Genomic DNA, 114,161 nt, shown 5'->3' on the forward strand with positions numbered 1-114,161 from the left:
CGCCCCCGAACCCCCAAAAGATTGCGCAGTTCCCCGCGCCCCTAAGGTCTTTAGGGGCGCGGGGAACTGCGCGATCAGCCCCCACCGGCCCGCACTCAACAACGCACCCCCACGGGGTCTGGGGCGGAGCCCCAGAAGGACGGGAATGGGTAGGGGCGGCGGGGGCGAGAAAGGTTCTACGGGACCACCACGATCTTTCGGCCGACGCCCGAGGCGAACTGGTCCAGGGCCTGGGGGTACTGGTCGAGCGGCAGGCGGTCGCTGATGAAGATGTCCGGGTCCAGGACACCCGTCGCGAAGAGCTCCGCCGCCCGCTCGAAGCTGTGCAGGACGGCCATGGAGCCGGTGATGGTGATCTCCTGGTTGTAGATGCGGTACGGGTCGATCGTCACCCGTGTCGAGTAGTCCGCCACACCGAACTGAAGGAACGTGCCGGCCTTCGCGACCCGCTCAAGCCCGTCCTGGATCGCCGCGGCGTTGCCCGTGGCGTCGACGACGAGGTCCCACCCCTGAGGCCGGTCCAGCTCGCCGGCCCCGGTGGCCGTCGCCGAGACGCCGAGCCGCGCGGCCGTCTCGAGCCGCTGCGGGTTGATGTCGACCACGTCGACGCTCGCCGCGCCCGTCCGCTTCGCCAGTTCCAGCATCATCAGGCCCATGGTTCCGGAGCCGTAGATCAGGACATGGGCGCCGAGGCGGGAGTTCAGTACGTCGTAGCCGCGGACCGCGCAGGAGAGGGGCTCGACCAGGGCCGCGTCCTGGGTGCGGATGTGGTCGGGGAGCTTGACGCAGTTCGCCACGGGGGCCACCGCGTACTGGGCCGCGCCGCCTGCCGTGGTGACTCCGATGGCCGCCCAGCGCTCGCAGAGGTTGTTGTGGCCCGTACGGCAGAAACGGCACTCGTAGCAGTAGAGGGACGGGTCCACCGCCACCCGGTCGCCGAGTGAGAGTTCGGTGACCTGGGTGCCCACCCCGACCACCTCGCCCGCGAACTCGTGGCCCGGCACGATCGGGAGCTTGGGGGCGAACTCGCCCTGGAGGATGTGCAGGTCGGTGCCGCACAGGCCGCAGGCGGCGACCTCGACGACGACGTCGCGGGGGCCCGGCGTCGGGTCCGGGACCTCGGCCACGACGGCACGGCCCACGGACTCGATGACTGCGGCCTTCATTTCACGGCTCCCAACGACAGGCCCTGGACCAGTTTGTCCTGGGCGGCGAACCCCGCGGCGAGCACCGGCAGGGAGATGACGAGCGACGCGGCGCACACCTTCGCCAGGAACAGGCCCTGGCTGGTGATGAAGCCGGTGAGGAAGACAGGGGCGGTCTCCGCCACCACGCCCGTGAGGACTCGGGCGAACAGCAGCTCGTTCCAGCTGAAGATGAAGCAGATCAGGGCTGTGGCCGCGATGCCCGGCAGGGCGATGGGGGCTACGACCCGGGCGAGGATGGTGGGCAGTTTCGCGCCGTCTATCTGCGCCGCCTCGATGATCGCCACCGGGACCTCGGAGAGGAACGACTGCATCATCCACACCGCGATCGGCAGGTTCATCGAGGTGTAGAGGATGACCAGGAGCCAGATGTTGTCCAGCATTCCGGTGTTCTTGGCGAAGAGGTAGATGGGCAGGAGGCCCGCCACCACCGGGAGCATCTTCGTCGAGAGGAAGAAGAACAGGACGTCGGTCCACTTCTTCACCGGGCGGATGGAGAGTGCGTAGGCCGCGGGGAGGGCCAGGAGGAGCACGAGGAGCGTTGATACCAGCGATGCCACCGTCGAGTTGATCAGTGACGGCCAGGGGCTCGCGCCGCCGCCCGTGCCGAAGAACTCGCGGTAGCCGTCGAGGGTGAGCGCGGCCCCGAAGGACGGCGGATTGGTGGCCGCGTCCTCCTCGGAGTGGAAGGACGTCAGGGCCATCCAGGCGATGGGCAGGAAGAAGACGATCCCGGCCAGCCAGGCGACCAGGCCGAGGCCCCTTCCCCTGGGGCGGCGGGGGCCGGGCCGGCCGGACTCGGTACTGCGGGGGCGTACACGGATCGCGGTGGCGCTCATGAGCGGCCCACCTCCTCGCGGAACAGGGACGAGACCACGCGCAGCGCGAAGGTCGCGATGATGATCGAGCCGATGACGACCAGGACGCCGGCCGCGGAGGCGAGGCCGTTCTCGTGGGCCTGGTAGAAGCTCTGGTAGACGGTGTAGGGCAGGTTCGCGGTGCCCAGGCCGCCGGATGTGATGGTGAAGACCGCGTCGAAGTTCTGGACGATGTAGATCGAGCCCAGCAGGGCGCCCAGTTCGAGGTAGCGGCGCAGGTGGGGCAGGGTCAGATAGCGGAAGACCTGCCAGGGGCCCGCGCCGTCCACCTTCGCCGCCTCGATCTGCGCGTGGTCGCGGCTCTGCAGGCCGGCCAGCAGGATCAGCATCATGAAGGGCGTCCACTGCCAGATGAGGGACATCTCGACGGCGAGCAGCGGGGTGTTGGAGATCCAGTCCGGCTGTGGTCCGCCCACATAGTGCAACAACCCATTGAGCAGGCCGTATTCAGGGTTGTAGAGCACATGCTTCCAGAGCAGGGCCGCCGCCACGGGGACGACCAGGAAGGGCGCGATCAGGAGCGTACGGACCACACCGCGGCCCCGGAACTTGCGGTCCAGGAGGAGGGCGAGGCCCAGGCCCAGGATCAGGCTGGCCAGGACGACGGTGACCGTCAGCAGGATGGTCGTCCAGACCGACTTGCGCAGGGCCGCGTCGGTGAGGACCTCGGTGTAGTTGCCGAAGCCCGTGAAGCTGCGGGCGTCCGGGTAGAGGGAGTTCCAGTCGAAGAAGGAGATCACCAGCGTGGCCACGAAGGGGAGCTGGGTCACGGCGATCATGAAGATCAGGGCGGGGAGGAGCGGGGCCCGGGTCGCCCAGGCGCGCATGCGGCCCGAGGGACGCTTCTCGGTGCGTACGGATGGTGCGGCCACTGGGGCCGTTGTTGTGGCGGTCATCGTCCCTCGTACTCCTCGGCGATCTCCTCGGCCAGCTTCTGGGACTTGTTCAGGGCCGACTCGACGGACTGGCGTCCGGCGATGGCCGCGCTGATCTCCTGCGAGACCTTGGTGCCGAGATCGGTGAACTCGGGGATGCCGACGAACTGGATGCCTGGCGCGGGCCGCGGCTGCACCCCGGGGTCGGTGGGCCGGGCGCCCTCGATGGCCTCCTTGGTCATCTCCTGGAAGGCGCCGGCCTCCTTGCGGTAGTCGGCGTTGGTGTACGTGGAGGCGCGCTTGCCGGCCGGGACGTTGGACCAGCCGATCTCGTCGCCGACCAGCTGCTCGTACTCCTTGCTGGACGCCCAGGAGACGAACTTCCAGGCCTTGTCGGGGTTCCGGGACGCGTCCTGGATGCCCCAGGCCCAGGTGTAGAGCCAGCCGGAGGACTCGGTCTTCTCGACGGGCGCCGGCACGTAGCCGATCTTGCCCTTGACCGGGGACTTGGCGGACTCCAGGGAACCGGCCGCGGACGTGGCGTCGTACCACATGGCGACCTTGCCCTGGGTCATGTTGTTGAGGCACTCGGCGAAGCCGGCCTGGGGTGCGCCCGCCTCGCCGTGGTCGCGGACGAGGTCCACGTAGAACTTCACCGCCCGTTCCCACTCGGGGGAGTCGAGCCGCGCCTTCCAGCTCTTGTCGAACCAGGTGCCACCGAAGGTGTTCACGACCGTGGTGAGCGGGGCCATGACCTCGCCCCAGCCGGGAAGGCCGCGCAGACAGATGCCCTTCATGCCCGACTCGGCGCCGTCGGCCTTGGCCGCCAGGTCGGCCACCTGGGTCCAGGTGGGGCGGTCGGGCATGGTGAGGCCCTTCGCCTCGAACACGTCCTTGCGGTACATCAGGAAGGACGACTCGCCGTAGAAGGGCTGTCCGTAGAGCTTGCCGTCGTCCGCGGTGAGGGACTGGCGCATGGGCTTGAGGACGTCCTGCTCGTCGTAGCCCGGGTCCTTCGCTACGTACGAGTCCATCTCGTGCAGCCAGTCGTTCTTGGCGTAGATCGGTATCTCGTAGTTGGACAGGGTGGCGACGTCGTACTGGCCGGCCTGGTTGGCGAAGTCCTGGCTGATCTTGTCGCGGACGTCGTTCTCCGGCAGCACGGTGAAGTTCACCTTGATGCCGGTCTCCTTGGTGAAGTGGGCGGCGGTGAGCTTCTGCAGCTCCACCATCTGCGGGTTGTTGACCATGAGGACGTTGATGGAGTTGCCACCGGAGCCCGCTCCGCCCGCTCCGGCCCAGCAACCGGAGAGCAGAGGGGCGAGCAGCGTCCCTGCGGCGGCCGCGACGAGCGTCGCGCGCGGCCTCCGTCGGCTCTGGGTTCGCATGGATCGCTCCTGGATTTATCAGTACATATGGGATGACGCGGGGAGTGTGGTGCCTCTGTAGTGGGTCAGTTGGTTTTTCGAACTCTTTGGGACTGGGATGGGGCTGGAATGGGGACTGGGGTGCGGTCTCTGTTTCAGACCCGGATGACCTGGGGGCCCTGCATCGAGTAGCGGTGGGCCTCGGACGTGGGGAGGAAGGTGCTGGTGACGATCGCCTCCAGCGCACTGATCTCCGCGAACCGGCAGAAGCTCACGGCGCCGAACTTGGTGTGCACCCCCGCGAACACCGTGCGCCGGGCGGCCCGGATGGCCTGTGACTTGACCTCGCTGACGGCCGGGTCGGGGGTGGTGAGGCCGTGTTCGCGAGAGATGCCGTTGGCTCCGATGAACGCCAGGTCGATGACGAACCCGGCGAGCATCTTCGTCGTCCAGTGATCGACGGTCGCGAGGGTGCCGGACCTGACCCGGCCGCCGAGCAGCAGCACCGTCGTGTTGTCGGCCTCCGCGAGCGCTCCCGCGGTGGCCAGGGACGCGGTGACCACGGTCAGCGGCCGGTCCCGGGGCAGTGACTCGGCGATGAGCTGCGGGGTGAACCCCTCGTCGACGAAGACCGTCTCGGCGTCCCCGAGCAGCTCGGCCGCGGCGGCCGCGATCCGGCGCTTCTCGGGCACATGGCTGGTGGCGCGGAAGGCGAGCGTCGTCTCGAAGCCGGCGCTCTCCACCGGATAGGCGCCGCCGTGCGTGCGGCGGACCAGTCCGTGGTCCTCCAGGGCGCGCAGATCCCGTCGTACGGTCTCCTTGGCGACGCCCAGCTCGGCGGCGAGCTCGTTCACGTCGACGGCGCCGGTGCGGCGGGCGCTCTTCACGATCTCCCGCTGACGTTCTTCCGCGCTCATGCCCGACACCCGCTCTCCGTGCTCACTGCCCGTTCGGGCCCGGTGGGGCCCATGGGGGAAGTTCTACAGCGGGTACGCGCCACTGACCAGGTCTGTTGCGGGCCCGATGGCGCCCGTATGTGACCGTAACGAACGATGGCTGCCCGTGCCGGACCTGCGGTGCGGCGGAATTCGGGCAGTGGGCATGCCCGAAGGACGGGGCGGGCGGGCCCGTTCGGTGCCCGCTCGCCCCGTGAGGTGGTCCTTGCGTGGTGGCCGGATGTGTCGGCGGTGGCCTGTGCGGCCGAATGGGATCCCCGGCCCGGGCGCGGGTGTCAGTACGGCCAGACCGGCGGGTTGGTCACGAAGTGGCCGCCCAGGCGGGTGTGGTCCGGGTTCCGCGGGTCAAGCTCGCCCTGCTCGGCGATCAGCTTCTCGGCGTACTGCTCGGAGTCGTCCTGGGGCTCGTAGCCGAGGCCCCGGGCGGTGGCCAGGTCCCACCACAGGCGGGTGTTCGCGGAGGAGCCGTAGACGACGGTGTGCTCGACGTCGTCGGCGGTCAGGGCCGCGTGGAAGAGGCGGGCGCCGTCGCCGGGGCTCATCCAGACCGACAGCATGCGCACACTGGTCGGCTCCATGAAGCAGGAGCCGATCCGCACGGAGACGGTCTCCAGGCCGTGCTTGTCCCAGTAGAGCTGCGCCAGGTCCTCGCCGAACGACTTCGACAGTCCGTAGAAGGTGTCCGGGCGGCGCGGGGTGTCGATGGGGATGAGCGTGTCCGCGGCGTGCGGCGCCTCGCCCCCGGGGTGCGGGGTGTAGCCGACCGCGTGGTTGGAGGAGGCGAAGACGATGCGCCGGACGCCCTCCTCGCGTGCCGCCTCGTACAGGTTGTACGTGCCCTCGATGTTCGCCTTCAGGATCTTCTCGAAGGTGGACTCCAGGGATATGCCCGCGAGGTGGATGATCGCGTCCACGCCCCGCACGGCCTCGCGCAGGGCCTCCTTGTCGCCGAGGTCCGCGGTGACCGCGCCCGGCTCGCCGTCGATCGGGAGCAGATCGAGGAGCCGCAGTTCGTAGCCGTAGGCGGGCAGCAGTCCTCGCATCAGGGTGCCGAGACCGCCGGCGGCGCCGGTGAGCAGAACGGTGCGGGGAGCGGGCATCCTCGGGTCTCCTTGAATCAGCATCCGTCATCGTGTACGGAATTCACATCCGTGGACACGCTAAGGATCGTCGACGGACCGCGTCAAGTGTCGCGCGGAGTGGTGGGATCCGCTCCCCTTCCGTGCTCTTTCTGCTCCCTTGTTGCTCCCGCAATGCATGTTGGCCCGCTTGACCGCCCCCAAGAGGGCGCCTTAGCGTGGAAGCGTTCAGGGATATGGACATGGATCAGAAACGTGCACGAGTCGGCGTGTGCGTGCATGCTCATGCTCTAGGGAGAGCCCGTGACGTCAGCCCCCCTTGCCGCTCGACTCAGTATCCCGAGCGGGCCGCTGTTCTTCCCCGTCACCGCGTACGACCGCGACGGAGCCGTCGATCTCGGCGTCTACCGCGAGCACGTCCGGCGGGGCGTCGAGGCCGGGGCCGCCGCCGTCTTCGCCTGCTGCGGGACCGGGGAGTTCCACGCGCTCACGCCCGAGGAGTTCCAGGAGTGCGTGCGGGCGGCCGTCGAGGAGACGGCGGGCCGTGTCCCCGTCGTCGCGGGCGCCGGGTACGGGACCGCGCTCGCCGTGCGGTACGCGCGGCTCGCCGAGGAGGCGGGCGCGGACGGGCTGCTCGCCATGCCGCCCTATCTCGTCGTCGCCGGGCAGGAGGGGCTGCTGCGGCACTACACGGAACTGGCCGCCGCCACCTCGCTCGACGTCATCGTCTACCAGCGGGACAACGCCGTGTTCACGCCCGACACCGCCGTCTCGCTGGCCCGTGCCGAGGGGATCATCGGCATCAAGGACGGGCTCGGCGACCTCGACCTGATGCAGCGCATCGTGAGCGCGGTGCGGTCCGAGTTCCCGGGCGACTTCCTCTACTTCAACGGGCTGCCGACCGCCGAACTCACCGGCCTCGCCTACCGCGGTATCGGCATCACGCTGTACTCCTCCGCCGTCTTCTGCTTCGCGCCCGAGATCGCCCTCGCCTTCCACCGGGCCCTGGGCTCCGGCGACGACCCCACCGTGAACCGGCTCCTCGACGGCTTCTACCGGCCTCTCGTCGAACTGCGCGCACAGGGCCGCGGGTACGCTGTCTCGCTGGTCAAGGCGGGCGTACGGCTGCGGGGGCTCGACGTGGGCGAGGTGCGGCCTCCGCTGCACGAGCCGTCCGAGGACCACGTCAAGCAGCTCGCCCAGCTGATCGAGCGGGGCTACGCGCTTCTGGAGGAGGACAAGTGAAGGCGTCGACCTTCGTCTATCCGTGGGACGTCAACGGCGACCCCGACGCGGCGGCCCGCATCGCCGGGCTCGGCGCCCAGCAGGCGACGCTCGCCTCCGCGTACCACTCCACGCGCGCCCTGACCCCCCGCCACCCCCGGCACCGCATCGTCACCGCGCTGCACGCCTCCGCGCTCTACCCGACGGACGCCGCTCGGTGGCAGGGCCGCAGGCTCCGGCCGTACGCCGCCGGGGACTGGGCGCCCGGGGACGCGTACGGGGAAGCCGCGTCGGCCCTCGCGGAGGCGGGGCTCGATGTGCACACCTGGGTGGTGCTCGCGCACAACTCCCGTATGGGCGTGGAGTTTCCGGACACCTCGGTGGTCAACGCCTATGGGGACCGCTATGCGTGGGCGCCCTGCGTCGCGCAGCCCGACACGCGCGCGTACCTCGTCGATCTGGCCGTCGAGGCGGCGATCCGTCCCGGCGCCTCGGGCACGGAACTGGAGTCCCTCGGCTGGTACGGGCTCCCGCATCTGCACGCCCACGACAAGACGGCGGGCGTGGCACTCGGGGACGCCGGCACGTACCTGATGTCGCTGTGCTTCTGCCCCTCCTGCGGGGACGGCTATACGCAACTGGGGCTCGACCCCGACGAGTTGGCGGCCTCGGTCCGGCGCGCTCTGGAGCCCGTGTGGCGGGGCGAGGCTCCCGTCGAGGGCTGGGAGGACGTGGAGAAGCTGCTCGGCGCCGAGCTTGCGACGGCCACGCGCGCGTGGCGTGACTCGGTCGCCCGGTCCCTCCAGACGGAGGCCGTCCTCGCCGTACGCGCGGCCGCGCCCGAGGGATTCCAGATCCTGCTGCACGCGGACCCGGTCTCCTACCGCGTCGGTGCGAACGTCGGTGTGGACCCCGGGCACATCCTGTCGGTCGCCGACGGAGTGGTCGTACCGTGCGCCGCCGGGCCCGAGCCGCTGATCCCCTTCGCCGAGCGGGGAGTTGAGGGGGCGGTACTGGCGGCCAACCTCACCGTGGTCGGCGGGATGGGCGGCCGTCCCGCGTCACTCGTCGAGGACGTGACACGGGCGGTCGGCCTGGGAGCCACCGAAGTGCGGCTGTATCACGCGGGGTTGGCGTCCGACGCGGATCTGTCGCTCCTGACGGAAGCGCTCGCGCGGCTGGGAGCGCGGTAGTAAATCTGCGGGTTCGGTGGGGGCTGGGCGCGCAGTTCCCCGCGCCCCTTACGGGGCGGGGGATCGCGTCCGCAACAAAGGCGCGACCGTGACGAGTCGTACGAGCCCGAGTGCCGCCAACAGCACCCGGTGGTCGACCAGTTCGATCAGGCCCGCGCCCAGCGCCAGCCCCACCGCCGTCGGGGCGAACAGCAGGGTGTTGGCGGTTGCCGACGTACGGCCCAGCAGAGCGTCCGGCGTCTCGCGCTGGACCGCGGTGAGTGCCGCGATCAGTACGCAGGGGAGTCCGACGCCGACCGCCGCGGCGGAGGGGAGGACCACCGCGTCGTAGGGGAGCGCGCGAGCCGTCACGGCCACGGCGGTGAGCGCGATGCCGTACCCGGCGAACCGGCGTTCGCCCAGGCGGCGCAGGAGCGGGCCCGCGGCCAGGCCGACGGCCACCGAGCCGACGCCCTGGGCGACGTACAGGACACCCACGTACGCGGGGGAGTGGCCGAGGCCCTCCGCCACCGCGTAGATCGTCGCGCCGTTGAGGCCCGAGAAGAGCATGGTCGTGCCGCCCGCGAGGACGAGCGGGCGCAGGGTCGGGTGGCCCCACAAGTAGCGGGCGCCTTCGGCCGTTTGGGCGCGCAGGCCCGAAGAGGTGGGGGCCGTCGGAGGCTTCGGCTCGTGGACGCGCAGGAGTGTGTAGAGGCCCGCGGCCAGGGCGAAGGTGACCGCGTCCAGGAGTGCGACGCGGGCGCCCCCGTACGCCGCGTACAGGCCCGCTCCGGCGAGCGGGGCGAGGAGTTTCATGCCCTCGTTGGCCGTCATGCGCAGCCCGTTGAAGTCGCCGAGGAGCCGTTTGTCGACGGCCGTGGCCACCAGGGCCGACTCCGCCGCGTCGTGGACGACGCCGGCCGCTCCGTAGACCAGGAGCACGGCGAAGAGGATCCACAGGGTGCCGGGGGAGTCGACGGTGAAGAGGGGAAGCAGGAGTGCGGCCAGGCCCAGGTTCGTCCACACCAGCAAAGGTCGGCGGCGGGTGCGGTCGGCGAGGGTGCCGAGGGCCGGGCCGATCAGCGTGGGCGCCCAGAGGGCGAAGACGCACAGAGCGGCCAGGCCGTCCGAGCCCGTCAGATCCTTCACCCAGATCCCGGACACCAGCCACATCGCCGACGAGCCGAACCCGGAGACCACGACTCCGCCGAGGTACAGACCCGCGTTGCGGTCTCGCAGGACACGGGTCACCGCCCATGTCTGTGTCCATGCCCTTGTCCATGTCGTCATGCCTGGTCATCGTGGGGCTAAGGCCCTGGGCCGGGCATCGGGCAGGTGCCTTAGCGGGGACGCCGCGGGAGCGGCAGCGGGGGCGACGGGATGAGGAGAAGCCTCGCCGGAAGCCCGCCGGAAGCCCGCCGGAGCCCGCCGGAGCCCGCCGGAGCCCGCCGGAGCCCGCCGGAGCCCGCCGGAGCCCGCCGGAGTCCGCCGGGAGTCCGCCGGGCTCTCCCTGGCTCAGACGGTGAGGACGATCTTGCCCCGGGGATGGCCCTTCTCCAGATGGCGGAGGGCGTCGGCAGCCTCGGCGAGGGGGTAGGTGCGGTCGATGGCCGGGCTGATCCTGTCCTGCTCGGCGAGTTCCTTGAGGGTCAGCAGGTCCTCGCGGCGCGCGACCGAGATGAGGTTGCGGAGGTTCTGGCCGATGAACGGCGAGAGCGTGACGGCCCGCAGGCCACGGCTCATACCGCCGAAGAAGCTGGTCCCGCCCTCCCCGCCGACGATGACGAGGGTGCCGCGCGGAGTGAGGGCGCGGCGGAGGACGGGCAGGGGGCGAAGGCCCGCGTTGTCGACGATGACGTCGTAGCGGTGCGGGCCGTCGGTGATGTCCTCGCGGGTGTAGTCGATGACGTGCGAGGCGCCCTGGGAGCGTACGAAGTCCGCGCCCGTGGGGCCGCAGACGCCGGTGACCTCGGCGCCGTACATCGCGGCGAGCTGGACGGCGTAGCAGCCGACGCCGCCGGAGGCGCCGATGACGAGCACCTTCTGGCCCGGCTGCGGACGGCCCTTGCCGCTCAGGGCCTGGAGGGCGGTCATGCCGGAGACGGGGAGGGCGACGGCCTGTTCGAAGGTGAGGTTGGCCGGTTTGAGGGCGATCTTCGCGGCCTTGGCGCGCGCGTACTGGGCGAAGGAGCCCTCGCAGTTGCCGAAGACCTCGTCGCCCGGCTTGAACTCGGTCACCTTCGCGCCGACGGCCTCGACCCGTCCGGCGCCGTCCCAGCCGCGTACCGGGTTCTTGGGCTTACGGAGCCCCAGGGCCACGCGCGCCACATAGGGCCGGCCGGTCATGAGGTGCCACACCTCGGGGCCGACGCCGGCCGCGCGCACCTCGACGAGCACCTCGTCGTCGCCGGGCACGGGGCGGTCGATGTCGCGCAGTTCCAGGAGGTCCGCTGATCCGTAGGCATCCTGAACGATCGCCTTCATGGCGTGGCTCCCCTTCGCGGTCCCCGGCACCGGATATCCCGGTGACATCCGGTATCCCGGTGTGCACCGAGCATCTCGACGGCTCGAACGCCTGACCAGACTCCTGAGCACGATCTTGGGAGCGGAAGCGATGAGTTTTCGTACGGCCGACGGTCTACCCCCTGAAGACCCACTGACGAGAGGAGCCCGGCATGGGCGACGACGGTACGACTCCGAGCACCCTTGACCTGGGGCCGCAGGCCCTGGTCGTGGCTCGCCTCGCGGAGAAGGTGGGCGAGGAGCAGCTCGACGCCGTGACACCGTGTCCGGAGTACGCGGTGCGTCATCTGCTCGGGCATCTGGTCGGGCTGTCCGCCGCCTTCCGGGACGCCGGGCGGAAGGACCTCGGGGCCACGACGGACACCGACCCCACTTCCCAGCTGCCGGACGTGACGCCCGGCTGGCGTGCCGAACTGCCCAAGGTTCTGGGCGAGTTGGCCGAGGCCTGGCGCGATCCGGCCGCGTGGACGGGCGAGACCCGGGCGGGCGGTGTGGAGCTGCCCGGCGAGATCGCGGGCATCGTCGCCGCCGACGAACTCGTCGTGCACGGCTGGGACCTGGCCCGGGCGACCGGCCAGCCGTACGCCCCCGACGCGGCGGCTCTGAACGCGGCGTACGAGATGCTCGCGCCCTCGGTGGACGATCCGTCGCGGGGGACCATCTTCGGGCCGGTCGTGCCCGTGCCGGAGGGGGCGCCTCTGCTGGACCGGGTGATCGGGCTGAGCGGCCGGGACCCGGGGTGGGCGCCCACCGGCTGAGCCCACTGCTGAGCCCACCGCGGAGCCCATCGGCCGACGGGGCGGGCCTTCTTTTGCCAGAAGGCTCGAACTTCTTTTGTCAGAAGCGTTGACGAAACACAGGGGTGCTCCTACTTTCATCGCGTCGTACTTCGTACGTCATATATGAGACGCGATACGTGAGATCAGATACGCGAGCCCCTGATGCTTGGGGCTCCGTTGACCCCGAGAGGCGCGCATGACCTCTGTGCCCACGCCGATCCCCTCCCGCACGCAGTTCGTGCTCGAAGGGATCAAACACCGCATCCTCACCGGGCAGTTGACCCCGGGACAGGCTCTGGTCGAGACCGAGATCGCCGCGCAGTTCGGGGTGTCCAAGACCCCGGTGCGCGAGGCCCTCAAGACCCTGGCCGGTACCGGGCTCGTCGTGATGAACCAGTACAAGGGCGTCACGGTGCGCATGGTGGACGCGGACATGGCGCGCGAGGTGTACGACGTGCGGCTGCTCCTGGAGCCGGAGGCGCTGCGGCGTTCCGTCCGGCGCGGCTCCTCCCTCGACACGGCGCGCGAGGCGCTCGAACGCGCCGACGCCGCCACCGACACCGCCCAACGCTCCCTCGCCAACCGCGAGTTCCACCGCTCCCTCTACGTCCGCTGCGGCAATCCGCTGCTCGGCCGGATGCTCGACGAGGTCCGCGACCAGGCAGCCCTGGTCTCCGCGGTCGCCTGGGCCGCCAACCCGTCCTGGGAGCGCGAGGCCACCGAGCACCGGGAGATCCTGCGGCTCGCCCTCGACGGCGACTCGGACGGCGCGGCGCGCGCCCTGCACTCGCACATCGCCTCGTTCGTGCAACGGGCCTTCCCCGAGGCCCAGGAAAAGGGTGAGCAGGAATGACCGCGACCACGACCGCGTTCGAGGCCGGCCGGGCCGCTCTGGCCGACGTGGTGGCGATCCCCGTGACCCCGTTCGCCGAGGACGGCTCCATCGACCAGGAGGTCCACCGCGTCCTGCTGCGCCGGGTGCTCGACGGCGGCGTACGCATCCTCACGCCCAACGGCAACACCGGCGAGTTCTACGCACTGAGCCCCGAAGAACGGCGCACAGTAACGGAGTTGACCATCGACGAGGCGGGGGACCGGGCGACGATCCTGGTCGGCGTCGGGCACGACGTGCCGACCGCCGTCGCCTCCGCCCGCCACGCCCGTGAACTCGGGGCACAGATGGTGATGGTCCATCAGCCCGTCCACCCGTACGTCTCGGAGGGCGGCTGGGTCGACTACCACCGGGCGATCGCGGAGGCGGTCCCCGAGCTGGGCGTCGTCCCGTACATTCGCAACCCGGTGCTCGCCGGCGCCCGGCTCGCCGAACTGGCCGACACCTGCCCGAACGTCATCGGTGTGAAGTACGCCGTGCCGGACGCGGCCCGCTTCGCCGCGTTCGCGCGGGACGCCGGGCTCGAACGCTTCGTGTGGGTGGCCGGACTCGCCGAACCGTACGCGCCCTCGTACTTCTCGGCGGGCGCGACGGGCTTCACCTCGGGGCTCGTGAACGTCGCCCCGGCCGTTTCGCTGAACATGATCGAAGCGCTTCGATCCGGCGACTACGCGGGTGCCATGAAGGTCTGGGAGCAGATCCGCCGCTTCGAGGAGCTGCGCGCGGCCAACAACTCCGCCAACAACGTGACGGTCGTCAAGGAGGCCCTGGCTTCGCTCGGCCTGTGCCGCCGCGAGGTCCGCCCGCCGAGCAAGCAGCTCCCCGAGTCCGAACGGGCCGAGGTCGCCGCCATCGCCGCGGGGTGGTCCATATGACCGACGCCGAACCGACGACATCGGGCGCCGACGGCACCTCGGACGAGGGCCAAGTCCCGGACGCCCCAAGACAGTTGCGCAGCCACCAGTGGTACGGCACCGAAGGCCTGCGCTCCTTCAGCCACCGCGCCCGCACCCGCCAGCTCGGCTACCTCCCCGAGGAGCACCTCGGTAAGCCGGTCATCGCGATCCTCAACACCTGGTCCGACATCAACCCCTGCCACGTCCACCTCCGCGACCGTGCCCAGGCGGTCAAGCGAGGCGTGTGGCAGGCCGGTGGATTCCCGCTCGAATTCCCGGTGTCGACGCTGAGCGAGACCTTCCAGAAGCCGACCCCGATGCTCTACCGCAACATGCTCGCGATGGAGACCGAGGAACTGCTGCGTTCGTACCCGGTGGACGGGGCCGTCCTCATGGGCGGCTGCGACAAGTCGACGCCCGCGCTGCTCATGGGCGCCGCGTCCGTCGACCTGCCGGCGATCTTCGTGCCCGCCGGACCCATGCTGCCGGGCCACTGGCGCAACGAGGTCCTCGGCTCCGGCACCGACATGTGGAAGTACTGGGACGACAAGCGCGCCGGGCTCATCGGCGACTGCGAGATGACCGAGCTGGAGAGCGGACTCGCGCGCTCGCCCGGTCACTGCATGACCATGGGTACGGCGTCCACGCTCACCGCGGCCGCCGAGGTGCTCGGGGTCACCGTGCCCGGCGCCTCCAGCATCCCCGCCGTCGACTCGGGGCACGACCGGATGGCCGCCGCCTCGGGCCTCAGGATCGTCGAACTCGTCCGCAGGGACCGGAAGTTGTCCGACATCCTCACGGCCGATGCCTTCGAGGACGCGGTGACGACGGTCCTCGGGCTCGGCGGCTCCACCAACGCCGTGATCCACCTGATCGCCATGGCCGGACGCGCCGGAGTCCGGCTCACCCTCGACGACTTCGACCGGATCGCCCGTACGGTGCCGGTCCTGGCGAACGTACGGCCCGGCGGCCGGACGTACCTCATGGAGGACTTCCACTTCGCCGGCGGACTGCCTGGGTTCCTGTCGCGGATCACCGACCTGCTGCACCTCGACCGGCCGACCGTCTCGTACGACACCATGGGCGAACAGCTCGCGTCCGCTCAGGTGCACAACGACGACGTCATCCGCACCCGCCAGAACCCGGTCGCCGCCGAGGGAGGCGTCGCCGTCCTGCGCGGCAACCTCTGCCCCGACGGCGCCGTCATCAAGCACATCGCCGCCGAGCCGCACCTGCTCAAGCACACCGGTCCCGCGGTCGTCTTCGACGACTACCGGACCATGCAACGCACCATCAACGACCCGGAGTTGGGCATCACGGCCGACACCGTGCTGGTGCTGCGCAACGCCGGACCCAAGGGCGGCCCGGGCATGCCCGAGTACGGGATGCTGCCGATCCCCGACCACCTGCTGAAGCAGGGCGTCCGGGACATGGTGCGGATCTCCGACGCCCGGATGAGCGGCACGAGTTACGGCGCCTGTGTGCTGCACGTGGCGCCCGAGTCGTACATCGGCGGACCGCTCGCCCTGGTCCGCACCGGCGACACCATCACGCTCGACGTCGAGTCGCGCGCGCTCCAACTCAACGTGGACGACGAGGAGTTGGCGCGGCGCCGGGCGGAGTGGACCGCGCCGCCCGAGCGCTACGAGCGTGGCTACGGCGCGCTCTACAACGAACAGATCACCCAGGCGGACACCGGCTGCGACTTCGCGTTCCTGGCACGGCCGGGCAAGGTGCAGGACCCGTACGCGGGCTGAGGGACCGGCCCATCGGGCGCTCTCTTCTGTCCGAGATCTCGAACGATGTATGCGAAGCGCTTCACCCAGCACTGCCCGGATAGCAAGCGCTTCCACGAAGCGAAGAAACGACGGAACGAACGGAACGAACCGAACGAACGGAACGGAACGAACGGAACGAGCGCACAGCACCACCCCGCACACCCCGAGAACGGAGAACAGTCATGGCCCAAGCCGCAGCCGTGGCGAAAAAGCCCGCGCCACCCCGGCGGCGCCGTGGCTCGGCGACGCCCCGCAGGCTCCCGTACCTGCTGATCGCCCCGGCGGGACTGCTGATGCTGGGCTTCATCGCCTACCCGGTGCTCAGCGTCTTCTACTACAGCCTGCAGAACTACAACCCCACCAAGCCGTGGCGGAACGGCTTCGCGGGCTTCGACAACTTCGTGCACGCCTTCACCGAGGACCCGCAGTTCTGGGACACGCTGGTCTTCAGCGCCAAGTGGGTCGTCGTCGAGGTCGGGCTGCAGCTGCTGTTCGGTCTGGCGCTCGCGCTGATCGTCAACCAGACCTTCGTGGGCCGCTCGCTGGGCCGCGCCCTGGTCTTCTCGCCCTGGGCCGTGTCCGGGGTGCTCACCTCCGCGATCTGGGTGCTCCTCTACAACTCCCAGACGGGCATCACCCGTTACCTCGCCGACATGGGCATCGGGGACTACGGCACGAGCTGGCTCTCCGACACCTCGACCGTCTTCCCCGCCGCGGTGGTCGCCGACCTCTGGCGAGGCGTTCCGTTCTTCGCGATCCTCATCCTCGCCGACCTCCAGTCCGTCTCGAAGGACCTGTACGAGGCCGCCGAGGTCGACGGAGCCAGCCGCTTCCGGCAGTTCGTGCACATCACGCTGCCGCACCTCAAGGACGCCATCATCCTCTCCACGCTGCTGCGCGCGGTCTGGGAGTTCAACAACGTCGACCTGCTCTACACCCTCACCGGCGGCGGACCCGCGGGCGAGACGACGACACTCCCGCTCTACATCGCCAACACCAGCGTCGACGCACACAACTTCGGCTACGCCTCGGCCCTGACCACGGTCGCGTTCGTGATCCTTCTCTTCTTCTCGATGGTCTATCTGCGGCTGAGCAAGTTCGGAGGCGGGGACAAGTGATCACCAAGGACATCGACACCGTCGCTCCGGCCGCGCCCGCACCTGTGGCCGACGAGCCCCCGCAGCACCCGAGGAAGCGCAGGCGCGCCTGGTACGAGGCCCCGCGCTGGCAGATCTACGTCCCGCTCGGCATCTACCTGCTCTTCACGCTCATCCCCTTCTACTGGATCCTGCTCTTCGCCCTGCGCAAGCCCGGCTCGACCTCGCTCGTGCCCTGGCCCATGACCTTCGAGCACTTCGAGAAGGTGTGGAACGAGCGCAGCTTCGGCACGTACTTCGAGAACAGCGTCTACGTCGGCGTCGCCACGCTCTTCATGACCACGCTCGTCGCCCTGGCCGGCGGCTACGCCCTCGCCCGCTTCGACTTCAGGATCAAGCGCGCCTTCATGCTGGCGCTGCTCTGCTCCCAGTTCGTGCCGGGGGCGCTGCTCCTGGTGCCGCTGTTCCAGATCTTCGCCGAGCTCCAGATGATCAACTCGCTGGGCAGCGTCATCATCGCGGAGACCGTCTTCCAGCTTCCGCTGTCGATGATCCTGATCAGCGGCTTCATCCGGAACGTGCCGTACTCGCTGGAAGAGGCCGCCTGGGTCGACGGCTGCAACCGCTTCACGGGCTTCAGGGTCGTCGTCCTGCCGCTGCTGCGGCCCGGGCTGATCGCGGTGGGCTCCTTCGCCTTCGTGCACTCCTGGAACCACTTCCTCTTCGCCCTGATGTTCCTCAGCAACCAGGACAAGCAGACGATCCCCGTCGGCCTCAACAGCCTGATGAGCGCCGACAGCGTCGACCTGGGCGCGCTCGCCGCCGGCGGCATCATCGCGGCCGTGCCCGTCGTGATCGTCTTCGCCTTCATCCAGAAGTGGCTGATCACGGGCTTCAGCGCCGGGGCGGTGAAGGGATGAGAGAGACGACGCGCGTCACTGGGGTACGCACCTTCCTGCCGCGCACGACAAGAGGGCGCCGCGTCCTCCAAGTCGCCCTCGCCTGCGGACTGTTGGCCGCGCTGGGGGCACCGGCGAACGCCGAGTCGCGGGACATCGGCCGCGACACCCTGCCCGCGAACGACGGCTGGGCCGCCGCCGACGGAGGCACCATGGGGGGTTCCTCCGCGGACGACGCCCACGTCTTCACCGTACGGAACCGGGCCGAACTGGTCCGCGCCCTCGACGGCGGCAGCGCGACCCCGAAGATCATCAAGGTCGCGGGGACGATCGACGCCAACACCGACGACTCCGGGAAGCGGCTGGACTGCGACGACTATGCGACCGACGGCTACGGCCTGAAGAAGTACCTGGCCGCGTACGACCCGCGCACCTGGGGCGCCGCCAAGCCGTCCGGCCCGCAGGAGGAGGCCCGCCAGGCCTCGGCGGCGGCCCAGGCCTCACGGGTCGAGCTGACCGTCGGCTCCAACACCACCATCGTCGGGCTCGGCGACAGCGCCGTACTCAAGGGCGCCAGCCTCCAGGTCCGCGACGCCGACAACGTCATCGTCCGCAACCTCGAACTCCGGGACGCCTACGACTGCTTCCCCGTCTGGCAGCCCAACACCGGTGGCCTCGGCGACTGGAAGACCGCGTACGACACGCTGTGGCTGCGCGGCGCCACCCATGTGTGGATCGACCACGTCACGGCCTCCGACAAGGGCCACCCCGACGAGGACGAGCCGGTCTACTTCGGCCGCAACTACCTGCGCCACGACGGCCTGTTGGACATCACCAACGCCTCCGACCTGGTGACCGTCTCCTGGAGCCGGTTCGCCGACCACGACAAGGCGATGCTGATCGGCAGCGGCGACACGGCCACCGGCGACCGGGGCAGGTTGCGCGTCACCCTGCACCACAACGAGTTCGAGTCCGTCGTCCAGCGTGCCCCGCGCGTCCGCTTCGGGCAGGTGCACGTCTACAACAACCGGTACGTCGTCCCGGCCGACGCCCACGACTACCGCTACTCGCTCGGCATCTCCGTCGAGTCGGCGGTCTACGCCGAGAACAACGCGTTCACCACTCCCGGCCACATCGAGGTCGCCGACCTGGTGAAGAGCTGGAACGGCACGGCCCTGCACCAGTCCGGCACGCTCTTCAACGGCTTCCCCGTGGACCTGCTCGCCATCCACAACGCCTACAACTCCGGCAGCGAACGCGACCTGACCGCCGACGTCGGCTGGACACCCGCCCTGCACGGCACGGTCGACGGCGCCGCGAAGGCCGACCGCGACGTGGCGCGTGGCGCGGGAGCGGGGAGGGTCCGATGAACGCCGCCACCGGCCCCATGAACGCCGCCAACGGCCCGACGAGCACCGCCACCGGCCAGATGAGCACTACCACCGGTCCCGGAACCGCTTCGATAGGACCCATGATCTCTTCCTCAGGGTCCCGGCCCTCGCACGAGTTCCCCCTCCCCGTCGTCCTCGCGGGCGCCCGCGGTCACGGTCACTGGCACCTCGCGAACATCCGCCGCCTCCAGGACAAGGGCCTGGTCCGCCTCGCCGGGATCTGCGAGCTGACCCCGCTCACCGAGGCGGAGCTGGGCGGCTTCACCGCACCGGGCGAACTCCCCGAGCAGTCCGCCGACTTCGGCGCCCTGCTGGACTCCACGGGCGCCGCGATCGCCGTGATCTGCACGCCGATCCCCACCCACACAGACCTCGCGCTGACGGCCGCCGCCAGGGGCGTGCACATCCTGCTGGAGAAGCCGCCGGCCCCCTCGTACGCCGAGTTCCGCCGGATGGCCGACGGGGTCGCCGCGGCCGGAGTGGTCTGCCAGATCGGCTTCCAGTCGCTGGGCTCGGGGGCCGTGCCCGCGATCCGGGAGCTGATCGCACAGGGCACGATCGGCCGGGTGGACGGCATCGGCGGGGCCGGGGCCTGGGCGCGCGCCGAGGAGTACTACCGACGCGCACCCTGGGCCGGGCGGCGCCGGATGAACGGGGCCGACGTCGTCGACGGGGTGCTGACCAACCCCCTCGCGCACGCCGTCGCCACCGCCCTGGCCCTCGACGGCGCCACCCGCGCCGAGGACGTCACCGGCATCGAGACCGAGCTGCTGCGCGCCAACGACATCGAGTCCGACGACACCTCCTGCGTCCGCGTCACCACCGCGGCCGGCCACCGGATCACCGTCGCCGCGACCCTGTGCGCCGAGCACCCCGACGAGCCGTACGTCCTCGTGCACGGCACCAGCGGCCGGATCACCTTCTGGTACAAGCAGGACCGCGTCCTCGTCCAGCGGTCGGGACACGGCCCGCGGGAGATCACGTACGGCAGGACCGACCTGCTGGAGAACCTCGTCGAGCACCTCGAAGGCCGGGCCGAGCTGCTGGTCGCGCCGGACTCGACGGGCGCCTTCATGAAGGTCGTTGAAGCGATTCGACAGGCGCCGGACCCCATCGCGCTGCCCGCCGACGCCTGGTACCTGAAGGCCGACGAGAACCGCCGGATCGTGCACGGAGTCGACGGACTCGTCGCGGCCGCCGCCGACACCCTCGCCCTCTACTCCGAGCTGGGCGCCTCGTGGGCGCCCCCGAAAGAGGTGAGTACCTGATGCACAACGAGTCGCTGGTCCTGCGTGTCGCGGGCCGCCCGGTCGGCCGTTACGTCACCCGGCCCGAGCTGCCGCCGAAGCTGTCGCCGCGTCCGTACTTCCACCCCGTCACCACCCTGGCCGGCACGGCTGTCACGGAACTCAGCCCAGCCGACCACATCCACCACCTCGGCGTCGGTGTCGCCGTTCCCGACGTCGAGGGGTTCAACTTCTGGGGCGGTCGCACCTACGTACGTGACCGGGGGCCGACCGAGCTGGACAACCACGGGGCCCAGCGGCACGCCGCGTTCCAGCTGCGTGACCCGGACGGCTTCGTGGAGGAGCTGCGCTGGGTCGCGGCGGGCGGTGAGCTGCTGCGCGAGCGGCGCACGGCCGCGGCGACCGAACTCACCGACACCGCCTGGGCGTTGGACTTCACGTTCTCGCTCACCAACACGACCGCCGAGCCCCTGTCGATCGGCAGCCCGGCGACCAACGGCAGACCCGGAGCGGCCTACGGCGGTTTCTTCTGGCGGGCCCGCAAGGAGGCCGCCGCGCCCGCGGTGTTCACGGCCGGCACCGAGGGCGAGGACACCGTGCACGGCGCACGCGCCGACTGGCTGGCGCTCGTGGGCACCAACTGGACGCTGGTGTTCGCCGGGGCCACCGAGCGGACCCGCCGCGACCCGTGGTTCGTGCGCACCGCCGAGTACCCGGGCGTCGGCTCGTCCCTCGCCCACGAGGAGCGGCTGCCGGTCCCGGCCGGGGAGACCGTCGTACGCCGGGTCGTCACCGTCGTCGCCGACGGCCGCCTCGACCGGGGCGAGGCCGCGGCCCTGGTCCGCAAGGCGGTGAGCCCATGAGCGGCCAGAGCACACCCGCCTTCACCGCCGACCTCGGCGACGGCACGTACCGCAACCCGGTCCTGAACGCCGACTGGTCCGACCCCGACCTCATCCGCGTCGGCGACGACTACTACCTGACGGCCTCCAGCTTCGGCCGCGTACCGGGCCTGCCTTTATTGCACTCCCGCGACCTGGTCAACTGGACGCTCGTCGGCCATGCCCTCCAACTCCTCGAACCGGCAAGGGAGTTCAGGAGGCCGCGGCACGACCGCGGTGTCTGGGCACCGTCGTTGCGCCACCACGACGACCGCTTCTGGATCTTCTGGGGCGACCCCGACCACGGCATCTTCCAGGTCAACGCCCCCGAGATACGCGGTCCTTGGACTCGCCCCCACCTCGTCAAGGCGGGCAAGGGGCTCATCGACGCCTGCCCGCTGTGGGACGAGGAGACCGGCGAGGCGTACCTCGTGCACGCCTGGGCCAAGTCCCGCTCCGGCGTCAAGAACCGGCTCACCGGCCATCGGATGCGGCCCGACGCGACCGGGCTGCTCGACGACGGCAAGGTGATCGTCGACGGCGACCGCATACCCGGCTGGTTCACCCTCGAAGGGCCGAAACTGTACCGGCACGACGGCTGGTTCTGGATCTTCGCCCCGGCCGGCGGCGTCGAGACCGGCTGGCAGGGCGCGCTGCGCTCCCGCGACTTCTTCGGACCGTACGAGGAGAGGGTCGTCCTGGAGCAGGGCGACACCGACGTCAACGGCCCCCACCAGGGCGGCTGGGTGCGCACCCCGTCCGGCGAGCACTGGTTCGCGCACTTCCAGGAGAAGGGCCCGTACGGGAGGGTCGTCCACCTCCAGCCGATGCGCTGGGGCACGGACGGCTGGCCGGTCCTCGGTGACGAGGGCGTGCCCGTCGCCGTACACCGGAAGCCCGGCCTGCCGCCGCAGCCGCCGGCGGCGCCCGCCACCGACGACGACTTCCCCGGCGGGCGGTTCGGACGGCAGTGGCAGTGGACCGCCAACCCGCAGGACGGCTGGGCGACCCAGCACTCGGGCGACGGACTGCGGCTGGCCTGCGTACGGACGGTCGACGCGCAGGATCTGCGCAAGTTACCGAACGTGCTCACCCAGCGGCTGCCCGGGACGCCGTGCACCGTTGAGGTCGAGCTGAGGCTCGACGCCGAGGAGCCGGGCGCGCGGGCCGGGCTCGCCGTCCTGGGCGACGCGTTCAGCTGGATCGGGCTCGAACGGGGGGCCGACGGGACGGTCCACCTCGTGCACCGGTTCGCCGAGTCGGTCGCCGAGCGCGAGCGGGACGCCGCGCATCCGCGGCTCGCGTCCGAGGGACGGGTACGGCTGCGGATCGAGGCCGGCGCCGGGGCGCGCTGCCGGTTCTCCCACGACCTCGGCGGTGGCTGGGAGCCGTCCGGCCAGGTCTTCGCCGCCACCCCCTGGCGCTGGGTCGGCGCCCTGCTCGGCCTCGTCGCACTCGCGCCGACCGGCGGGGGACACGCCGGGGCGGCCACGTTCACGCGGTTCCGCATCACCGCACCACCCGCCTGATCGCTGTCACCGCGCCACCTGCCTGATCGCCTCAAGTCATCACCGTAGTAAGCCTGTTGGGAGCCGCAATGACGCACTTCCGTAGCAGCAAGCGCTTGCCCGAGCCGGGTTCCGGGCCGGGTTCCGGGCCGGGGCTCGGTGCGGGGCCCGGCCCTGGCCTCGGCCGGACCCTGCTCACGGTCACCGCCCTGGTGGCCGCACTGGGGCTCGGGGTCGTCGCCCCGGCCGAGGCGGTGTCCGAGACTGCCGGCCGGACCGCCGGGGCCCACGGTTTCGCGTCCCTGGAGGGCGGTACGACGGGAGGCGCCGGCGGCAAGGTCGTCACCGTGACCACCCAGGCCGACCTGGAGCGCTACGCGGCCGCCGAGGAGTCGTACGTCATCCGGGTCGCCGGGACGATCAAGGCCGAGCCGTTCGGCGCGAACGTCGTCGTGGCCTCGGACAAGACCATCATCGGCGTCGGCACGGCCGGGGAACTCGTCCAGGGCGAGCTGCACCTCACGCCCGGCACCCACAACGTGATCATCCGCAACCTGACGATCCGCGACTCGTACGTCGAGGGCAACTGGGACTGCAAGGACACCGACTTCGACGGCATCCAGATGGACACCGTCCACCACGTCTGGATCGACCACAACCGCTTCTCGCGGATCTGCGACGGGCAGCTCGACATCCGCAAGGACAGCGAGTACGTCACCGTCTCCTACAACCGCTTCGAGAACAACAACAAGACCCTCGGCATCGGCTGGACGCCGAACGTGAAGACGCAGATCACCATCGACCACAACTGGTTCCGCGGCACGAAGCAGCGCAACCCGTCGGCCGACAACTGCGCCTACGCACACCTCTACAACAACTACATGACCGCCCAGGCGGACCCCGGCGACCCCGTATGGACGTACGGCAACTGGTCGCGCGGCAAGACCAGGATGGTCATCGAGAACAGCTACTACCAGGACGTCCAGCACCCCTACCAGGCCGACGCCACGGCCGAGTTGGTGCAGCGCGGCTCGATCCTGAAGAACACGAGCGGGCGGCAGGAGACGTGGGGCACGGCCTTCGACCCGCGGGACTTCTACGACTACCGGCTCGACCCGGCGGCGGCCGTCCCCGCGCTCGTGTCCAAGTTCTCCGGTCCGCAGAAGGGCCTCGGTGCCCACACCGTCGCGGACCCTCCCGCCGGGACCGGCAACCGGGCGCCCCACGCCCGCCATTGACCCCCACAGCTTCACAACGTCACAGCGGCACAACCCTCGTTGGATCCAGAAGAAGAGAGCCGATCATGAAGACCAGTATGCGCAGGAGCAGTAGAGGAGCGCGCCGCTCCGCCGCCGCCGTCGCCGTGAGTGCCGTACTCGCGCTGACCGCCACGGCCTGCGGCGACGACGGCAGCGGCGCGGCGGGCGACAAGGGCGCCGACGGCAGCGGCAAGGGCAAGGTCGTCTTCTGGGACAACAACGGCGGTGTCCGCACCGACATCTGGAAGGAGATCATCGCCGACTTCGAGAAGGCGAACCCGGACATCGAGGTCGAGTACGTCGGGATCGCCGCCACCGAGTACCAGTCCAAGGTCGACACCGCCCTTCAGGGCGGCGGGCTGCCGGACGTCGGCGGTGTCGGCGCCGCGATGCTCGCCGGGTTCGCCGCGCAGAACGCGCTGGAGCCGCTGGACGACCGCCTCGGCAAGTCCTCCCTCAACGGCAAGCTCAACGAGGACATGGTCAAGTCGCTGAAGGCCGCCGGCGGCCGGGACGACACGCTGTACTCGATCCCGACCTCCGCCAACAACGGCGTCCTCTACTACCGCACCGACCTGTTCAAGCAGGCGGTCCTGGACGAGCCGACCACCTGGGACGATTTCTACGAGGCCGCCGACAAGCTCACCGACAAGGGCAAGAACGAGTTCGGCTACACCATCCGCGGTGGCGCCGGCTCCATCGCCCAGGCCCTCGACGCCATGTACGGGCAGTCCGGCATCACGTCCTTCTGGGACACCGGCAACGAGAAGACCACGGTCAACGACCCCAAGAACGTGGCGGCCCTGGAGAAGTACGTGGGCCTCTTCAAGAAGGTCACCCCGGCCGCCGACCTCAACAACGACTTCACCAAGATGGTCGCCCAGTGGGACTCCGGCACGATCGGAATGCTCAACCACAACCTGGGCTCCTACCAGGACCATGTGAAGGCGCTCGGCGTCGACAAGTTCCGGGGTATTCCGCAGCCGGTCGGACCCGGTGGCAAGCGGGTCCAGGTCTCCAATCCCGTGGACGGCCTTGGCCTGTTCAAGAGTTCCAAGAACAAGGACGCCGCCTGGAAGTTCATCGACTTCGCGACCTCGAAGGCGGAGAACTCCAAGTTCAACCAGGCCGCCGGTCAGGTGCCGTCGAACAACGACGCCGCGAAGGACGAGTGGGTTTCCGAGGCCGAGCCCACGAAGCTTGCCGCCGAGGCGTTGAGTGATGGGTCCACGACCATTGTTCAGTTGCCGTACTACCTGCCCGACTGGAACACCATTTCCAAGACGGACAACGAGCCGGCGTTCCAGAAGGTCATGAACGGGTCCATGAGTGCCAAGGACTTCCTGGACACTCTGGCCGATCAGCTCAATGAGGCTCAGACGGAGTGGAACGAGCAGAAGGGATAGCCCCTTCGCTGTTCCTTCGCAGGGGTCGATCGTGGGGAGCTGCGGGGCCGTTGTGCTGGTCGCGCAGTTCCCCGTGCCCCTAAATGACTGCGCAGTTCCCCGCGCCCCTGAAGGGGCGCGATTCGGGCGCCGCCTTCTGCATCAACCGCTGCTTTTCCTTGTCCGAAAGGCACATCGTCGTGTCACTCACCCGCAGACAGATCAACACCGCCGCGCTTGCCGCCGTTCCCCTCGCCGTCGCGGCGACGGGGCCCGCTGCCGCCGCCTCCCCGCAGGGGCGGCCCCGAGAGCGCACGCTCTATATCGCCGGTGATTCCACCGCCGCCCAGAAATACGCCGACGCCGCACCCGAGACCGGCTGGGGCATGGCCCTTCCATTCTTTCTGCGGGAGCGGCTGGCCGTCGCCAACCATGCGGTGAACGGGCGTAGTTCGAAGAGTTTCATCGACGAAGGGCGTCTCGACGTCGTTCTCGCCGCGATCCGGCCCGGTGATCTCCTTCTCGTCCAGTTCGGGCACAACGACTCCAAGGTCGCCGATCCCACGCGGTACACCGAGCCGTGGACGACGTATCAGGACTATCTCCGTCAGTACGTCGACGGGGCGCGGGCGCGGGGGGCGCGGCCCGTGCTGGCCACTTCCGTGGAGCGGCGGAAGTTCGATGCCGACGGGAATGCCGTGGGGACCCACGGCGACTATCCCGCGGCCGTGCGGGCCCTCTCCGAGGAGGAGGGGGTGGCGTTGCTCGATATTCAGGCGCTGTCGATTGCGTTGTGGCAGGAGCTTGGTGTCGAGGAGACGAAGAAGTACTTCAACTGGACTGCCACCGAGCAGGACAACACGCATTTCAATCCGCCGGGGGCCATTGCTGTTGCTCGGATGGTGGGTGCGGAGTTGCTGCGTCGGCGGGTTTTGGTGCGGCGGGATGTTCGGCGGCTCGACGAGGTCATTCCTGAGTCTTGGATCAGTTGGCCCGAGTCGTAGTACTGCGGCTGAAGGTTCGTTTATAGCCGTCCGTCGGTTGTGGCTGGTCGCGCAGTTCCCCGCGCCCCTAAAAACGTAGGCCCTCCCCCTGCTTGGAAGGAACCCCGCACTCATGCGTAGTCGTATATGGCATGCCCATGTCATTGCATCCCTTGCTGGATGCACCGCTCTCGTCCTCGGTGTCACAGGGACCGTCGCTCATGCCCAGGCCGCCCCGGTCGCCCAAGCCGCTCAGGGGCGTGACCTCGGGCGGGAGACCCTCGCCGTCGGTGACGGCTGGGGGTCCGAGGGGGCCGGTACCACCGGTGGTTCGACCGCCACCGCCGAGCACGTCTACACCGTCACCAACTGGGCCGAGTTCAAGGCCGCGTTGAAGGCCGGCGGAAACGCCCCGAAGATCATCAAGGTCAAGGGCATGATCGACGCCGTCTCGGAGGGTTGCGAGGCTTTCGTCGCCGGGGGCTATGACCTGCAGCAGTACCTCAAGGACTACGACCCGGCGGTCTGGGGCAACGACGAGGTCGCCAGCGGTCCGCAGGAGGACGCACGGGTCGCGTCCGCCGCCAACCAGGACTCGGAGATCAAGGCCAACATCCCCAGTAACACCACCATCGTCGGTGTCGGCAGGAACTCAGGCATCCTCGGCGGCAGCCTCCAGATCAAGGGCGTCTCGAACGTCATCATGCGCAACCTCACCGTCGAGGCCCCGCTCGACTGCTTCCCGAAGTGGGACCCGACCGACGACAACAACACCGGCAACTGGAACTCCGAGTACGACGCCGTGGTCGTCTACGGCACCGATCACGTCTGGATCGACCACAACACGTTCACCGACGGGCGTTACCCCGACAGCGAGCGGCCGGTCTACTTCGGCAAGGTCTTCCAGCAGCACGACGGCCTGACCGACATCGTGCGCGGCGCCAACCACGTGACGGTGTCCTGGAACCGCTTCCAGGACCACGACAAGAACATGCTGATCGGCAACAGCGACAGCACCGCCACCACGGACGCCGGCAAGCTCAAGGTCACCATGCACCACAACCGCTTCGACGGGATCCTTCAGCGCTCTCCGCGTGTGCGGTTCGGACAGGTCGACGTCTACAACAACCACTACGTCGTGACAGAGAACCAGAAGTCCGACTACTACATCTTCGGCGTCGGCATCTCCTCGCAGCTCTACGCCAGTGACAACGCGATCTCGCTGCCGGCCGGAGCCGCTGTCGGCAAGGTCCTGAAGAAGTGGAACGAGGCGCCCCTCACCGCCGAGAACAACTACGTCAACGGCAAGCGGACGGACCTCATCGCCGTCCACAACGCGGAGATTCCCGAGGAGACGCTCCAGTCCGGCGCCGGCTGGAAGCCCACCCTCCGTACGAAGGTCGACTCGCCGCGGGCCGTGCCGGGCATCGTCGGCGGCCGTGCCGGTGCCGGAAAGGTCTGCTGATCATGACCCTTCCGGCACCGGTCAGTAGACGGTCGTTCGTGGCGGCGAGCGTTGGGGCCGCCCTAGCGCTGGGGCTCTCTTCCCAGGCCCAGGCCCAGGCACAGCCCCATGCGCGTGGGCGGTCCCCCTTCGGGCGGTACGGCTCACCGTCGGCCCGGTTGGACGAGCGCACCCTGTACGTCCACCCGGGCGGCCTCGGCGACCACACCACCGTCCAGGCGGCTGTGAACGCCGCGAGTGGCAGTGGGTACACGCTCGTCATCGCCCCGGGTACGTACCGGGAGACGACCGCCGTGAGTGTCGCCCGTACGGACATGACCTGGATCGGGGCCTCGGGCGAGGCGCGGGACGTCGTGGTCGTGTACGACAACGCGGCCGGTACGCCGAAGCCCGGCGGCGGGACGTACGGCACGACGGGGTCGGCGACCACCCTCGTGCAGGCCGACGGGTTCACCGCGCGGGACCTCACCTTCGCCAACGACTGGCTGCGCGCCGAGCACCCCGGGATCAGCGGCACCCAGGCCGTCGCCATCAAGGTGCAGGGCGACCGGTCCGCGTTCGTGGGGTGTCGGTTCCTCGGGCATCAGGACACCCTGTACGCCGACTCGATGGCCCTCGGCACCTTCGCCCGGCAGTACTACCGGGACTGTTACGTCGAGGGTGACGTGGACTTCGTGTTCGGGCGGGCCACGGCCGTCTACGAGAACTGTCACTTCCGGACGCTGATCAGGGATGACCTGACCGGGGCCCCGTACGGGTTCGTCTTCGCGCCCTCCACCGCGGGCGCCAACCCGCGCGGCTACCTGGTGACCGGGGGGCGGATCTCCAGCGAGGCGCCGGACGCCTACTACAAGCTGGCCCGCCCGTGGGTGCCCAGTTCGGACACCACCGCCCGGCCCATGCTGACCGTGCGCGGGACCCGTATGAGCGCCGGGATCGACGCGGTGGCGCCCTACACCAACATGTCGTCGGGCTTCCCCTGGCAGGACCAGCGGTTCGCCGAGTACCGGAACACGGGGCCGGGCGCCGTGGTCTCCGTACCGGAGAACCGGCCCCAGCTCACCTCCTCCGAGGCCCGGTCGCACACCCGGGAGGCCTACCTCGGTGACTGGACCCCGTGGAAGGGGTGCTGACATGCGCCGGCGCACACTGCTCACCGGGATCGCCGGTGGCCTGGTGGCCGTCGGCACGACCCCCGCCTTCGCGGAGGCCCGGCGCCGCGTCCTGCACGTCCGCCCCGGCGGCTCCGTCCAGGACGCGGTGGACGCCGTGGAGGGGGAGGGCTGGACGATCGTCGTGCACCCCGGCACGTATCGCGAGGTCGTCAACATCCCCGCTGGCAAAGGGCAGTTGACGCTTCGCGGCGCGTCCCGTGATCCGCGGGCCGCCGTGGTCGTCTTCGACAACGCCAACGGCACCCCCAGGCCCGGCGGAGGCACCTACGGCACCGCGGGCTCCGCCACCCTCACCTCGGCGGCGCCCGGCCTGACCGTCCGCGACCTCACCCTGGCCAACGACTGGCTGCGCGCCGACCACCCCGACATCACGGGCACCCAGGCCGTGGCGGCGTACGTCACCGGCGACCGGTCGCGCTTCGAGCGGGTGCGGTTCATCGGTCACCAGGACACGCTGTTCGCGGACACCACCGCGCTCGACGCCTTCGACCGGCAGTACTACCGGGACTGCTATGTCGAGGGTGACGTGGACTTCGTCTTCGGGCGGGCACGGGCGGTCTTCGAGCGGTGCCACTTCCACACCCTCGACCGGGACGTCACCTTCAGACCCGAGGGCATGGTGTTCGCCCCGGCCACGGCCCGCGCGAATCCGTACGGCTTCCTCGCCGTGCGGTGCCGGATCACCTCGGGTGCCGAGGACGCCGCGTACAGGATCGCCCGGCCGTGGGTGCCCTCGTACGAGACGACCGCCTGGCCCTCGCTCGTCGTGCGGGACACCTGGCTGGGGCCCGGCATCGACGCCGTGGAGCCCTACATCAACATGCGCGAGGCGTATCCGTGGCAGACCATGCGTTTCCGTGAGTACGCCAACTCCGGTCCCGGCGCGGTGATTTCGGTGCCGGAGAACCGGCCGCAGCTCACGGACGCGGAGGCCGAGTCGCACACCCGGGAGACGTATCTCGGGGACTGGAGGCCCTATGAGTGCCAGTCCTGAGTAGCCCCCTCCGTGACCCCGGCAGGACGGGGTTCCCGCATGGCTGACTCCGTCCTGTGACCTGCAATCTCCCCACACCACTCGACGAAAGGTCCCCACACCCATGTCCCGTCGAACCGCTCTGTCTTTAGGCGCAGTTCTCGCTCTTGGTGCCGGACTCGCCGTGATCCCCACCCACGCCCACGCCGCCACCGTGGTCGTCAGCAACTCCACCGACCTGTCCAACGCCATCAAGAACGCCACCGCGGGCACCACCATCCAGGTGCGCGCCGGCACCTACTACCCGACGGCGACCCTCCAATCGACCGCCAACGGCACGTCGTCCAGCCGCATTTACCTCCAGCCGTACGGCTCCGAGACCGTGAAGATCGACGGCTCGAACCTTCCCGACGGGGACTGGATCTTCAAGCTCACCGCCGACTACTGGACCGTCTCGGGGATCACCTTCCAGAACTCCCCGGACAGCGCGGTCGTCTGCCAGTCCTGCGCCTCGACCGTCTGGGACAACATCAAGACGATCAACGGCGGTGACTCCGGCTTCACGCTCACCGGGGACAGCACCACCAACAACACCGTCCGGAACATCGACAGTTACGGGCACTACGACGCCGCCACCCACGGCGAGAACGCGGACGGCATCGCCATCAAGTTCGGCTCGGGCAGCGGCAACCTCGTTACCGGGGCGCGCCTCTACAACAACTCGGACGACGGCCTGGACTTCTGGTCGTTCTCGTCGCCGGTCACCGTCGAGCACACCTGGGCCATGGGCAACGGAAAGAACCGGTGGTCGGACTCGGCGTTCGCGGGCGACGGCAACGGCTACAAGCTGGGCGGCGACGGCGAGGTCGTCGCCCATGTCGTCAACAACTCCGCGGCCTGGGACAACGCGGGCAACGGCTTCACCGAGAACAGCAACAAGGGCGCCATCGTCATCAACCGCACCACCGCCTACGCCAACGCCAAGTGGGGCTACTACTTCGCCACCGGCGCCGCCAGGCTCGGCAAGAACCTGGCGGTCGGCAACAGCGGCGGCTCGGTGAGCAAGGGCTCCTCGGTCGTCTCGTCCGGCAACAACTGGGACTCGGGCATCTCGACGCCCGCCTTCCGGTCCACCAGCGCGACGACCACGTACAACGCCCGCCAGTCGAACGGCGCGCTGCCCGTGACCACGTTCCTGACCACGGGCAGCACCACCATCGGCGCGACGATGGACTGAGACGGAATGGACCGAGACCGAGTCGGGGCTAGTGCCGTACCGGCCTGATCGACTCCAGGGTCGGCACCACCGGCAGAATCGTGCCGTCGGACGCGAACTTCATGCGGTCGACGGTCGTCTCCCGGTGCATGCCGTCCCCGCCCGCCAGGCCCGGCCCGTTCAGGCCGAACCGGTGGTAGACCATGTACCAGTCGTCCGTGCCGGGCGCGTTGACCACCGAGTGGTGGCCCGTTGCGAGGATGCCGTACTCCGGTCGCTTGGACAGGATCGTGCTCTGCTTGGTCCACGGGCCGAGCGGGGACGGGCCGGTCGCGTAGGCGACGTGGTAGTTCTCGCTGCGGGTGTCGTCCTCGGACCACATGAAGTAGTACGTGCCCTTGCGCTTGACCACGAAGGATCCCTCCCGGAAGTTGTCCGGGGTGATGTCCTGGATCTTCGACGCGTCGAACGACACCATGTCGTCGTTCAGCGGGACGACGTAGCCGTGGCCGTTGCCCCAGTAGAGGTACGACGTCCCGTCGTCGTCCGTGAAGACCGCCGGGTCGATCATCTGGCCCCGCAGTGAACCGCCCTTCGCCACAAGGGGTTTGCCGAGGGCGTCCTTGAAGGGGCCTGCGGGGGAGTCGGCCACCGCCACGCCGATCTGCTGCTCGGCGCAGAAGTAGAAGTAGTACTTGCCGTCGCGCTCGGCGATCGCCGGCGCCCAGGCGTTCTTGTCCGCCCACGACACATCAGGACCCAGGTCGAGGATCTCGCCATGGTCCTTCCAGTGGACCAGGTCCTTCGAGGAGAAGGCCTTGAACTTCGTGCCGCTCCAGCCGGGGAAGCCGTCGGTGGTCGGGTAGATCCAGTAACGGCCGTCCAGGTACTGGATGTCGGGGTCCGCGTACAGCCCCGGCAGGACCGGGCTGCGGGTGGGCACGGCCTCGACGGTCCAGGTGCGGGTCGTGCCGTCGGCCGCCGTCACCTGGTACTTCTGCGGCTTGCGGAAGTCGCGGCGCGTACCGGAGGCCGGGCTCACCGTGGCACCCTCTCCGAGCCAGAGCTTCGGTGCGAGCCGCGCGAGGTTCTCGCCCGGCTTCATCGGCAGCACGACCTTCGAGGCCGCCTCGGTGACGATCGCGTACCCCTTCTGGTCCTTCACCGTCGCGTCCACGACCGAGGTGCCGCTGACTGGATACGCGGCGAGCAGCCGGTCGTACTCCGCCTGCGTGACGGGCATGACCGTGCCGTGCCGCGGGCTCGCGGGCAGCTGGTAGTTCGTCGACATCGTCCACCGGCCCGAGTCGAGATCGGTCGTCTCGAAGGGCACGTAACCGCGGCCGCCGTACTCGTCGATGAACAGGTACCACTTCTCCTCGGTGTTGGACTTGAAGACCGTCGGCCCCTCACCGCGGTCGATCGAGCCACTGCCGATGCAGTCCGACACGAAGTCGTACGAGGTGTCCGTGAGGGAGGTCGACTTCTCCGCGGTGATGAACTTCGAGCAGGGGCTGGAGGACGTGGGGTCCCGCTCGTCCTTCGTGTAGCGGTAGTAAGTGCCCTTGTTCTTCACGACAGTTGAGTCGATCACCGAGTAGCCGGGGTCGTCCCAGACCTTCGGCTCGCTGAAGGTACGGAAGTCCTTCGTCGTCGCGTACATCATCTTGTTGTACGTGGAGCCGGTGTGGTCCGGGTCGTCGTCGGCGTACAGCTTGGACGCCCAGAAAACGACGAACTCGCCGAGCTTGTCGTCCCAATAGGCCTCCGGCGCCCAGGTGTTGCCCGCGCTGTCCGGGGAGACCTTCACCAGGCGCTGGTCGGTCCAGTGGACCAGGTCGGTGGACTCCCAGACCATGATCGACTTGCTGCCGTGGCGCTGGACGTCGTCCCAACTGCCGCTGGAGTTCTGGTACATGCGCAGATCGGTCGCGATCATGAAGAACTTGTCGCCCTTGGGGGAGCGGATCACGAACGGGTCGCGCAGGCCCTTCTCGCCGGTCGTGGACGTGAGCACCGGCTTGCCGCCGTTCAACTCCCGCCAGTGCAGCGGGTCGTTGCCCCGGCTGAGGGCGTAGCGGATCTGCTCGCCGTCCGCCGTGCCCTCGCCGGTGAAGTAGGCGAAGAGATAGCCGGCGTACTTCTGTTTGGTCACGTGAGGTGCTCCGGATGGGGCTTCGGGTGGGGCCTGGGGCTGGGCCGCCGGGCTCGGTGGGGCGGCGAGCAGGCTCAGGAGGAGGGTGAGGAGGGGGATCAGGAGCGTTCGCACGGTGCGGGGGCGCATGACACATCCTGTGGGGGTCTGGTGGATTCTGTTGGGATGGGCTGCCCTCGGAGTGTCACCAGTGGCGGAGGGGCCGTCAATCGGTGGGAGCGGCCCCGGGGCGAGCGAAAGTTTCGATTCGTTTCGCGCGATCCCGGCAACCTTTTGAGGGCAGGCGGCGACCAGGGATCAGAGGCGGGGCCGAGTAAAGAAAGCGGCCCCGGCCCCGCCTCTGTCCCCGCTCCCCAGGAAAGGAACGTCCCCGTGCGTCTCGGCACCGGACGGCACCGCAGGACCGGCACCCTCTCTGTCGCGACGGCGGTGGTCGTCGCCTCCGGGGCGGGAGGCGTCTATCTCGGCCTCTCGCCCGACGGGGCGAGCGCCGCCGGTACGACGGTGACCGTGTCGACCGCGGCGCAGCTGGAGTCCGCCGTCAGGAACGCCACGGCCGGCACCACCATCCAGGTGCGTGGCGGCACGTACTACCCGACACGGACCCTCAAGTCGGCGGCGAACGGCACGAGTTCGGACCGGATCACACTCCGGGCGCAGGACGGCGAGAAGGTACGGATCGACGGGGCGAAGCTGGCCGCCGGATCCTCGCTCGCCGGGATCGACGGCGACCACTGGACCGTCCAGGACATCACCTGGCAGAACTCGCCGTCCCTCGGCTTCGTCGCCACCTCGTCCGTCGGAGGCGTCTTCAGGAACCTGGTCACCGCGGACAACGGCGACTCCGGGTTCACGCTGCGCGGGGACGGTACGACGGACAACCTCGTGCAGAACCTGCGCAGTTACGGCAACTACGACGCGGCGGGGCACGGCCGGAACGCCGACGGCATCGGCGTGAAGTTCGGCTCCGGCACGGGCAACAGGATCATCGGCGCCCGGCTGTACAACAACTCCGACGACGGCCTGGACCTCTGGCAGTTCTCCAGCCCGGTCACCGTCGAGCACTCGTCGGCGTACGGGAACGGGAGGAACCGGTGGAAGGACCCCGCCTTCGAAGGCGGCGGCCACGGGTTCGAACTCGGCGGAGGTGGTGCTTCGGTCGCTCATGTCCTTGACGGCAACGAGGCCTACGGCAACAGCTCCGCCGGGTTCTACGTACCCGGGGCGCGAGACGGGCTCTGAGGTCAGGACAGCAGGTCCAGACAGTCGAAGGACGTGCCCGGACTCAGGAACCCAGAGCCCGTCGAACCGCTGACCACGTTCACCTTCAGGACGTTGTACTGACTGGTGTCCGACTTCCAGGCGGTCGCCGGGACGTTGTACGTGAACGTGTGGTTGTTGCCCCGGTAGGAGCCCGTGGTGAGGGACCGTGTCGAGGGCTGTGACGGCGCCGCCGGAATCGCCGACACCCAGTCGTTGACCGTCACGCGCGGACGCCCGTTGATGTACGCCGTCGTCACCCCGACCCGCAGAGTGTGCGCGGCGGCTGCCTGCGCGGCCGTCAGTTTGAAGTAGACGAGGATTCCGTCGTTGACGTCCTTCCAGATGTAGCAGGGGAAGGACGCGGCCTCGCCGCCGCTGCCGATGGTGACGTTGCCGGTCCACTTCGAGGCACGGCCGTCGGACGGATGCGCGTACGTCATCAGGTCGGCGTTCTTGAACTCGCCGGGCGTACCGTCCCAGTCGCCGAGCCGCCAGATGGTGCCCGCGCTGCTCGGATCACCGCTGATCGTGATGCTGTTGAGGGCCGTCGTACCGCCCGCCGTGACCGTCACCTCCCGCGTGTGGACGGCGAGTTCGCCCTTGTGGACCGTCAGCGTGTACGTGCCCGGGAGCATCCCCGGGCACGAGAATGCGCCCGTGCCGGAGGCCGCCTTCGCCCAGTACTGGGCGGCCGAGTTGGCGAAGCCCACGGTGTACGCGTGGTCCGCGTCCATGCCCTTGAGACCGACGCCCGCCACCTTGCCGCGCCCGGACTTTCCGACCCACCCGGTGATGCCCAGGCCGTCCACCCAGGACGTGTCGAGGTTGGCGTGGAACAGCGAGGAGGAGGGCGCGCCCCCGTCCGTGAAGCTCAGCACGTACGGGCCCTGCAGCCCGTACCGCTCGGGCTCGGTCTGCGACTGGTTGTAGTGCAGGATCTCGTAGAGAGCCGCGCTGGTGGAATTGGTGTGCCGCAGCAGCGAGCGGTAGAACGGGCCGCCGGAGGCCTTCTCGTGGTTGGAACGCACCAGCCACAGCGCGGCCGAACCGGTCGTGAAGCCGATGTGCTCGTAGTCCATGACGCGCTTGCCCGAGTAGTGCTTGGAGTGCGTCGTGCCGTCCGAGCGGGAGAAGACGTCCGAGGCCTCGATGGTCGTGTCGGTCGAAGTCCAGGCGTCGGCACCGGAGTTGGGGAAGATGCCGGGCTTGATCCGGACGATGAACCGGGTCGCCGTGAAGGACGAGTCCTCCTTGTCGGTCCACAGATAGACGTTGTTCTGGCCGCTGCGGGCCGCTATCCACTGGGTGATCGACCCGTGCGCGACCTTCACCAGGATCGTCGAGCCGGACTGCTTGATCGTGACCGTGGACGCGCCGAGCCCGGTCTCCACGTGTGAGTGCTTGCCCTCGAAGCCCTCGTACTCCTTGCCCTTGTAGACCAGCGAGTTGAGGTCGCCGGTCGACTTGGACACCTTGAGGACGAGTGAGGCGCCTGTGTCGATCACGTAGTTGGAGCCGTCGTCCGTGTACCCGAACGTCGCTGCCGAGGCCGAGGACAGCAGCCCGGTGCCGGTCACGACGGCCGCGCCGGTGCCGGCCACGCCCACGGCGGACGAGGCGAGCAGCCGACGACGGGTGAGGTGCTTCTTGTGCGTGCTCAAGTGCGGTGCTCCTGGTCGTACGTCACTGGTAGGTGAGGTCGGAGGTGGTGTAGTTGCAGTGCGTGCCGTCGGGTCCCGAGCCGTTCGTCGGGGGCTCGGCACCGGTGTTGTTGCCGATGTACTTCTGGCACGGGACGATCTTCTTGCCGCTGTCGCCGATGATCGTGATGCCTCGGAGGGCCGCGGTGTCGCCGTAGTTGGTGTTGATGCCGACCAGCCGCGAACCGGGCGCGGTCACCTCGATGGTGTTGAAGATCGAGGTGCGCTTGTACTGCGTCGAGCAGTTGCCGCAGGAGCGGTACAGGGTCTTGAAGTCCTGGGCGGCGAACTTGGAGACGACGAGCTTGCCGCCGCCGTTGTGCTGGAAGACCTTGTCCGCGGCCTTCTTCGCACCACCGCCGTACACCGTGTAGGTGGCCGAGTTGCTGCCCCGGAAGGTGGCCGCGTCCTCGCCGACGTCCTCCCACCAGACGTTCTGCAGATTGCAGCTGCCCTGGCAGTGGATGCCGTCGGCGCCCGGCTTGCCGATGATGACGTTCTTCAGCGTCGCGCCGTCGGCGAGCCGGAAGATCGGGTCCTGGCCCTCCTCCTGGCCGTCACCGGCCAGATCGCCGCTGCCGTAGTAGCGCTTCATACCGCCGTCCCGGGTCCCCGACACGGCGATCGTCGCGGAGACGGCCTCGCTGCCGTTGGCGGTCGGCCAGGTGGTGGCGGCGCTCGCCGACGACGACATCATCGTGCTGGTGACGATGGCGGCTCCGGTCAGGGCGAACGCGGAGAGCCCACCGACGACGGCGCGCCTCCGGTTGGTCCTGCGGCGGTGCCGCGCACGGCGTTCCGGTTCCACGCGTGAAGTCATGTCCCGATTCCTTCAGGTGGGGGGAGAGTGACCTTGCTTCTCCTGGTCGCCACCCGGAAGGCGGGGGTTGCCGCCCGTCGGAACCTTTTTACGAGTCGCCGTCGCCGGAGCTGTCGCTGCTGCCGTCGGACGCGTCGCGCGCGAAGTCGCCCGCCACGCCCAGCTGTTGGTCCCCGGCCCGTGCGCCGACCGCGTACGTGTCGTCGCCGGCGTCGCGGCCGCCGCGGTCGTGGTCGTACTGGCCCGCGAAGACCCACTCGCCCGGCCACACCGTGCGGCCCGACTTGAGCACCCATGTGTAGACGAGGAAGCCGTCCTTCTCGGCGACCGTCACCGTGAAGTCGTCCTCGGGCGCCGAGCGCCAGGCACCCGCCGACGTGACCCCGCCGGTCTGCTTGACCTTCAACACGACGGTGAGCGCGGTGAGTTGCTTGCTCGTCCTCAGGGTCACATTGCTCTGCGCCCAGAACTCGTTGCTGTGCGGGTCGACCGAGCCGTCCGACCACAGCGGGCCGTCCTCGGTGTCGGCCTTCGCGGGCGGAGCGACCGGGGCGGTCCGAGTCGGCCCGGCCGTCGGGGAGTTGGGCGCACTGGGCCTGTCCGGCGGGGGCGACGACTTGGCCGGGTCGGGCGGTACCGGCGCGCGGCTCGTCGTCTCCGGCGACGGATCGGGCGTGGGCGAGACCGCGACCGTCTGGTCGGCCGTCTTGTCGTCCTTCACCGCGGACGCGACCGCGTAGCCGCCCACCGCGAGCACACCGGCGGCGGCGGCCGTGGCGCCGACGACACGGAACCAGCCGAGCGGGGACGACCGCGGGGAGGGGTGCCGGGCACTCTCCGTGCCGGCCATGCCGCGTTCGACACGGGCCAGGATGTGCGCGCGGTCGGGCTCATGCGCCTCGGCCGCGTCCCGCAGCGTGGCGCGCAGCTCCTCGTGCACGTCCTTCATCGTTCCCTCCCCTCGGCTCCGGTGGCACGCAGTACCGCCGCGTGCATCCGCGGCGGAGCCTCCTGGGACCCCAGCAACCGCTGCAGCTCCGCCATCCCCTTCGACGTCTGGCTCTTCACCGTACCGACCGAGATTCCGAGGGCGAGCGCGGTGTCCTTCTCCGAGAGGTCGAAAGCATGCCGCAGAACCACGCACGCCCGCTTGCGGAACGGCAGTCTGCGCAGGGCCTCCTGGACATCGACCATGCCCGGTATGTCGGGATTCTCGGTCTTGTCCTCGCGCTGCGACCAGAACAGCGTGATCCGTCTGCGCTCACGCACCGCGCTGCGGATCCGGCTCCTGGCCAGATTGGCGACCACACCACGCGCGTACGCCACCGGGTGGTCCGCCGAGCGCACCCGGTCCCAGCGGTGCCACAGCGCGAGCAGCGCGTCCGCCGCCAGATCGTCTGCGGCGTCCGGCTCGCCCGTCAACAGGTGGGCCAGGCGGGCCAGTTCTGCGTAGTGGCGCTCGAAGAAATCGTGGAACTCCACGGAGGCGGCGTCGTCGACGACAGTGCCCACGGGCGACCTCTCCCTGTCGGTTCCTGCGCGGTACACCTGACGGCTCTCACGGGGTACGTGCGTATACGGCCCCTGCGTTGCGGGTGTGAAGGAACGGTGTCCTGTGGGGCGAGATCCGAGAGAGTATCAGGCGCTCGTACAGCGCTTCGAACATCGTATGGCGGGCCGAACTCGATTCCGTAACACGGGGAAAACCTGAAAACGGTTCAACGAGGGAACAATCCAGCCAGCATCCGCACTCTGAACACGCAGGTAACGAGGAGCATCAGCCATGTCCGAATCAGAGAAGGTGGCAGACCGGCCGAGCGCCGGACCACCCCCGGCGAACAGCGTCGACCGGTTCTTCAAGATCTCCGCCAGGGGCTCCACCTTCGCCCGTGAGGTACGCGGCGGTTTCGCCACGTTCTTCACGATGGCCTACATCCTTGTCCTGAATCCCATCATCCTGGGGAGCGCCAAGGACAAGTTCGGTGACCAGCTCGACAACGTCCAGCTGGTCACCGCCACCGCACTGGTGGCCGCCGTGATGACGATCATCATGGGCGTCGGCGGCAACCTGCCGCTCGCGCTCGCCGCCGGGCTCGGCCTCAACGCCGTCGTCGCCTTCCAGATCGCCCCGCTGATGAGCTGGGACGACGCGATGGGCCTGATCGTCCTCGAGGGCCTGCTGATCTGTGTCCTGGTGGTGACGGGTCTGCGCGAGGCCGTCATGCACGCGATACCGCAGCCGCTCAAGCAGGCGATCAGCGTCGGCATCGGCCTGTTCATCGCCTTCATCGGCTTCGTCGACGCCGGGTTCGTCACCCGCATACCCGACGTCGCGAACACCACGGTCCCGGTGCAGCTCGGCGGCACCGGCGCGCTGGCCGGCTGGCCGATCCTCGTCTTCTGCCTCGGGGTGCTGCTGACGATCGGGCTGCTCGCCCGCAAGGTCAAGGGCGCGATCCTGATCAGCATCGTGACCATGACGATCGTCGCGATCATCATCAACGAGATCGCGGACATCAAGAGCTGGGGCCTGACCACACCGAAGATCCCCGACGACGTCGTGGCCTCGCCCGACTTCGGGCTGCTCGGCGACTTCAGCCTGTTCGGCGCCTTCGGTGAGGCGAGCGTGATCACCGTCGTGCTGCTGGTCTTCACGCTGATCCTGTCGGACTTCTTCGACACCATGGGCACGGTCGTCGGCGTCAGCGCCGAGGCCGGACTCCTGGACGAGGAGGGCAAGGTCCCCAACCTCGGCCGCGTCCTGCTCATCGACGGCGCCGCGGCGGTCGCGGGCGGCGCGGCCTCCGCCTCCTCCTCGACCTCGTACATCGAGTCGGCGGCGGGCGTCGGCGAGGGTGCGCGCACGGGCTTCGCGAACCTGGTCACCGGCGGGCTCTTCGCCCTCGCGCTGTTCATGACCCCGCTGCTGACGATCGTCCCGCTCCAGGCGGCCGCCCCCGCCCTCGTCGCGGTCGGCTTCCTGATGATGACGCAGGTCAAGAACATCGACTGGGACCGCTACGAGATCGCCATCCCGGCGTTCCTGACGATCGCCGTGATGCCCTTCACCTACTCGATCACCAACGGCATCGGGGCGGGCTTCCTGGCCTACGTCCTGATCAAGACGGTCCTCGGCAAGGCGAAGGAGGTCCACTGGCTGCTGTGGGGGACATCGGTGCTGTTCCTCATCTACTTCGCGATCGACCCGATCGAACAGGTTCTGGGCGTGAAGTAACGGTCACCCCAACGACTGCGCAGTTCCCCGCGCCCCTGATAAGGGGCGCGGGGAACTGCGCAATCTTTTAGGGGCGCGGGGAACTGCGCGACCAGCCCCCACCGGCCCGCAGCCGACCAAGCAACCGGAACCGTCAGTTCTGAAGCGCGGCCTGCATCATCGCCTTCGCAACGGGCGCGGCCAAACCATTGCCGCTGACCTCCGACCGCGCCGCATTCGACTGCTCGACCAGGACGGCCACGGCAACCTCCTTGCCCGAGGAGTCGTCCTTCGCGTACGACGTGAACCACGCGTACGGCGTCTTGCTGTTGTTCTCACCGTGCTGCGCCGTACCGGTCTTGCCACCCACCGTCGCCCCGGAGATCTGCGCGTTCGTCCCCGTGCCCTCCTCGACGACCGTCTGCATCGCCGACTGCAGCTGCTCGGCCGTGGACGAGCTGACGATCTCGGTCGAATCCGTCGAGTCGTCGTAGTTCTCCAGCACGTTGCCGTCCGCGTCACTGATCTGCGACACCATGTGCGGCGAGACCAGCTTGCCGCCGTTGGCGATGGCGGCCGACACCATGGCCATCTGCAACGGCGTCGCGGTCACGTCGAACTGCCCGATGCCCGTCAGCGCCGTGGACGACTTCTCCATGTCCGACGGATACACGCTCTCGTACGCCCGCACGGGCACGTCCTGCGACGTGTCGTTGAAGCCGAACTTCTCGGCCATCGCCTTCAGCTTGTCCTGGCCCAGATCGACGGCCATCTTCGCGAAGACGTTGTTGCACGAGTACTGGAGGGCGACACGGATCGTCGCGTTCTCACAGGGCGCGGACTTGCTCTCGTTCTCCAGGACCCTGGTCGTGCCCGGCAGCGTGTACGGGTTCTCGCTGTCGGTCTTCGTGTCCACCGAGGCGTACAGGCCGTCCTCCAGCGCGGCGGCCGCGACGACCAGCTTGAACGTCGAACCAGGCGGCAGCGGCTGGCGCAGCGCCCGGTTCGTCATCGGCTTCTCCGGGTCCTTCGTCAGCTTCTTCCAGGCGGCGGAGTCGCCGGCGCTGATCACCGAGGGGTCGTACGACGGGGTGGACACGACGCCGAGGATCTTGCCCGTCTTCGGGTCGATCGCGACGGCCGCGCCCTTCTTGTCGCCGAGCGCCTCGTACGCCGCCTTCTGCACGGCCGGGTCGATCGTGGTGACCACGTCACCCGGGTCGGCGCGCTTGCCGGTGACCGTGTCGAGGGGGTTCTTCAGGCGGTTGTCCGTGCCGTCGAGCAGGTCCTGGTAGATGCCCTCCAGCTGCGTCGCCCCGAACACCTGCGAGCTGTAGCCCGTGACCGCCGCGTAGAGGCTGCCGTCGGTGTACGTGCGCTTGTACTTGAGATCGCCGCCCGTCGTCTGCGCGGAACCGGTGATCGCGTCCCCGGCCACGATGATGTTCCCGAGCGGGTACGCGTACTGCTCGATCGCATTCCGTCGGTTGTCCTTGCTGTCCGCGAGCGCCTGGCCTTCGTAGAACTGCACCCAGGTCGCCCGGACCAGCAGGGCGAGGACGAGCAGCAGGGTGAAGACGGAGGCGCGCCTGATCGTTTTGTTCATCCCATATGGACGACGACCAGGACGGACCCGATCGTTCCCACCCACCCGGATTTTTCATACGTCCTTCATGAAGCCCGCCTCGTACGCCGCGATCACCGCCTGTGTACGGTCCCGGGTCACCGTCTTCGCCAGGACGGCCGCCACATGGGTCTTCACCGTCGCGGGCCCGACGCCCATGCGGCTCGCGATCTCGGCGTTGGTGAGCCCGGCGGCCATCAGCCGCAGGACCTCGCTCTCCCGGCCGGTGAGCCTCGCCACCCACGCCGGCGGTGCCGCCTTCGCGCGCCCGTACTCGGTGGCGAGCGTCCGCACCGCCGCCGGGAACAGCAGGCTGTCGCTGTGCGCGACCAGCCGCACGGCCTGCACCAGCGCGTCGGCGTCGGCCCGCTTGAGCAGAAACCCGGACGCTCCGGCCCGCAGGGCCTCGTACACGTACGCGTCGTTCTCGAAGGTCGTCACCACGACGATGCGTGGCGGATCGGGCAGCGTCGCCAGGATCTGCTCGGTGGCGCGGATGCCGTCGATCCCGGGCATGCGGACGTCCATGAGGACGACGTCCGGCGCCAGCTCGCGGACGACGGACACCGCCTCGGCGCCCGTGGCCGCCTCACCGACGACCTCCAGACCGGGCTCGGCCGTCAGGATCGCGCGCAGCGCGGTGCGCACCATGCGCTCGTCGTCGGCGAGGACGATCCGGACGGTCATGCGGGTCCTTCCAGCGGAGGTCGTATGTGCAGCCCCAGGGGGAGTCGTACGTGCAGCCGCCACACCCCGTCCACCGGGCCGCACTCCGTGGTGCCGCCCAGGAGCCGAGCCCGGTCGGCGATCCCGCGCAGACCGTGGCCGCCGCCGGGACGGGGAACCGCGGCCGTCGGCGCGGGATTCTCGGCGGTGATGGCCAGCTCCCTGCCGTCGAGGACCACCCTGATCCTGAGCGTCACGGACGTCCCGGGTCCGGCGTGCTTGAGGGCGTTGCTCAGCGCCTCCTGCACGATGCGGTACGCCTCGCGGGAGACGAGCGGGGGCAGCGCCTCGGGGTCCGCCTCCACGGCGACGGTCACGCGGAGACCGCCCGCGCGGGTACGGCGGAGCAGACCGTCGAGGTCGGCGGCGAGGGTGGGCGAGGGGGCGGTCGCGGGGGGCGTGCCGGGGACGCCCGGCGCGCCGCCGGGGGAGCCGGCATCACGCAACACGCCCAGTACGGCGTCGAGTTCGCCCACCGTGCGCCGCGTGGTGTCCTCGATCGCGGCCAGCGCCTCGCGCACGAACTCCGGGTCGCTGTCCAGGACCCGGCGGGCCGCGCTCGCCTGGAGCGTGACGGCGCTCAGCGCGTGGCCGACGGAGTCGTGCAGCTCGCGGGCCAGCCTGTTGCGTACGGCGAGGTCGGCGGCGTGGGCCTCCGCGGCGGCGAGCCGGTCCTCGGGCGTGGGCCCGAGCAGCTCCGGCGCCCAGCGGGCCAGCAGCGCGCCCGCGCCCGCGGCGCAGCCGGCGAGAGCCGCCAGCATCGCCGCGCCCGCGACCGGGGAGAGCGCCAACACCCAGGTGTGGTCGAAGAGTTCGGGCAGATCGAGCCGTGAGTCGCGCAGCCCCGCATACAGCGGCAGCACGATCAGCACCACCGCGAAGGGCGGTGTCGCGAGGGACATCCCGGCGACGACTCCGCCGAACCCCAGGTGCAGCGTGAACCACACCGCCGTACGCCCCTTCGCCTGCCGGGTGTGCGCGGGCCCGTCGGCGAGACGGTCGCCGTCGACCCCGCACAGGGCCCGGACCACGGCCACCGACATGGGCCGGGTCAGCGGGAACACCCCGGTGACCGCGGCGAGCGGCAGCCCGGCACCGAAGGCGAGCAGCTGGTGGGGCAGCGAGCTGAACAGGTTCTGGGAGCTGGTGAACGGGCCGACGATCAGTTCGCCGACGAAGACGTACGGCATGGCGAGCGCGCCGCCGAGGATCAGATGGATCCACCGACGACGCGTCCGCCTCCCGAACAGGGTCCGGGCGAGCGCGCTCACGCCGACCGCTTCGCGACGGCGCACCACATCCGACGAAACGTCCGCGTCATGCCACCCACGCTCCCGGGCCACCCCGCCGGACCACATCCTGCGCGACGACGATCCGCCTCCGCCGCACGGGGGAGGCGACGTCAGGCCCCGAAAGGGGCGCGGGGAACTGCGCGACCAGCCACGCACAACCCGCACCCGGCAACAACCCACAGCCCCAACGGCGCCCCGCCGGCCCCCCAGAGGAGCTTCACCCCTCCAGCGTCAGCACAACCTCGTCGATCTCCTCGCCCCGCGCATTGGCGAACCCCCTGTCCTGCCCGGAGACGCGGAACCCGCACTTCTCCAGCACCCGCAACGACCCCACGTTGTCGGCCGCCGCCCGAGCGAACAACGGCCGCTCGGGCACGGCATCGAGCAGCGCCCGCAAGGCACCGGTGGCGATCCCCCGCCCCCAGTACGCCCTGTCGATCCAGTACGTCACTTCGCGCTCGCCGGGCGGGCCGTACACCGCCGCGTTGCCGACCACGTCACCGTCGACGAGGACCGTACGGTTGACGACGTCGGACGCGGCGCGGATCCGCTTCCAGTGGGCGTCGAAGGCGTCCCGGTCGGTCGGGTCCTTCGCGGTGAACGCGGCCATCCGCACCGACTCGGGATCCATCATCTGCCGGAAGAACACGGGCAGATCGCTGTCGTGGATCTCGCGGAGCACGACCTCCGCGCCGGATACGCCAGGTACGCCAGATACGCCAGGTACATCAGACATGTCAGAGCCTCCGGGTGGCGAGAGTCAGCCGGTCCCGCGCGTCGAACAGCGCGTCCTTCACCATCTGCTCGTGCGCGGGCGTCAGCCGCGCCACCGGCACCGAGCAGCTGATCGCGTCCCGGGCGGGCGTCCGGTAGGGGATCGCGACGCCGAAGCAGCGCAGCCCCAGCGTGTTCTCCTCGCGGTCCACCGCGAACCCCTGCTCCCGCACCTGGTGCAGCTCCTCGATGAGCTTCTCCCGGTCGGTGATCGTGTGCTCGGTCAGCGCGGGGAGCGTCTCCGGGAGCAGCTTCCGTACCTGCTCGTCGGTGTGCGTGGCGAGCAGCGCCTTGCCGAGCGACGTGGAGTGCGCGGGCAGTCGGCGGCCCACGCGCGTGAAGGGGCGGAGGTAGTGCTGGGACTGGCGGGTCGCGAGGTAGACGACGTTCGTGCCGTCGAGGCGCGCCAGGTGGATGGTCTCCGTCGTGTCGTCGGAGAGCCGGTCCAGGGTCGGCCGGGCCGCAGCCACGACCTCGTCGCCGTCGATGTACGACGTACCGACGAGCAGGGCCCGTACGCCGATGCCGTACCGCGTGCCCGTCGCGTCCGTCTCGACCCAGCCGAGCTCGACGAGGGTGCGCAGCAGCATGTAGAGACTGGACTTGGGGTACCCGACGGCCTCCTGCACGGCGGCCAGGGAGTGCATGCCCGGGCGTCCGGCGAAGTACTCGAGCAATTCAACCGTCCGCACCGCGGACTTGACTTGTGCCCCGCCGCCCGTCTCGACTGCCGACATCGCCTTGACCCCCTAGTTCGCCGGGAAATAGTCTCCACAGCATATTCACCACCAGAGACAGCGTTCAGCATATCGAACGCCGCTGGTGAGTGGCACATGTACTGCGGCATTACATCTGGAGGGACCCGCGGTGGCAGCAGCACCAGTCTGGAGTGTCGACCCCCGAACCGGGAAGCAGCGCGAGCAGGTTGCGGTGGAAGCCACAGCCCAGGAGGTGGACGCGGCCGTCCGCGCGGCCCACGCCGCCCGGGGAGCACTCGCCGACCGCACCGTCCGCGCGGCCTTCCTGCGCTCCGCGGCCGACCAGCTCGAAGGCGCCAAGGAGTACCTGGTCGAGGCAGCGGACGCGGAGACCGCGCTCGGTCCGGTCCGGCTCACCGGCGAACTCGCCCGCACCTGCTACCAGCTGCGGGCCTTCGCGGACATCGTCGACGAGGGCGAGTTCCTCGGGGTCGTGATCAACCACCCCGACGACACCGCGACCCCGCCGATCCCGGACCTGCGCCGCTACAAGGTGCCGCTGGGCGTCGTCGCCGTCTACTCGGCCTCGAACTTCCCCTTCGCCTTCTCCGTCCCCGGCGGTGACACCGCGAGCGCGCTCGCCGCGGGCTGCCCGGTCGTCGTCAAGGCGCACCCGGACCACCCGGGCCTGTCCGAGCTGGTCGCCTCCGTCCTGCGCCGGGCCGCCGCCCAGCACGACATCCCGGACGGTGTCCTCGGCCTGGTGCACGGCTTCGACGCGGGCGTCGAGCTGGTCAGGCACCCGCTGGTCACGGCCGCCGGATTCACCGGTTCGGTACGTGGTGGACGTGCCCTCTTCGACGCGGCGGCCGCCCGGCCCGTGCCGATCCCCTTCCACGGCGAGCTGGGCTCCCTGAACCCCGTCGTCATCACCGAGGCCGCGGCCGCCGAGCGCGCCGAGGCGATCGGTACGGGGCTCGCGGGCTCCATGACGCTGGGTGTCGGCCAGTTCTGTGTGAAGCCCGGTCTGGTGCTGGCGCCCGCCGGCGCGTCCGGTGACCGCCTGGTCAAGTCGCTCACGGACGCGGTGAGCGACACGGACGCGGGCGTGCTGCTGGACCACCGCATGCGCGACAACTTCGTCGCGGGGGTCGCCGAGCGGGCCGAACTCCCCGACGTGGACGCCCCGGTGACGCCGGGCGCGGGCAGCGAGCACACGGTGAGCCCCGGCTTCCTGACGGTTCCGGCCGAGCGGCTGGCCGCCGAGGGCGAGTACGACCTGCTGCTCGAGGAGTGCTTCGGGCCGGTCACCGTCGTCGCGCGCTACGAGGACGAGGCCGAGGCGAACGCGGTGCTCGCGCGGCTGCCCGGCAACCTCACCGCGACCGTGCACCTCTCCACGGAGGAGACGGCCGGCGAGGGGCGTGGCGCGGAGATCCTCGCCGAGCTGACGCCGCTCGCCGGGCGGGTCCTGGTGAACGCGTGGCCGACCGGTGTCGCGGTCGCGCCCGCCCAGCACCACGGGGGGCCGTACCCGGCGACCACCTCCACGTCCACGTCGGTCGGCGGTACCGCCATCGAGCGGTGGCTGCGGCCGGTCGCGTACCAGAACACGCCGGAGGCGCTGCTGCCGGTGGAGCTTCGGGACGACAATCCGCTGGGGTTGCCGCGGCGGTACGACGGGCGTCTTGAGCGGTAGCGCTCCGCTGGGTGCGCTGTTCGGTGGGGTTGTGCGTGAGCTGCGGGCCGGTCGTGGCTGGTCGCGCAGTTCCCCGCGCCCCTGAGGGGCGCCCTTCGGGGGCGCCCCGAAGGACCCCCGCGCCCCTTTCGGGGCGTGGGGGTGGACCTGACAGACTCGGGGGATGGACGTGAAAATTCCTGAACTTCCCTTTTCTCTTCGGACGTACGGGCCCGATGGGCACTGGTCGTACGAGGACGGGGTGCTCACCGGGTGGGCGGGGGCGCGGCAGGACCGGTTCGTGCCGCCGACCGACGAGGGACTGGACCCCGCGTCCGACGCGCCCCGGCTGCTCGGGTCGCCGGAGGGGGACTTCCAGCTCATCGCCCGGGTCACGGTCGGTTTCGCCGGGGCCTTCGACGCGGGCGTGCTGTACGCGCATGTGGGCGAGCGGGCCTGGGCCAAGCTCTGCCTGGAGAACTCACCGGACGTGCCCACCGTCTGCACGGTCGTCACCCGGGGCCACTCCGACGACGCCAACTCCTTCACGGTGGACGGCAGTTCGGTCTGGCTGAGGATCAGCCGCACCGGCCGCGCCTTCGCCTTCCACGCCTCGCGGGACGGCAAGCGCTGGACCTTCGTCCGCCTCTTCACCCTGGCCGACGAGAAGGAGACCGGCGCCGCCCTGATCGGCTTCATGACCCAGTCCCCGATGGGCGAGGGCTGCGTGGTCACCTACGACCACATCGAATACCACCCGGACTGGCCGGCAGACCTCAGAGACGGCACCTGAGAGACGGCCCCTGAGCCCCTCGGCCGGCGGGGTCGTACGGGCGGGCGCCCGGTGCCATGCTGCCGGGCATGACCACCGACACGTACCAGACCCTGCCGGACGGCCGCCCCCTCCCGCTCATGACCGGGGCGGAGCGGCCCATGCTGGAGAGCTGGCTCGCGTTTCACCGGGCCACCCTGGAGTCGAAGTGCGCGGGGCTGGACGACGGCCAGGTGCGGCTGGCGTCCGCCGCGCCGTCGGAGCTGACTCTGCTCGGGCTGGTGCAGCACCTCGCCGAGGTGGAGCGGAACTGGTTCCAGGCGGTGTTCGCGGGACTCGACGTGCCGACGCTGTACGAGGACGGCGTCGGCGGATACGCCCTCGACCCGGAGCGCGGGCTCGACGAAGCGCTGGCGGACTGGCGCCGCGAGGTCGAACGCGGGCAGGAGTTGTCCGCCGGGCGGTCGCTCGACGACCTCGGCCGGATTGCCGAGGGGCCGATGGCCGGGCTGGAGGTCAGTCTGCGCTGGATCCTTGTGCACCTGATCGAGGAGTACGCCCGCCACAACGGTCACGCGGACATCGTCCGGGAGCGGATCGATGGGGTCACAGGCGCCTGACCAGCGGGGCGGTGGGGGATCGGGGAATTCCGGTTCAGTTTATCCCGGGGGTATTTCTCGGTGCTTTTCTGGGGCCTTATTCAGTGCAGCTCCCCGTATTCTTCTGCCCGCTTTCTCTGAACCTAAACGCTAAGATTTCGCGAACGCCAACCTCTTAATTCGGGCAGATCTCGTGGTGATTACGCGGCTGTGACGCAACACACAGGGTGACCGGTTTCTCCTGTATTTTCGGGATAAAGTGGCTGCTTCGGGCCGGTGGTACGCGGTGTCCGCGCCCGCGTGATAACACAGCAGGCGCGTCGACGTAACCCCCTTCGGCGATGCAATTTGAACTTTCGCTGGGTAAATTCAATCCGCATGACCGCCGCACAAGCAGACCTGCAAGCGGAATTCCTGGAAATGCCGGAAGGGCTGCGGATCGACCGTCCGCACGTGGTGGACGGAGCCGCGCTCTGGCGCATTGCCAAGGACTCCGGGAACCTCGACCTGAACTCCTCCTACAGCTACCTGCTGTGGTGCCGTGACTTCGCCGGCACCTCCGCGGTGGCGCGTACGGCCGACGGCGAGCCGGTCGCCTTCGTCACCGGTTACATCCGGCCGGAGCGCCCCCACACGCTTCTCGTGTGGCAGGTGGCCGTCGACGCGGAACAGCGCGGACGCGGCCTCGCCGCCGCGCTCCTCGACGGACTGACCCTGCGGATCTCCCGCACACACGAGCTGACCACCGTCGAGACCACCATCACCCCGGGCAACACCGCCTCCGAGCGGTTGTTCACGTCGTACGCCGGACGCCACGGAGCGACCGTCGAGCGCGAGGTCCTGTTCGACACAGCGCACTTCCCCGACGGACCGCACGACCCAGAGGTGCTGTACCGCATCGGCCCCCTGTCGCACTGACGAACCCCCCACGCCCTGAGGAGCAACACCGTGACCATCACCCAGCCCGACCTGAGCGTCTTCGAGACCCTGGAGTCGGAGGTACGCAGCTACTGCCGCGGCTGGCCCACCGTCTTCGACCGCGCGCAGGGCAGCCGCATGTTCGACGAGGACGGCCACGAGTACCTCGACTTCTTCGCCGGCGCCGGATCACTCAACTACGGCCACAACAACCCCGTACTGAAACGCGCCCTCATCGACTACCTGGAGCGCGACGGCGTCACGCACGGTCTGGATATGTCGACGACCGCCAAGCGCGGGTTCCTGGAGTCGTTCCAGAACCTGGTGCTGCGGCCCCGCGACCTGCCGTACAAGGTCATGTTCCCGGGCCCGACCGGCACCAACGCCGTCGAGTCCGCGCTGAAACTGGCCCGCAAGGTCAAGGGCCGCGAGGCGATCGTCTCCTTCACCAACGCCTTCCACGGCATGTCGCTCGGCTCGCTCGCCGTGACCGGCAACGCCTTCAAGCGGGCCGGCGCCGGCATCCCGCTCGTGCACGGCACGCCGATGCCCTTCGACAACTACTTCGAGGGCAAGGTCGAGGACTTCCTCTGGTTCGAGCGGCTCCTGGAGGACCAGGGCTCCGGCCTCAACAAGCCCGCCGCGGTGATCGTCGAGACCGTGCAGGGCGAGGGCGGCATCAACGTCGCCCGCCCGGAGTGGCTGCGCGCCCTCGCCGAGCTGTGCGAGCGCCAGGACATGCTGCTGATCGTCGACGACATCCAGATGGGCTGCGGCCGGACCGGGGCGTTCTTCTCCTTCGAGGAGGCGGGCATCACCCCCGACATCGTCACCGTCTCCAAGTCCATCAGCGGCTACGGACTGCCCATGTCCCTGTGCCTGTTCAAGCCCGAGCTGGACATCTGGGAGCCGGGCGAGCACAACGGCACGTTCCGCGGCAACAACCCCGCGTTCGTGACGGCCGCCGCCGCGCTGGAGACGTACTGGTCCGACGGCCCCGCCATGGAGAAGCAGACCCGCACCCGTGGCGAGCAGATCGAGGAGGCGTTCATCTCGATCACCGAGGAGAACCTCGCCGACGTCAAGGAGTACCGCGGCCGGGGCCTGGTCTGGGGCATGGAGTTCCACGACAGGGCGCGCGCGGGCCTGATCGCCAAGCGGGCCTTCGAACTCGGCCTGCTCATCGAGACGTCGGGCCCGGAGAGCGAGGTCGTGAAACTCCTCCCGGCGCTCACCATCACCCCCGAGGAACTGGACGAGGGCCTGCGCATCCTCGCCCGCGCCGTCCGCGAGACGGCCTGAACCACCCCTGAACCACAGCGGCCACACCGAACCGCACCAACCGGATCAGCAGCACATCAGCCTGAAGGAGGCTTCGCAGCACCGTGATAGTCCGTTCGTTCAAGGAGATCGAAGGCACTGACCGACACGTGAAATCGGCGTCGGGTACCTGGGAGAGCAAGCGCATCGTCCTCGCCAAGGAGAGGGTCGGCTTCTCCGTGCACGAGACGATCCTCTACGCGGGTACGGAGACGTCGATGTGGTACGCGAACCACATCGAGGCCGTCGTCTGCGTCGAGGGCGAGGCCGAGCTGACCGACGACGAGACCGGTGAGAAGTACACGATCACGCCGGGAACCATGTACCTCCTCGACGGGCACGAGAGGCACACGATGCGGATCAAGCAGGACTTCCGCTGCATCTGTGTCTTCAATCCGCCGGTGACCGGACGGGAGGACCATGACGAGAACGGCGTCTACCCCCTGCTGACCGAGCCCGAGGAGGTCTGAACCGATGACGACGATCACCGACCTGTATCCCAGTCGCGGCACCAGCGAGGTGTCCGTGCCCCGGCAGGACCCGGTCGTGTGGAGCGAGCCCGGTACGCCGGGACCGATCCCCGGGGTCGACCTGCAGTCGTACGAGCGTGACGGCTTCCTCGCCGTCGACCGGATCATCGGCGAGGACGAAGTCGCGCTCTACCATGCGGAGTTGGAGCGCCTGGTGACGGACCCGGCGATCCGTGCCGACGAGCGCTCGATCGTGGAGCCGAAGTCGCAGGAGATCCGCTCGGTCTTCGAGGTCCACAAGATCAGTGAGATCTTCGCCCAGCTCGTACGCGACGAGCGCGTGGTCGGCCGGGCCCGGCAGATCCTCGGCTCCGACGTGTACGTCCACCAGTCGCGGATCAACGTCAAGCCCGGCTTCGGCGCGAGCGGCTTCTACTGGCACTCGGACTTCGAGACCTGGCACGCCGAGGACGGCCTGCCGAACATGCGCACGGTGTCCGTCTCGATCGCGCTGACCGAGAACCACGACACCAACGGCGGCCTCATGATCATGCCGGGGTCGCACAACACGTTCCTCGGCTGTTCCGGAGCGACGCCGAAGGACAACTACAAGAAGTCGCTGCAGATGCAGGACGCGGGCACGCCCTCCGACGAGGCGCTCACCAAGTTCGCGTCCAAGCACGGCATCAAGCTCTTCACGGGCAAGGCCGGCTCGGCGACCTGGTTCGACTGCAACTGCATGCACGGCTCGGGCGACAACATCACGCCGTTCCCGCGCTCGAACGTCTTCATCGTGTTCAACAGCGTGGAGAACACGGCGGTGGAGCCGTTCTCGGCCCCGGTACGCCGGCCCGAGTTCATCGGGGCGAGGGACTTCACTCCGGTGAAATGACGTACACCTGAAGTGACGTACGCCTGAGGGTGATTGGCCCGGTGTCCGACTCATGGGAGTCGGACACCGGGCCAACTGCCTTACAGCGCCGGGTAGTCCGTGTAGCCCTTCGCGTCCCCGCCGAAGAACGTCGCCCCGTCGGGCTCGTTGAACGGGCCGCCGGTCCGCAGACGGGCGGGCAGGTCCGGGTTGGCCAGGAACAGCTGGCCGTACGCGACGAGATCGGCGACACCGTCCTCGACGAGGGCCAGGGACTCCGGCCCGGTCGGCCCCTCGGTGGCGGGGTTCAGGACGAGGGCCCCGCTGAACCGCTTGCGCAGTGCGAGGGTCAGCTCACGCATCTCGACCGCCTCGGTGACGTGCAGATAGGCGAGGCCCACCGGCTCCAGCTCGGCCACCAGCGCGGTGTACGTGGGCTCCGGCTCGGGCTCCTGGATGTCGTTGCGGGACGCAGCGGTGAGACGGGGAACGGATGTTCCCGGCGACAGTTGGTGTGGCTCGTTCGTACGATCCCCGCATGCAGCTTCGGTACGCCTTCAGGTTGTACCCGGAGCCTGGTCAACGCAGAGCGTTGGCCCGGGCGTTCGGGTGCGCCCGCGTCGTGTTCAACGACGCGGTGCGCGCCCGTGAGGATGCCCGCGCGACCAAGGAGCCCTACCCCAAGGCCGGGACCCTGTCCCAGCAGTTGATCACCCAGGCCAAGAACACCCCCGCACGCTCCTGGCTGGCTGAGGTCTCCTCGGTCGTCCTGCAACAGGCTTTGCGGGACGTGGAGAAGGCGTATCGGAACTTCTTTGCCTCCTTGAAGGGGGAGCGCAAAGGTCCGGGGGTGGGCGCGCCGCGGTTCAGGTCTCGTAAGGATGCGCGACAGGCGATCCGGTTCACCGCGAACGCCCGCTGGAAGATCACTGAGAAGGGGTGGCTGTTGCTGCCGAAGATCGGCGAGGTGCGGGTGAAGTGGTCGCGCGTCCTGCCCGCCGTACCGTCCAGCGTCACGGTGATCCTGGACTCGGCGGGGAGGTACTTCGCGTCCTTCGTCATCGACACCGGCCCCGACAACGGCAGGGCCCGCTGGGACGGCCCAGACCCCGACAGCGCCATCGGCATCGACCTGGGGCTCACGCACTTCGCGGTCCTTTCCGACGGCACAAGGATTGATTCGCCGCGGTTTCTGCGCCGCGCGGAGAAGAAACTGAAGAGGGTGCAGCGGGAGTTGTCCCGTAGGCAGAAGGGATCGAAGAACCGGGCCAAGGGCCGCCTGAAGGTTGCCCGCGCCCACGCATCCGTGGCTGACGCGCGCAAAGAGTTCCACCATCAGCTCTCCACGCGTTTGATCCGCGAGAACCAAGCGGTCGCGGTGGAGGATCTGGCGGTATCGGGACTTGCGCGTACAAGGCTGGCCAAGAGCGTGCACGATGCGGGCTGGTCGCAGTTCGTGTCGATGCTCGCCTACAAGGCGGAGCGGTACGGGCGGACCTTCATCAGGGTCGGCCGATTCGAGCCTACCAGTCAGGTGTGTTCGGCCTGCGGCCACCGGGGCGGACCCAAGCCCCTGGACGTGCGGGAGTGGACCTGTCCCGCCTGCGGCATCCTGCATGACCGGGATGTCAACGCCGCGAAGAACGTGAAACGGGCCGCTGGACTGGCGGCATCAGCCTGCGGAGCGCCGGTAGGACCAGAACCCGTTCTGGCACAGCGCGAAGAAACAGGAAGCCACGGAATCACCTGCCGAAGCCGTGCCGCGTAGCGGCACAGCGACGGGTAGGGACGGCCAGAATCCTCGGGCTTCAGCCCGAGGAGCGTGTCAAAGCCAGGACAGGGCGGCAGCCCGCTCCAGTACGCCGCGTACGACGTCCTCGTCGCCCGCCACGCCCCTCGGCACCTCGTCCGGTGTGTACCGGCCGCCCACGAGCAGACAGAAGTCCACGGCGTCCAGGACGAGTTCACCCCGGACCGCCTCGTCCTCGGAGCCGAGCACCCACTCGGTGGAACTCTCGCCGGCGGTCACCGCGAACAGCACCGGCGGTGCCGTCGGCCCCAGCGCCATGCCGAGGATGCGGACGGCGAGCCGTACCAGCTGCCACAGATGGGCGTCAGGGGGCGGCGGCACCGCGAGACCGAGCGCGCGGCCGATGTCGTCCGTGTGGATCCACGCCTCGAAGCCGCGCACCACGAAGTGGTCGGCGACCGGCAGCCGTACGCCCATCAACGTCGTCGCGCGCGCGGCCCGTTCGGGATCGCGGGCCTCCGGCGTGGCCAGCAGCGCGGCGGCCCGCTCGGCCCACACTGTCACCGTCTCCTGGGGGTCGCGCGTCCGCTCGTAGGCGATGACGTCGGCGGTCCGCGTGTTCCAGGCCTCCTCCCACGAGGCGTCCTCGGTGGTCCGCGAGGGCGGCGTGTGGGTCTCCAGGCCCAGGCGCACGGCCAGTTGCTCGTCTGCGGCGATCAGATGGCCGACGGTGTCGCGGACGTCCCAGTCGTGCACGACGGGCGTGCCCCACGGCCCGTGGCCGTCCACCTCCCGCAGCAGCGCGCGCAGTCCGGCGACGGCGGCCGCGTACGGGGCCGCGTGCGCGGCGACCCGCGGCAGGGCGGGCCGGGACCGCAGGGCGAGCGCGAGCACACCGTCCGCTCCGGCCGGACCGCCACCGCCGACGACGGACGCTTCAGCGGATCCGGCGCCCGTCACCGCGGCCGCCGATCCGTTCTGCGAGACCGCGGCCGAACCGTTCCGCGCGGCGGGCGATCCGTTGCCGGCGGCGGTCGGCCCCGGTGGCACGTCCAGCAGCCGTACGGTCTCGCGGAGCCGTTCCGCCTCCGCCGCGCAGCTCTCGCAGCCGGCCAGATGCAGCGGTACGGCCTTCTCGTCCGCGGGCTGCAGCGCGCCGAAGGCCCAGGCGGCCAGCAGCTCGGGCACACCGTCGTGGTCGTCGGTCACCGGACGCCTCCTTCCCCTGTCGCCATCATGCGCCCCTTTCCCACGCCGGATCCGGCGGCTCGGCCAAAGTCTCGGCCAACTTGCGCAGCGCGGACCGCAGACGGGTCTTGGCGGTGCCCTCCGGGATGCCCAGCTCGACGGCGGCCTGGCGGTAGGTGCGGCCCGCGAAGTACGCGAGGTGGACCACCTCGCGCTGCGGCTGCGGAAGTTCGGCCAGCGCGGAGTGCAGCAGCAGCGAGCGCTCGCGGTCGACGACCGCCTCGTCGGGCCCGGGCCCGGTGTCGGGGATCGCGTGCAGCGCGGAGTCGTCCGCCCCGGCGGCCTTGCGGTGCCGGGCCTCGCTGCGCACCCAGTCCACGGCCCGCCGGTGCGCGAGCACGGACAGCCAGGTGCGCAGCGAACCCCGGCGCGCGTCGAACGCGTACGGCCTGCTCCACAGCTGGGCGAAGACCTCCTGCGCCACGTCCTCGGCGGCCGCCGGGCTGTTAGTGACGCGCCCGGCGATCCGCCGCACGAGCCCGCCGTACGCCGCGTAGGCCTCGGACAGCGCGGACTCGTCGCCGTACACCAGCCGCCGATGCAACTCAGCATCCGCGGGTGGCCGTTCGGATTTGCGGAGAGTTGGCTCCACCGGCACCACCACCTCGTGCTGCCCTTCCTAGCGTCCCGGTGGACCCCGCGCCAGTGGGTCTCGCAATCAGCCCGACAGGACGTCCAGCAGACGATCGACATCCGCGGCCGTGTTGTACAGGTGGAACGCGGCCCTCAAGTTGCCCGCGCGGTCGGAGACCTCGATCCCCGCCCGGCTCAACTCCGGCTGCCTGCGGCCGAGTCCGGGCACGGAGACGATCGCAGAGCCCGGCGCCGGAACCGGCTCCTGCCCCAGGCCGGCCAGGCCCGCGCGGAAGCGGTCCGCGAGGGCGAGGTCATGGGCGTGCACGGCGTCCACGCCCAACTTCTCGATCAGCTCCAGCGAATGGCGGGCACCCGCGTACGAGAAGAGGCTCGGGCTCTCGTCGAACCGCCGTGCGGAGTGGGCGAGTTCCTCGACCGGCCCGTAACAGCTGTCCCAGGGGTGCTCTCCCGCGACCCAGCCCGCGAAGATCGGGTCCAGTCCTCCCAGGTCCTCCGGAACGACCAGGAAAGCCACGCCCCGCGGGCAGACGAGCCACTTGAAGGCGACGGAGGACACGTAGTCGTACGCGTCCGCGTCGACGGGCAGCCACCCGGTGGCCTGGGACGCGTCGATGTACGTACGGGCCCCGTGCTCCCGGGCGGCCTCGCGCAGCGCCGGCAGATCGACGATCCGGCCGTCCGCGGACTGCGCGGCGCTGACCGCGACGAGCGCGGTGCCGGGGCGCACCGACTCCGGGATCCGCTCCAGCGGCACGGTGCGCACCTTGAGGTCGCTGCGCACATGGAAGGGGTTCACCACGGAGGTGAAGTCGGCCTCGGCGGTGAGGACTTCGGCCCCCTCGGGCAGCGAGGCGGCGATCAGCCCGCTGTACACGGCGACGGAGGCCCCGGCCGCGACACGGCGGTCCGGGACTCCGACGAGACGGGCGAAGGAGGCGCGGGCCGCCTCCACGTCGGCGAACATGTCCTGCGGCTGCCCGGCCGCCACGGACTCGACGCCGGCCCGCATGGCGTCGACCGCGCGGGCCGGGAGCAGCCCGGTGCTCGCGGTGTTGAGATAGGTGTTCTTCGCGGCGAACTCGGCACGGACGAGGGTCTCGAAGGTCTCCATGGGACCACTCTGCGGCCCGGGAATCTCCCCGTCCATTGCCGACTTCTACGTGGTTTCGCCAAGCAACGCTTATGGATACGCCCCGACCTGCGCTTTTGCCGTCCGCTTCAGTTCTGCGGCACCGCACATCCGTCGGGGCCGCACGCCTCGGCGTCGTCCTGCTGGATCACCTTCAGCGGGGAGTGGCTGCCCCACGCCTGCTCCAGGGCCCGCGCGAAGACCTCGGCGGGCTGGGCGCCGGAGACGCCGTACTTCCGGTCCAGGACGAAGAACGGCACGCCGTTCGCGCCCAGCTCGGCCGCCTCGCGCTCGTCGGCCCGGACCTCGTCGGCGTACGCGGCCGGGTCGGCGAGCACCTCGCGGGCCTCGCCGGCGTCGAGCCCGGCGGAGACGGCCAGCTCCACGAGCCGCTCGTCGTCGCCGAAGACGGACCGCTCCTCGGCGAAGTTCGCCTTGTAGAAGATCTGGATCAGCTCGTCCTGCCGGCCCCGCTCCTTCGCGAGGTGCAGCAGCCGGTGCATGTCGAAGGTGTTGCCGTGGTCGCGGCCTTGGGTGCGGTACTCAAGACCCTCGGCGGCGGCCTGCGTGCCGAGGTTCTCCTCGCCCGCCTGCGCCTGTGCCTCGCTCATCCCGTACTTCTTGGTGAGCATCCTGATCACCGGCTGGATGTCGGTCTTGCCGCGCCCCGGGTCGAGCTCGAAGGAGCGGTGCACCACCTCGATGGCGTCGCGGTGCGGGAAGGCGTCGAGCGCCTTCTCGAAGCGGGCCTTACCCACGTAGCACCATGGGCAGGCGATGTCGCTCCAGATCTCGACGCGCATGTCTTCGGCTCTTTCGGCTAGTACGGGCGGGGCGGAGGCGGCCTCCGTGTTCGTATGTGAACGTTCAATCGCCTGAGTTCATTCCGCGGTCCGGTGGGGGCTGATCGCGCAGTTCCCCGCGCCCCTAAAGCGGGGCTGCGCCCCTGCTTTTGTCTTTCAGGGGCGCGGGGAACTGCGCGACCGGCCCCCACCCGCCCGCAGACGAAACTCAGCCCTCGGCCAACGCGGCGCGCAGCGCGGAGAGGCAGGACTGGACGGAGTCCAGCGTCGCTGCGGGGCCGTAGTGGTTGACCCGGATCATCTCCTTGGCCAGGGCACCGCCACCCGCGGCGAGCGGCAACGTCGGGTCGGCGGCCAACGCCCTGGCCACCACGGCGGAGGCGTCGACCCCCACAGGCGTACGCAACGTCGTGGCGACCGGAGCCGCCGCGGAGGCCTCGTACACGTACGGCTCGAACCCGGCGCCCAGCGCGAGCACCCCCTCCCGGGTCGCGACGGCCGCCGCCGCGTGGCGGGACATCACCGTGTCGAGCCCCTCCTCCTCGATACGGACCACGCACGCCTCCAGCGCGAGCATCTCCAACTGGGCCGGAGCGTGCAGAAGTGCCCGGCGACCGCCGTCGATCCAGCGCTCCTTCCAGTCCAGGAGGGAGAGGTAGGAGCGGCGCGGAGCGTGCGGGTTGGCGGACATCCGGGCCCAGGCGCGCGAACTCACCGAGACCGCGGAGACCCCGGCCGGCCCGCCCATCGCCTTCTGGGCGCCGATCACGCACAGGTCCACGCCCCACGCGTCCGGCAGCACCGGCTCCGCACCGATCGACGCCACCGCGTCCAGGTAGAAGAGGGCACCGTGCGCCCGTACGACCTCGCCGATCTCCGCGACCGGGTTGGTGTTGCCGGTGGCCGCCTCCGCGTGGACGAGGGAGACGAAGTCGATCTCCGGGTGCTCGGCGAAGGCCTCCTGGATCTGTGTGGCCGTGACCGCGGTGTGGAAGGGGACGGCCAGGTCGTACACCGTCGCGCCGCAGTCCCTCAGCCAGTCGCCGAACGTCTGCCCGTACGGACCGGTGATCACGTTGAGAGCCGTCGTGCCGGGCCCGGCGGCGCCACGGATGGCTCCCTCCAGCGGCAGGAGCGCCTCGCCCTGGGTGATCAGGACGTCCTGTTCGGTGGAGAGCAGCCGCGCCACGCGGTCCTCGATCGACGCGAAGTGCGCGGCGCTCAGCGGTGCCAGGTCCAGGAGGGGGTGGGTCACAGCAGTGCTCTCTTCGTTTACGGACGGCGCTGTTCGCGGATGGCGCTCACGGGGTAGACGCACACGAGCGTAACGGGCGGGTCCCCGCCCGCCCCACCGACGACTTCTGAGGCCGGACGGCCCAATGGCCATGGGAATGGTTTGAGAGCCTCATACCTTTCCTTATAATCAGAAGCCACAGTTCCCCCACAGGAGGTCAACCCCCGTGAAGATGGTCCTCGGGCGCCGGTCCCGCATCCTGGCCGCCACCACCGCGACGGCCGGGCTGCTGCTCGTCGCCGGCTGTTCTTCGGACGACGACGGGGGCAAGAAGACCACCGCGAACGGGGTCGAGCTGGTGAAGGGCGGACAGCTCACCACCTGCACGCACCTGCCGTACCCGCCGTTCCAGTCGGAGATCGACGGCAAGGTGCAGGGCTTCGACGTCTCGATCATCGACCTGGTCGCCAAGGACCTGGGTGTGAAGCAGGTGATCCTCGACCAGCCCTTCGAGAACTTCAAGACCGGCGGGTCCCTCAACGCCGGCCAGTGCGACCTCGCCGCGGCCGGCATGACGATCACCGACGAGCGCAAGAAGAACGTCGACTTCTCCGACCCGTACTTCGAGGCCACCCAGGCCGTCCTGGCCGACAAGAAGAGCGGCATCTCCTCCCTCGCGGACCTCAAGGGCAAGAAGGTCGGCGCCCAGGCGCAGACCACCGGCGAGGAGTTCGCGAAGAGCAAGGGGCTCGACCCGGTCTCCTTCGAGTCCTCCGACGCGCTCCTGAACGGCCTGCGCACCGGCCAGGTCAAGGCCGTCGTCATCGACTACCCGGTCGTCCAGGGCTGGCTGAAGGACAAGGCCAACGCGGACGCCTTCGAGGTCGCCGACAACATCAACACCGGCGAGGAGTACGGCGTCACGGTGAAGAAGGGCAACACCAAGCTCGCCGACGCCATCAACAAGGCGCTGGCGGACGCGAAGTCGGACGGCACGTACAAGAAGCTGTACGAGAAGTGGATCGGCCCGTACGACGAGGACGCCGCCTCCGCTTCCCCGTCCGCCGCCTCATGAGTGGGACGGACACCAAGGTCCAGCCACGCAGAAGCGGTCTGACCAGACGTCAGAAGCGGGCCGTGTCGCGAGGCGTCCAGTACGCGGTGTTCGTCGCCGCGCTGGTCGCCTTCGCGGTCACGGCCGACTGGGAGCAGCTGCAGAACCAGTTCGCGCAAGTCGATCTGGCCGAGCGGATGTTCCCGGACATCATCACGCTGGCGCTGAAGAACACAGTCCTCTACACGGTGTCCGGCTTCGTCTTCGGCCTTGCCCTCGGTGTGGTCGTCGCGCTGATGCGGCTCTCCTCCGTGGGGCCGTACCGCTGGCTGGCCGGTATCTACATCGAGATCTTCCGCGGGCTGCCTGCCCTGCTGATCTTCATCTTCGTGGGCGTCGCCGTGCCGTTGGCGTTCCCCGGCACGGAGATCCCCGGCGGCACGTACGGAAAGGTCGCGCTCGCGCTCGGCCTAGTCGCGGCCGCGTACATGGCGGAGACGATCCGCGCGGGCATCCAGGCCGTGCCCAAGGGGCAGATGGAGGCGGCCCGTTCGTTGGGCTTCTCGCATGCCAGGGCCATGGTCTCGATCATCATTCCGCAGGCGTTCCGGATCGTGATCCCGCCGCTCACCAACGAGTTGGTGCTCCTGTTCAAGGACTCCTCGCTGGTGCTGTTCCTCGGGGTCACGCTGGAGGAGCGCGAACTCTCCAAGTTCGGCCGAGACCTGGCCAGCGAGACCGCCAACTCGACACCCATCCTGGTGGCGGGCCTGTGCTATCTGCTGGTCACGATCCCGCTCGGTTTCGTCGTACGCCGCCTTGAGGCGAAGGCCGGGGAGGCCACCAAGTGAGCACTACGAGCAGTCCGGCCCTCACGAAGGACGCGAGTGGCACGCCGGAGATCCAGGTCCGAGACCTGCACAAGTCGTTCGGCGACAACGAGGTGCTGCGCGGCATCGACCTGGAGGTCCGCTCCGGCGAGGTCGTGTGCGTCATCGGCCCCTCCGGCTCCGGGAAGTCCACGCTCCTGCGCTGCGTGAACCTCCTCGAAGAGCCCACCAAGGGCCAGGTCTTCGTCGGCGGCACCGAAGTCACCCACCCCGATGTGGACATCGACGCCGTACGCCGCCGGATCGGCATGGTCTTCCAGCAGTTCAACCTCTTCCCGCACCTGACGGTGACCGAGAACCTCACGCTGCCGCAGCGCCGGGTCCTCGGCCGCGACAAGGAGGCGGCCGCGAAGGTCGCCGCCGAGAACCTCCGGCGGGTCGGCCTCTCCGAGAAGGCGGACGCGTACCCGGCCTCCCTCTCCGGCGGCCAGCAGCAGCGCGTCGCCATCGCCCGCGCGCTCGCCATGGGCCCCGAGGTGATGCTCTTCGACGAGCCCACCTCCGCCCTCGACCCGGAACTCGTCGGCGACGTCCTCGCCGTCATGCGCATGCTCGCCGACGAGGGCATGACCATGATGGTCGTCACCCACGAGATGACCTTCGCCCGCGAGGTCGCCGACCGAGTCGTCTTCATGGACGCCGGCGTGATCGTCGAGGACGGCACCCCGGCCCAGGTGATCGGCAATCCCACCCACGAGCGGACCCGCCACTTCCTCTCCCGCCTACTGGACCCGGCGATGGCGGACGTGGAGGAGGACAGCGTTGGCCCGCTGACCAAGGAGGGCTGAGCGGATCGTGCCCCTTTAGGGGCGCGGGGAACTGCGCGACAAGCCCCCACCGGCCCGCAGCCTCCGACGTACTCCACCAACGAATTAGGGTGCAGTACATGAGCGATCAGCCGGTGCTGCACGTAAAGGGCCGAGTACTCGTCGGCCCCGACGACGCCAGGGACGAACTCTGGATCGTCGGCGGCAGAATCACCTACGAGCGCCCACCAGGCGCCCGTGACATCCGCACAGTGAACGGCTGGGCCCTGCCAGGCCTCGTGGACGCCCACTGCCACGTGGGCCTGGGCCCCAGCGGCCCCGTCGCAGACGACACCGCGGAGAAGCAGGCCCTGACCGACCGAGAGGCCGGCACCCTGCTGATCCGCGACGCGGGCTCGCCCTCCGACACCCGCTGGATCGACGACCGCGCGGACCTCCCGAAGATCATCCGGGCGGGCCGCCACATCGCCCGCACCCGCCGCTACATCCGCGGCTTCGCCCACGAGATCGAGCCGGACGACCTCGTCGCGTACGTCGCCCAGGAGGCCCGCCGGGGCGACGGCTGGGTGAAGCTCGTGGGGGACTGGCTCAACCGTGAAACGGGCGACCTCGGCGCCTGCTGGCCCCGCGCCGAGGTCGAGGCGGCGATCGCCGAGGCCCACCGGCTGGGCGCCCGGGTCACCGCGCACTGCTTCGCCGAGGAGTCCCTGCGGGACCTGGTGGAGGCGGGCATCGACTGCATCGAGCACGCCACCGGCCTGACCGAGGACACCATCCCGCTCTTCGCCGAACGCGGCGTCGCCATCGTCCCGACCCTCGTCAACATCGCCACCTTCCCGCAGCTCGCGGCCGGCGGCGAGGCCAAGTTCCCCCAGTGGTCGGCGCACATGCGACGGCTGCACGAGCGTCGCTACGACACCGTGCGCGCCGCGTACGACGCCGGTGTCCCGGTGTACGTCGGCACCGACGCGGGCGGCACGCTCGCGCACGGCCTGGTGGCGGGCGAGGTCGCCGAACTGGTGACCGCCGGAATTCCGCCGGTCGAGGCGCTGTCGGCGACGGCGTGGGGCGCCCGGGCGTGGCTCGGACGACCCGGCCTGGACGAGGGTGCACCGGCCGACCTCGTCGTCTACGAGGGAGACCCGCGGGCGGACGTACGCGTGCTGGCGGCGCCTCGACGAGTGGTGCTGAACGGCAAGGTCGTCGGCTAGGACCTTGTGAGGCCAGGACCTTGTGAGTTGACGGAGCGTAACCATCCGCTGAGCCCGCTCGTTCTGCACTTCCGCGCATGCTCCGGCGCGTCAACCGGCGCGTTCGAGCCGGTTCGGGCATCCGGGTGGAGATGAGGAACACGCGTGCCGAGTGATTCGAAGAAGCGCACGGAAACTCCACGTATGAGTGAACCCCCGTCAGCTTGCTGACTGTTCACTCTCCGTGCGTAAGGATTCCCGCATCGACGCCGTCGGTGCTGCTCCCCACAGGTCCCCGTGAGCGGAGCGTCCGGCGGCGTCGCGTCTCCAGTTCTGTCTCCCGTGGGGGTATTCGACTGCTGCTGTTTTCCCCGTGCTACCGCGTACGGGCGTGTGTGCGAGTTCCGTGCGCTGCTCGCTTGCTGCGGGTAGATCGCCTGAATGTTCGTGATGGGAACGGGTGACCTTTCCCGATGCGGTTCGTTGATCTGTGTGACGAGTGGATCGGGGGTGGGTGTTGTGCGTCGGAGGGGGGAGCGGTCGATTTCGGGCCTGCGGTTGATGGTCGAGCCGTTCGTCGCTCCGGGGCCGTCTGGTGTGGCGGTCCGCGACCGGCTCAAGCACCTCACTGTCGAGGACGAGCGGGTGCTGCGGCTGGTCGGCGCGCATATGGGTGCGCTCGCTTCGCGGGATCTCAAGGCCCGTTGCGCGGACGGTCTGGAGCATTCCGCGGACAAGTGGGCGGTGCGGAAGCGGGCGCTGACTTCGTTGTCGTCGTCCCGCTGGGCCGGGGCGGTCACCAAAGCGTCGCACGATCAGTGGGCGCTGTCCCGACGTTGCCTGGCCGCGCATGTGCGCAGTCTTGAGGCCGGTATCCAGACGATCCGGAACCGGCTGTCGCTGCCTGTAGGCGCGCGCGGCTCGAAGGGGGCTCTGGGTGGCTACCGGTCCGCGCGGGAGTGGCATGCCAAGTCCCGGCGTCTGGTCACGCTGGAAGCCCGGCACGCCGCCGCCATCCGGGACTGGCAGGCCGGACGAGTGCGCGCGGTGCGCGGCGGGACACATCTGGCGAATACCCGGCACCACCTCGCCGACGCCCAGCTCACCCAGACGCAATGGCGCCAGCGCTGGGAGGCGGAGCGCTGGTTCCTCGCCGCCGACGGTGAGTCTGGGAAGAGATACGGGAACGAGACCATCCGCGTCACCCCGGACGGCGAGATCAGCATCAAACTCCCCGCCCCGCTGGCCGAAATGGCCAACGCTTCACACGGCCGGTACGTCCTGGCCGCCCGGGTCACCTTCCCGCACCGGGGCCCCGAGTGGGCCGACCGGGTGCAGGCCAACCGGGCCGTCGCGTACGGCATCCACCTGCACGTTGGGCGGGGCCGCTGGTATCTGACGGCCTCCTGGCGGTACGCGCCCACTCCGGCGATCTCGCTGGACGCCGCGTTGTCGCAGGGCGTGATCGGTGTCGACACCAACGCCGATCACCTCGCCGCCTGGCGCCTCGATCCGCACGGCAACCCAACCGGCAGTCCGCGCCGCTTCTTCTACGACCTGACCGGCACCGCGGGCCACCGCGACGCCCAGGTCCGCCACACCCTTACCCGACTCCTCCATTGGGCCCAGACCTGCGGCGTCAAGGCCATCGCCATCGAGGACCTGGACTTCGCGGCGGACAAGACCAGGGAGAAGCACGGCCGCAAGAAGAAGTTCCGTCAGCTCATCTCGGGCCTGCCCACCAGCAGACTCCGAGCCCGCTTGACGTCGATGGCTGACGCGACCGGTATCGCGATCATCGCCGTCGATCCGGCTTACACCTCAAAGTGGGGCGCCCAACACTGGCAGCGCCCCACGACCAGCACCACCCGCAAGACCAGTCGACACGATGCCGCGAGCATCGCGATCGGCAGGCGCGCCCAAGGGCATCCGATCCGGCGATGGACGGCACCGCCCCACGACGACCGGAGCGATCGTCGTGGGCATCGGACCGTCCAGGCCCGACCGGCCGCTCTTGGGCGTGAGGAAACCAGCCCCCGTAGTCCTGGACCACGCACACGATGCGCTGAGCCCGGATATGGAGCGAAAGCTGGGGACCAGCACGCCCAACACCGTTCGGGGCGTGCGGCTGAGCATGGGTTCTGGCGACAGGACTCACTCCCGCTCAGTCTTTAGGCACGGTCCCACCACCTTGAACAGCAAATTTTCCGCAAGCCGGATCGCCGTCACCGCGGCGGCCACCGCTCTGCTCGCCGATCCCGCGGCGCTGGTCGGCGCGTGCTCGGCCCACGTGACGGACGACCACGGTCGCGTCAGTGTCGTGCTCCGAGCAGGGCCCGACGAAGTACTCGATCACGTACGGGAGTTGTCTCCCGCTCGCCGGGTGGTGCGTCACCCGCGCGAGGTCAGCAGCCCCGCAAGCTCACTGCCTGGTCCAAGGCCTGGAGGAAGCGGTTGACCGTCGCCCGGTCGCGCACCGCCAGGCGCAGCCAGGTGTCGTCGAGCCCCGGGAAGGTGTCACCGCGCCGCACGGCGAAGCCCAGCCGGCGCAGCCGGGCACGGACGGCCGCCGCCCCGGGGAGCCCGATGAGGACGAAGGGACCCTCGGCGGGCTCCGCGACCCGGACGCCGTCGGACGCGAACTCCCTCAGCCCGGCGACCAGATGGACCCGGTCGATCGCGACGCGACGGGCCGCGTGGTCCTGTTCCGCCAGTGCCCGCGGAGTCATACAGGCCTCGGCGGCGGCGAGCGCGGGCGTGGACACCGGCCAGAGCGGCTGGGCCCGTTCGAGTTCGGCGATCGTCTCGGGGGAGGCCAGGACGTACCCGATGCGCAGCCCCGCGAGGCCCCACGTCTTGGTGAGGCTGCGCAGTACCACCAGACCCGGCACGTCCGTACGTCCCGCGAGGGTTTCCCGCTCGTCCGGAACCGCGTCCATGAACGCCTCGTCGACCACCAACGTCCGCCCGGGACGGGCGAGTTCGGCGATCAGGGCGGTCGGATGGAGGACGGACGTCGGGTTAGTGGGGTTGCCGATCACGACGAGGTCCGCGTCCTCGGGAACGGCCGACGGGTCGAGCCGGAAGCCGTCCTCGGCCCGCAGGAGCACCCGGTCCACGGTGTGCCCCGCGTCCCGCAGAGCCGCCTCCGGCTCGGTGAACTGCGGGTGCACGACGACGGGTTGACGGACCTTCAGGGATCGCGCCAGCAGTACGAAGGCCTCGGCGGCGCCCGCCGTGAGCAGCACCCGCTCCACGGGCAGTCCGTGCCGCGCCGCCACGGCGGCCCGCGCGGCCCGTCCGTCCGGGTAGGCCGCGAGCCCGGCCAGCGACTCGGCGATCCGCTCGCGCAGCCAGGCCGGCGGTGTGTCCGCGCGGACGTTCACCGCGAGGTCGACGAGCGCCGAGCCGTCGTCGCGCACCTCGGCGTCGCCGTGGTGCCGGAGGTCGTGCGCGTCACCGAGTCCGCCGGAGCCGGAGCCTTGTCCGTCGGCGGCCTGTGCCCCGACGCCCTGTCCGCCGCCCGGGCGGTGGTGCCCGCCCGGGCCGTCTCTGCCGTCCCTGTCAGTGTGCATGGGAGGGTGCGTGGCCGTCGTGGTGGTGATGCCCGTGATGGTGCCCGTCGTGATGGTGATCGTCGTCGTCCGGGTGGAAGTGCGGCTGCTGGGGGAGCCCCACCTTGTCCTCGAACCCGGGCAGCGCGATGCGGTAGACGCACGAGTCGCAGTTCATCCGCAGATCACCCTTGACCGCCTCCCGGTAGCGCTCCATGACCAGGTCGAGCAGCTCCGGCTCCGGCCCGATGACATCGGCGGAGACCACGTCGACCTCCGGATGCGCGGCGGCCCACCCCTCGGTCTGCTGCCGCACCCGGTCCGGGAGGATACCCGTGAACAGGAAATAGGGAAGCACCACGATCCGGCGCGCGCCCAGCTTCACACAGCGGTCCAGGCCCGACGGCACGTCCGGCGCGGCCAGCGACACGAACGCCGTCTCCACACCCGCGTAACCCCGCCCCTCCCACAACAGCCGCGCGGCCTTGTGCACTTCGGCGTTGGCGTCCGGGTCGGTCGAGCCGCGCCCGACGAGCAGGACGGTCACCTCGGCACGGTCCGCGGGGGTCCGCGCCGAACCGCCGAGCGCCTCGTCGAGCCGCCGCTCCAGCACCGCGAGCAACGCAGGGTGCGGGCCCAGCGGACGCCCGTACGTGTACGAGATCCCGGGGTGCCGCTCCTTCTCGCGGGTCAGCGCGGCCGGGATGTCGCCCTTGGCGTGCCCGGCGGACACCAGCATCAGCGGAACGGCCGCGAACCGGCGCACGCCCTGCTCGACCAGCTCGGTCACGGCGTCGCCCAGCGGCGGCGGGGAGAGCTCGATGAAGCCGCCCGCGACGGGCAGTCCGGGGTTGCGGCGGCCCAGTTCCCGTACGAAGTCGCGGAAGGCCTCGGCACCCGCGTCGTCCCGGGTGCCGTGTCCGGCGATGAGCAGGGCGGGGGCGGGGGTGGTCACGATTTCTCCTTGGACTTGGACGGGGAACCGGCCTGGGACTCGGCCTCGGGCGCGGGGTGGGACTCGGCGTCAGGCACCGGGTGGGAAACGGGGTGGTACAGCAGGGCGTTGAGCGCGGCCGCGGCGACCGCCGAACCGCCCTTCTCGGACACGTTGCTCACGGCGGGCAGCCCGCTCTCGCGCAGCGCGGCCTTGGACTCCGCCGCGCCGACGAAGCCGACGGGCAGCCCGATGACGAGCGCCGGGGCGGCGTCCAGGGTGAGTAGCTCCTCCAGCGCGGTCGGAGCACAGCCGATCACCCAGAGCGCGCCGGGCCCGACCTGCTCGTACGCGAGCCGGATGGCGTGGGCCGAGCGGGTCAGCCCCGGGCCGGACACGGCGTCCTTGAGTCGGCAGACGGTGTCGCGCCGGGTGATGCCCGCCGCGACCATCTCCACGTCCACGACGACGGGCGCCCCGTCGTGCAGCGCCCGGTGGGCCTTCTCGAGGGCGACCTCGTCGGTCACCAGATCGCTCGCGTAGTCGAGATCGGCCGCGGAGTGGATCACCCGCTCCACGACGGCACGGGTCAGCGGCGGGAAGTGCGAGGTGTCCAGACGGGCCCGCAGCCGCCGGAAGGACTCCTGCTCGATGGGGTGCACGACCCGGGCTTCGGGGTCGGTGACGCGGGTCCCGGGGTCCGCGATGCGGCTCTCCGGGACCACCCGGCTCACTGCGCTCACTTGGGTTCCTCCTGCCAGCGGTAGCCGCGGGGCGTCACCATGCGGCCGGCGATCTCACGGGTCGCCGTGTTGCCCACGGTCACCACCGTCATCATGTCCACCGTCACCGGATCGAGTCCCGCGAGGGTGGTGACACGGCTGGATTCGTCCGGCCGTGAGGCGTTGCGTACGACTCCCACGGGCGTCGTCGGCTTCCGGTGCTGGGCAAGGATCGTGAGCGCCTTCGGGAGCTGCCAGTCGCGGCCCCGGCTGCGCGGGTTGTAGAAGGTGACGACGAGGTCGGCCTCGGCCGCCGCGCGCACCCGGCGCTCGATGACCTCCCACGGTGTGTGCAGGTCGGAGAGGCTGATCGACACATGGTCGTGGCCCAGCGGCGCGCCCAGGATCGCCCCGGCCGCGAGCGCGGCGGTCACCCCTGGCACCCCGACCACGTCGATGTCGTCGGACGCCTCCGCGAGCGCGGGCGACGCCATCGCGTACACGCCCGCGTCACCGCTGCCGATCAGCGCGACCGCCTGCCCGAGCCGGGCCTCGGCGACGGCTGTCCGGGCCCGCTCCTCCTCGGCCCCGAGCCCCGACTCCAGGATCCGGGTGCCCGGCAGGAGCAGGTCGCGGATCTGGTCGACGTACTGGTCGAGCCCGACGAGCACCGAGGCGCGGCGCAACTCGTCCTTCGCGCGGGGCGTCAGCAGGTCCCGGGCGCCGGGACCGAGGCCGACCACCGCGAGCCGCCCGCGCCCCGGCCTGCGTACGACCGCGCAGGTCGCCATCGCGGGACTCGCGGCCGACTTGCGCTTGGGCACGAGGAGTTCGCCACCGCGCAGGAGGGCGGCCGCCTCCGCGACCGACGGGGTGCCGACCGCGGCGAGGGGCGCGTCCGAGGGGTTCGGCACGTCGACCGCGGCCAACTCCTCGGCGCCGTACGTCACCACGGGCACCCCGAGCCGCTCGGCCGCCCCGAGAATGCCGGGCTCCTCGGCCTTGGCGTCGACGGTGGCCAGCTCGGCGACGGACTTCACCGAAAGACCGGCGTCCCGGAGGGCGTCCTGGACGAGCCCGAGCACCTCGTCGACGGGGGCACCCTTGGAGGCGCCGACGCCGACGACGAGAGAGGGCGGCCGGAGCACGACCTCACGCTCGGAGGGCTCAACTGCCCTGTCGCTGACGCGAATTGAGTACGCCCCGGCCGCAGCGACCCGCAGCGGCGGCAGCGGCCAGGTCAACTCGGCGTTCAGCGCGACCGGTTCCCCGTCCAGCATGGCCCGGGACACCCCGGCGACATCCCCTTCGACCGGCAGGCCGAGCGTGTCGAGCCCCGGCACCCCCACGGAGTCGGTCGCCGTCGTCACGACGGGTTCGGCACCGAGCAACTCGCCCACCTCGCGGGCGAGTTCATTGGCGCCGCCGCCGTGGCCCCCGACCAGGGACACCGCGAACCGCCCGCCCTCGTCGACACACACGATCCCGGGATCGGACGCCTTGTCCGAGAGCAGCGGCGCGACGAGCCGCACCACGGCCCCCGTGGCGAGGAAGCACACGAGCTGCTCACACTCCGCGAAAGCCCGTCGCACGGCGTCCCCCACGGGGCCCTCGTACACGCGGGTACGGCCCGGCCAGGCCGAGGCCACCCGCCGACAGCCCGCCGAACCGGCGGCCGTCGCGGAAATCAGGCCGATCACTGAGCAGCTCCTTCACTACGTACCGGAGGCCGGACGCCCCACAGCAGGAAAACGGGGTTGGTCGCCGCGAGCCGGGTGACGTCCCCCGGCAGCGGCGCCAGCCGGGACGACTGCAGCAGTACGCCGTCACAGTCGAGCCCGGCCGCGACGAGCGCGTCCCGGACCGCCGGAACCCGGTCGAGGGCGGCCATCGCCACGACGACCGACCGCCGCGCCCGCCGGGCACAGGCGGTCACGATGGCGGGCAGTTCCCGGCCGCCCCCGCCGATGAACACGGCGTCGGGGTCGGGCAGGTCGGACAGTACGGTCGGCGCGGCGCCGTGCACGGCGGTTACGTCGACCCCATGCGCGGCGGCGTTGGCGCGGATCCGCTCCACACCGTCCAGGGTCTTCTCCACCGCGGTCACGGCGGCCCCGAGCCGTGCACACTCCACGGCGACCGAGCCGGAGCCCGCACCGATGTCCCACACATGCTCACCGAGCCGCGGTCCGAGCCGGGCCAGCGCCAGCGCCCGCACCTCGAACTTGGTGATCATCGAGTCCCGGTGGGTGAACTCGCCCTCTTCCAGGGCCCATTGGGCGGGCCCGGACGGCGGGCCCGCGATCGTGCGCACGGGGGAGAGGACGCGAGCCTCGTCGAGACAGAGCACGACACTCACCGCCGGTCCCCAGTCCCGGGCGGCGGCCTCGGCGGGGGTGACTCGCTCGACGCGTTCGCCGTGGCCGTGGCCGTGGCCGTGGTCAGGGTCGGAGTCGGGGTCTGGGTCGGGGGCTGGGGCTGGGTTCAAGGCCGAGCCAGGGTCTGAGCTGAGGCCGGTACCCGAGCCGGAGCAGGGGTCCGGGGCCGAGCTGAAGCGGGGGATCGCACCCACGCCAGCGCCCGAACCTGCGCCAGCGCCCGAACCTGCGCCAGCGCCCGAACCTGCGCCCGCGCCCGTACCCGCGCCCGCGCCCGAGCCCGCGCCCGAACCCGCACCGGACCCCGCGTCCTGGGCAGAGACCGAAGCCGAGACAGAGCCGGAGACAACGCCCGAAAGAGAGCTGGGGACAGCGCCGGAGACAGCGCCCGAGAGAGAGCCGGGGACAGCGCCAGAGACAGCACCCGCCCCCGGCGCCGAAGCCGAGACCGCGCTCGCCCCCAGCGCCGAAGCCACCACCAGCACCCGCCCGCTCGACCGCAGCGCGGCCCCGAGTTCCGCGGGTCCGGACCCCGGGCCGGTCAGCACCGCCACCTTGGGATGGGCCCGGCAGACGTTCACGGCGGTGCGCAGATCGCGCCCGTGCGCGCTCACGACCACCGCGTCGTCCCAGGTCAGCCCGAGCCGCGCGAAGGCGGTGGCGACGGACGACACCCCCGGGTGGACCTCCAGCCGCTCGGCCCCGAAACGCTCGGCGAGGGCCCGGACGATCCCGAAGAACCCGGGGTCCCCGGAGGCCAGCACGACGACCCGCCCCTGGTCCGCGGGCTTCTCCAGGAACTGCTCGATCGCGTCGAGGGCGGGCGCGAGCGGACCGAGGACGACACGCTCGGCCGTGTCCGGCATCGACGTCGCGGCGGCCAGATGGCGCCGGCCGCCCACGACGAGCCCCGCCCCGGCCAACGCGGCCCCGGCGCCCGGAGGAAGCGGCGCCCCCGTACCCGTACCGACGACGATGATCACGGCGTGACACCCTGCGCATCCCGTGGACTCCGCGCATCCTGTGTACCCCGCGCGCCCTGCGTCCGCAACGCTCTGCGGGCCTCCGGATCGGCCTTGCGGAAGCCGTGGAAGTGGCCGGGGTGGTAGAGGTGCGAGCGCGTGCCGTGCGCGTCGAGGGCCGGGCCGACCAGGAACAGCGTGTGCTTCCAGAGCTTGTGCTCCTTGACGGTCTCCTCCAGCGTGCTGATCGTGCACTTCACGATCAGCTCCTCCGGCCAGGTGGCCTGGTACGCGACCACGACGGGCGTCGACGTCGGATAGCCGCCCTCCAGCAGCTCCCGTACGAGCTGCCCGCTGCGAGCGGCCGACAGGAACAGCGCCATCGTCGTCCCGTGCCGCGCGAACTCCCGTACCTCCTCCCCGGGCGGCATGGGCGTCTTGCCGCCGCCGAGCCGGGTGAGGATCACGGACTGCGCGACCTCGGGGATGGTCAGCTCCCGCTGGGCGAGCGCGGCGACGGCGGAGAACGAGGAGACGCCGGGCACGATCTCGGTCTCGATGCCGATCTCCGCGCACCGGTCGACCTGCTCCTGGGTGCCGCCCCAGAGCGCGGGGTCGCCGGAGTGGATCCTGGCGACCCTCAGCCCGGCCCCGGCGGCCCGCTCGTACACGGCGACGACGTCCTCCAACGACATCGTCGCCGAGTCCAGGATCTCGGCTCCCTCACGCGCGTGTTCGAGGACCTCGGCCTGCACCAGGCTGGCGGCCCAGATCACGACGTCGGCCTCGGCGATGGCGCGCGCGGCACGGAACGTCAGCAGGTCGGCGGCACCGGGCCCGGCCCCGACGAAGGTCACCTTGCCGTTGGGGGCATCGGCCATGGGATGGGGTCCTCTCCTACGGATGCTGCGGGTCGTGCTGCGGGTAATGCAGGGGTTTTCGGGGGCGCTTCGGGACGTCATCGCACGTATTCCGGAAGCCATGCGGTCTCGGGCGTGCGGCGGACGTGCGTGAACACGGGTCGATCGGATAGCAAGGGCGTATGGCGGTGTTCGTCGCGCTCGGCGCGTTCCTCATGACGCTGGCCGGCGGCTGGACGGCGCAACGCGTCACCGACCGCCGCCACCTCGTCCTCGGTCTGGCAGGCGGTCTGATGCTGGGCGTCGTCGGCCTGGACCTGCTGCCGGAGGCGCTCGACGCGGCCGGCGACGAGATCTTCGGCGTACCGGCCGCGCTGCTGCTCTTCGTGGCGGGGTTCCTGCTGGCCCACCTGGTGGAACGCCTGCTGGCCGTCCGCCAGGCGGCGCACGGCGGGGAGGAACACAACGGCCGGGCCCCCCAGGTGGGCCTGACGGCCGCCGCCGCGATGGTCGGCCACAGCGCGATGGACGGGGTGGCGATCGGCGCGGCCTTCCAGGTCGGCGGCGGCATGGGAGCGGCCGTGGCCGTCGCCGTGATCGCCCACGACTTCGCGGACGGCTTCAACACGTACACGATCACGACCCTGTACGGGAACGCCCGCCGCAAAGCGATCGCGATGCTGTTCGCGGACGCGGCGGCCCCGGTCGTGGGCGCCGCCTCGACGCTCCTCTTCACCATCCCCGAGCACCTGCTGGGCGGCTATCTCGGCTTCTTCGGCGGTGCGCTGCTCTACCTCGCCGCGGCAGAGATCCTCCCCGAGGCCCACCACGAACACCCGGCCCGCTCCACACTGCTGTGCACGATCGCGGGTGCGGCCTTCATCTGGCTGGTGGTGGGCATCGCGGAGTGAGGCGAGCGGATGCGGCCCTCCGACGAAAGTCACTGCTCCGACGAAAGTCACCGCTCTCACGGGAGTCACAGCTTGCCGCCGCGTCCGCCGTCGCGCCGCGCGGGCGCGATGAGCGTCGAGAGGTAGGGCAGCGGAGCGCCGTCCAGTTCGGCCGCGGGCCGGATGGACTCCTCCGGCAGCCCCAACGCCGACCCCCACACGGCGTCGTCGAGCCGCCCGGTCTCCCGCAGCACCGCGGCGACCTCCTGCGCCTGCCGCCCGAACTTGTACGCGACGACGGTTCCGGGCCCGTTCAGCGCGTCCTTGAGCGCACCGGCCCCGGCGGTGACGGGCACGAGCGTCAGCGGCTCGGTGCCCTCCGTCAGCACGGCCCCGGACCGGGCGGCGAGATCCTGCATGGCGGTGATACCGGGCACGGTCTCGACGACGGTTCCCGGTACGACGTCCCCGATGGTCTGCGCGAGGTAGGTGAACGTGGAGTACACGTTCGGATCCCCGATGGTCGCGAACGCCACGATCCCGTGCGTACGCAGCAGCCCGGCCACCCGCTCCCCGGCGGCGTCCCAGGCGGCCTCGCGACGCCCCCGGTCGGACCGCTCGTTGAGCGCGAAGACGACGCGTACGACCTTCTCCTCGGGCACGTAGTGCAGCACGGTGGCCTCGGCGCGCCCGCGCTCGCCCGTGTCCATGACGGGCACGACGACGACGTCCGCCGCCCGAAGGCAGTTGACCCCCTTGACGGTCACGAGCTCGGGATCCCCGGGCCCGACCCCGACCCCGATCAGCCTGCTGTTGCCCATGACCCGACACACCTCTCCACAAACCGACGGGCGACACCGGGCGCCGACGCCCAGTGCGTATGCAGATAACTCGCATGCACGCCCTGCTGTACGAAACCTTCGACCCGCCGCACCGGAGCACGCAGCCCCCAGGCGGGGGCAACCCCCGCCCCGGGCTCCACGACGGTCCGGTGAAACTCGTGCCCGCGCATCCGCCCGCCGGCCTCGGCCAGCACACTGTCGGACACGGCGACGGCATCCCGATACCCCAGCGTCAGCCGCTCGTCCATCCGCGCCTTCGCGTCGATCACCCCGCACATGGGCAGGCCGTCGAGCTCACGCGAGAGATACAGCAGCCCCGCACACTCGGCCGCGACGGGCGCGCCACGCTCGGCGAGCGAGGCAACAGCCTTACGGAGGGGTTCGTTGGCGGACAGCTCAGGGCCATACACCTCGGGAAACCCGCCCCCGATGACCAACCCCCGCGTCCCTTCGGGCAGTTCCTCATCCCGAAGCGGATCAAAGGTGACGACCTCGGCCCCGGCGGCGGCAAGCAACTCGGCGTGCTCGGCGTAGGAGAAGGTGAAGGCGGCCCCACCGGCAACGGCAACTTTTAGCCCGTCCGGCGTTTGAGGACGAGCGCGTTCAGCGCGATACGGGGGTCTGGGGGCAGCGCCCCCAGGGACGGGAACGGGAAGGGGCGGCGGGGGCGAAAGAGCTACGGCCTCAGCCGCATCCCACGCGTCACCCGGCAACGACCCAGCCCCACGCGCCAGCGCGAACAGTGCGTCCAGATCGCACCCCTCCCGCACCTGCGAGGCCATCGCCGCAACAGCAGCGACCGCCTCAGCCCGCCGCTCGGCGACCGGCACCAGCCCAAGATGCCGAGAAGGCGTCCCCACCTGCTCAACCCGCCGCAGAACACCCAGAACAGGCACCCCGGACGCGTCCAACGCCTCCCGCAGCATCCCCTCATGCCGCTCGGACCCCACCTTGTTCAGGATCACCCCACCGATCCGCACCTCCGGATCCCAGGAGGCGAACCCATGCACCAGCGCGGCCACGGACCGCGACTGAGAGGAGGCGTCCACGACCAACACCACAGGCGCCCGCAGCAACTTCGCCACATGAGCGGTGGAGGCCAACTCCCCTTCCCCCGCGGCCCCGTCGAACAGCCCCATCACACCCTCGACGACAGCGAGATCACACCCCCGCGCCCCATGGGCGAACAGCGGCGCGACCAACTCCGCCCCGCACAGATAGGCGTCGAGATTCCGTCCCACCCGCCCGGTGGCGAGCGCGTGATAGCCGGGATCGATGTAGTCGGGCCCCACCTTGTGCGGGGACACGGCAAGCCCCCGCGAGGCGAACGCGGCCATCAACCCCGTGGCAACGGTGGTCTTGCCACTGCCCGAGGAGGGCGCGGCAATGACGAGCCGAGGGACGGAAGAAGTCACCACTCGATGCCTCTCTGACCCTTCTGACCCGCGTCCATGGGGTGCTTGACCTTGGACATGTCGGTCACGAGGTCGGCGAGTTCGACGAGCTTCTCGGGAGCGTTGCGCCCGGTGATCACGACATGCTGGGTTCCGGGCCGGTCCCGCAGCACGGAGACGACCTCGTCGACATCGACCCACCCCCAGTGCATGGGGTACGCGAACTCGTCGAGCACGTACAGCTTGTACGTCTCGGCGGCGAGGTCGCGCTTGACCTGCTCCCAGCCCTCGCGGGCCTTCTCCTCGTTGTCCATCTGGGCATCCCGCTGTACCCAGGACCACCCCTCACCCATCTTGTGCCAGTCGACGGCCCCGCCCTCACCGGAGGCCCCCAGCACCCGCAGCGCGTTCTCCTCGCCGACCTTCCACTTCGCGGACTTGACGAACTGGAAGACCCCGATGGGCCACCCCTGATTCCAGGCCCGCAGCGCGAGCCCGAAGGCGGCGGTGGACTTGCCCTTCCCGATCCCGGTGTGCACGACCACGAGCGGCCGGTTCCGCCGCTGACGGGTCGTCAGCCCGTCGTCGGGCACCACACTCGGCTGTCCCTGCGGCATTACGCGGCCCTCCTGTTGTCGCCCTGAACATCCCTGACGAGCCCGGCGATCGAGTCGGCCCGCAGCTCGTCCAACGTCACGGCCGTACCGCCGAGTTCACCCGCGAGCTGCCCGGCGAGCCCGAGCCGTACGGGCCCGGACTCGCAGTCGACGACCACGGAGGCGACCCCGTCGGCGGCGAACAGCCGAGCTGCCCGACCGGCGAGGGCGACGGGCTCCGGCCCGCCCGTCGCCCTCCCATCCGTCACCAAGACCACCAACGCCCGCCGAGCCGGATCCCGCAACCGCTCCACCCGCAACACGTCATGCGCCCGCAGCAACCCGGCGGCAAGCGGCGTACGCCCACCCGTGGGCAGCGACTCCAGCCGTACCGCGGCCGCGTCCACCGAGGAGGTGGGCGGCAGCGCCACCTCGCCCGTCGACCCGCGGAAGGTCACGAGCCCCACCTTGTCCCGCCGCTGGTAGGCGTCGAGGAGCAGCGACAGCACCGCCCCCTTGACCGCGCTCATCCGCTGCCGGGCGGCCATGGACCCGGAGGCGTCCACGACGAACAGCACGAGGTTCCCCTCACGCCCCTCACGCGTGGCCTGCCGCAGATCGTCGCGCCGGACCACGAGGCCAGGCCCCGACCGGCCACGCGCCCGCTGATGCGGGGCCGCGGCTTGCACGGTCGCCGCCAAGTGCAGCTTGGTGAGGGCCCCTTGGGGCCGACGGGCCCCGGTGGTCCGCCCGTGCTCGGTCCGCGCCCGCGACCGTCGCCCGGCGGCACCCTCGCCGAGACCCGGCACGCTCAGCACCTTCGTACGGAAGGGCTCGGCGGCCCGTACGGGAGCCTGCTCGCCCGCGCCGCGCGACGGGGCCTGCCCGCTCTCGGAGGGCTCGCCCTGGGCCGGCACCTCACCGGAACTCTCGCCGCTGCCGTCGTCGTTGCCGCCGTCGGGCCCTTCCTGGGGCGGCTGCCCGCCGCCCCCGTCGGGCCCGTCCGGATCCGGATCCTCGTCGCCGGAGTCGCTGGAATCGCTGGCGTCATCCGATCCCCCCGAGCCGCCGGAGCCGTCCCCACCCCCGAACTCCTCCAGCGTCTCGTCGAGCTTGTCCTCGTCAAGTCCCGGCGCGTCAAAGGGGTTTCGCCGACGCCGGTGCGGCAGCGCGAGCAGCGCGGCCTGGCGTACGTCCTCGGCCAGCACCTCCGTGCGCCCGGCCCACGCGGCCAGCGTGGTGGCGGTCCGGGCCATCACGATGTCGGCCCGCATGCCGTCCACCTCGAAGGCCGCGCAGGTCGCCGCGATCTGCCGCAGCGGCCCGTCGCCGAGCACGACCGACGGCAACAGCTTCCGCGCGGCCACGATCCGGGCCCGTACCGACGTCTCCTCGTCGGCCCAGCGCCCCGCGAAGCCGTCCGGATCGTCGTCGTACGCGAGCCGCCGCCGCACGACCTCGACCCGCTGATCGGGCTCCCGCGAGGCGGCCACCTCGACCGTCAGCCCGAACCGGTCGAGCAACTGCGGCCGCAGTTCGCCCTCTTCGGGGTTCATGGTCCCCACCAGCAGGAACCGGGCCGCATGCCGCACGGAGACACCCTCGCGCTCCACGTACGAGGCACCCATCGCGGCCGCGTCCAACAGCAGGTCGACCAGGTGGTCGTGGAGGAGGTTGACCTCGTCCACGTACAGGATCCCGCGATGCGCGTCGGCCAGCAGCCCGGGCTCGAAGGCCTTCACGCCCTCGGCGAGCGCCCGCTCGATGTCGAGGGCCCCGACGAGGCGGTCCTCGGAGGCACCGACCGGCAACTCGACCATACGCGCGGGCCGTTGGACCCCTGGTCCCACCTCGTGCGGCCCGTCCGGGCACGCCGGGTCGGGAGCGGCGGGCGCACACGAGAACCGGCAGCCGGCGACGACGTCCACCTCCGGCATGAGCGCCGAAAGGGCGCGCACGGCCGTCGACTTGGCGGTGCCCTTCTCGCCTCGTACGAGCACACCGCCCACCGCGGGCGACACGGCGTTCAGGAGCAGCGCCAGCCGCAGGTCGTCCTGCCCGACGACAGCCGTGAACGGAAAGGGGGTACTCACTGGTCGTCGCCCTCCAAGTCGCCTTCGAGCTCCAGATACGTGGCGCGCAGCCGCTCCAGCGTCTCGGCGTCGGGCTCGGCCCACAGCCCGCGGTCCGCCGCTTCGAGGAGCCGTTCCGTAATGCCGCGCAGGGCCCAGGGGTTGGACTTCTTCATGAAATCCCGGTTCTCCGCGTCGAAGACGTACTCCGCGCTGAGCTTCTCGTACATCCAGTCGTCCACGACCCCGGCCGTGGCGTCGTACCCGAAGAGGTAGTCGACGGTCGCCGCCATCTCGAAGGCACCCTTGTAGCCGTGCCGCCGCATCGCCGCCATCCAGCGCGGGTTGACCACGCGGGCGCGGAAGACCCGGTGGGTCTCCTCGCCGAGGGTGCGGGTCTTCACCTGGTCAGGGGTGGCGGAGTCGCCGACGTACGCCTCGGGGCTCGCGCCCGTCAGGTGCCTGACCATGGCGACCATGCCGCCGTGGTACTGGAAGTAGTCGTCCGCGTCGACGAGGTCGTGCTCTCGGGTGTCGACGTTCTTGGCGGCCACGGCGATGCGCCGGAACGCCGTCTCCATGTCCCCGCGCGCCGCCCGCCCGTCGAGCCCGCGCCCGTAGGCGTAGCCGCCCCACACCGCGTACACCTCGGCGAGGTCGGCGTCGGAGCGCCAGTTGCGCGCGTCGATGAGAGGGAGGAGACCGGCCCCGTACGCGCCCGGCTTCGAGCCGAAGATACGGGCCGTCGCGCGCCGTCGGTCGCCGTGCTCGGCGGTGTCCTCGTCGGCGTGCGCGCGGACGTAGTTCCGGTCGGCGGGCTCGTCCAGGTCGGCCACCGCCCGTACCGCGTCGTCGATCATCCCGACCACATGCGGGAAGGCGTCCCGGAAGAAGCCGGAGATCCGGACCGTGACGTCGATGCGCGGGCGGCCCAGCTCCTCCAGGCCGACGACCTCGAAGCCGGTGACGCGCCGCGAGGCGTCGTCCCACACCGGCCGGCACCCCAGCAGCGCCAGGATCTCCGCGATGTCATCGCCCTGCGTGCGCATCGCGGAGGTGCCCCAGACCGTCAGGCCGACGGACTTCGGGTAGTCGCCCGTGTCCTGGAGGTACCGCTGCACGAGAGAGTCCGCGAGCGCCTGCCCGACCTCCCAACTCAGCCTGGACGGGATCGCCTTGGGGTCGACCGAGTAGAAGTTGCGGCCGGTCGGCAGGACGTTCACGAGTCCGCGGGTCGGTGAACCCGAGGGGCCCGCCGGGACGTAACCGCCGTTCAGGGCAAGGAGGATGTGGTCGATCTCGTCCGTCGTACGGGCCAGACGCGGCACCACCTCACGGCACGCGAACTCCAACACCGCGACAGCGTCGGGGAGTTCGGTGCCGAGGACTTCGCGTACGAGAGCGGGCACGGCCGCGACGTCCCAGGCGCGCTCCTCCATGCCCTCCGCGAACCGGCGGCACAGCTGCTCAAGGAGGTCAATCGCGTCGGCCGCCGACCGCGAGGGCCCCGGGACCAGGTCGCTCAGCTCGACCGGCACCTTCAGCGGCGCACCGGGCTCGCCCAGCAACTCCTTCTCGACCAGGCCGAAATGCTCGGCGAGACAGGCCCGCAGACCCGGCAGCGCGTTTGCTGTCCCGCCCCACACCTGAGAGGCCCGCAGCACGGCCAGTACGAGGTTCACGCGCGGCTCGGCCTCCGGGCCACCGCCGAGAATGTGCAGGCCGTCGCGGATCTGCACGTCCTTGATCTCGCACAGATAGCCGTCGATGTGCATGACGAACTCGTCGAAGGCGTCGTCGTCCGGCTGGTCGTCCACATGCAGGTCGTGGTGCAGCTCGGCCGCCTTGACCAGCGTCCAGATCTGGGCCCGCACGGCCGGGGCCTTCGTCGGGTCCAGGTCGGACACGAGCGCGTACTCGTCGAGGAGTTGCTCCAGCTTCGCCAGATCGCCGTACGTGTCCGCGCGCGCCATCGGCGGTACGAGGTGGTCGACGACCGTGGCGTGGCCGCGGCGCTTGGCCTGGGTGCCCTCGCCGGGGTCGTTGACGATGAAGGGGTAGACCAGGGGCAGTTCGCCGAGGACGGCGTCCGGCGCGCAGCCGCCGCTGAGCCCGAGTCCCTTGCCCGGCAGCCATTCCATCGTGCCGTGCTTGCCCATGTGCACGACGGCGTCGGCGCCGAAGCCCGCTTGAGAAGATGCAGTCTCCAGCCACCTGTACGCCGCCATGTAGTGGTGCGACGGCGGCATGTCCGGGTCGTGGTAGATCGCGATCGGGTTCTCGCCGAAACCGCGCGGCGGCTGGATCATCACGACGACGTTCCCGAACTGGAGGGAGGCCAGCACGATGTCGTCGCCGTCCACGTACAGGTTGCCCGGCGGCTCGCCCCACGCCTCCAGCATCCCGCCGCGCAGCTCGGGGTCGAGCTTGTCGAACCAGGCCCGGTAGTCGGCCAGCGGCACGCGCGCGGGAGCCGAGGCCAGCTGCTCCTCGGTCAGCCACTCGACGTCGTGACCGCCGGCCGCGATGAGCCGGTGGATCAACTCGTCGCCGTTGTCCGGGTATTCGGTCAGGGAGTACCCGGCGTCCCGCAACGCGTCGAGAACCCGTACCGCCGAGGCGGGGGTGTCGAGACCGACCGCGTTGCCGACCCGGGAGTGCTTGGTCGGATAGGCGGTGAAGACGAGCGCGAGCTTCTTCTCCGCGTTCGGCTTGTGCTTCAACCGGGCGTGGCGCACGGCGATTCCGGCGACCCGCGCGGCCCGCTCGGGGTCGGCGACGTACACCGGCACGTCGTCCGGGCCCTGCTCCTTGAAGGAGAACGGGACCGTGATGAGGCGTCCGTCGAACTCCGGGATCGCGACCTGCATCGCCGCGTCCATGGGGGAGAGGGCGGCGTCGGACGCGTCCCAGGCGGCCTTCGACGAGGTCAGGCAAAGTCCTTGCAGTACAGGGATGTTGAGGGTGGTGAGCGCGCCCACGTCCCAGGCCTCTTCATCGCCACCCGCGGACGCCTCCGAGGCGTGCGTGCCGCCGGCGGCGAGGACGGTGGTGATCAGTGCGTCCGCTCCGCTGATCAGCTCGTACACGCCCGACTCGGCGCTGCGCAGCGAACCGCAGTACACGGCAAGGGCGTTGGCGCCCCGGGCCTCGATCGCGTCGCACAGCGTGTCCACGAAGGCGGTGTTGCCGCTCAGTTCGTGGGCGCGGTAGAAGAGCACGGCGACGGTCGGGCGCTCCGTGTCCAGCACGGGGTCGCCGTGGACCCCGTACTCCGGCATCGCCCGCGGCCCCTCGAAGCCCTCGCCCGTCAGCAGCACGGTGTCGGACAGGAAGCGGGCCAGCTCGGTCAGGTTCTCCGGGCCGCCCTCGACGAGATAGCGCAGCGCCTCCGCGACCACACCGGCGGGCACGGACGACTCGGCCATCAGCTCCGCGTCGGGGACGGACTCCCCGCCCAGCAGCACGGTCGGGATGCCGGACGCCTTGAGCGCGGCGAGCCCGTCCTCCCAGGCACGCTTGCCGCCCAGCAGCCGTACGACGGCGACGTCCGCGCCCCGGACCAGCGCGGGAAGCTCCTCCGCGACATCCACGCGGGTCGGATTGCCGATCCGGTACGCGGCGCCGGCGGCACGCGCCGCCAGCAGATCCGTGTCGGCGGTCGACAACAACAACACTGTGCTCATGCGGGTGCTCCCGGTGGAATGAAGGGCAGTCCTGTCGGCGCGCCGGACTCGATGAGCCGCCACAGCGCGTCCGTGTCCGCGTGTTCCTCGATCAGATCGCCGAGCCGGTCCAGCTGCTCCTCGCGCAGCGACCCGAACGACGTGTCGGCGGCCGGTACGAAGCGGCGCCCCGCGGCGGCGGCCACCTCGCGAAGGAAGGCCCGGCGGAAGCCGTCCGACTCCAGCGAGCCGTGCCAGTGCGTGCCCCATACCTCGCCGACCCGGCAGCCGTCGAGGAAGGGTGTGCCGCCGGTGACCTGGGCGACCCCGTGGTGAATCTCGTACCCCTCGACGGGCTCGCCGAGCGCCTCGCCGACCGGCCGGGTCAGGGTCTTCTCCCGCGCGAACCGCACCCGCACGGGAAGGAGTCCGAGCCCGTCCACCTGGCCTGCGCGCGACTCGACCTCGTCCTCGATGTGCTCGCCGAGGATCTGGAAGCCGCCGCAGATACCGAGGACGGGACGCCCCTCCGCGGCCCTCCTGGCGAGGGCGTCCGCGAGGCCGCGCTCCCGCAGCCACTCCAGGGCCCGGACGGTGCCACGGGTGCCGGGCACGACGACCAGGTCCGCGTCGACGAGTTCCTCCGCCCGGTCCACGAACCGCACGACGACGCCCGGTTCGGCGGCCAGCGCGTCCACGTCCGTGAAGTTGGACATCAGCGGGATCGCGCAGACGGCGACCCGCAGGATGTCCTCGCCGACGGGGGAGGAGACCTCGGACTCCCGGACCGAGCCCCTCAACGAGACCCTCAGCCCGTCCTCCTCGTCGATGCCCAGACCGTGCTGGAAGGGCAGGACCCCGTACGTACGACGTCCGGTGAGGTTCTCGAGCATGTCGAGGCCCGGCTCCAGCAGGGACACGTCCCCGCGGAACTTGTTGACGAGGAACCCGGCGACGAACGCCTGGTCCTCGGGCGAGAGCAGCGCGACGGTCCCGAAGAAGGAGGCGAATACACCCCCGCGGTCGATGTCGCCGACGACGAGCACGGGCAGCCGCGCGTTGCGCGCGATGCCCATGTTCACGATGTCCGTCCGCCGCAGATTGATCTCGGCGGGACTGCCCGCCCCCTCACAGATCACCGCGTCATACGTGCCCCGCAACTCGGCGAGGCACTCCAGCACGGTCCCGAGGAGCTGTTCCTGCCGCCCGCCGTGATAGCCACGGGCGCTCATCTCCCCGACGGGCCTGCCCATGAGGACGACCTGGCTGCTGCGGTCGCTGCCGGGCTTGAGCAGTACGGGATTCATGAGCGCGGTCGGTTCCACGCGCGCGGCCTGCGCCTGCATGGCCTGCGCCCGCCCGATCTCGGCGCCCTCCCGCGTGACGAACGAATTGAGCGACATGTTCTGCGCCTTGAAGGGCGCGACCTTGACGCCCTGCCGCACCAGCCACCGGCAGATCCCGGCCGTCACGACGCTCTTGCCGGCGTCGGAGGTGGTACCGGCGACGAGCAGCCCGCCGCCCGTGCGCCCGCTCATTCCCCCACTCATGACGTACGCCCCTTCGTGCGAAGGCCGTTGACGAGGAGCCGCCCGGCGACACTCACGCCGAGCGCGAGCAGACCCACGCGCCGCGAGAGCCGCACCGCCCGCTCGATGTCCCCGACCTCCACGGCCCGCCCCCCACCATTGAGTACGGGCCGGTGCTCGACCCTCCCGGCGTACGAGAGCGTCCCGCCCAGCCGTACGCCGAGCGCCCCCGCGAACGAGGCCTCTACGGGCCCGGCGTTGGGGCTCGGGTGCTTGACGGCGTCGGCACGCCAGGCGCGTACGGCCCCGCGCGGATCGCTTCCCGCGACGGCCGCGAGGACGGCGGTGAGCCGCGCCCCGGGCCACCCCGCGACGTCGTCGAGCCGCGCGGAAGCCCAGCCGTACCGCCGGTACTTGGCGGACCTGTGCCCGACCATGGCGTCGAGCGTGTTCACGGCACGGAATCCGACGAGCCCCGGCACACCGGCCGCGGCACCCCACACGAGGGCGCCCACGACGGCGTCGGAGGTGTTCTCGGCGACGGACTCGACGACGGCGCGGGCGATCCCGTCGGCGTCCAGCGCCTGCGGATCGCGCCCGCACAGGTGGGGCAGCCGCTCGCGGGCCACCTCGATGTCCCCGGCGGCGAGCGCCCCGCCGATGGCCCGGGCCTCCCGCCCGAGCGAAGTCCCGCCGACGACGGACCAGGTGGCGGCGGCGGTCAACGCGACGGACGCGGCGCCCGAGCCGCGCACGGAACGGCCGGCGAGCGCGGCGAGCCCGGTGGCACCGCCGACACACACGGCGGTGTGCAGCGCGCCCCACCCCCGGTGGTCCCGCCACAGCACCCGCTCCACGGCACCCGCGGCCCGCCCGAACGCGGCGACCGGATGCCCCCGGCGGGGATCGCCGAGCAGCAGGTCACCGAGGAGGCCGGCGGCGGCGCCGTACGCGAAGACGCGATCGGCACGCATCGGTTCAGCCGACCGTCAGGTCGGGCACAACCGTCGCTGGAAAGGCACTTGGGCAGCCGCGCATGGCGTTTTGTCCTCACTCAGGGTGTCCGCGCCCTGGTTCGACGAGACCGACGGCGAGAGTTCCTGGCTCCCGGGGTATCGATTCCCCGGTAACAGTGGCGGGACCGCGCCGGATTCGCACCGGCTTCCTCTCCTGCCGCCGTACATGGCTCCGGCAGTCCACCACGCCCACGAACACCCGTCAACTTGCCGTTGACCTGCGACGGGAGAGTGTGCTGAGGCCCACACACGGACACGGCTCCGCCCCGCCGACCGGGGGCCGACGGGGCGGAGTCGTGCGGGACGGAGGTGTGCGGGACGGAGGTGCCGTACGCGTCAGACGACGATCAGATAGATCCCGTACGCCACCGCCGCCGCGCACGCGGCGAAGCAGGCGTACGCGCCCGTGACCGCGAGGGTCGCGGTGTCGCCCTGGGCGGAGGCCGACTCGCGCTTGGAGAGGCCGACGATGCCGAGGGTGAAGAGGCCCACGAGGGCGACGGTGACGATGAGGCTGACTCCGAAGACGGAGCCGAGGGCTGCCCAGTCGATCTTCATGCTTGTGGGTTCCTTACACCGTGGCCGTACGGGCGGGCTCGGTGGCGTCCGGGCCCGGGATGGTGGTCTTGAGTTCGTCGGCCGCGGCGACCGTGCCCGCCGGCGGCGGGGTGACGGCGGCGATGGCGGTGGTCACGACACCGGCGGGCTCGCCGTCGACGTCGTTCACGTTGTCGACGGTGACGGGCTGGCGGCGGGAGAGCGCCCAGATGACCGCGGAGCCCGCGATCAGCAGCGCGCCGGTGAGGACGATGCCCCAGGTGCCCTGCTTGGTGAGGAACTCGGCGCCCGCGCCGACCAGACCGGCGGCGGGGAGCGTGAGGCCCCAGGCGACGAACATGCGGGTCGCGGTCGACCAGCGGACGACGCCGCCCTTGCGGCCGAGGCCCGAACCCATCACGGCACCGGAGCAGGACTGGGTGGTGGAGAGCGAGAAGCCGAGGTGCGAGGAGGCCAGGATGACCGTCGCGGCGCTGGTCTGGGCGGCGAAGCCCTGCGGCGGCGCGAGGTCGGTGAGGCCCTTGCCCATGGTGCGGATGATGCGCCAGCCGCCCAGGTAGGTGCCGAGCGCGATGGCGACACCGGCCGAGACGATGACCCACAGGGGAGGGTTCGAGCCGGGCGCGATCACACCGCCGGTGACCAGGGCGAGCGTGATGATGCCCATGGTCTTCTGCGCGTCGTTCGTGCCGTGGGCCAGCGAGACCAGGCCCGCGGAGGTGATCTGACCGGCGCGGTAGCCCTTGGACGTCGCCCGCTCACCGGCCTTGCCGCTGATCCGGTACGTCAGCCGGGTGGCGAGCATCGCGGCGAGTCCGGCCACCAGCGGCGCGGCGACGGCGGGGAGCAGCACCTTGGTGACGACGGTCGAACCGTTCACCGACGACCAGCCGGCCGACATGACCGCGGCGCCGATCAGGCCGCCGAACAGTGCGTGGGAGGAGCTGGAGGGCAGACCCAGGAGCCAGGTCAGCAGATTCCACAGAATGGCGCCGACGAGCGCCGCGAAGATCACTTCGGTGCGGATGCCCTCTTCGTTGATGAGGCCGCCGGAGATCGTCCTGGCGACCTCCACGGAGAGGAACGCACCGACGAGGTTCAGCACGGCGGACATGGCCACCGCCGTCTTGGGCTTCAGGGCACCGGTCGAGATGGTCGTCGCCATCGCGTTGGCTGTGTCGTGGAAACCGTTCGTGAAATCGAACACGAGAGCGGTAACGATCACGATTCCGAGGAGGAGCGTGATGTGTTCCATTTACCCAGGCTTCTCTTGGACGTCAGTGGCACAGGGACCGTAGGCAACCTGGATGAACGGAAGATGAACTGAGGGGGGCAGTGGGGTGGCGTGATAGAGGTGCCGCCACTCCGCTTGTGTCGGAGTGGCGGCGAGAGGTCTCGAACAGAGGCGGAATTTGGGGGTCCGCTACCCCTTCTATCCCCTCGCGAACGCCCTGAGCTGGTTCAGGGATCCGTTGAAGAGATTCTGGTCACCCGGCAGGCTGCCGCCGTTGTCGTACTGCCAGAAGGTCCAGAAGTTCCAGCCGGACGGCAGCGACCCCGCCGACGAGCTGTACCGGGCCAGCCACAGCGGATGGTTCGCGGCGAACGCGGCGCTGTTGCCCGTGCACATCTTCCACCAGTTGTAGTTGGTGTAGATCACCGGCCGGCGGCCGGTCTGCCGCTTCACCTCGTTGCTGAAGGCCTTGATCCAGCTCACCATCTTGCTCTTGCTCAGGCCGTAGCACTTCTTCTTGCCGTACGGGTTGTACTCGATGTCCAGCGCGGGCGGCAGCGTCCAGCCGTCCGCCCGCCAGCCCCCGCCGTTGCGCACGAAGTACGCGGCCTGCGTCGTCCCGGAGGACTTGTGCGGCAGCGCGAAGTGGTACGCCCCGCGGATGATGCCCGCGCCGCGTGCCCCGTTGTACTGCTGGTTGTAGTACGGATTGCGGTACGTGTGCGACTCGGTGGCCTTCACATAGACGAACTTGGCGCCTTTGCTCTTCGCGCTCGACCAGTTGACGTTCTTCTGGTGCGAGGACACGTCGTGGCCCTTGGGCTTGGCGGCCGCCGAGGCCGGCACCTCCACGAGAGCGGTGCCACCGAGCGCCAATGTCGCCACGGAGGCGGCGACGAATCGGGCGCGCTGACGGGACGGTTTGCGATCACGAGCCATGTTTCCCCCCGGAATGGCGACGTGCACGAAAAATCTCCCAGAGGCTACTGGAAGATCCCTGAAAGCCCGTCGCATGCCGGTCATTCGCTCCCGGCAGGCGATTCATGCCCTTGTGTGACCTTTCGGATGCGTCGGTCGCGCCCTAAAGTGCCCCGCCCGCCCCGGGGTTGAGCCGCGCGGCTGGCAGGATCGCGGCATGGCTGAACAGCGGCGGGACACAGGAGACGGACGGGACTCGGGGGAGCGGGACGCGCCCCCGGCACGGGAGGCGCTGGAGCGGGCGTGGGACGAGCTCGTCGCGACGGCCCGTCGGACGGTGGCCGACGGTCTGGTCGTCGGCACCTCGGGCAACGTGTCGGTGCGCGTGGGCGACACCGTCCTGGTCACACCGAGCGGAGTCCCGTACGACCGGCTGGCCCCCGGAGACCTCTGCGGGGTCTCCCTCGACGGCCGACAGGTGCTCGGTTCGCTCGTTCCGACAAGCGAACTGCCCATGCATCTGGCGGTCTACCGCGCCACCGACGCGCGGGCCGTCGTCCACACCCACGCGGTGCACGCCACGGCCGTCTCGACCCTCGTCACCGAGCTGCCGCTCATCCATTACATGGCCGCCGCGCTCGGCGGTCCCGTCCGTGTGGCCCCCTACGCCACATACGGCACGGAAAAGTTGGCCGAGAACATGCTCCGGGCCCTCCTGGACCGCACCGCCTGTCTCCTTCAGAACCACGGCACCCTCACATACGGAGCCACTCTCCCCCAGGCCTACGACCGCACGGCCCAACTGGAGTGGATGTGCCGCCTCTGGCTGACAGCCTCCTCACTCCCCGGACACACACCCACACTGCTGACCCGGGAACAGCTGACGGAGGTGGCGGAACGCCTTGAGGGATACGGCCAGGGACGGTGACGGGGTACGTCCACTGGCGGTGGCGGGCGCCGGAGGGGCCGAGGTCGGGGCCGTGACGGTGGCGGGGTCGCGGTTGCGGTTGCGGTGGTGGCGGCGGGGCTTGGCCGCCGACCCTGGCCGGGTGGGCGTCGCTGTGTCTGAGTGTTCGCCGCAACGGCGCGCAGCCGACGCCACCGTCCCGACGCCACCGTTCCGGCGGTGCCGATCCCACGGGTCCCGGTGATCCCACCGATCCCGCCAACTGGTGATCCCACCGAACCCGGCGATTCCGACGGCCCCCTTCCACCTCACACTCCGCCGAGCCGCACCCGAACACTCCTGCCCCGCTCCACTGGCCGACAGCGGGCTCCGTCAGGAGACTGGACCCGTGCGCACCGTGAATCCGACGGCAGCAGCCGTCACCGTCGCCATAGCCGGCGCAGCCACCGTCGCCGCCGCCACGGTGGCGGTCGGTCGCTTCGCCAGCGACGCCGCTCTCAAGGCGCCGCCGGGCAAACCGCTGCCCACCGAACCCCGCCTCACCGTGCACTCCACGGCGGCGGGACAGATCACCCTCACCCGGGCCCTGGCCTCACAGCGCCCGGGCGTGTACGGCCTCGGCGGCGACGGCAGCCACGCGGTCGTCGGCCCGCTCCTGAGCGCCGCCCCACACTCCGCCGACACGGTCGTACGCCGACTGGAACGGGTCACGCACGGCACCCTGGAACCCGGGGACAAGGTGTGGTTCACCCCGGGTGTGCACATCGGCAACCCGAGCGCCGCCCTCGGCCTCGACCACGCCGACGTGGACGTCCCCGGCGAACTCGGAGCCCTGCCCGCCTGGTTCGTGCCCGCCGCCCGTGACACCTGGGTGATCACCGTGCACGGCCTCGGCGCCACCCGCGAACACCCCATGAACGTCATGGAGTTCCTGCACCGCCACCAGTTCCCCGTGCTCGACCTCGCCTACCGCGGTGACCTCGGCGCGCCCCGCCCTCCCGACGGTCTGAACCACCTCGGCGAGACCGAGTGGCGAGACCTGGACGCGGCCATCCGCTACGCCGTGCGCTACGGCGCCGAACGGGTCGTCCTGCACGGCTGGTCCACCGGCGCCACGATGGCCCTGCGCGCCGCGGCCCACTCGGCGCTGCGCGAGCGGATCTCCGGCCTCGTCCTGGACTCGCCCGTCCTCAGCTGGGAGACCACGCTGCGCGCCCTCGCCACGGCCCGCCGCACCCCCGGCGCCCTGCTGCCGCTGGCCGTCCGCGCCGCCCAGGGCCGCACAGGTCTGCACGGCGACCGCATCGAGGGCGCCGCCGACCCCGAACGCCTCAAGGTGCCGATCCTCGTCCTGCACGGCCCGGACGACACGGTCGCCCCCTGGGGCCCTTCACGCCGCCTCGCCCAGGCCCGCCCCGACCTCGTCACCCTGCACACGGTCCGGGGCGCCCCGCACGGCGCCATGTGGAACGCCGACCCGGCCGGCTACGAAGAGGCACTCCGCCGCTTCCTCACTCCCCTGATGTAGCGACCTCACCCGGCGGCCCCGTCCAGCGACCTGATCCACCTGATCTCCTGACGCGGCCCCCTCCCCGCCTCTCCCGGTCCGCTGCCGGCGCGTCCGTTCCACCCGGTCCCGAAGGTTCCGTTTAACTCCGTACCACCTACCCGTTCACGCCCCGGGAGTGCCCGCGGGGGCCGGTGCGCGGGCCACCTCTGTGGCCCCTTGTGGCATTCCGTTTGGGTTTTCGGACCGTCAACCGGAAGACTGCCCCCGTGACGTCCCGTATCCCGCGCGACTCCAGGCTCCGACTCGTCCGCCCGCGAACCCTGGCCGCCGCCCCCCGAGCGATGACCCAGAGGCCCACGCGCCGACCCGCACCCCGCCCGCCGGAAGGCACACCGGCACCCGCGGAACTCGCCCGCATGGCGCGTTCCGTACTCGCCGGCGCGGCCCGCGTCGCCCGGTGGGCCGACGCCGTCCTGAGCCCGGCCAAGGACCGCGAGGGCACCGCTTCCGGTGGCACCCCCGAGGGCGCAGGCACGCTCTCCGACGCGACCGCCCAACGGGCCGCCACCGATCTGGCCCTGACCCCGGTTCAGGTCCGCGCGGACTGGGACACGGCACGTCTCGCTGGCCTCGTCGAGGTGCACGGCGGCGTCGCGCGCCCCGGCTGGCGGCTGCGCGCCTGGAACCGTGACGACAGCGCCGTGCTGCGCGGCTGGGTCGCTCTCTTCGACGCCTGGTCGATCGCCCACCCCGGCCCCGACGGACGCGAGCCCGCCGCCGTCGCCGAGGTCGTCTCCGCGATGCCTCAGGTCCTCTCCTTCCTCCAGCTGTCCGCGGGCCCCGTCCCCGTACCGCAACTCCTCGACCTGCTTGAGCAGCGCGTCACGGAACTGCGAACCGAGCGCTGCGAGATCCCCTACGGCCCGCAGCCCGAGCCCGTCGAGAGCCCCGCCGAGGACACCCCGCTGGCCCCCCTCCTCGACTGGGCGCTGCACGCCATCGCCGACGTGGGCGCCCTCACCTGCGCCGACGGCCAGGCCACCCTCACCCCGCTCGGCAGCTGGGCGGTCTGGGTCAAGCTGGAGCAGATCTGCGTCGCCGCGCAGAGCCCCGCCGGGAACATCGAGCAGGGCGCCGAGGACATGCTCCGCGGCTGTGCCCAGCTGCGGCCGAACGCGGCCCGCGCCGAGTACCGCGCCTGGCTCGCCGCCCGCCCCGTCGGCAGCGCCGTCACCGAACTCCTCGACGCCGCCCGCGGCGAGGACGCCCTTCTGCGCGGACTCGCCTTCGAGGCCCTGCGCGTCGTCGGAGCCCCCGCCGAGCCCGATGTCCGCTCCGTGTCCGACGAGACCCATCTGCGGCCGTACGCCCTGCTGTGGCTCGCCGAGCACGACGGGCACGACCCCGAGGACGCCCACGAGGTACTGACCCGCGAGGAGGCCACCTGGCTGTGGGTCGACACGGCCGCGGCCGTCGCCGACCACGGCGAAGCCCCGCTTCTCGTACGGCACTTGGAGTCCGCCGTGCAGCCGACCGTGCCGGCGCTGCTCGACGAGGTGCGGGCGGTGGGGCATCCGCGCACCGTGCAGGTGCTGGTCGCGCTTGCCGCCGCCCATCCCGATCCGGCGCTCGCGAAGGCCGTGCGGCGGGCCGCGTTCCAGGTGCACACCGGGGGTAGCTAGCCGCTCCGCGGGGCGCTTTGTGGGGGTGCGTGATTTGGCTGCGGGTCCGTTGTGGCCGGTCGCGCAGTTCCCCGCGCCCCTCACGGAATGTGGGCGGGGCTTGGTTTTACGCCGTTATCTCCGGGGCGTACGTGCCGAAGCTCCAGATGTTGCCCTCGATGTCACGGGCCATGTAGTCCCGGGAGCCGTAGTCCTGGTCCGTCGGGGGCATCAGGATCTCCGCGCCGTGGGCGACGGCCTGCTGGTGGTGTGCGTCGATGTCGTCCACGACGACGTACACCCCGGTGTGCGTCGAGCCCTTCATCGCCTCGTCGAAACGGCCGCCGGTGCCTCGGGAGCCGAGCATCACCGCGCCGTTGCCCTGCACCAGCTCGGCGTGCAGGACCTTGCCGTCCTCGCCCTCGTAGACCGAGGCCTCGCTGAAGCCGAAGGCCTCCGTGAGCTGTTTGATCGCCGCCTTCGCGTCCGTGTACAGCAGTGTCGGGTAGATGCTCGGGCGCCCGCCGTCCGTGCCTGCCATGCCGATCACTCCCTCTGGTTCCGGTGCCGGAACATCGCCTGAATGTGACCTGCTCCACAGTCTTGCACCCGGCACTGACAACGCCCTGCCGAGCCGGATCCGGTCGGCCCCGACCCTGGTACCGCTCCTGGATGCCGTCCGCTGGCACAGGGCGGCCTTGCGCTGGGTGGTGCCCGCCCCAAGGGGCACCGTCCTCCCACCCGCGCGGGCGGTACGGCGCGGAGTGGTGCTCCTGGTCGCGCGGCCTGCCCGGGAAGGGACCGGACCGCCCAGCTGATCGCGGTGGACGGCCGCGGCCGGATCACCCCGGACCGCACCCCGTTGGGCAATGAGCGTCACACTTCCGAACACCCGCACGCAGAAAAAGTGGTTGCACGGCCCCGTTAGACTTGGCCCATGGCCATTCTCCTCGCGCACTAGACGGCGTGACCGATCTCAGCCGCCCACCCCGTCATCAACCCTGCCCAGGAGTATGTCCGTGATTTCCGCCTCCGGTGTCGAACTGCGTGCCGGCGCCCGCGTCCTCATCGAGTCCGCCACCTTCCGCATCACCAAGGGCGACCGCATCGGTCTGGTCGGCCGTAACGGCGCCGGCAAGACGACCCTCACCAAGGTCCTCGCCGGCGAGGGCACCCCCGCCGGCGGCACCGTCACCCGCTCCGGCGAGGTCGGCTATCTCCCGCAGGACCCGCGCACCGGCGATCTCGACATGCTGGCCAGCGACCGCGTCCTGTCCGCACGTGGCCTGGACACCCTGATCCGCAAGATGCGCGAGAACGAACAGCGCATCGCGAACGGCTCGGGAGCCACCCGCGAGAAGGCGATGCGCCAGTACGAGCGCCAGGAGACGGAGTTCCTCACCAAGGGCGGATACGCCGCCGAGGCCGAGGCCGCCACCATCGCCGCCGCGCTCAACCTGCCCGACCGGGTGCTCGGCCAGCCCCTCCACACGCTCTCCGGTGGTCAGCGCCGCCGTATCGAGCTGGCCCGCATCCTCTTCTCGGACGCGGACACCCTGCTCCTCGACGAGCCGACGAACCACCTCGACGCCGACTCGATCGTCTGGCTGCGCGACTACCTGAAGACGTACCGAGGCGGCTTCATCGTGATCTCCCACGATGTCGAACTCGTCGAGACGGTCGTCAACAAGGTGTTCTATCTGGACGCCAACCGCGCCCAGATCGACGTCTACAACATGGGCTGGAAGCTCTACCAGCAGCAGCGCGAGGCCGACGAGAAGCGCCGCAAGCGCGAGCGGCAGAACGCCGAGAAGAAGGCCTCCGCGCTCCACTCGCAGGCCGACAAGATGCGCGCCAAGGCCACCAAGACCGTCGCCGCCCAGAACATGGCCAAGCGGGCGGACAAGCTCCTCGCGGGCCTGGAGGCCGAGCGGAAGTCCGACAAGGTCGCCAAGCTGCGCTTCCCCGAGCCGTCCCCGTGCGGCAAGACCCCGCTGATGGCCGAGGGCCTGTCGAAGTCGTACGGCTCGCTGGAGATCTTCACCGACGTCGACCTGGCCATCGACAAGGGCTCCCGCGTGGTCATCCTGGGGCTGAACGGCGCCGGCAAGACGACCCTGCTCCGCCTCCTCGGCGGCGCCGAGAAGCCCGACACCGGGCAGGTCATAGAGGGTCACGGCCTCAAGCTCGGCTACTACGCGCAGGAGCACGAGACCCTCGACCCCGCCCGCACGGTCCTGGAGAACATGCGCTCCGCGGCCCCCGACCTGGACCTGGTCGAGGTCCGCAAGACCCTCGGCTCGTTCCTGTTCTCCGGCGACGACGTGGACAAGCCGGCCGGGGTCCTCTCCGGCGGCGAGAAGACCCGCCTCGCGCTCGCCACGCTCGTGGTGTCGTCGGCGAACGTCCTGCTCCTCGACGAGCCGACGAACAACCTCGACCCCGCCAGCCGCGAGGAGATCCTCGGCGCCCTGCGCACCTACAAGGGCGCCGTCGTCCTCGTCACCCACGACGAGGGCGCCGTCGAGGCGCTCCAGCCGGAGCGGATCATCCTGCTGCCCGACGGCGTCGAGGACCTGTGGGGCTCCGACTACGCGGATCTGGTGGCCCTCGCCTGAGCCCCGCACGGCCCACCGAAGCGGTCATCGGTGCTTGATCGAAGCTTGATCGAACCACTGATCAACTGCGTATGGATCATTCGGCTTATCCGTGATCCATCATCTGTGTGAGATCTCCTCGTACCGAGGTGTGTCCTACATCGATTTTCCGGCCGGGCCCTTTATTCCCAAGGGCCCGGCCGTCGCGCGTCGCTGACCTGGGATTTTGTGAATGAACCCGTTCGGCCGTACGGGCAGGCACGGGCGGAATTCCGTATTCCGCTCATGGTGGCGGGCTTCCAAGACCCAAAGCTTGTCGCACGGACCTTGCCGAATGGGTGGCCAGGAAGCTCTTGAGGGGTGATCATGAGAAGTCCAGAGCGCACTTCCCATGAGGAGGCACGGGTGGCCGAGACTCTGAAGAAGGGCAGCCGGGTAACCGGCGCCGCGCGCGACAAGCTCGCGGCAGACCTGAAGAAGAAGTACGACTCCGGTGCGAGCATCCGGGCGCTGGCCGAGGAGACCGGCCGCTCGTATGGCTTCGTACACCGGATGCTCAGTGAATCGGGCGTCACGCTCCGTGGGCGTGGCGGAGCGACGCGGGGCAAGAAGGCCGCGTCGGCCTGACGCCGGGCGGCTCCTCGTTCTCCGATGGTGGCCACCCGGTCGGTCGATTGACCGCCCGGGTGGTTACTGTGCAGTCACTTAAGGGTGTGCTTCTACAGCACCCTCTCTGACCGCACTCATCGGAGGCGCCCCCATGGCTTCGTTCGACCCGCTGCTCGACAAGGACGGCGTACGGCTCACCGTCGACGACGCGATCGCCACGGTGACGCTGACCAACCCGGCCAAGCGCAACGCGCAGAGCCCCGCTCTGTGGCGGGCACTGGCCGAGGCGGGGCAGTTGCTGCCGGGCACCGTCCGTGTTGTCCTGCTGCGCGCGGAAGGCAAGTCCTTCTCCGCGGGGCTCGACCGGCAGGCGTTCACGCCCGAGGGGTTCGACGGCGAGCCGTCCTTCATCGATCTCGCGCGCCGTTCGGACGCCGAGTTCGACGCTGCCATCGCCGAGTACCAGGAGGGTTTCACCTGGTGGCGACGGAGCGACATCGTGTCCATCGCCGCCGTGCAGGGGCACGCCATCGGGGCGGGCTTCCAGCTCGCACTCGCCTGTGACCTGCGCGTCGTCGCGGACGACGTGCAGTTCGCCATGCGCGAGACCAGCCTCGGGCTCGTACCCGACCTGACGGGCACGCATCCGCTGGTGGGGCTCGTCGGGTACGCGCGTGCGCTGGAGATCTGTGCGACCGGGCGGTTCGTGACGGCCGAGGAGGCGCAGCGGACCGGGCTCGCCAGTATCGCCGTGCCGGCCGATCAGCTCGACGATGCCGCGCGTGATCTCGCTGGGGCGCTGCTTGCCGCGCCCCGGGACGCGCTGATCGAGACCAAGGCGTTGTTGCAGGGGGCCGTGGGGCGTACGTACGAGGATCAGCGGGTTGCCGAGCGGGCGGCTCAGGGGCGGCGGTTGAGGGACCTCGCCGGAGTGGGTGACTGAGGTTGATTGTCGTGTGCGGGTGCGTGGGGGCTTGTCGCGCAGTTCCCCGCGCCCCTAAATGCCCGGTCGTACCGCTGTTAGCAGTGCTGCCACCGATGGGTGATCCGGTAGTGCCTCGGTGACCCTCGTGCGGACTTCTCTCGCCACGTCCAGCGTGCGCGCGGACGCCCCCGTTTCGAACTCCACGCGGACATGGCGGCGGGGGAGGGCCGCGGTGCCGGAGCCGGCTGCGATGTGGACCGCGGCCAGGCGGGTGACGCCAGGGACGGCCCGTACGGCGGCCGCCACGCGGGACTCGTCGGCGTTCAGCCGGAGGTCAGGGGCCCCGGAGCGTCCGTCGGGCTCCTCCTCGTCCGGCGTGCCCGGAGCCTCCTCCAGCAGGCCCGTCACCCGTAGGTCCACCTCTGTGACCCTCAGGCCCAGTCGGTCCGTCGCGGCCGCGGTGAGAGCCGTTCGCAAGCGGGATGCGGTTGCCGGGAGGGGTTCCGCGGGGGTGGCCGCGAAATCCGCCGTGATGCGCAGAGGGCCCGGAGGGAGCGCGCTCGGGGGCGGCGGGACGGCCGGCTCGGGTGCGCTGTCCGGGTCGGCGAGGGAGAGGCGTACGGCGGTGAGGCGTACGCCCGGCACGTCGCGGGCCGCGCGGCGCAGTACCGCGGTGACCGCCGCCTCGGTGATCCACGCGCCGTCCTGCGGGCCCCCTAGGGGCAGCAGTCTGCCGAGGCCGAGCTGTTCTCTGACCGCCTGGGTCCATCGGTCCACCGTCATTGCCCCAGCCTGCCGCATCCCCGGCGCGCGACCGGGTAACCCGACTTAGTGTGGGCGGAGGGGCCTACCGAAAGGGATGCACGGCTATGAGCGACACGACTCAGCGGAAACGGCCGGAGACCCCCGAGGTCGAGCAGCCGGACCAGCAGCTCAGGAAGACCAGCGTGACCAAGCGCGGCGGTGGAGATCCTGCCGGCCGGGGGCGTACCACCATCGCCGACGGTGTGGTCGAGAAGATCGCCGGGCTGGCCGCCCGCGACGTTCTCGGCGTGCACGCGATGGGCAGCGGTATCTCGCGGACCTTCGGGGCCGTGCGCGACCGTGTCCCCGGCGGCGGTTCGAAGTCCGCCACCCGCGGTGTGAAGGCCGAGGTCGGCGAGGTGCAGACCGCGCTCGACCTGGAGATCGTCGTCGACTACGGAGTGTCCATCGCCGACGTCGCCCGTGACGTTCGGGAGAACGTCATCGCGGCCGTCGAGCGGATGACGGGCCTTGAGGTCGTCGAGGTCAACATCGCGGTCAGCGACGTCAAACTGCCGGAGGAAGAGGACGAGGAACCGGAGACCAGGCTCCAGTGACGCCGTACCAGTGATGTGCTGGTGCTCGCCGGTGACCTGCCCGTGTCCGCTAGTGACCTGCTGAGGAGCGCACCATGAGCTTGGCCGTGATCGGCATGATCGCCGGAATGGCGCTGGGCTTCGCCGGGTACTTCGGCGGGTTCGGTGCCTTCCTCCTGGTGGCGGCACTGGGCGCCATCGGCTTCGTCGTGGGCCGGTTCCTCGAAGGGGACCTCGACCCCGGTGACTTCTTCCGCACCCGCGGCACCCGCGACGACCGGCGGCGGTGACGCACGTGTCCGGTGAGTCCACCGCGGCCGGGGAGGCCGGTGAGCCCGCCGGGTCCCGTGCGGTCGTCCGGCCCGGCAGTCCCGGCCGGACCGTCGTCGCGGCCGAGCGGGGCGCGCTCCGGATCGCCGACCGGGTCGTCGCGAAGATCGCCGCGCGCGCGGCGCGCGAGGCCCTCGGCGTCGGCGGGCCGCCGCCCGACGCCGCGTCCCCGCACGCCACCGTGATCGTCCACCACGAGGTCGCCCGTGTCCGGGTCAGTCTCGAACTCGACTACCCCTCCGACATCGGTGGCCAGTGCGCTGCCGTGCGTCACCAAGTCGTTCAGCGGGTAGAGGCGTTGGCGGGAATGGAAGTGCCCGAGGTCGCCGTCCAGGTGGAGCGGCTCCACTCGGCGCAGACGCGCGGCGCGGCACAGGGGAGGACGCAATGAGCGAGTCCCACGGCTCCGAGAGCACCCAGCACCTGCCCGTCATCGAGAAGGCGGCCGAGACCGAACTCGGCCAGTCGGCCTCCGCGGCGGACTACAAACCCCTGCCCGTCCTCGAAGACGCCGATGGCGCGGAAGGCCGCTTCTGGTCGGCCCGCCGCGTCCCCGCGGGCATCCTCGCGCTGCTGGTCGTGGCCGGCGCGGGCCTCCTGCTGTACGACGTCGTCGCGGTCCGCGTGGACCGGCCCGCCATGCACTGGCGCAGGTCCCTGGCCCACGAACTCGCCGAGCGGCCCCTCGACGACACCTGGGTCCTCGTCTGCGCGGGTGTCGCGACGGCCCTCGGCGTCTGGCTGCTCGTGCTCGCCGCGACACCGGGCCTGCGGGACGTCCTGCCGATGCGTCGCGCCCACGCCGACGTACGGGCCGGCCTCCACCGGGGCGCCGCCGCCATGGTGCTGCGCGACCGGGCCATGGAAGTGTCCGGCGTGCGGTCGGTGCGGGTCCGGGTGGGGCGTACGAAGGTCGACGTCCGCGCGGTGTCGCACTTCCGTGAACTCGACGACGTACGCGCCGATCTGGACGACACGCTCGCCGACGGCATCAGGGGACTCGGGCTCGCCCGGCGCCCCGCGCTGTCGGTGCATGTCGCCCGGCCGGGCCGGAAGGGATGAGCCGGATGCTGAGGATCGTGAACCGGGTGCTGCTGGGCCTCGCGGGCCTGCTCCTCGTCGTGTTCGGCGGCTCCGCGCTGGCCGTCGGCCTCGGCGCGGACCCGCCCTCGTGGTGGATCCACGACGGACGGCACGACGTGCTGTTGAGCGACGCGGACCGGGCGCGTTGGCGGGACGACGGCTGGTGGTGGCCCACCGTCATCGCCGTACTCGCCGTGACCGTGCTGCTCGCCCTGTGGTGGCTCACCGCCGTACTGCGGCGGCGCCGGCTCGCCGAGGTGCTCGTCGACACCGGCGACGGCGAGGGCGCGCTGCTGCGGGGCCGGGCGCTTGAGGGCGTACTGGCCGGTGAGGCGGGCGCGTTGGACGGGGTCGAGCGGGCCCACGTCTCCCTCACCGGGCGCCGCACCGTCCCCGAGGCCCGCGTCCAACTCCTCCTGGAGCCCCACGCCGACCCCGGAGACGCCCTCCACCGGATGACCACAGAGGCCCTGGCCCACGCAAGAGACTCGGCGGGCCTGGCAACTCTCCCGGCAGAGGTCCGCCTGCGCGGGGTCAAGCACGCTGCGGAACGGGTCAACTGAGGCGCGCCCTTTAGGGGCGCGGGGAACTGCGCGACAAGCCCCGACCGACCCGCACCCACAAAGCGACCCGCACCCTCAGAACCCGTGCCGAGCCCCACCATCAACAGGCACCATGATCCCCGTCAGATAAGAAGCAGCCGGAGACAGCAGGAACGCGGCCGTCCGGCCGAACTCCTCAGGCGTCCCGTACCGACGGAGCGGAATCCGCGCCTCATTGGCGGCCCGCGCCGCCTCCGGATCCGGCGCGTACCCATCCAGCTCGCGCACGCGATCCGTGTCGATCCGGGCCGGCAACACCCCGACCACCCGAATCCCCCGCGGCCCCAGCTCGTCGGAGAGCGACTTGGCGAACCCCGCGAGACCGGGACGCAGGCCGTTGGAGATGGTCAGCCCAGGGATCGGCTCGTGCACCGAACCGGAGAGCACGAACCCGATGACCCCGCCCTCGCCGAGCTCCGCGGCGGCCGCGCGGGCCAGCCGGACCGCGCCCAGGAAGACGGACTCGAACGCCGACTGCCACTGCTCGTCGGTGTTGTCGGCGACGAACCCGGGCGGCGGGCCCCCGACGCTGATCAGGATGCCGTCGAAACCGTCGAAGCGCTCGCGCGCGGCCGCGATCAGGCTCTGCGGGGCCGTCGGGTCGGAGTTGTCCACGGCCACGCCGTGCGCGTTCGGGCCGAGGGCCGTCGCGGCCTCGGTCACCGTCTTCTCGTCGCGTCCCGTGACGATCACCTTCGCGCCGTCGCCGACGAGTTCACGCGCGGAGGCGTGGCCCAGGCCGCGCGTTGCTCCGGTGACGACGTAGACGCGGTCCTTCAGTCCAAGATCCATGGCTCTATCCTGCCCCCTCCTCATCGGACCCTCCAGCCCCTCCCCGGTCCCCTTCCCCGTCGAACAGGGCGAGGGCGGTGCCCACCAGGCCGATGTGGCTGAACGCCTGCGGGAAGTTGCCGAGCTGGTGGCCGGCCACGGGGTCGTACTCCTCGGCCAGCAGCCCCACGTCGTTGCGGAGCGCGACGAGCCGCTCGAACAGGTTGCGCGCCTCCTTCGTACGGCCCGTCAGATGCAGCGCGTCCGCGAGCCAGAACGAGCAGACGATGAACGAGCCCTCGTTGCCCGGCAGCCCGTCGATGGCCGTCGGGTCCGAGTCGTACCGGCGCACCAGACCGTCGCGCGTGAGCTCCGCCCGGACCGCGTCGACCGTGCCGACCACCCGCGGATCGTCCGCTGGCAGGAAGCCGAGGCGGGGGATCAGCAGCAGTGCGGCGTCCAGTTCGCGGGAGCCGTACGACTGCGTGAACGTGTTGCGCTCCGGGTCGTAGCCGCGCTCGCACACCTCGCGGTGCACCTCGTCGCGCATCGCGCGCCAGCGGTCCACGTCACCGCTCAGACCCGGGTTCTCCTCCAGCGTGCGGACCGTGCGGTCGGCGGCCACCCACGCCATCACCTTCGAGTGCACGAAATGGCGGCGCGGACCCCGGACCTCCCACAGCCCCTCGTCCGGCTCGCGCCACGCCGACCAGAGGAAGTCCATCAGCGCCTGGCGCAGCCGCCACACGTGCGGCTTGGCGGGCAGACCCGCGTGCTGCGCGAGGGTGAGCGAGTCGATCACTTCGCCGTACACGTCGAGCTGCGACTGCCGTACGGCGTGGTTGCCGATCCGGACCGGCGCCGAGCCGCGGAAACCGGGCAGCCACGCCAGCTCGAACTCGGGGATCCGCCGCTCGCCCGCCAGGCCGTACATGATCTGCAGCTCCGCGGGGTCGCCCGCCACCGCGCGCAGCAGCCAGTCGCGCCAGGCCGCAGCCTCCTCCTGGTAGCCGCAGGCGAGCAGCGCGCCCAGGGTGAGCGTGGAGTCGCGCAGCCAGCAGTAGCGGTAGTCCCAGTTGCGTACGCCGCCGACCTCCTCGGGCAGCGACGTCGTGGGCGCGGCGACGATGCCACCGCTCGGCGCGTAGGTGAGGGCCTTGAGGGTGATCAGGGAGCGTACGACGGCGTCCCGGTGCGGTCCGTCGTAGCGGCAGCGGGCCACCCACGCCTGCCAGTCCGAGACGCTCTCGGCCAGCGCCTCGTACGGGTCGACGCGCGCGGGGCGCGGCTCGTGCGAGGGGTGCCAGGTCAGTACGAAGGCGACCTGCTCGCCCTCGGCGACCTCGAACTCCGAGTGCGTACCGAAGTCCTTGCCCCAGGTGCGCACCTCGGGCTCGCTGCGCAGCCACACCGAGTCCGGGCCCGCGACGGCCACCCGGTGGCCGTCGGACCTGCGCATCCACGGCACGATCGAGCCGTAGTCGAAGCGCAGTCGAAGTGTGCTGCGCACGGTGACCCGGCCCTTGAGACCTTCGACGATCCGTACGACGTCGGGGGCGCGGTCGCGCTGGGGCATCAGGTCGGTGACGCGTACCGTGCCGCCCTCGGTCTCCCACTCGGTGTCGAGCACGAGGGAGTCCGTGCGGTAGGCGCGGCGGGTGCAGACGTCCGCTCCTTTGGGCGCGATCCGCCAGTGGCCGTTCTCTTTGTCTCCGAGCAGTTTCGCGAAACAGGCCGCCGAGTCGAACCGCGGGAGACAGAGCCAGTCGATCGACCCGTCCCGTCCGACCAGGGCTGCGGTCTGGTGGTCGCCGATGAGGGCGTAGTCCTCGATGGATGTGTGCACGTGTGCCGGGTTCCCGGCGATTGTGGCGATCAATCCAGGCCGTTCGAGAAGTGCGGGTCCGTTGTGGCTGGTCGCGCAGTTCCCCGCGCCCCTTACGGGGCGCGGGCCCCGCTTCTCAGACCGTGGCCGGTTCCGCCTCCGGCTCGGATTCCGCGGTGGCCGCCTCCGCGAGGTCGCGGCGTTCGCGGCGGACCAGGACGACCCAGCCGACGGGGACGCCCGCGGCGAAGAGCCACCACTGGATCGCGTACGCCATGTGGGGGCCGATGCCGCTGTGGTCGGGCTCCGGGATCAGTTCGGGGGTGTCGTTCTTCGGCTCCGGCGCGGTCAGCTCGACGTAGCCGCCGAGGACCTGCTTGCCGAGCGCCTTCGCCTGCTGCTCGCTGTTGATCAGCATGACCATACGGTCGGGGAGGCCGCGGACGTCCTTGATGCCGCTGTCGGCGGTCGTCTCGTCGGCCATCAGCCGACCCGTGACGGTGGTCTCGCCCTTCGCGGGCGCGGGCACCTTCGGGAACTCGGTCTGCGCGCCGTCCGCCGGGATCCAGCCTCGGTTCACCATGAGGACCTTGCCGTCGTCCAGGACGAACGGGGTCAGTACGTGGAAGCCGACCTCTTCGTCGGAGTTGGTGCGGCGCCGGACGACGACCTCGTCCGCGGTGTCGAAAGTGCCCTTCGCGGTCACCCGGCGGTAGAGGTCGTCGCGCTTGACCGCCCGGCCGGGCGCGGTGAGCGACTCGGCGGGGACCGGCTTCGCGGACAGCGAGTCCGAGATCACCTTGTTCAGCGCGACCTTGTGCTCGTGGCGGTGCAGCTGCCAGAAGCCCAGCTCGATCATCGTCGGGATGAGCGCGAGCATGATGAGGGTGAGGATCACCCACTGCCGGGACAACAGGAAGCGGTACACCCCACGACCGTACAACTCGGTCATGGGGTGTCGAGCGGGAGGGGTGGCTTGGAGGCGTGTGGTTCGGTCGGGGCGGTTCAGACCTTGTCGATGATCCCCACCTTCCCCTCCGCGCGGGCGCAGTGGCCCCCGCAGTACCAGTGGCCCTCGACCTCGACGCCCTGGCCGATGATCTGGACCCGGCAGTGCTCGCAGATGGGCGCCATGCGGTGGATGGCGCAGGAGAAGCAGTCGAAGACGTGCACCGCGCCCTGCGCGTGCACCTCGAACGTCATGCCGTAGTCGTTTCCGCAGACCTCACAACGTGCCATGCGCCACAGGGTGGGCCGCCGGGGCGGCACGGGCGAGCGGTCGCCGGGCGAGTCGCCCCCCAATCACCCGTACGACCGGATGCTTGTATCCGCCCCGCAGGACCGGATGCCCGTGTTCGCCCCGCGCGATCCGCGTTCCCCGCCGCGACCGGGAGCCGCTACGCCTTCGACGCCGGTTCCACGTCCCGCAGCAGCTGGCCGAACGCGGCCTCGTCGACGACCGGGGTGCCGAACTGGCGGGCCTTGACCACCTTGGACGTACCGGAGTCCGGGTCGTTCGTCACGAGGAGGCTGGTGAGCCGGGACAGGCTCGTCGCGACATGCAGTCCGGCCTCGACGGCGCGGTCCTCCAGGAGGTCGCGCTCGACCGAGGTGTCCCCGGAGAACGCGATGCGCATGCCCTGCTTGAGCTGCTTGCCCGGTTCGTACCGCCCCGGGTTGGGATAGGGGCAGGCGGGCCGCTTGCGCGAGGGACGCCAACTCCCGGACGGATAGCCCCCCGACGAGTAGCCGCCGGAGGAATGGCCTCCGGCCTGGCGGCCGATCCGCGGCGCCGACCGGTCCGTCCACTCCGTAAGCGGCCGGCATTCGAGCAGCGGCAGCCGTACGCCCCCGCGCGCGGCGGCATGCAGGCTCGGCCGGAACGCCTCGGCCAGCACGCGCGCGTCGTCCAGCGCGTGGTGCGCGCGCTGCTGTACGACGCCGAAGTGCGCCGCGAGCGACTCCAGCTTGTGGTTGGCCAGCGGCAGGCCCAGCTCCTTGGACAGCGCGATGGTGCACAGCCGCTGACGGACCGGCGCCTCGCGCTCCGCGCGCGCGTACTCCCGCGCGATCATCGACCAGTCGAACACCGCGTTGTGCGCGACGAGGACGCGGCCGTCGAGGCGGGACGCGAACTCCTCGGCGATCTCCGGGAACAGGGGCGCACCTTCGAGCACGTCGCTCGTCAGACCGTGGATCCACACCGGCCCCGGGTCCCGCTCCGGATTGACCATCGTGTACCAGTGGTCCTCGACCTCGCCGCGCGCGTCCAGCCGGTAGACCGCGGCCGACACTATGCGGTCGTCGCGGGCCAGTCCTGTGGTCTCCACGTCGACGACCGCGTATCCCTGCGGATACGCGGCCGGCCACGGGGTGGTGGACGGTGCGGTCTGATGGTCTTCGAGCATGGTCACTGAGGATAAGGGGCGCGACTGACAGTCCTGTCCCCGGAGTCCTGGCCCGGGCCGGATCCGGAGTCCGACGCCCCGTCACCAGCCCCTGCCAACAACCCGGCCACCAGCGCCTTCACGGAGAGGACGAACAGCTTCTCCGTGTCGATGGCCCGCGCGAGGGTGCGGGCGAGCGCCGGGTCCTCCTCCGCCGTACGCGCCCCCCACAGCTCCTCCTCGCCCGGGTGCTGCGCCGGAGCGCGCTCACGGTTGCGCTCGACCAGCACATGCCCGACGACGTGGAACTGCACGGCCCGTACGACATCGGCGGCACGGGGCCCGCGCAGTCCCGCCGCGTGCACCTCGTGCACCAGGGCCTGCTGCGCGGGCAGGAACATCCGTTCCGTCAGACCGCGTTCGTGCACCATCGCGACGAGGTGCGGACGGTCGCGCAGCCGTCGGTGCAGGGCGCGCGCCACGGACACGATGCGCCCCGCCGGGGTGCGTCCGACGGGCCGGATCTCGCCCAGCTCGGCGATGGTGCGCTCGACCAGCGCGTCGAGCAGCGACTCGCGGTTGCCGACGTGCCAGTAGATCGAGGTCACCGCCGTGCCCAGTTCGGCGGCGAGCTTCCGCATCGTCAGAGTCTCCGGACCGTGCTGCTTCACCAGGTCCGCCGCGGCGGCCAGGACCTCCTCGCGGGTCAGTGCCGGTCTTGCCATGACGCCCCCAAGTTCCTGTCGCGCACGAGTATTTACCCTTCGCGAGGTCTGCTGTAACTGTGTTACAGGTGACGGCCCATCAGAGAAGGACGGTCGGAGAAGGGCGGTACGACATGGCACGCGTACGGTACGGCGCGCGGACCGAGGCGGAGATCGGTGCCGCGCGCACCGCGAACTCCCGGCTCCCCGACATCTGGTCCACCGGTGTGGTGGCCGTCTGGGAGAGCGACCCGGACGCGGTCGCGGCGGTCCTGCCGCCCCCACTCAAACCCACCGGGCGGCCCCTGGTCCGGGTGAACATCAGCAAGGTCGACCTGCCCGGATACCCCCTGGGCGCAGGCTCGTTCGCGGTCGCCGCGGCGCACGACGGGGTCGAGGGCTGGTATCCGCTCGTCATGCCGATGACCCACGAGCGGGCCCTCATCGGCGGCCGCGAGGTCTTCGGAGAGCCCAAGAAGCTCGGCGAGGTGACGGTCGAGCGCGACGGTCTCGTCGTACGCGCCGCCCTCGCCCGGCACGGCATCGAGTTCGTGGAGGTGCGCGGCGCGGTCAGCGGCGCGCTGCCCCTGCCGGAGCCGACGCGGAAGACCGACTTCTACTTCAAGTTCCTTCCGGCGGTGGACGGTTCGGGCTTCGACGCCGACCCCGTACTCGTGCACTGCGTGCGCAACGAGAAGGTGCGCAGGCTGGAGCGGATCACCGGTGACGTCGTCCTCCGGGAGTCCATGTACGACCCGGTCGCCGACCTCCCCGTGCGCGAACTCGTCGGGATCACCCTCGGCGAGAAGACGACGGACCAGCAGGGCAGGGTCGTCGAACGGGTCGACGGGCAGGCCCTGTTGCCGTACATCCACCAGCGCTACGACGACCGGCGGCAGATTCTCGACGGGCCGCCCGAGGGGAGCACCTGAATGGAACTGAGGGCGGGACAGGTCGCCGTCGTCACCGGAGCCGCCAGCGGCATCGGGCTGGCGATGGCACGGCGGTTCGCGGCCGAGGGGCTGAAGGTCGTCCTCGCCGACGTGGAGGAGGGCGCCCTGGAGAAGGCCGCCGCGGGGCTGCGCGAGGACGGGGCCGTGGTGCACGCGCGCGTGGTCGACGTCGGCGAGCGCGAGGAGGTCGTCGCGCTCGCCGAGGAGACGTACGAGCGGTTCGGCGCCGTGCACGTCCTGTGCAACAACGCCGGAGTCGGCTCGGGCGCCGAAGGCCGCATGTGGGAACACGACCCGAACGACTGGAAGTGGGCGTTCGCGGTCAACGTCTGGGGCGTCTTCCACGGCGTCCAGGCCTTCGTGCCGCGGATGCTGGCCGGCGGCGAACCCGGCCACATCGTCAACACCTCGTCCGGCGACGGCGGCATCGCGCCCCTGCCCACCGCCTCCGTGTACGCCGTCACCAAGGCGGCCGTCGTGACGATGACCGAGTCGCTGTACGCGCACCTGAGGGCCGAGCACGCGCGCGTGGGGGCCTCCGTGCTCTTCCCGGGGCCCCACATGCTCCGTACGGGTCTGTGGGAGTCGCACCGCAACAGGCCGGTCCGGTACGCGAAGCAGAAGCCCCGCAGGACCCCGTACCGCAGCCTCGACCAGTGGGAGGCCGCGATGAAGGAGGCGGGGAAGGACGTGCGGTTCACGCCGGTCGAGGAGGTCGCCGACTTCGTGGCGGACGGCATCCGGGCGGACCGCTTCTGGCTGCTGCCCGAGAGTGAACACAGCGACCGGCAGATCCGGGCGCGGTCGCGGTCGATGCTCGACCGCGCCGATCCGGCGTACCTGGAGAACTTCATTCTCGACTGAGGACTGGACCGGACCGAGGAGCCGCAACATGGCCTCTACGACAGAGCCCTACCTGATCATCTCCTCCGACTGCCACGCCGGACTGCCCACCGAGGAGTACCGGCCCTATCTGGACGCCCGATTCCACCGGGAGTTCGACGAGTTCCTCGCGGGCCGCGACCGCCGCCGCGAGGAGATGACGCGGCTCGGCATCCGCAACGAGGCGTTCGCGAACAAGTGGTTCCAGGACAACGAGGAGGGCCTGCGCGGCGGTTGGGACTCGGCGCAGCGGCTCAAGGAGCTGGACGGCGACGGAGTGGCGGCGGAGGTCGTCTTCCCCGACGCCGACGCGGTCGACAGCCAGACGGCCGCTCCCTTCGGGGTGGGCCTCGGCCTCTCCGGCGACCAGGACCCGGAGTTGGGCATGGCGGGCGCGCAGGCCCACAACAGGTGGCTGGCCGACTTCGTGGGCGAGAACCCCGAACGGCACTGCGGAGTCGCCCTGTTGCCCGTCACGGCCCCCACCGAGCGGGTCGTCGCCGAGGTGTACCGCGCCAAGGAGTCGGGCCTCGGTGCCCTGATGATCCCCTCCATGTGGGTCGACAAGGAGCCGTACCACGACCGCCGTTACGACCCCGTGTGGGCCGCGGCGGCTGAGTGCGCCATGCCCGTGCTGACGCACTCCGGGGCCGCACCCCGCCACGAGTACGGCGACCACCTCGGGATCTACGTGAGCGAGGTGACCTGGTGGCCGGCCAGGCCGCTGTGGTTCCTGCTCTGGTCCGGTGTCTTCGAGCGCCACCCCGGGCTCAAGTTCGGTGTGGCGGAGTCGGGTTGCTGGTGGCTGCCGAACCTCCTGTGGTTCATGGACCGCCTGTACCTGGGCGCGCACGGCGGCAAGAAGCTGTCCCCCTTCGCGGAGCTGACGCGTCCGCCGCACGAGTACCTGGATCGCCAGGTCTTCGTCTGCGCGACCAACACCAAGCGGCGCGAACTCGCCCAGCGCTACGAGATCGGCGTCGACAACATCCTCTGGGGCAGCGATTTCCCGCACCCCGAGGGGACGTGGCCCGACACGCGCGCGTGGCTGTCGCGCACGTTCCACGACATCCCGGTGGCGGAGACGCGCCGCATGCTGGGCCTCGCGGCGGCCGAGGTCTTCGGCTTCGACACCGGGAAACTGGCCCCGCTCGCGCGGCGGATCGGCCCGACCCCGGCCGAACTCGGCCAGTCCGAGGACCAGTCGGCCGTCGAGGCCTCCTGGGCCCGCTCCCGAGAGGTGGGCCGGCACTGGCTGACGGACCACGACTTCCCGGTCCTGGGGGTGACCCCATGAGCAAGGACTCAGTGACCGGGAAGCCTGTGAACGAGAACGCCGTGCGCAAGGACCTCCTGAATGACGACCGGTACACCGTCATCTCGGCCGACTGCCACGCGGGCGCCGATCTCCTCGACTACAAGCCGTACCTGGCCGGTCGGTACCACGAGGAGTTCGACGCCTGGGCGGCCTCGTACGTCAATCCGTACGAGGACCTGATGGCCGACACGGCCGACAAGAACTGGAACTCGGAGCGGCGGCTCGCGGAGCTGGAGCAGGACGGGATCGTCGCCGAGGTCGTCTTCCCGAACACCATCCCGCCGTTCTTCCCGTCGGGTTCGCTGATGGCGCCCGCGCCGACGGCCGAGGAGTTCGAGCGGCGCTGGGCGGGACTGCGGGCCCACAACCGCTGGCTGGCGGACTTCTGCGCGGCTGCCCCCGGTCGGCGGGCGGGCGTCTTCCAGATCCTCCTGAACGACGTCGAGGAGGCGGTGAGGGAGATCAGGTGGGCGGTCGGCGCGGGGCTGCGGGGCGGCCTGCTGCTGCCCGGCACGCCACCGGGCAGCGGGCTGCCCGAGCTGTACTCGTCGGCGTACGACCCGATCTGGACGGTCTGCGAGGAACTGGGCGTGCCCGTGAACCACCACGCGGGCTCGGCCTCCCCGCCGCTCGGCGACGAGCCGGCCGCCCGGGCCGTCTTCATGGTGGAGACGACGTGGTTCTCGCACCGCGCGCTCTGGCACCTGATCTTCGGGGGCGCCTTCCGCCGCCACCCCGGCCTGAAGCTGGTGCTGACCGAGCAGGGTTCGGGCTGGATACCCGGTGTGCTCGACATGCTGGACTACTACCACGGGCGGCTGGTCGCGGCGGCGACGAAGGCGTCCACGGCCGAGTCCAAGTTCGGTGCCGGGCTCGCCGCTTCGATGGGCAAGGGCCCCTCGCAGGTCTGGCGGGACAACTGCTTCGTCGGCGCCAGCTTCATGCGCCCGCACGAGGTGCCGCTCCGCGACCGCATCGGCCTCGACAAGATCATGTGGGGCAGCGACTACCCGCACGACGAGGGCACGTACCCGTACTCCCGCGAGGGCCTGCGGATCGCGTACGCGGGCCTCTCGCGCGAGGAGATCGCGGCGATGGCCGGCGGCAACGCGGCCCGCGTGTACGGCTTCGACCTCGACCTCCTCGACCCCATCGCGGCGAAGGTCGGCCCGACGGCGCAGGAGATCGCCGAACCACTGGGGGAGCCTCCGGCCGACGCGACGAGTCCGGTGTTCGCGCGGGGAGGGTCGGTACGGGTCTGGTGACGTCCCGGGTGCGATGCTCCCGCATGTGACGGAACAGACGCATGACGAGGCCCACGGCGGGGCGCTGGGCGAGCGGCTGAACTGGCTGCGGGCGGCCGTTCTCGGTGCCAACGACGGCATCGTGTCCACCGCGGGCCTCGTCGTCGGCGTGGCCGGCGCGACGGACGCCCGCTCGGCCCTGCTGACGGCCGGGCTCGCCGGTCTGCTCGCAGGCTCCATGTCGATGGCCGCTGGGGAGTACGTCTCCGTCTCCACCCAGCGGGACTCGGAGAAGGCCGCCATCGCCGAGGAGAGGCGGGAGCTGCGGGACCAGCCGGAGGCGGAACTGGAGGAACTCACCGAGCTGCTGGAGGACCGGGGACTCTCCCGGGACGTGGCCTTGGAGGCGGCACAGCAGCTCACCGAACGGGACGCGCTGAAGGCCCACGCGCGCGTGGAGCTCGGCATCGACCCGGACCAACTCGCGAACCCGTGGCACGCGGCCTGGGCGAGCTTCCTGGCGTTCACCGCCGGGGCGCTGCTCCCGCTGCTGGCGATGGTGCTGCCTCCCGCCGACTGGCGCCTGGCCGTCACCGTGGTCTCGGTCCTCGCCGCCCTCGTCCTGACCGGCTGGACCAGCGCCCGCCTGGGCGCCGCGGACCCGGGCCGGGCGGTGCTGCGGAACGTGGCGGGCGGGGCACTCGCCATGGCGGTCACGTATGGGGCGGGCGCGCTGCTGGGGGCGGCCGGGGTGTGACGGTCACGACCTGGCGTCGAGGCGCTCGCGCGGTGGCCCGAGCCACTCGTCTCCTTGGCGGAGATCGCCAAGAAGCAAGCGCATACCCCCGGTAATACTTGTGGGTAACAACGTCTAGCCGCGGTCCACCAGCGGTTCTACGGTGCTTGCATGCCGAACCTGCCCGATGTCGTGCTGTGGTCGATACCCGCGTTTGTGCTGCTCACCGTGATCGAGGTGGTGAGTGTCCGGATCCATCCGGATGACGATGCCGCGGGGTACGAGACGAAGGACGCCGCCACGAGTGTCGGCATGGGTCTGGGGAGTCTGGCCTTCGACCTTCTGTGGAAGATCCCGATCGTCGCCGTCTACACGGCGATATATGAGCTGACACCACTGCGGGTGCCCGTCCTGTGGTGGACCGTGCCACTGATGTTGCTGGCGCAGGACTTCTTCTACTACTGGTCGCACCGCGGGCACCATGTGATCCGGATCCTCTGGGCCTGTCACGTCGTGCACCACTCCAGCCGGAAGTTCAACCTCACCACCGCGCTGCGCCAGCCCTGGACGACGTGGACCGTGTGGCCGTTCTACGTGCCGCTCATCGCGCTCGGCGTCCATCCGGCCGCGCTCGCGTTCTGCTCGTCGGTGAACCTCGTGTACCAGTTCTGGATCCACACCGAGCGCATCGACAAGCTGCCCCGGGCCTTCGAGTTCGTCTTCAACACGCCCTCGCACCACCGCGTCCACCACGCCTCCCAGGGCGGCTATCTGGACCGTAACTTCGGCGGGATCCTGATCGTCTGGGACCGGCTCTTCGGGTCGTTCGTCCTGGAGACCGAGCGGCCGGTGTACGGGCTGACCAAGAACATCGACACGTACAACCCGCTCCGGGTCGCGACCCACGAGTACGCCGCCATCGCCAGGGACCTGCGGGCCGCGGGGAGTTGGCGGGAGCGGGCCGGGCGGATGTTCGGGGGGCCGGGGTGGCAGCCGGTGCCGTCGCCCGCCCCGGCTTCGGTGGAGGCTGCCTCTTCGGAGAAGCCCGTCACGTCCCAGGAAGCGCCCCTGACGTCCCACGAGGAGCCCGTTACGTCCCAGGAGAGGCCCGTCACGGAGCCGGAGCCCGCCAAGTGAACGCGCGCCACGCGCGCGTGCTGCTCGTCGCCCTCGGCCTGGTGACGGTCGTGGATTTCGTCTCCCTGGCCGCCGGGTACGGGACCGGCCACACGGCGGCCAAGCCCCTCCTGATGCCCCTGCTCGCCCTCTACGCGCGCGCGTGCGGCGGACCCCGGCTCCTCGTCGCCGCACTGCTCTTCGGGTGGGGCGGAGACGTCCTGCTCCTCTTCGACGCCGAGCCGGCCTTCCTCGCCGGGATGGCGTCCTTCGCGGCGGGCCATGTCTGCTACCTGCTGCTCTTCCGGCAGACCACCGCACTCGCCGGGAAACGGCCTGCACGCGCGCGTGCCACCTGGCTGACGGCAGCCGCGTACGCCCTCGCCCTCGTCACCACCGTCGCCCTCCTGTGGCCCGGACTCCCCGCCGACCTCCGCGTCCCCGTCGCCGGCTACAGCCTGCTGCTGACCGCGATGGCGTACGGGGCAACGCGGCTCGGGCTTCTCGCGGGCGTCGGCGGCGCCCTGTTCATGCTTTCGGACACCCTGATCGCGACCGATGTCGCCGACTGGCCACAGCTTCCGAGGCCCGACTTCTGGATCATGATCACGTACGTCGCGGCGCAGTATCTGCTGGCCAGAGGAGTGTTGGGGGCCGTCGGCGCGCAGGCCGTGCCCCCGGAGACGTACCGTGAGAGGCGCACCCTCACCACCTGAGCAGGAAGCAGGATCAAGCCATGCGCGCCACCACCATCCACGCCCCGTTCGACATGCGGGTGGCGGACGTGCCCGATCCGGTGGTGCGGAATCCGGGCGACGCCGTGGTCCGCGTCCTGCGCTCCTGCATCTGCGGCAGCGATCTGTGGGCCTACCGGGGCGAGTCGGCGCGACAGGCCGGCCAGCGGATCGGGCACGAGTTCCTCGGGATCGTCGAGGAGACGGGTGCGGAGGTGACCGGCGTCGGGCGCGGTGACCTCGTGGTCGCGCCCTTCATGTGGTCCGACGGGGTGTGCGACTACTGCCGCGAAGGGCTCACCACGTCCTGTGAGCACGGCGGGTTCTGGGGCTCGGTCGGGTCCGACGGCGGGCAGGGCGAGGCCGTGCGTGTCCCGTTCGCCGACGCCACGCTCGTCGCGCTGCCCGCCGAGGCCGCCTCCGACGACCGTCTGCTGGCCGCCCTCCTGACGCTCTCCGACGTCATGGGGACCGGCCACCACGCGGCACTCGGCGCCGGCGCCCGCGCGGGAGCCACGGTCGCCGTCGTAGGCGACGGCGCCGTCGGCCTGTGCGGCGTTCTCGCGGCCAAGCGGCTCGGCGCCGACCGGATCATCGCGCTGGGGCGCCACGAGGCCCGTACGGACATCGCACGCCGTTTCGGAGCCACCGACGTCGTCGCCGAGCGCGGGGACGCGGCCGTCGAGGCCGTACGCGAACTCACCCGCGGCCAGGGCGCGCACGCCGTCGTCGAGGCCGTCGGGACCGAGCAGTCGATGAGGACCGCCGTGAGCATCACCCGTGACGGCGGGGCGATCGGCTTCGTCGGCGTTCCGCACGGCAGCGGCACCGGCCTCGACCTGAGTGTCATGTTCGACCGGAACATCGCCCTGCGCGGCGGGGTCGCGCCCGTCCGCACGTACATCCCGGAGCTGCTGCCCGACGTCCTCGACGGGACCATCGACCCGTCGCCCGTCTTCGACCTGACCGTCGGTCTGGAAGGCGTACCGGACGGCTACAAGGCGATGGACGAGCGCACCGCGCTCAAGGTCATGGTCGCCAACTGACCGACCCGACCGGCCATAGCGGTCACCAGCGGATCGGTACCGGCAGCGCCGTGAGCACCGCCGAGACCGCGACCACCACGCCCAGGACCACGACCTCCGCGCGCGCGGGGGAGTGGGCGGTGAGCGGGTCGGCCGCCCGGTGCAGCCGGTGACGGGCCCACAGGGCGAGGACGGCGACGGCGACCACGAGGAGCACCTTGGCGAGCAGGGTGCGCCCGTACGCCGTCGTCGTCAGCTGTTCCAGGACCGTGCCGGGCGGCATCCGGCGCAAGGTGCTGCACACCCCCGTCGCGGTGATCGCGGCGAGCAGAACGGCCGCCACGCGCGCGTAGAGGCCCAACAACGCGACGCCCTCCCCGGGGGCCGTGTTCCGCCACCGGTGGAGCGTGCGCAGGACGTACAGCAGCCCGCCCGCCCACAGGGCCGCGCACGTCACATGAACGAGTGTCAGTCCGGAGCCGATCAGCGGGCTCTGCTCCGTGGTGGGGTGGGCGCGCAGCGCCTCCGCGACGGCCACCGCGGCCAGCGGCCACACCTGGTTGACCGGGCGGCGCGACAGGGCGCACAGGCCCATCACGACGAACGCGTTGACCTCCAGCAGCGCGAGCGCGCCGTCCCGGGTCTGGTAGAGCCCGCCGATGTCCATGTCGGAGAGTTTCTGCGGCACCAGGTTGCCGGTGGCCACCACCGAGGCGAGACCGAGCGCGGCGACGAAACCGGCGGCGGCCGCGGCCGGGGCCCAACTGCGGGGCGCGTCCTCCAGAGGCACGCCCGGCACCCTGCGGGCCAGCCAGGCGACGAACAGCTCACCGGCCGAGACGCACACCGCGGCGAACAGGACCGTCCGCAACAGCGCGATCCCGCCCACGCCTGGAGCCGCGGCCTCTCCCGTGCCGCGCAGTGCGGCGGGCGGCCCGAGGAACGGGATCAGCGCGGCCAGGGCCACCAGGCCGAGGACGGCGACGGAACGCCGCACGACGGCCGCGCTCACCCGGGGCGCGCCCGCCTCGCCACCCGCGTCGGCAGTCGGTCTTATGGAACTCACCTCAAGATCTTCACCAGTCGTCCAGGTCCGGGCAAGTCCTGGCAAACAACTGGCGGAACGGTATTCCGCTCACGCACACGACATTCCGCCCATCCATACGCGCCCGGCCGCCCTCCGACTCAGACCCAGCGCGGCGAATCCGCACCCCAGGGCCCGGGAGGCCGCGACCAGTCGCCCGGCCCGCCCGCGAACGAGACCGGCGGCCGGGCGTACCGCAGCCGTCCCAGCGAACTGTCAGCCTCCGCGAGCCAGGGCGCCGGATCGCCGTACGAGGCCTCGGCCGAGCCGGAGGCGTGCGCGTCCTCAAGTGAGCCGGAATCGCAGGGCGAGCCCTCTGACGAGCCGGAGGCCTTCGTCGTCGTCCCGCCCGAGCCGGAGGCGTCTCCCCTCGCCTCACCCCGCTCGTCCCCGGCCATCAGCCAGGCCGCCGTCCGCGCCAACGCCGGCCGTACGAACCGTGTCCCGCCCTCGTCCAGCCCCTCCGTGACCGCGCGCAGCACACCGGCGGCCAGCAGATACCCCGTGCCGTGGTCGAGAGCCTGCGCGGGCAGCGCGCCGGGCTTCTCCTCGGATCCCTCGATGACCGCGATGCCCGTGGCCACCTGCACCAGACTGTCGAACCCCCGCCGCCCGCCCCACGGCCCGTACGCACCCCACGCCGACAGCTGCCCGACCACGATCCCGGGCCGCCGCTCGGCCAGCGCCTCCGCGGAGAGCCCGAACCGGTCCAGCGCGCCCGGGCGGTAGCCGGTCACGACGACGTCCGCCGAGGCGAGCAACTCCTCGAAGACCTGCCGGTCGTGCCGGCCGGCCGTCAGATCCAGGGTGGCGGACCGCTTCCCGAAGCCGGTGTCCGTGTGCTGGTCGGCGAGTTCGGGCAGCCCCGGCGGGTCGACACGCAGGACGTCCGCGCCGAGCAGCGCGAGGGTCCGGGTCGCGACGGGCCCGGCGATGACCCGGGTGAGGTCGAGTACGCGCAGGCCGGCGGCGGGCGCCAGCGGGTCCCCGGCGAGCGGCGGGAGGCTCCGCGAGACGGCGGAGTCCAGCCGCCCG

The 114,161-nt window shown here is 70.6% G+C and carries 101 protein-coding genes, 3 pseudogenes and 1 riboswitch (1 of these 105 running past the window's edge); of the genes and pseudogenes, 54 read left to right on the plus strand and 50 right to left on the minus strand.

Features of this window, described 5'->3' with window-relative positions; translation table 11 throughout:
• Positions 1–176: 176 nt before the first annotated feature.
• From ACIBEI_RS36180 to ACIBEI_RS36205, 6 genes are all read right to left on the minus strand, one after another.
• A complete protein-coding gene (locus ACIBEI_RS36180) occupies positions 177–1,166 on the minus strand; it encodes a zinc-dependent alcohol dehydrogenase family protein (protein WP_398894686.1) in 990 nt (329 codons plus the stop codon).
• Positions 1,163–2,044 (minus strand): carbohydrate ABC transporter permease, encoded by an 882-nt coding sequence (locus ACIBEI_RS36185; RefSeq protein ID WP_398894688.1) that lies wholly within the window; start codon positions 2,042–2,044, stop codon positions 1,163–1,165. Before ACIBEI_RS36185 ends, ACIBEI_RS36180 begins: the two co-directional genes overlap by 4 nt.
• A complete protein-coding gene (locus ACIBEI_RS36190; RefSeq protein ID WP_398894690.1) occupies positions 2,041–2,979 on the minus strand; it encodes a carbohydrate ABC transporter permease in 939 nt (312 codons plus the stop codon). The genes ACIBEI_RS36185 and ACIBEI_RS36190 overlap by 4 nt, the downstream gene beginning before the upstream one ends.
• Complete coding sequence (locus ACIBEI_RS36195; protein WP_398894692.1) at positions 2,976–4,346, minus strand: ABC transporter substrate-binding protein; 1,371 nt, start codon at positions 4,344–4,346, stop codon at positions 2,976–2,978. The genes ACIBEI_RS36190 and ACIBEI_RS36195 overlap by 4 nt, the downstream gene beginning before the upstream one ends.
• Positions 4,347–4,480: 134 nt before the next feature.
• Positions 4,481–5,251, minus strand: a complete 771-nt coding sequence (locus tag ACIBEI_RS36200) for a DeoR/GlpR family DNA-binding transcription regulator (RefSeq protein WP_398894694.1) — start codon at positions 5,249–5,251, stop codon at positions 4,481–4,483.
• A gap of 305 nt (positions 5,252–5,556) precedes the next feature.
• Positions 5,557–6,381: an NAD-dependent epimerase/dehydratase family protein gene (locus ACIBEI_RS36205; RefSeq protein WP_398894695.1), complete on the minus strand. Its 825-nt coding sequence runs from the start codon at positions 6,379–6,381 to the stop codon at positions 5,557–5,559.
• A gap of 282 nt (positions 6,382–6,663) precedes the next feature.
• Here ACIBEI_RS36205 and ACIBEI_RS36210 point away from each other — a divergent pair, with 282 nt between their 5' ends.
• Positions 6,664–7,605 (plus strand): 5-dehydro-4-deoxyglucarate dehydratase, encoded by a 942-nt coding sequence (locus ACIBEI_RS36210; RefSeq protein WP_398894696.1) that lies wholly within the window; start codon positions 6,664–6,666, stop codon positions 7,603–7,605.
• Positions 7,602–8,777 carry a hypothetical protein gene (locus ACIBEI_RS36215; protein WP_398894698.1) on the plus strand — a complete coding sequence of 392 codons (1,176 nt, stop codon included), beginning with the start codon at positions 7,602–7,604 and terminating at the stop codon, positions 8,775–8,777. Before ACIBEI_RS36210 ends, ACIBEI_RS36215 begins: the two co-directional genes overlap by 4 nt.
• A 48-nt stretch (positions 8,778–8,825) precedes the next feature.
• On the opposite strand, the gene ACIBEI_RS36220 is transcribed toward ACIBEI_RS36215, so the two are convergent.
• On the minus strand, positions 8,826–10,046 hold the full coding sequence (locus tag ACIBEI_RS36220; protein WP_398894700.1) for an MFS transporter: 1,221 nt from the start codon (positions 10,044–10,046) through the stop codon (positions 8,826–8,828).
• Between the two features lie 225 nt (positions 10,047–10,271).
• The gene (locus ACIBEI_RS36225; protein WP_398894702.1) at positions 10,272–11,240 is read right to left on the minus strand and encodes an NAD(P)-dependent alcohol dehydrogenase; all 969 of its coding nucleotides are present in this window, start codon (positions 11,238–11,240) and stop codon (positions 10,272–10,274) included.
• Between the two features lie 191 nt (positions 11,241–11,431).
• On the opposite strand from ACIBEI_RS36225, the gene ACIBEI_RS36230 reads away from it, so the two are divergent.
• The 17 genes from ACIBEI_RS36230 (at position 11,432) to ACIBEI_RS36310 (ending at position 31,124) form a co-directional block, all read left to right on the plus strand.
• Positions 11,432–12,037 carry a TIGR03086 family metal-binding protein gene (locus tag ACIBEI_RS36230; RefSeq protein WP_398894704.1) on the plus strand — a complete coding sequence of 202 codons (606 nt, stop codon included), beginning with the start codon at positions 11,432–11,434 and terminating at the stop codon, positions 12,035–12,037.
• 217 nt (positions 12,038–12,254) lie between these two features.
• Positions 12,255–12,911, plus strand: a complete 657-nt coding sequence (locus ACIBEI_RS36235) for a GntR family transcriptional regulator (protein ID WP_398894706.1) — start codon at positions 12,255–12,257, stop codon at positions 12,909–12,911.
• Positions 12,908–13,825: a dihydrodipicolinate synthase family protein gene (locus ACIBEI_RS36240; protein ID WP_398894708.1), complete on the plus strand. Its 918-nt coding sequence runs from the start codon at positions 12,908–12,910 to the stop codon at positions 13,823–13,825. The genes ACIBEI_RS36235 and ACIBEI_RS36240 overlap by 4 nt, the downstream gene beginning before the upstream one ends.
• Entirely contained in the window at positions 13,822–15,603 is a 1,782-nt protein-coding gene (gene araD, locus ACIBEI_RS36245) for an L-arabinonate dehydratase (protein ID WP_398894710.1), read from the plus strand. Before ACIBEI_RS36240 ends, araD begins: the two co-directional genes overlap by 4 nt.
• Positions 15,604–15,806: 203 nt before the next feature.
• Complete coding sequence (locus ACIBEI_RS36250; protein WP_055616478.1) at positions 15,807–16,742, plus strand: carbohydrate ABC transporter permease; 936 nt, start codon at positions 15,807–15,809, stop codon at positions 16,740–16,742.
• Positions 16,739–17,641 (plus strand): carbohydrate ABC transporter permease, encoded by a 903-nt coding sequence (locus ACIBEI_RS36255; protein WP_398894712.1) that lies wholly within the window; start codon positions 16,739–16,741, stop codon positions 17,639–17,641. The genes ACIBEI_RS36250 and ACIBEI_RS36255 overlap by 4 nt, the downstream gene beginning before the upstream one ends.
• The gene (locus ACIBEI_RS36260) at positions 17,638–18,990 is read left to right on the plus strand and encodes a polysaccharide lyase family 1 protein (protein ID WP_398894714.1); all 1,353 of its coding nucleotides are present in this window, start codon (positions 17,638–17,640) and stop codon (positions 18,988–18,990) included. The genes ACIBEI_RS36255 and ACIBEI_RS36260 overlap by 4 nt, the downstream gene beginning before the upstream one ends.
• 101 nt (positions 18,991–19,091) lie before the next feature.
• Positions 19,092–20,279, plus strand: a complete 1,188-nt coding sequence (locus tag ACIBEI_RS36265; RefSeq protein WP_398894849.1) for a Gfo/Idh/MocA family protein — start codon at positions 19,092–19,094, stop codon at positions 20,277–20,279.
• Positions 20,279–21,121, plus strand: a complete 843-nt coding sequence (locus ACIBEI_RS36270) for a PmoA family protein (protein ID WP_398894716.1) — start codon at positions 20,279–20,281, stop codon at positions 21,119–21,121. The genes ACIBEI_RS36265 and ACIBEI_RS36270 overlap by 1 nt, the downstream gene beginning before the upstream one ends.
• Complete coding sequence (locus ACIBEI_RS36275) at positions 21,118–22,668, plus strand: family 43 glycosylhydrolase (RefSeq protein WP_398894718.1); 1,551 nt, start codon at positions 21,118–21,120, stop codon at positions 22,666–22,668. Before ACIBEI_RS36270 ends, ACIBEI_RS36275 begins: the two co-directional genes overlap by 4 nt.
• A gap of 68 nt (positions 22,669–22,736) precedes the next feature.
• Complete coding sequence (locus ACIBEI_RS36280; protein ID WP_398894720.1) at positions 22,737–23,885, plus strand: polysaccharide lyase family 1 protein; 1,149 nt, start codon at positions 22,737–22,739, stop codon at positions 23,883–23,885.
• 65 nt (positions 23,886–23,950) lie between these two features.
• On the plus strand, positions 23,951–25,312 hold the full coding sequence (locus ACIBEI_RS36285; RefSeq protein ID WP_398894721.1) for an ABC transporter substrate-binding protein: 1,362 nt from the start codon (positions 23,951–23,953) through the stop codon (positions 25,310–25,312).
• A gap of 179 nt (positions 25,313–25,491) precedes the next feature.
• Entirely contained in the window at positions 25,492–26,295 is an 804-nt protein-coding gene (locus ACIBEI_RS36290) for a rhamnogalacturonan acetylesterase (protein WP_398894851.1), read from the plus strand.
• 112 nt (positions 26,296–26,407) lie between these two features.
• A complete protein-coding gene (locus ACIBEI_RS36295; RefSeq protein WP_398894723.1) occupies positions 26,408–27,739 on the plus strand; it encodes a polysaccharide lyase family 1 protein in 1,332 nt (443 codons plus the stop codon).
• 2 nt (positions 27,740–27,741) lie between these two features.
• The gene (locus ACIBEI_RS36300; RefSeq protein ID WP_398894724.1) at positions 27,742–28,872 is read left to right on the plus strand and encodes a pectinesterase family protein; all 1,131 of its coding nucleotides are present in this window, start codon (positions 27,742–27,744) and stop codon (positions 28,870–28,872) included.
• 1 nt (position 28,873) lies between these two features.
• A complete protein-coding gene (locus ACIBEI_RS36305) occupies positions 28,874–29,908 on the plus strand; it encodes a pectinesterase family protein (RefSeq protein WP_398894725.1) in 1,035 nt (344 codons plus the stop codon).
• A 103-nt stretch (positions 29,909–30,011) separates the two neighbouring features.
• The gene (locus tag ACIBEI_RS36310; RefSeq protein ID WP_189840539.1) at positions 30,012–31,124 is read left to right on the plus strand and encodes a right-handed parallel beta-helix repeat-containing protein; all 1,113 of its coding nucleotides are present in this window, start codon (positions 30,012–30,014) and stop codon (positions 31,122–31,124) included.
• 28 nt (positions 31,125–31,152) lie between these two features.
• Here the strand turns inward: ACIBEI_RS36310 and ACIBEI_RS36315 are convergent, their stop codons facing one another.
• Positions 31,153–33,387: a family 43 glycosylhydrolase gene (locus ACIBEI_RS36315; RefSeq protein ID WP_398894727.1), complete on the minus strand. Its 2,235-nt coding sequence runs from the start codon at positions 33,385–33,387 to the stop codon at positions 31,153–31,155.
• Between the two features lie 243 nt (positions 33,388–33,630).
• Between ACIBEI_RS36315 and ACIBEI_RS36320 the strand changes: the two are divergent.
• A pseudogene (locus ACIBEI_RS36320) lies at positions 33,631–34,470 on the plus strand (right-handed parallel beta-helix repeat-containing protein); the annotation flags it as partial.
• Between the two features lie 32 nt (positions 34,471–34,502).
• On the opposite strand, the gene ACIBEI_RS36325 reads toward ACIBEI_RS36320, so the two are convergent.
• The 4 genes from ACIBEI_RS36325 to ACIBEI_RS36340 all read right to left on the minus strand — a co-directional run bounded on the left by ACIBEI_RS36325 (position 34,503) and on the right by ACIBEI_RS36340 (position 38,553).
• Positions 34,503–36,182: a rhamnogalacturonan lyase B N-terminal domain-containing protein gene (locus ACIBEI_RS36325; RefSeq protein ID WP_398894728.1), complete on the minus strand. Its 1,680-nt coding sequence runs from the start codon at positions 36,180–36,182 to the stop codon at positions 34,503–34,505.
• A gap of 22 nt (positions 36,183–36,204) precedes the next feature.
• The gene (locus ACIBEI_RS36330; RefSeq protein ID WP_398894729.1) at positions 36,205–37,041 is read right to left on the minus strand and encodes a pectate lyase; all 837 of its coding nucleotides are present in this window, start codon (positions 37,039–37,041) and stop codon (positions 36,205–36,207) included.
• An 88-nt stretch (positions 37,042–37,129) separates the two neighbouring features.
• Positions 37,130–37,990 carry a hypothetical protein gene (locus ACIBEI_RS36335; protein ID WP_398894730.1) on the minus strand — a complete coding sequence of 287 codons (861 nt, stop codon included), beginning with the start codon at positions 37,988–37,990 and terminating at the stop codon, positions 37,130–37,132.
• Complete coding sequence (locus tag ACIBEI_RS36340; RefSeq protein ID WP_398894732.1) at positions 37,987–38,553, minus strand: SigE family RNA polymerase sigma factor; 567 nt, start codon at positions 38,551–38,553, stop codon at positions 37,987–37,989. Before ACIBEI_RS36340 ends, ACIBEI_RS36335 begins: the two co-directional genes overlap by 4 nt.
• A gap of 271 nt (positions 38,554–38,824) precedes the next feature.
• Between ACIBEI_RS36340 and ACIBEI_RS36345 the strand changes: the two genes are divergently transcribed.
• Complete coding sequence (locus tag ACIBEI_RS36345) at positions 38,825–40,276, plus strand: NCS2 family permease (RefSeq protein WP_398894733.1); 1,452 nt, start codon at positions 38,825–38,827, stop codon at positions 40,274–40,276.
• 133 nt (positions 40,277–40,409) lie between these two features.
• On the opposite strand, the gene ACIBEI_RS36350 is transcribed toward ACIBEI_RS36345, so the two are convergent.
• The 5 genes from ACIBEI_RS36350 to ACIBEI_RS36370 form a co-directional block, all read right to left on the minus strand.
• Entirely contained in the window at positions 40,410–41,861 is a 1,452-nt protein-coding gene (locus tag ACIBEI_RS36350; RefSeq protein WP_398894735.1) for a peptidoglycan D,D-transpeptidase FtsI family protein, read from the minus strand.
• A gap of 54 nt (positions 41,862–41,915) precedes the next feature.
• A complete protein-coding gene (locus ACIBEI_RS36355; protein WP_398894737.1) occupies positions 41,916–42,566 on the minus strand; it encodes a response regulator in 651 nt (216 codons plus the stop codon).
• On the minus strand, positions 42,563–43,876 hold the full coding sequence (locus ACIBEI_RS36360; protein ID WP_398894738.1) for a sensor histidine kinase: 1,314 nt from the start codon (positions 43,874–43,876) through the stop codon (positions 42,563–42,565). The genes ACIBEI_RS36355 and ACIBEI_RS36360 overlap by 4 nt, the downstream gene beginning before the upstream one ends.
• A gap of 238 nt (positions 43,877–44,114) precedes the next feature.
• Positions 44,115–44,633: a GNAT family N-acetyltransferase gene (locus tag ACIBEI_RS36365; protein WP_398894739.1), complete on the minus strand. Its 519-nt coding sequence runs from the start codon at positions 44,631–44,633 to the stop codon at positions 44,115–44,117.
• A 1-nt stretch (position 44,634) separates the two neighbouring features.
• Entirely contained in the window at positions 44,635–45,408 is a 774-nt protein-coding gene (locus tag ACIBEI_RS36370) for an IclR family transcriptional regulator (protein ID WP_055616458.1), read from the minus strand.
• 130 nt (positions 45,409–45,538) lie between these two features.
• Between ACIBEI_RS36370 and ACIBEI_RS36375 the strand changes: the two genes are divergently transcribed.
• From ACIBEI_RS36375 to thpD, 7 genes are all read left to right on the plus strand, one after another.
• Positions 45,539–47,068: an aldehyde dehydrogenase (NADP(+)) gene (locus ACIBEI_RS36375; protein WP_398894741.1), complete on the plus strand. Its 1,530-nt coding sequence runs from the start codon at positions 45,539–45,541 to the stop codon at positions 47,066–47,068.
• A gap of 163 nt (positions 47,069–47,231) precedes the next feature.
• A complete protein-coding gene (locus ACIBEI_RS36380; protein ID WP_398894743.1) occupies positions 47,232–47,840 on the plus strand; it encodes a DUF1349 domain-containing protein in 609 nt (202 codons plus the stop codon).
• A gap of 68 nt (positions 47,841–47,908) precedes the next feature.
• Positions 47,909–48,439, plus strand: coding sequence for a DinB family protein (locus tag ACIBEI_RS36385; protein ID WP_398894744.1), 531 nt, complete (start codon positions 47,909–47,911; stop codon positions 48,437–48,439).
• 357 nt (positions 48,440–48,796) lie between these two features.
• The gene (gene ectA / locus ACIBEI_RS36390) at positions 48,797–49,336 is read left to right on the plus strand and encodes a diaminobutyrate acetyltransferase (RefSeq protein ID WP_398894745.1); all 540 of its coding nucleotides are present in this window, start codon (positions 48,797–48,799) and stop codon (positions 49,334–49,336) included.
• Positions 49,337–49,366: 30 nt separating this feature from the next.
• Positions 49,367–50,638: a diaminobutyrate--2-oxoglutarate transaminase gene (ectB, locus tag ACIBEI_RS36395; RefSeq protein ID WP_398894747.1), complete on the plus strand. Its 1,272-nt coding sequence runs from the start codon at positions 49,367–49,369 to the stop codon at positions 50,636–50,638.
• 83 nt (positions 50,639–50,721) lie between these two features.
• Entirely contained in the window at positions 50,722–51,126 is a 405-nt protein-coding gene (locus ACIBEI_RS36400) for an ectoine synthase (RefSeq protein ID WP_361056832.1), read from the plus strand.
• A 4-nt stretch (positions 51,127–51,130) separates the two neighbouring features.
• Positions 51,131–52,018, plus strand: coding sequence for an ectoine hydroxylase (thpD, locus tag ACIBEI_RS36405; protein ID WP_398894749.1), 888 nt, complete (start codon positions 51,131–51,133; stop codon positions 52,016–52,018).
• 80 nt (positions 52,019–52,098) lie between these two features.
• On the opposite strand, the pseudogene ACIBEI_RS36410 reads toward thpD, so the two are convergent.
• Positions 52,099–52,461, minus strand: a pseudogene (locus ACIBEI_RS36410) (alkene reductase); the annotation flags it as partial.
• 74 nt (positions 52,462–52,535) lie between these two features.
• Between ACIBEI_RS36410 and ACIBEI_RS36415 the strand changes: the two are divergent.
• The gene (locus tag ACIBEI_RS36415) at positions 52,536–53,765 is read left to right on the plus strand and encodes an RNA-guided endonuclease InsQ/TnpB family protein (RefSeq protein WP_398894750.1); all 1,230 of its coding nucleotides are present in this window, start codon (positions 52,536–52,538) and stop codon (positions 53,763–53,765) included.
• A 57-nt stretch (positions 53,766–53,822) separates the two neighbouring features.
• On the opposite strand, the gene ACIBEI_RS36420 is transcribed toward ACIBEI_RS36415, so the two are convergent.
• The 5 genes from ACIBEI_RS36420 to ACIBEI_RS36440 all read right to left on the minus strand — a co-directional run bounded on the left by ACIBEI_RS36420 (position 53,823) and on the right by ACIBEI_RS36440 (position 58,779).
• Entirely contained in the window at positions 53,823–54,956 is a 1,134-nt protein-coding gene (locus ACIBEI_RS36420; protein ID WP_398894752.1) for a maleylpyruvate isomerase family mycothiol-dependent enzyme, read from the minus strand.
• A 25-nt stretch (positions 54,957–54,981) separates the two neighbouring features.
• Entirely contained in the window at positions 54,982–55,599 is a 618-nt protein-coding gene (locus tag ACIBEI_RS36425; protein ID WP_398894754.1) for an RNA polymerase sigma factor, read from the minus strand.
• Between the two features lie 54 nt (positions 55,600–55,653).
• Positions 55,654–56,703 carry an aminotransferase class V-fold PLP-dependent enzyme gene (locus ACIBEI_RS36430; RefSeq protein ID WP_398894755.1) on the minus strand — a complete coding sequence of 350 codons (1,050 nt, stop codon included), beginning with the start codon at positions 56,701–56,703 and terminating at the stop codon, positions 55,654–55,656.
• Between the two features lie 107 nt (positions 56,704–56,810).
• Complete coding sequence (locus ACIBEI_RS36435; RefSeq protein WP_398894757.1) at positions 56,811–57,524, minus strand: DsbA family oxidoreductase; 714 nt, start codon at positions 57,522–57,524, stop codon at positions 56,811–56,813.
• 208 nt (positions 57,525–57,732) lie between these two features.
• On the minus strand, positions 57,733–58,779 hold the full coding sequence (locus ACIBEI_RS36440) for a pyridoxal-phosphate-dependent aminotransferase family protein (RefSeq protein WP_398894758.1): 1,047 nt from the start codon (positions 58,777–58,779) through the stop codon (positions 57,733–57,735).
• 205 nt (positions 58,780–58,984) lie between these two features.
• Between ACIBEI_RS36440 and ACIBEI_RS36445 the strand changes: the two genes are divergently transcribed.
• The 5 genes and pseudogenes from ACIBEI_RS36445 (at position 58,985) to ACIBEI_RS36465 (ending at position 64,834) form a co-directional block, all read left to right on the plus strand.
• On the plus strand, positions 58,985–59,833 hold the full coding sequence (locus ACIBEI_RS36445; RefSeq protein ID WP_398894759.1) for a transporter substrate-binding domain-containing protein: 849 nt from the start codon (positions 58,985–58,987) through the stop codon (positions 59,831–59,833).
• The gene (locus tag ACIBEI_RS36450; protein ID WP_398894761.1) at positions 59,830–60,663 is read left to right on the plus strand and encodes an amino acid ABC transporter permease; all 834 of its coding nucleotides are present in this window, start codon (positions 59,830–59,832) and stop codon (positions 60,661–60,663) included. The genes ACIBEI_RS36445 and ACIBEI_RS36450 overlap by 4 nt, the downstream gene beginning before the upstream one ends.
• Complete coding sequence (locus tag ACIBEI_RS36455) at positions 60,660–61,490, plus strand: amino acid ABC transporter ATP-binding protein (protein WP_398894762.1); 831 nt, start codon at positions 60,660–60,662, stop codon at positions 61,488–61,490. Before ACIBEI_RS36450 ends, ACIBEI_RS36455 begins: the two co-directional genes overlap by 4 nt.
• A 98-nt stretch (positions 61,491–61,588) precedes the next feature.
• Positions 61,589–62,680: an amidohydrolase family protein gene (locus ACIBEI_RS36460; protein WP_398894763.1), complete on the plus strand. Its 1,092-nt coding sequence runs from the start codon at positions 61,589–61,591 to the stop codon at positions 62,678–62,680.
• Between the two features lie 522 nt (positions 62,681–63,202).
• A pseudogene (locus ACIBEI_RS36465) lies at positions 63,203–64,834 on the plus strand (IS200/IS605 family accessory protein TnpB-related protein).
• 230 nt (positions 64,835–65,064) lie between these two features.
• Here ACIBEI_RS36465 and cobC read toward each other — a convergent pair.
• From cobC to cobM, 6 genes are read right to left on the minus strand one after another with little or no spacing between them, the layout of a single operon-like run.
• Positions 65,065–66,234, minus strand: a complete 1,170-nt coding sequence (cobC, locus tag ACIBEI_RS36470; protein ID WP_398894765.1) for an Rv2231c family pyridoxal phosphate-dependent protein CobC — start codon at positions 66,232–66,234, stop codon at positions 65,065–65,067.
• Complete coding sequence (locus ACIBEI_RS36475) at positions 66,224–67,168, minus strand: sirohydrochlorin chelatase (protein WP_398894766.1); 945 nt, start codon at positions 67,166–67,168, stop codon at positions 66,224–66,226. The genes cobC and ACIBEI_RS36475 overlap by 11 nt, the downstream gene beginning before the upstream one ends.
• The gene (locus ACIBEI_RS36480; RefSeq protein ID WP_398894853.1) at positions 67,165–67,854 is read right to left on the minus strand and encodes a precorrin-8X methylmutase; all 690 of its coding nucleotides are present in this window, start codon (positions 67,852–67,854) and stop codon (positions 67,165–67,167) included. Before ACIBEI_RS36480 ends, ACIBEI_RS36475 begins: the two co-directional genes overlap by 4 nt.
• Before the next feature lie 32 nt (positions 67,855–67,886).
• Complete coding sequence (cobJ, locus tag ACIBEI_RS36485; RefSeq protein ID WP_398894768.1) at positions 67,887–69,569, minus strand: precorrin-3B C(17)-methyltransferase; 1,683 nt, start codon at positions 69,567–69,569, stop codon at positions 67,887–67,889.
• Positions 69,566–71,230: a precorrin-6y C5,15-methyltransferase (decarboxylating) subunit CbiE gene (cbiE, locus tag ACIBEI_RS36490; RefSeq protein ID WP_398894769.1), complete on the minus strand. Its 1,665-nt coding sequence runs from the start codon at positions 71,228–71,230 to the stop codon at positions 69,566–69,568. The genes cobJ and cbiE overlap by 4 nt, the downstream gene beginning before the upstream one ends.
• Positions 71,227–72,090 (minus strand): precorrin-4 C(11)-methyltransferase, encoded by an 864-nt coding sequence (cobM, locus tag ACIBEI_RS36495; protein ID WP_398894770.1) that lies wholly within the window; start codon positions 72,088–72,090, stop codon positions 71,227–71,229. Before cobM ends, cbiE begins: the two co-directional genes overlap by 4 nt.
• 161 nt (positions 72,091–72,251) lie before the next feature.
• Here cobM and ACIBEI_RS36500 point away from each other — a divergent pair, with 161 nt between their 5' ends.
• Complete coding sequence (locus tag ACIBEI_RS36500; RefSeq protein ID WP_398894772.1) at positions 72,252–72,980, plus strand: ZIP family metal transporter; 729 nt, start codon at positions 72,252–72,254, stop codon at positions 72,978–72,980.
• Positions 72,981–73,045: 65 nt separating this feature from the next.
• Here ACIBEI_RS36500 and cobI read toward each other — a convergent pair whose 3' ends face one another.
• From cobI to ACIBEI_RS36550, 10 genes are all read right to left on the minus strand, one after another.
• Positions 73,046–73,780 (minus strand): precorrin-2 C(20)-methyltransferase, encoded by a 735-nt coding sequence (cobI, locus tag ACIBEI_RS36505; RefSeq protein WP_398894774.1) that lies wholly within the window; start codon positions 73,778–73,780, stop codon positions 73,046–73,048.
• On the minus strand, positions 73,762–75,216 hold the full coding sequence (locus ACIBEI_RS36510) for a cobyrinate a,c-diamide synthase (RefSeq protein ID WP_398894776.1): 1,455 nt from the start codon (positions 75,214–75,216) through the stop codon (positions 73,762–73,764). The genes cobI and ACIBEI_RS36510 overlap by 19 nt, the downstream gene beginning before the upstream one ends.
• On the minus strand, positions 75,213–75,812 hold the full coding sequence (gene cobO, locus ACIBEI_RS36515; protein ID WP_398894778.1) for a cob(I)yrinic acid a,c-diamide adenosyltransferase: 600 nt from the start codon (positions 75,810–75,812) through the stop codon (positions 75,213–75,215). Before cobO ends, ACIBEI_RS36510 begins: the two co-directional genes overlap by 4 nt.
• Positions 75,812–77,884 (minus strand): putative cobaltochelatase, encoded by a 2,073-nt coding sequence (locus ACIBEI_RS36520; RefSeq protein ID WP_398894779.1) that lies wholly within the window; start codon positions 77,882–77,884, stop codon positions 75,812–75,814. Before ACIBEI_RS36520 ends, cobO begins: the two co-directional genes overlap by 1 nt.
• Entirely contained in the window at positions 77,881–81,549 is a 3,669-nt protein-coding gene (cobN, locus tag ACIBEI_RS36525) for a cobaltochelatase subunit CobN (protein WP_398894780.1), read from the minus strand. The genes ACIBEI_RS36520 and cobN overlap by 4 nt, the downstream gene beginning before the upstream one ends.
• Positions 81,546–83,066, minus strand: coding sequence for a cobyric acid synthase (locus ACIBEI_RS36530; RefSeq protein ID WP_398894782.1), 1,521 nt, complete (start codon positions 83,064–83,066; stop codon positions 81,546–81,548). Before ACIBEI_RS36530 ends, cobN begins: the two co-directional genes overlap by 4 nt.
• 8 nt (positions 83,067–83,074) lie before the next feature.
• The gene (locus tag ACIBEI_RS36535) at positions 83,075–84,031 is read right to left on the minus strand and encodes a cobalamin biosynthesis protein (protein WP_398894784.1); all 957 of its coding nucleotides are present in this window, start codon (positions 84,029–84,031) and stop codon (positions 83,075–83,077) included.
• Positions 84,032–84,128: 97 nt separating this feature from the next.
• Positions 84,129–84,265: riboswitch (cobalamin riboswitch) on the minus strand.
• A gap of 144 nt (positions 84,266–84,409) precedes the next feature.
• Positions 84,410–84,631 carry a hypothetical protein gene (locus tag ACIBEI_RS36540; protein ID WP_398894786.1) on the minus strand — a complete coding sequence of 74 codons (222 nt, stop codon included), beginning with the start codon at positions 84,629–84,631 and terminating at the stop codon, positions 84,410–84,412.
• Positions 84,632–84,644: 13 nt separating this feature from the next.
• A complete protein-coding gene (locus ACIBEI_RS36545; RefSeq protein ID WP_398894787.1) occupies positions 84,645–85,886 on the minus strand; it encodes an anion permease in 1,242 nt (413 codons plus the stop codon).
• A gap of 177 nt (positions 85,887–86,063) precedes the next feature.
• Entirely contained in the window at positions 86,064–86,804 is a 741-nt protein-coding gene (locus ACIBEI_RS36550; protein ID WP_398894789.1) for a lysozyme, read from the minus strand.
• A 196-nt stretch (positions 86,805–87,000) separates the two neighbouring features.
• On the opposite strand from ACIBEI_RS36550, the gene ACIBEI_RS36555 reads away from it, so the two are divergent.
• The 3 genes from ACIBEI_RS36555 to ACIBEI_RS36565 all read left to right on the plus strand — a co-directional run bounded on the left by ACIBEI_RS36555 (position 87,001) and on the right by ACIBEI_RS36565 (position 90,882).
• A complete protein-coding gene (locus tag ACIBEI_RS36555) occupies positions 87,001–87,711 on the plus strand; it encodes a class II aldolase/adducin family protein (RefSeq protein ID WP_398894790.1) in 711 nt (236 codons plus the stop codon).
• A 367-nt stretch (positions 87,712–88,078) separates the two neighbouring features.
• Positions 88,079–89,218, plus strand: a complete 1,140-nt coding sequence (locus tag ACIBEI_RS36560; protein ID WP_398894791.1) for an alpha/beta hydrolase — start codon at positions 88,079–88,081, stop codon at positions 89,216–89,218.
• A 248-nt stretch (positions 89,219–89,466) separates the two neighbouring features.
• A complete protein-coding gene (locus tag ACIBEI_RS36565) occupies positions 89,467–90,882 on the plus strand; it encodes a hypothetical protein (RefSeq protein WP_398894792.1) in 1,416 nt (471 codons plus the stop codon).
• 106 nt (positions 90,883–90,988) lie between these two features.
• Here ACIBEI_RS36565 and ACIBEI_RS36570 read toward each other — a convergent pair whose 3' ends face one another.
• Positions 90,989–91,402, minus strand: coding sequence for a VOC family protein (locus ACIBEI_RS36570; RefSeq protein ID WP_055616248.1), 414 nt, complete (start codon positions 91,400–91,402; stop codon positions 90,989–90,991).
• A 478-nt stretch (positions 91,403–91,880) separates the two neighbouring features.
• Here ACIBEI_RS36570 and ACIBEI_RS36575 point away from each other — a divergent pair, with 478 nt between their 5' ends.
• From ACIBEI_RS36575 to ACIBEI_RS36585, 3 genes are all read left to right on the plus strand, one after another.
• The gene (locus ACIBEI_RS36575) at positions 91,881–93,479 is read left to right on the plus strand and encodes an ABC-F family ATP-binding cassette domain-containing protein (RefSeq protein ID WP_398894793.1); all 1,599 of its coding nucleotides are present in this window, start codon (positions 91,881–91,883) and stop codon (positions 93,477–93,479) included.
• A gap of 384 nt (positions 93,480–93,863) precedes the next feature.
• Complete coding sequence (locus ACIBEI_RS36580) at positions 93,864–94,085, plus strand: helix-turn-helix domain-containing protein (RefSeq protein WP_006123601.1); 222 nt, start codon at positions 93,864–93,866, stop codon at positions 94,083–94,085.
• 133 nt (positions 94,086–94,218) lie between these two features.
• Positions 94,219–95,010: an enoyl-CoA hydratase/isomerase family protein gene (locus ACIBEI_RS36585; protein WP_398894794.1), complete on the plus strand. Its 792-nt coding sequence runs from the start codon at positions 94,219–94,221 to the stop codon at positions 95,008–95,010.
• Between the two features lie 54 nt (positions 95,011–95,064).
• Here ACIBEI_RS36585 and ACIBEI_RS36590 read toward each other — a convergent pair whose 3' ends face one another.
• Positions 95,065–95,775, minus strand: coding sequence for a nucleopolyhedrovirus P10 family protein (locus tag ACIBEI_RS36590; RefSeq protein WP_398894795.1), 711 nt, complete (start codon positions 95,773–95,775; stop codon positions 95,065–95,067).
• Between the two features lie 86 nt (positions 95,776–95,861).
• On the opposite strand from ACIBEI_RS36590, the gene ACIBEI_RS36595 reads away from it, so the two are divergent.
• The 5 genes from ACIBEI_RS36595 (at position 95,862) to amaP (ending at position 98,308) form a co-directional block, all read left to right on the plus strand.
• On the plus strand, positions 95,862–96,353 hold the full coding sequence (locus ACIBEI_RS36595) for an Asp23/Gls24 family envelope stress response protein (RefSeq protein WP_055616253.1): 492 nt from the start codon (positions 95,862–95,864) through the stop codon (positions 96,351–96,353).
• A gap of 74 nt (positions 96,354–96,427) precedes the next feature.
• Positions 96,428–96,622 (plus strand): hypothetical protein, encoded by a 195-nt coding sequence (locus tag ACIBEI_RS36600; RefSeq protein ID WP_055616254.1) that lies wholly within the window; start codon positions 96,428–96,430, stop codon positions 96,620–96,622.
• A 5-nt stretch (positions 96,623–96,627) separates the two neighbouring features.
• Positions 96,628–97,053: an Asp23/Gls24 family envelope stress response protein gene (locus ACIBEI_RS36605; protein ID WP_398894796.1), complete on the plus strand. Its 426-nt coding sequence runs from the start codon at positions 96,628–96,630 to the stop codon at positions 97,051–97,053.
• Complete coding sequence (locus tag ACIBEI_RS36610; protein WP_398894797.1) at positions 97,050–97,724, plus strand: DUF6286 domain-containing protein; 675 nt, start codon at positions 97,050–97,052, stop codon at positions 97,722–97,724. Before ACIBEI_RS36605 ends, ACIBEI_RS36610 begins: the two co-directional genes overlap by 4 nt.
• A 5-nt stretch (positions 97,725–97,729) precedes the next feature.
• Positions 97,730–98,308 carry an alkaline shock response membrane anchor protein AmaP gene (amaP, locus tag ACIBEI_RS36615; protein ID WP_398894798.1) on the plus strand — a complete coding sequence of 193 codons (579 nt, stop codon included), beginning with the start codon at positions 97,730–97,732 and terminating at the stop codon, positions 98,306–98,308.
• Positions 98,309–98,383: 75 nt separating this feature from the next.
• Here the strand turns inward: amaP and ACIBEI_RS36620 are convergent, their stop codons facing one another.
• The 6 genes from ACIBEI_RS36620 to ACIBEI_RS36645 all read right to left on the minus strand — a co-directional run bounded on the left by ACIBEI_RS36620 (position 98,384) and on the right by ACIBEI_RS36645 (position 104,055).
• Positions 98,384–99,139, minus strand: coding sequence for an SDR family oxidoreductase (locus ACIBEI_RS36620; RefSeq protein ID WP_398894799.1), 756 nt, complete (start codon positions 99,137–99,139; stop codon positions 98,384–98,386).
• A gap of 4 nt (positions 99,140–99,143) precedes the next feature.
• Positions 99,144–100,964, minus strand: coding sequence for a glycoside hydrolase family 15 protein (locus ACIBEI_RS36625; protein ID WP_398894801.1), 1,821 nt, complete (start codon positions 100,962–100,964; stop codon positions 99,144–99,146).
• A gap of 115 nt (positions 100,965–101,079) precedes the next feature.
• Positions 101,080–101,871: an SURF1 family protein gene (locus ACIBEI_RS36630; RefSeq protein WP_398894802.1), complete on the minus strand. Its 792-nt coding sequence runs from the start codon at positions 101,869–101,871 to the stop codon at positions 101,080–101,082.
• Positions 101,872–101,948: 77 nt separating this feature from the next.
• On the minus strand, positions 101,949–102,182 hold the full coding sequence (locus ACIBEI_RS36635; RefSeq protein WP_269652170.1) for a hypothetical protein: 234 nt from the start codon (positions 102,180–102,182) through the stop codon (positions 101,949–101,951).
• Positions 102,183–102,340: 158 nt separating this feature from the next.
• On the minus strand, positions 102,341–103,351 hold the full coding sequence (locus tag ACIBEI_RS36640; protein ID WP_398894803.1) for a DEDDh family exonuclease: 1,011 nt from the start codon (positions 103,349–103,351) through the stop codon (positions 102,341–102,343).
• A gap of 2 nt (positions 103,352–103,353) precedes the next feature.
• Positions 103,354–104,055, minus strand: coding sequence for a TetR/AcrR family transcriptional regulator (locus tag ACIBEI_RS36645; protein WP_398894804.1), 702 nt, complete (start codon positions 104,053–104,055; stop codon positions 103,354–103,356).
• Between the two features lie 113 nt (positions 104,056–104,168).
• On the opposite strand from ACIBEI_RS36645, the gene ACIBEI_RS36650 reads away from it, so the two are divergent.
• The 8 genes from ACIBEI_RS36650 to ACIBEI_RS36685 all read left to right on the plus strand — a co-directional run bounded on the left by ACIBEI_RS36650 (position 104,169) and on the right by ACIBEI_RS36685 (position 112,063).
• Positions 104,169–104,966, plus strand: a complete 798-nt coding sequence (locus ACIBEI_RS36650; RefSeq protein ID WP_398894805.1) for an acetoacetate decarboxylase family protein — start codon at positions 104,169–104,171, stop codon at positions 104,964–104,966.
• A complete protein-coding gene (locus tag ACIBEI_RS36655; protein WP_398894806.1) occupies positions 104,967–105,851 on the plus strand; it encodes an SDR family oxidoreductase in 885 nt (294 codons plus the stop codon).
• Between the two features lie 28 nt (positions 105,852–105,879).
• Positions 105,880–107,166, plus strand: coding sequence for an amidohydrolase family protein (locus tag ACIBEI_RS36660; RefSeq protein ID WP_398894807.1), 1,287 nt, complete (start codon positions 105,880–105,882; stop codon positions 107,164–107,166).
• Positions 107,163–108,452: an amidohydrolase family protein gene (locus ACIBEI_RS36665; RefSeq protein WP_398894808.1), complete on the plus strand. Its 1,290-nt coding sequence runs from the start codon at positions 107,163–107,165 to the stop codon at positions 108,450–108,452. The genes ACIBEI_RS36660 and ACIBEI_RS36665 overlap by 4 nt, the downstream gene beginning before the upstream one ends.
• Positions 108,453–108,477: 25 nt before the next feature.
• The gene (locus ACIBEI_RS36670; RefSeq protein ID WP_398894809.1) at positions 108,478–109,188 is read left to right on the plus strand and encodes a VIT family protein; all 711 of its coding nucleotides are present in this window, start codon (positions 108,478–108,480) and stop codon (positions 109,186–109,188) included.
• A 150-nt stretch (positions 109,189–109,338) separates the two neighbouring features.
• Positions 109,339–110,304, plus strand: a complete 966-nt coding sequence (locus ACIBEI_RS36675; protein ID WP_398894810.1) for a sterol desaturase family protein — start codon at positions 109,339–109,341, stop codon at positions 110,302–110,304.
• On the plus strand, positions 110,301–110,999 hold the full coding sequence (locus ACIBEI_RS36680) for a lysoplasmalogenase (RefSeq protein WP_398894811.1): 699 nt from the start codon (positions 110,301–110,303) through the stop codon (positions 110,997–110,999). The genes ACIBEI_RS36675 and ACIBEI_RS36680 overlap by 4 nt, the downstream gene beginning before the upstream one ends.
• Before the next feature lie 20 nt (positions 111,000–111,019).
• Positions 111,020–112,063 (plus strand): zinc-dependent alcohol dehydrogenase family protein, encoded by a 1,044-nt coding sequence (locus ACIBEI_RS36685; protein WP_398894812.1) that lies wholly within the window; start codon positions 111,020–111,022, stop codon positions 112,061–112,063.
• A gap of 22 nt (positions 112,064–112,085) precedes the next feature.
• Here the strand turns inward: ACIBEI_RS36685 and ACIBEI_RS36690 are convergent, their stop codons facing one another.
• Together ACIBEI_RS36690 and ACIBEI_RS36695 are read right to left on the minus strand one after the other, a co-directional pair.
• Positions 112,086–113,108, minus strand: coding sequence for a CopD family protein (locus tag ACIBEI_RS36690; RefSeq protein ID WP_398894813.1), 1,023 nt, complete (start codon positions 113,106–113,108; stop codon positions 112,086–112,088).
• A 119-nt stretch (positions 113,109–113,227) separates the two neighbouring features.
• On the minus strand, positions 113,228–114,161 hold the 3' portion of the coding sequence (locus tag ACIBEI_RS36695) for a CoA transferase (RefSeq protein ID WP_398894814.1). Its footprint extends 569 nt past the window's final position; 934 of the gene's 1,503 nt are visible here — the last part of the coding sequence; its start codon lies beyond the right edge, outside the window; the stop codon is at positions 113,228–113,230.

Origin of the sequence: Streptomyces sp. NPDC050988 (assembly GCF_044456225.1) — a bacterium.
Taxonomy (GTDB): domain Bacteria; phylum Actinomycetota; class Actinomycetes; order Streptomycetales; family Streptomycetaceae; genus Streptomyces.

Bases quoted from the DNA above. Each gene is read 5' to 3' on its own strand.
- ACIBEI_RS36180 (WP_398894686.1), bottom strand. From the start codon at position 1,166: ATGAAGGCCGCAGTCATCGAGTCCGTGGGCCGTGCCGTCGTGGCCGAG.
- ACIBEI_RS36185 (WP_398894688.1), bottom strand. From the start codon at position 2,044: ATGAGCGCCACCGCGATCCGTGTACGCCCCCGCAGTACCGAGTCCGGC.
- ACIBEI_RS36190 (WP_398894690.1), bottom strand. From the start codon at position 2,979: ATGACCGCCACAACAACGGCCCCAGTGGCCGCACCATCCGTACGCACC.
- ACIBEI_RS36195 (WP_398894692.1), bottom strand. From the start codon at position 4,346: ATGCGAACCCAGAGCCGACGGAGGCCGCGCGCGACGCTCGTCGCGGCC.
- ACIBEI_RS36205 (WP_398894695.1), bottom strand. From the start codon at position 6,381: ATGCCCGCTCCCCGCACCGTTCTGCTCACCGGCGCCGCCGGCGGTCTC.
- ACIBEI_RS36220 (WP_398894700.1), bottom strand. From the start codon at position 10,046: ATGACGACATGGACAAGGGCATGGACACAGACATGGGCGGTGACCCGT.
- ACIBEI_RS36225 (WP_398894702.1), bottom strand. From the start codon at position 11,240: ATGAAGGCGATCGTTCAGGATGCCTACGGATCAGCGGACCTCCTGGAA.
- ACIBEI_RS36230 (WP_398894704.1), top strand. From the start codon at position 11,432: ATGGGCGACGACGGTACGACTCCGAGCACCCTTGACCTGGGGCCGCAG.
- ACIBEI_RS36235 (WP_398894706.1), top strand. From the start codon at position 12,255: ATGACCTCTGTGCCCACGCCGATCCCCTCCCGCACGCAGTTCGTGCTC.
- ACIBEI_RS36240 (WP_398894708.1), top strand. From the start codon at position 12,908: ATGACCGCGACCACGACCGCGTTCGAGGCCGGCCGGGCCGCTCTGGCC.
- araD (WP_398894710.1), top strand. From the start codon at position 13,822: ATGACCGACGCCGAACCGACGACATCGGGCGCCGACGGCACCTCGGAC.
- ACIBEI_RS36250 (WP_055616478.1), top strand. From the start codon at position 15,807: ATGGCCCAAGCCGCAGCCGTGGCGAAAAAGCCCGCGCCACCCCGGCGG.
- ACIBEI_RS36260 (WP_398894714.1), top strand. From the start codon at position 17,638: ATGAGAGAGACGACGCGCGTCACTGGGGTACGCACCTTCCTGCCGCGC.
- ACIBEI_RS36265 (WP_398894849.1), top strand. From the start codon at position 19,092: ATGATCTCTTCCTCAGGGTCCCGGCCCTCGCACGAGTTCCCCCTCCCC.
- ACIBEI_RS36270 (WP_398894716.1), top strand. From the start codon at position 20,279: ATGCACAACGAGTCGCTGGTCCTGCGTGTCGCGGGCCGCCCGGTCGGC.
- ACIBEI_RS36275 (WP_398894718.1), top strand. From the start codon at position 21,118: ATGAGCGGCCAGAGCACACCCGCCTTCACCGCCGACCTCGGCGACGGC.
- ACIBEI_RS36280 (WP_398894720.1), top strand. From the start codon at position 22,737: ATGACGCACTTCCGTAGCAGCAAGCGCTTGCCCGAGCCGGGTTCCGGG.
- ACIBEI_RS36285 (WP_398894721.1), top strand. From the start codon at position 23,951: ATGAAGACCAGTATGCGCAGGAGCAGTAGAGGAGCGCGCCGCTCCGCC.
- ACIBEI_RS36295 (WP_398894723.1), top strand. From the start codon at position 26,408: ATGCGTAGTCGTATATGGCATGCCCATGTCATTGCATCCCTTGCTGGA.
- ACIBEI_RS36300 (WP_398894724.1), top strand. From the start codon at position 27,742: ATGACCCTTCCGGCACCGGTCAGTAGACGGTCGTTCGTGGCGGCGAGC.
- ACIBEI_RS36305 (WP_398894725.1), top strand. From the start codon at position 28,874: ATGCGCCGGCGCACACTGCTCACCGGGATCGCCGGTGGCCTGGTGGCC.
- ACIBEI_RS36310 (WP_189840539.1), top strand. From the start codon at position 30,012: ATGTCCCGTCGAACCGCTCTGTCTTTAGGCGCAGTTCTCGCTCTTGGT.
- ACIBEI_RS36315 (WP_398894727.1), bottom strand. From the start codon at position 33,387: ATGCGCCCCCGCACCGTGCGAACGCTCCTGATCCCCCTCCTCACCCTC.
- ACIBEI_RS36330 (WP_398894729.1), bottom strand. From the start codon at position 37,041: ATGACTTCACGCGTGGAACCGGAACGCCGTGCGCGGCACCGCCGCAGG.
- ACIBEI_RS36335 (WP_398894730.1), bottom strand. From the start codon at position 37,990: ATGAAGGACGTGCACGAGGAGCTGCGCGCCACGCTGCGGGACGCGGCC.
- ACIBEI_RS36345 (WP_398894733.1), top strand. From the start codon at position 38,825: ATGTCCGAATCAGAGAAGGTGGCAGACCGGCCGAGCGCCGGACCACCC.
- ACIBEI_RS36350 (WP_398894735.1), bottom strand. From the start codon at position 41,861: ATGAACAAAACGATCAGGCGCGCCTCCGTCTTCACCCTGCTGCTCGTC.
- ACIBEI_RS36355 (WP_398894737.1), bottom strand. From the start codon at position 42,566: ATGACCGTCCGGATCGTCCTCGCCGACGACGAGCGCATGGTGCGCACC.
- ACIBEI_RS36365 (WP_398894739.1), bottom strand. From the start codon at position 44,633: ATGTCTGATGTACCTGGCGTATCTGGCGTACCTGGCGTATCCGGCGCG.
- ACIBEI_RS36370 (WP_055616458.1), bottom strand. From the start codon at position 45,408: ATGTCGGCAGTCGAGACGGGCGGCGGGGCACAAGTCAAGTCCGCGGTG.
- ACIBEI_RS36380 (WP_398894743.1), top strand. From the start codon at position 47,232: ATGGACGTGAAAATTCCTGAACTTCCCTTTTCTCTTCGGACGTACGGG.
- ACIBEI_RS36385 (WP_398894744.1), top strand. From the start codon at position 47,909: ATGACCACCGACACGTACCAGACCCTGCCGGACGGCCGCCCCCTCCCG.
- ectA (WP_398894745.1), top strand. From the start codon at position 48,797: ATGACCGCCGCACAAGCAGACCTGCAAGCGGAATTCCTGGAAATGCCG.
- thpD (WP_398894749.1), top strand. From the start codon at position 51,131: ATGACGACGATCACCGACCTGTATCCCAGTCGCGGCACCAGCGAGGTG.
- ACIBEI_RS36415 (WP_398894750.1), top strand. From the start codon at position 52,536: ATGCAGCTTCGGTACGCCTTCAGGTTGTACCCGGAGCCTGGTCAACGC.
- ACIBEI_RS36430 (WP_398894755.1), bottom strand. From the start codon at position 56,703: ATGGAGACCTTCGAGACCCTCGTCCGTGCCGAGTTCGCCGCGAAGAAC.
- ACIBEI_RS36435 (WP_398894757.1), bottom strand. From the start codon at position 57,524: ATGCGCGTCGAGATCTGGAGCGACATCGCCTGCCCATGGTGCTACGTG.
- ACIBEI_RS36450 (WP_398894761.1), top strand. From the start codon at position 59,830: ATGAGTGGGACGGACACCAAGGTCCAGCCACGCAGAAGCGGTCTGACC.
- ACIBEI_RS36460 (WP_398894763.1), top strand. From the start codon at position 61,589: ATGAGCGATCAGCCGGTGCTGCACGTAAAGGGCCGAGTACTCGTCGGC.
- cobC (WP_398894765.1), bottom strand. From the start codon at position 66,234: ATGCACACTGACAGGGACGGCAGAGACGGCCCGGGCGGGCACCACCGC.
- cobM (WP_398894770.1), bottom strand. From the start codon at position 72,090: ATGGCCGATGCCCCCAACGGCAAGGTGACCTTCGTCGGGGCCGGGCCC.
- ACIBEI_RS36500 (WP_398894772.1), top strand. From the start codon at position 72,252: ATGGCGGTGTTCGTCGCGCTCGGCGCGTTCCTCATGACGCTGGCCGGC.
- cobI (WP_398894774.1), bottom strand. From the start codon at position 73,780: ATGGGCAACAGCAGGCTGATCGGGGTCGGGGTCGGGCCCGGGGATCCC.
- cobO (WP_398894778.1), bottom strand. From the start codon at position 75,812: ATGCCGCAGGGACAGCCGAGTGTGGTGCCCGACGACGGGCTGACGACC.
- cobN (WP_398894780.1), bottom strand. From the start codon at position 81,549: ATGAGCACAGTGTTGTTGTTGTCGACCGCCGACACGGATCTGCTGGCG.
- ACIBEI_RS36530 (WP_398894782.1), bottom strand. From the start codon at position 83,066: ATGAGCGGGCGCACGGGCGGCGGGCTGCTCGTCGCCGGTACCACCTCC.
- ACIBEI_RS36535 (WP_398894784.1), bottom strand. From the start codon at position 84,031: ATGCGTGCCGATCGCGTCTTCGCGTACGGCGCCGCCGCCGGCCTCCTC.
- ACIBEI_RS36540 (WP_398894786.1), bottom strand. From the start codon at position 84,631: ATGAAGATCGACTGGGCAGCCCTCGGCTCCGTCTTCGGAGTCAGCCTC.
- ACIBEI_RS36545 (WP_398894787.1), bottom strand. From the start codon at position 85,886: ATGGAACACATCACGCTCCTCCTCGGAATCGTGATCGTTACCGCTCTC.
- ACIBEI_RS36550 (WP_398894789.1), bottom strand. From the start codon at position 86,804: ATGGCTCGTGATCGCAAACCGTCCCGTCAGCGCGCCCGATTCGTCGCC.
- ACIBEI_RS36555 (WP_398894790.1), top strand. From the start codon at position 87,001: ATGGCTGAACAGCGGCGGGACACAGGAGACGGACGGGACTCGGGGGAG.
- ACIBEI_RS36570 (WP_055616248.1), bottom strand. From the start codon at position 91,402: ATGGCAGGCACGGACGGCGGGCGCCCGAGCATCTACCCGACACTGCTG.
- ACIBEI_RS36585 (WP_398894794.1), top strand. From the start codon at position 94,219: ATGGCTTCGTTCGACCCGCTGCTCGACAAGGACGGCGTACGGCTCACC.
- ACIBEI_RS36590 (WP_398894795.1), bottom strand. From the start codon at position 95,775: ATGACGGTGGACCGATGGACCCAGGCGGTCAGAGAACAGCTCGGCCTC.
- ACIBEI_RS36595 (WP_055616253.1), top strand. From the start codon at position 95,862: ATGAGCGACACGACTCAGCGGAAACGGCCGGAGACCCCCGAGGTCGAG.
- ACIBEI_RS36600 (WP_055616254.1), top strand. From the start codon at position 96,428: ATGAGCTTGGCCGTGATCGGCATGATCGCCGGAATGGCGCTGGGCTTC.
- ACIBEI_RS36610 (WP_398894797.1), top strand. From the start codon at position 97,050: ATGAGCGAGTCCCACGGCTCCGAGAGCACCCAGCACCTGCCCGTCATC.
- amaP (WP_398894798.1), top strand. From the start codon at position 97,730: ATGCTGAGGATCGTGAACCGGGTGCTGCTGGGCCTCGCGGGCCTGCTC.
- ACIBEI_RS36620 (WP_398894799.1), bottom strand. From the start codon at position 99,139: ATGGATCTTGGACTGAAGGACCGCGTCTACGTCGTCACCGGAGCAACG.
- ACIBEI_RS36635 (WP_269652170.1), bottom strand. From the start codon at position 102,182: ATGGCACGTTGTGAGGTCTGCGGAAACGACTACGGCATGACGTTCGAG.
- ACIBEI_RS36640 (WP_398894803.1), bottom strand. From the start codon at position 103,351: ATGCTCGAAGACCATCAGACCGCACCGTCCACCACCCCGTGGCCGGCC.
- ACIBEI_RS36645 (WP_398894804.1), bottom strand. From the start codon at position 104,055: ATGGCAAGACCGGCACTGACCCGCGAGGAGGTCCTGGCCGCCGCGGCG.
- ACIBEI_RS36650 (WP_398894805.1), top strand. From the start codon at position 104,169: ATGGCACGCGTACGGTACGGCGCGCGGACCGAGGCGGAGATCGGTGCC.
- ACIBEI_RS36655 (WP_398894806.1), top strand. From the start codon at position 104,967: ATGGAACTGAGGGCGGGACAGGTCGCCGTCGTCACCGGAGCCGCCAGC.
- ACIBEI_RS36660 (WP_398894807.1), top strand. From the start codon at position 105,880: ATGGCCTCTACGACAGAGCCCTACCTGATCATCTCCTCCGACTGCCAC.
- ACIBEI_RS36665 (WP_398894808.1), top strand. From the start codon at position 107,163: ATGAGCAAGGACTCAGTGACCGGGAAGCCTGTGAACGAGAACGCCGTG.
- ACIBEI_RS36675 (WP_398894810.1), top strand. From the start codon at position 109,339: ATGCCGAACCTGCCCGATGTCGTGCTGTGGTCGATACCCGCGTTTGTG.
- ACIBEI_RS36685 (WP_398894812.1), top strand. From the start codon at position 111,020: ATGCGCGCCACCACCATCCACGCCCCGTTCGACATGCGGGTGGCGGAC.